Source organism: Pseudomonas sp. Pse35, assembly GCF_024519715.1.
Lineage (GTDB): Bacteria > Pseudomonadota > Gammaproteobacteria > Pseudomonadales > Pseudomonadaceae > Aquipseudomonas > Aquipseudomonas paracarnis.
The window spans coordinates 1-100,907 of the sequence record NZ_JALJRP010000021.1 but is presented as its reverse complement, the minus strand read 5'-3'; the positions used below and the strand labels follow the sequence as shown (position 1 = coordinate 100,907).

General features: G+C 58.8%; 97 protein-coding genes, 3 tRNA genes, 4 pseudogenes and 1 riboswitch. Of the genes and pseudogenes, 48 read left to right on the top strand and 56 right to left on the bottom strand.

The annotated features are described in order from the left end of the window. The 4 genes from OC445_RS18250 to uvrB all read right to left on the bottom strand — a co-directional run bounded on the left by OC445_RS18250 (nt 1) and on the right by uvrB (nt 4,063). Nucleotides 1-76 (bottom strand) — tRNA-Glu (locus OC445_RS18250). Between the two features lie 80 nt (nt 77-156). Next, nucleotides 157-232 (bottom strand) — tRNA-Ala (locus tag OC445_RS18245). A gap of 147 nt (nt 233-379) precedes the next feature. Beyond that, nucleotides 380-1,861: a glutamate--tRNA ligase gene (gene gltX / locus OC445_RS18240; RefSeq protein WP_032896132.1), complete on the bottom strand. Its 1,482-nt coding sequence runs from the start codon at nt 1,859-1,861 to the stop codon at nt 380-382. A gap of 186 nt (nt 1,862-2,047) precedes the next feature. Next, entirely contained in the window at nt 2,048-4,063 is a 2,016-nt protein-coding gene (uvrB, locus tag OC445_RS18235; protein WP_003192575.1) for an excinuclease ABC subunit UvrB, read from the bottom strand. 343 nt (nt 4,064-4,406) lie between these two features. Between uvrB and OC445_RS18230 the strand changes: the two genes are divergently transcribed. Together OC445_RS18230 and OC445_RS18225 are read left to right on the top strand one after the other, a co-directional pair. After that, a complete protein-coding gene (locus OC445_RS18230; protein ID WP_198790779.1) occupies nt 4,407-5,603 on the top strand; it encodes an amino acid aminotransferase in 1,197 nt (398 codons plus the stop codon). A gap of 101 nt (nt 5,604-5,704) precedes the next feature. Continuing rightward, a complete protein-coding gene (locus OC445_RS18225; protein WP_005789784.1) occupies nt 5,705-5,914 on the top strand; it encodes a hypothetical protein in 210 nt (69 codons plus the stop codon). Here the strand turns inward: OC445_RS18225 and ptrR are convergent. Further along, entirely contained in the window at nt 5,840-6,787 is a 948-nt protein-coding gene (gene ptrR / locus OC445_RS18220; RefSeq protein WP_233097299.1) for a putrescine utilization regulator PtrR, read from the bottom strand. The genes OC445_RS18225 and ptrR overlap by 75 nt on opposite strands. Before the next feature lie 248 nt (nt 6,788-7,035). Here ptrR and OC445_RS18215 point away from each other — a divergent pair, with 248 nt between their 5' ends. Then, nucleotides 7,036-8,430, top strand: coding sequence for an aldehyde dehydrogenase family protein (locus OC445_RS18215; protein WP_054921650.1), 1,395 nt, complete (start codon nt 7,036-7,038; stop codon nt 8,428-8,430). Nucleotides 8,431-8,448: 18 nt separating this feature from the next. Here OC445_RS18215 and OC445_RS18210 read toward each other — a convergent pair whose 3' ends face one another. After that, nucleotides 8,449-8,754 carry a protealysin inhibitor emfourin gene (locus tag OC445_RS18210; RefSeq protein WP_034126226.1) on the bottom strand — a complete coding sequence of 102 codons (306 nt, stop codon included), beginning with the start codon at nt 8,752-8,754 and terminating at the stop codon, nt 8,449-8,451. Nucleotides 8,755-8,783: 29 nt separating this feature from the next. Then, the gene (locus tag OC445_RS18205; RefSeq protein ID WP_054898578.1) at nt 8,784-9,845 is read right to left on the bottom strand and encodes a M4 family metallopeptidase; all 1,062 of its coding nucleotides are present in this window, start codon (nt 9,843-9,845) and stop codon (nt 8,784-8,786) included. A gap of 136 nt (nt 9,846-9,981) precedes the next feature. Between OC445_RS18205 and OC445_RS18200 the strand changes: the two genes are divergently transcribed. From OC445_RS18200 to OC445_RS18185, 4 genes are all read left to right on the top strand, one after another. After that, nucleotides 9,982-10,911: a DNA/RNA non-specific endonuclease gene (locus OC445_RS18200; protein WP_057977602.1), complete on the top strand. Its 930-nt coding sequence runs from the start codon at nt 9,982-9,984 to the stop codon at nt 10,909-10,911. Between the two features lie 119 nt (nt 10,912-11,030). Further along, nucleotides 11,031-11,224: riboswitch (cobalamin riboswitch) on the top strand. Between the two features lie 114 nt (nt 11,225-11,338). Next, on the top strand, nt 11,339-12,349 hold the full coding sequence (locus tag OC445_RS18195; protein ID WP_198790780.1) for an ABC transporter substrate-binding protein: 1,011 nt from the start codon (nt 11,339-11,341) through the stop codon (nt 12,347-12,349). Continuing rightward, nucleotides 12,346-13,350 carry a FecCD family ABC transporter permease gene (locus OC445_RS18190; RefSeq protein ID WP_198790781.1) on the top strand — a complete coding sequence of 335 codons (1,005 nt, stop codon included), beginning with the start codon at nt 12,346-12,348 and terminating at the stop codon, nt 13,348-13,350. The genes OC445_RS18195 and OC445_RS18190 overlap by 4 nt, the downstream gene beginning before the upstream one ends. Then, a complete protein-coding gene (locus OC445_RS18185) occupies nt 13,347-14,111 on the top strand; it encodes an ABC transporter ATP-binding protein (protein ID WP_054898581.1) in 765 nt (254 codons plus the stop codon). The genes OC445_RS18190 and OC445_RS18185 overlap by 4 nt, the downstream gene beginning before the upstream one ends. Nucleotides 14,112-14,208: 97 nt before the next feature. On the opposite strand, the gene OC445_RS18180 is transcribed toward OC445_RS18185, so the two are convergent. Genes OC445_RS18180 through tspO form a run of 3 tightly spaced genes read right to left on the bottom strand, consistent with a single transcriptional unit; the run spans nt 14,209 to nt 16,059 of the window. Next, nucleotides 14,209-14,700, bottom strand: coding sequence for a GNAT family N-acetyltransferase (locus tag OC445_RS18180; protein ID WP_198790782.1), 492 nt, complete (start codon nt 14,698-14,700; stop codon nt 14,209-14,211). After that, nucleotides 14,690-15,619 (bottom strand): alpha/beta hydrolase, encoded by a 930-nt coding sequence (locus OC445_RS18175; RefSeq protein WP_057977598.1) that lies wholly within the window; start codon nt 15,617-15,619, stop codon nt 14,690-14,692. Before OC445_RS18175 ends, OC445_RS18180 begins: the two co-directional genes overlap by 11 nt. Beyond that, nucleotides 15,619-16,059 (bottom strand): tryptophan-rich sensory protein TspO, encoded by a 441-nt coding sequence (tspO, locus tag OC445_RS18170; RefSeq protein ID WP_054898584.1) that lies wholly within the window; start codon nt 16,057-16,059, stop codon nt 15,619-15,621. The genes OC445_RS18175 and tspO overlap by 1 nt, the downstream gene beginning before the upstream one ends. Nucleotides 16,060-16,223: 164 nt before the next feature. Here tspO and chrA point away from each other — a divergent pair, with 164 nt between their 5' ends. After that, entirely contained in the window at nt 16,224-17,420 is a 1,197-nt protein-coding gene (gene chrA, locus OC445_RS18165) for a chromate efflux transporter (RefSeq protein WP_198790783.1), read from the top strand. A 105-nt stretch (nt 17,421-17,525) separates the two neighbouring features. Here the strand turns inward: chrA and OC445_RS18160 are convergent, their stop codons facing one another. Continuing rightward, complete coding sequence (locus OC445_RS18160) at nt 17,526-18,089, bottom strand: nucleotidyltransferase family protein (protein WP_198790784.1); 564 nt, start codon at nt 18,087-18,089, stop codon at nt 17,526-17,528. Between the two features lie 487 nt (nt 18,090-18,576). Here OC445_RS18160 and OC445_RS18155 point away from each other — a divergent pair, with 487 nt between their 5' ends. From OC445_RS18155 to OC445_RS18115, 9 genes are all read left to right on the top strand, one after another. Then, nucleotides 18,577-19,278: a LuxR family transcriptional regulator gene (locus OC445_RS18155; RefSeq protein WP_230960017.1), complete on the top strand. Its 702-nt coding sequence runs from the start codon at nt 18,577-18,579 to the stop codon at nt 19,276-19,278. 159 nt (nt 19,279-19,437) lie between these two features. Beyond that, entirely contained in the window at nt 19,438-20,013 is a 576-nt protein-coding gene (locus OC445_RS18150; RefSeq protein ID WP_034126215.1) for an acyl-homoserine-lactone synthase, read from the top strand. A gap of 139 nt (nt 20,014-20,152) precedes the next feature. After that, on the top strand, nt 20,153-20,746 hold the full coding sequence (locus OC445_RS18145) for an NAD(P)H-dependent oxidoreductase (protein WP_057977592.1): 594 nt from the start codon (nt 20,153-20,155) through the stop codon (nt 20,744-20,746). A 12-nt stretch (nt 20,747-20,758) separates the two neighbouring features. Continuing rightward, a complete protein-coding gene (locus tag OC445_RS18140) occupies nt 20,759-21,289 on the top strand; it encodes a DUF2867 domain-containing protein (RefSeq protein WP_197901060.1) in 531 nt (176 codons plus the stop codon). Then, entirely contained in the window at nt 21,286-22,485 is a 1,200-nt protein-coding gene (locus tag OC445_RS18135; protein ID WP_198790785.1) for an AfsA-related hotdog domain-containing protein, read from the top strand. Before OC445_RS18140 ends, OC445_RS18135 begins: the two co-directional genes overlap by 4 nt. A gap of 13 nt (nt 22,486-22,498) precedes the next feature. Beyond that, nucleotides 22,499-23,644 carry an NADPH dehydrogenase gene (locus OC445_RS18130; RefSeq protein ID WP_034126213.1) on the top strand — a complete coding sequence of 382 codons (1,146 nt, stop codon included), beginning with the start codon at nt 22,499-22,501 and terminating at the stop codon, nt 23,642-23,644. 1 nt (nt 23,645) lies between these two features. Next, complete coding sequence (locus OC445_RS18125) at nt 23,646-24,416, top strand: SDR family NAD(P)-dependent oxidoreductase (protein ID WP_034126212.1); 771 nt, start codon at nt 23,646-23,648, stop codon at nt 24,414-24,416. A gap of 8 nt (nt 24,417-24,424) precedes the next feature. Beyond that, on the top strand, nt 24,425-25,192 hold the full coding sequence (locus OC445_RS18120) for an SDR family NAD(P)-dependent oxidoreductase (protein WP_198790786.1): 768 nt from the start codon (nt 24,425-24,427) through the stop codon (nt 25,190-25,192). Beyond that, nucleotides 25,173-25,610, top strand: coding sequence for a hypothetical protein (locus OC445_RS18115; protein ID WP_054921632.1), 438 nt, complete (start codon nt 25,173-25,175; stop codon nt 25,608-25,610). Before OC445_RS18120 ends, OC445_RS18115 begins: the two co-directional genes overlap by 20 nt. A 216-nt stretch (nt 25,611-25,826) precedes the next feature. Here OC445_RS18115 and OC445_RS18110 read toward each other — a convergent pair whose 3' ends face one another. Beyond that, entirely contained in the window at nt 25,827-26,348 is a 522-nt protein-coding gene (locus OC445_RS18110) for a DUF2846 domain-containing protein (RefSeq protein ID WP_198790787.1), read from the bottom strand. Nucleotides 26,349-26,411: 63 nt separating this feature from the next. Further along, nucleotides 26,412-26,885 (bottom strand): hypothetical protein, encoded by a 474-nt coding sequence (locus OC445_RS18105; RefSeq protein WP_262020240.1) that lies wholly within the window; start codon nt 26,883-26,885, stop codon nt 26,412-26,414. A 656-nt stretch (nt 26,886-27,541) separates the two neighbouring features. On the opposite strand from OC445_RS18105, the gene OC445_RS18100 reads away from it, so the two are divergent. The 4 genes from OC445_RS18100 (at nt 27,542) to OC445_RS18085 (ending at nt 32,619) form a co-directional block, all read left to right on the top strand. Continuing rightward, a complete protein-coding gene (locus tag OC445_RS18100) occupies nt 27,542-28,375 on the top strand; it encodes a hypothetical protein (RefSeq protein WP_198790789.1) in 834 nt (277 codons plus the stop codon). Nucleotides 28,376-28,548: 173 nt separating this feature from the next. Then, nucleotides 28,549-29,889: a cytochrome C gene (locus tag OC445_RS18095; protein WP_198790790.1), complete on the top strand. Its 1,341-nt coding sequence runs from the start codon at nt 28,549-28,551 to the stop codon at nt 29,887-29,889. A 4-nt stretch (nt 29,890-29,893) separates the two neighbouring features. After that, a complete protein-coding gene (locus OC445_RS18090; RefSeq protein ID WP_057977574.1) occupies nt 29,894-30,385 on the top strand; it encodes a sorbitol dehydrogenase in 492 nt (163 codons plus the stop codon). Then, a complete protein-coding gene (locus OC445_RS18085) occupies nt 30,382-32,619 on the top strand; it encodes a GMC oxidoreductase (RefSeq protein WP_262020239.1) in 2,238 nt (745 codons plus the stop codon). The genes OC445_RS18090 and OC445_RS18085 overlap by 4 nt, the downstream gene beginning before the upstream one ends. A 129-nt stretch (nt 32,620-32,748) precedes the next feature. Here the strand turns inward: OC445_RS18085 and OC445_RS18080 are convergent, their stop codons facing one another. Further along, entirely contained in the window at nt 32,749-33,198 is a 450-nt protein-coding gene (locus OC445_RS18080; protein ID WP_198790792.1) for a GNAT family N-acetyltransferase, read from the bottom strand. Nucleotides 33,199-33,648: 450 nt separating this feature from the next. On the opposite strand from OC445_RS18080, the gene OC445_RS18075 reads away from it, so the two are divergent. Then, nucleotides 33,649-33,879, top strand: coding sequence for a DUF6124 family protein (locus OC445_RS18075; protein WP_034136001.1), 231 nt, complete (start codon nt 33,649-33,651; stop codon nt 33,877-33,879). A gap of 195 nt (nt 33,880-34,074) precedes the next feature. On the opposite strand, the pseudogene OC445_RS18070 reads toward OC445_RS18075, so the two are convergent. Then, nucleotides 34,075-34,244 (bottom strand): annotated as a pseudogene (locus tag OC445_RS18070) (IS110 family transposase); the annotation flags it as partial. A 165-nt stretch (nt 34,245-34,409) separates the two neighbouring features. Here OC445_RS18070 and OC445_RS18065 point away from each other — a divergent pair. After that, complete coding sequence (locus OC445_RS18065) at nt 34,410-35,342, top strand: hypothetical protein (protein WP_198790793.1); 933 nt, start codon at nt 34,410-34,412, stop codon at nt 35,340-35,342. 2 nt (nt 35,343-35,344) lie between these two features. Then, on the top strand, nt 35,345-35,875 hold the full coding sequence (locus OC445_RS18060; RefSeq protein WP_198790794.1) for a restriction endonuclease: 531 nt from the start codon (nt 35,345-35,347) through the stop codon (nt 35,873-35,875). A gap of 129 nt (nt 35,876-36,004) precedes the next feature. On the opposite strand, the gene OC445_RS18055 is transcribed toward OC445_RS18060, so the two are convergent. Both OC445_RS18055 and OC445_RS18050 read right to left on the bottom strand, forming a co-directional pair. After that, entirely contained in the window at nt 36,005-38,122 is a 2,118-nt protein-coding gene (locus tag OC445_RS18055) for a hypothetical protein (protein WP_262020238.1), read from the bottom strand. Nucleotides 38,123-38,272: 150 nt separating this feature from the next. Further along, nucleotides 38,273-39,435, bottom strand: a pseudogene (locus OC445_RS18050) (IS3 family transposase). Nucleotides 39,436-39,473: 38 nt separating this feature from the next. On the opposite strand from OC445_RS18050, the gene OC445_RS18045 reads away from it, so the two are divergent. Then, on the top strand, nt 39,474-39,929 hold the full coding sequence (locus OC445_RS18045; protein ID WP_198790796.1) for a Shedu anti-phage system protein SduA domain-containing protein: 456 nt from the start codon (nt 39,474-39,476) through the stop codon (nt 39,927-39,929). Between the two features lie 282 nt (nt 39,930-40,211). Here OC445_RS18045 and OC445_RS18040 read toward each other — a convergent pair whose 3' ends face one another. Further along, nucleotides 40,212-42,143, bottom strand: coding sequence for a UvrD-helicase domain-containing protein (locus OC445_RS18040; RefSeq protein WP_198790797.1), 1,932 nt, complete (start codon nt 42,141-42,143; stop codon nt 40,212-40,214). Further along, complete coding sequence (locus OC445_RS18035) at nt 42,140-44,542, bottom strand: AAA family ATPase (protein WP_060765375.1); 2,403 nt, start codon at nt 44,540-44,542, stop codon at nt 42,140-42,142. The genes OC445_RS18040 and OC445_RS18035 overlap by 4 nt, the downstream gene beginning before the upstream one ends. 260 nt (nt 44,543-44,802) lie before the next feature. Here OC445_RS18035 and OC445_RS18030 point away from each other — a divergent pair, with 260 nt between their 5' ends. Then, nucleotides 44,803-45,111, top strand: coding sequence for a hypothetical protein (locus OC445_RS18030; RefSeq protein ID WP_060765376.1), 309 nt, complete (start codon nt 44,803-44,805; stop codon nt 45,109-45,111). A gap of 149 nt (nt 45,112-45,260) precedes the next feature. Here OC445_RS18030 and OC445_RS18025 read toward each other — a convergent pair whose 3' ends face one another. Then, on the bottom strand, nt 45,261-45,776 hold the full coding sequence (locus tag OC445_RS18025; protein ID WP_198790798.1) for a GNAT family N-acetyltransferase: 516 nt from the start codon (nt 45,774-45,776) through the stop codon (nt 45,261-45,263). A 118-nt stretch (nt 45,777-45,894) separates the two neighbouring features. On the opposite strand from OC445_RS18025, the gene OC445_RS18020 reads away from it, so the two are divergent. Then, the gene (locus tag OC445_RS18020; protein WP_198790799.1) at nt 45,895-46,389 is read left to right on the top strand and encodes a GNAT family N-acetyltransferase; all 495 of its coding nucleotides are present in this window, start codon (nt 45,895-45,897) and stop codon (nt 46,387-46,389) included. 6 nt (nt 46,390-46,395) lie between these two features. Here the strand turns inward: OC445_RS18020 and OC445_RS18015 are convergent, their stop codons facing one another. After that, nucleotides 46,396-46,629 (bottom strand): hypothetical protein, encoded by a 234-nt coding sequence (locus OC445_RS18015; RefSeq protein WP_020302473.1) that lies wholly within the window; start codon nt 46,627-46,629, stop codon nt 46,396-46,398. A gap of 160 nt (nt 46,630-46,789) precedes the next feature. Between OC445_RS18015 and OC445_RS18010 the strand changes: the two genes are divergently transcribed. Further along, entirely contained in the window at nt 46,790-47,332 is a 543-nt protein-coding gene (locus OC445_RS18010) for a GNAT family N-acetyltransferase (protein ID WP_054921609.1), read from the top strand. Nucleotides 47,333-47,417: 85 nt separating this feature from the next. Here the strand turns inward: OC445_RS18010 and OC445_RS18005 are convergent, their stop codons facing one another. After that, complete coding sequence (locus OC445_RS18005; RefSeq protein ID WP_089042004.1) at nt 47,418-48,146, bottom strand: hypothetical protein; 729 nt, start codon at nt 48,144-48,146, stop codon at nt 47,418-47,420. A 329-nt stretch (nt 48,147-48,475) separates the two neighbouring features. Between OC445_RS18005 and OC445_RS17995 the strand changes: the two genes are divergently transcribed. Together OC445_RS17995 and OC445_RS17990 are read left to right on the top strand one after the other, a co-directional pair. Beyond that, nucleotides 48,476-49,129 (top strand): cytochrome b, encoded by a 654-nt coding sequence (locus tag OC445_RS17995; protein WP_233097304.1) that lies wholly within the window; start codon nt 48,476-48,478, stop codon nt 49,127-49,129. 314 nt (nt 49,130-49,443) lie between these two features. Next, on the top strand, nt 49,444-49,809 hold the full coding sequence (locus tag OC445_RS17990; protein ID WP_198790800.1) for a hypothetical protein: 366 nt from the start codon (nt 49,444-49,446) through the stop codon (nt 49,807-49,809). Nucleotides 49,810-49,845: 36 nt separating this feature from the next. Here the strand turns inward: OC445_RS17990 and OC445_RS17985 are convergent, their stop codons facing one another. Beyond that, entirely contained in the window at nt 49,846-50,562 is a 717-nt protein-coding gene (locus OC445_RS17985; protein ID WP_198790801.1) for a class I SAM-dependent methyltransferase, read from the bottom strand. A 186-nt stretch (nt 50,563-50,748) separates the two neighbouring features. Between OC445_RS17985 and OC445_RS17980 the strand changes: the two genes are divergently transcribed. After that, nucleotides 50,749-51,129 (top strand): cupin domain-containing protein, encoded by a 381-nt coding sequence (locus OC445_RS17980; RefSeq protein WP_198790802.1) that lies wholly within the window; start codon nt 50,749-50,751, stop codon nt 51,127-51,129. Between the two features lie 144 nt (nt 51,130-51,273). Here the strand turns inward: OC445_RS17980 and OC445_RS17975 are convergent, their stop codons facing one another. The 7 genes from OC445_RS17975 to OC445_RS17945 form a co-directional block, all read right to left on the bottom strand. Beyond that, a complete protein-coding gene (locus OC445_RS17975) occupies nt 51,274-52,359 on the bottom strand; it encodes a GlxA family transcriptional regulator (RefSeq protein WP_054896289.1) in 1,086 nt (361 codons plus the stop codon). 22 nt (nt 52,360-52,381) lie between these two features. Further along, nucleotides 52,382-53,788: an amino acid permease gene (locus OC445_RS17970; RefSeq protein WP_198790803.1), complete on the bottom strand. Its 1,407-nt coding sequence runs from the start codon at nt 53,786-53,788 to the stop codon at nt 52,382-52,384. 138 nt (nt 53,789-53,926) lie between these two features. After that, complete coding sequence (locus OC445_RS17965) at nt 53,927-54,667, bottom strand: BPL-N domain-containing protein (RefSeq protein WP_198790804.1); 741 nt, start codon at nt 54,665-54,667, stop codon at nt 53,927-53,929. 110 nt (nt 54,668-54,777) lie between these two features. Then, a complete protein-coding gene (locus OC445_RS17960; RefSeq protein WP_198790805.1) occupies nt 54,778-56,508 on the bottom strand; it encodes an OPT family oligopeptide transporter in 1,731 nt (576 codons plus the stop codon). A 203-nt stretch (nt 56,509-56,711) separates the two neighbouring features. Further along, complete coding sequence (locus tag OC445_RS17955) at nt 56,712-57,338, bottom strand: glutathione S-transferase family protein (protein WP_034126187.1); 627 nt, start codon at nt 57,336-57,338, stop codon at nt 56,712-56,714. Nucleotides 57,339-57,556: 218 nt separating this feature from the next. Continuing rightward, a complete protein-coding gene (locus OC445_RS17950; protein ID WP_198790806.1) occupies nt 57,557-58,252 on the bottom strand; it encodes a tRNA (adenine(22)-N(1))-methyltransferase in 696 nt (231 codons plus the stop codon). A gap of 10 nt (nt 58,253-58,262) precedes the next feature. After that, nucleotides 58,263-58,976, bottom strand: coding sequence for a FadR/GntR family transcriptional regulator (locus tag OC445_RS17945; protein ID WP_032896089.1), 714 nt, complete (start codon nt 58,974-58,976; stop codon nt 58,263-58,265). Nucleotides 58,977-59,312: 336 nt separating this feature from the next. On the opposite strand from OC445_RS17945, the gene OC445_RS17940 reads away from it, so the two are divergent. Together OC445_RS17940 and gudD are read left to right on the top strand one after the other, a co-directional pair. After that, nucleotides 59,313-60,662 carry an MFS transporter gene (locus tag OC445_RS17940; protein ID WP_054921658.1) on the top strand — a complete coding sequence of 450 codons (1,350 nt, stop codon included), beginning with the start codon at nt 59,313-59,315 and terminating at the stop codon, nt 60,660-60,662. Nucleotides 60,663-60,681: 19 nt separating this feature from the next. Further along, nucleotides 60,682-62,007 carry a glucarate dehydratase gene (gene gudD / locus OC445_RS17935; RefSeq protein WP_072447976.1) on the top strand — a complete coding sequence of 442 codons (1,326 nt, stop codon included), beginning with the start codon at nt 60,682-60,684 and terminating at the stop codon, nt 62,005-62,007. A gap of 197 nt (nt 62,008-62,204) precedes the next feature. Here gudD and OC445_RS17930 read toward each other — a convergent pair. The 4 genes and pseudogenes from OC445_RS17930 to OC445_RS17915 form a co-directional block, all read right to left on the bottom strand. After that, nucleotides 62,205-63,206: pseudogene (locus tag OC445_RS17930) on the bottom strand (chitinase); the annotation flags it as partial. Nucleotides 63,207-63,246: 40 nt separating this feature from the next. Then, nucleotides 63,247-63,882 (bottom strand): lytic polysaccharide monooxygenase auxiliary activity family 9 protein, encoded by a 636-nt coding sequence (locus OC445_RS17925; RefSeq protein ID WP_054921583.1) that lies wholly within the window; start codon nt 63,880-63,882, stop codon nt 63,247-63,249. A gap of 318 nt (nt 63,883-64,200) precedes the next feature. Next, the gene (locus OC445_RS17920; RefSeq protein WP_262020237.1) at nt 64,201-64,575 is read right to left on the bottom strand and encodes an addiction module antidote protein; all 375 of its coding nucleotides are present in this window, start codon (nt 64,573-64,575) and stop codon (nt 64,201-64,203) included. A 1-nt stretch (nt 64,576) separates the two neighbouring features. Beyond that, nucleotides 64,577-64,879, bottom strand: coding sequence for a type II toxin-antitoxin system RelE/ParE family toxin (locus tag OC445_RS17915; protein ID WP_054896297.1), 303 nt, complete (start codon nt 64,877-64,879; stop codon nt 64,577-64,579). Nucleotides 64,880-65,506: 627 nt separating this feature from the next. Between OC445_RS17915 and OC445_RS17910 the strand changes: the two genes are divergently transcribed. From OC445_RS17910 to OC445_RS17900, 3 genes are all read left to right on the top strand, one after another. Further along, on the top strand, nt 65,507-65,842 hold the full coding sequence (locus tag OC445_RS17910; RefSeq protein WP_032902107.1) for a DUF6124 family protein: 336 nt from the start codon (nt 65,507-65,509) through the stop codon (nt 65,840-65,842). A gap of 189 nt (nt 65,843-66,031) precedes the next feature. Further along, complete coding sequence (locus OC445_RS17905; protein WP_034126180.1) at nt 66,032-66,772, top strand: type 1 glutamine amidotransferase domain-containing protein; 741 nt, start codon at nt 66,032-66,034, stop codon at nt 66,770-66,772. Nucleotides 66,773-66,878: 106 nt separating this feature from the next. Further along, nucleotides 66,879-67,805, top strand: a complete 927-nt coding sequence (locus OC445_RS17900) for an acetoacetate decarboxylase family protein (RefSeq protein WP_034126376.1) — start codon at nt 66,879-66,881, stop codon at nt 67,803-67,805. A 14-nt stretch (nt 67,806-67,819) separates the two neighbouring features. Here OC445_RS17900 and OC445_RS17895 read toward each other — a convergent pair whose 3' ends face one another. After that, the gene (locus OC445_RS17895; RefSeq protein WP_034126375.1) at nt 67,820-68,278 is read right to left on the bottom strand and encodes a MerR family transcriptional regulator; all 459 of its coding nucleotides are present in this window, start codon (nt 68,276-68,278) and stop codon (nt 67,820-67,822) included. A gap of 177 nt (nt 68,279-68,455) precedes the next feature. On the opposite strand from OC445_RS17895, the gene OC445_RS17890 reads away from it, so the two are divergent. The 3 genes from OC445_RS17890 (at nt 68,456) to OC445_RS17880 (ending at nt 70,774) form a co-directional block, all read left to right on the top strand. Continuing rightward, nucleotides 68,456-69,286 carry an alpha/beta fold hydrolase gene (locus OC445_RS17890; RefSeq protein WP_032896079.1) on the top strand — a complete coding sequence of 277 codons (831 nt, stop codon included), beginning with the start codon at nt 68,456-68,458 and terminating at the stop codon, nt 69,284-69,286. A 94-nt stretch (nt 69,287-69,380) separates the two neighbouring features. Next, nucleotides 69,381-70,406, top strand: a complete 1,026-nt coding sequence (locus OC445_RS17885; protein WP_198790807.1) for an alpha/beta hydrolase family protein — start codon at nt 69,381-69,383, stop codon at nt 70,404-70,406. Between the two features lie 197 nt (nt 70,407-70,603). After that, on the top strand, nt 70,604-70,774 hold the full coding sequence (locus OC445_RS17880) for a DUF2986 domain-containing protein (RefSeq protein WP_069558568.1): 171 nt from the start codon (nt 70,604-70,606) through the stop codon (nt 70,772-70,774). Here OC445_RS17880 and OC445_RS17875 read toward each other — a convergent pair. The 5 genes from OC445_RS17875 to OC445_RS17855 all read right to left on the bottom strand — a co-directional run bounded on the left by OC445_RS17875 (nt 70,746) and on the right by OC445_RS17855 (nt 74,888). Next, nucleotides 70,746-71,741, bottom strand: coding sequence for a GlxA family transcriptional regulator (locus tag OC445_RS17875; RefSeq protein ID WP_198790808.1), 996 nt, complete (start codon nt 71,739-71,741; stop codon nt 70,746-70,748). The genes OC445_RS17880 and OC445_RS17875 overlap by 29 nt on opposite strands. Before the next feature lie 4 nt (nt 71,742-71,745). Then, nucleotides 71,746-72,288 (bottom strand): cysteine hydrolase family protein, encoded by a 543-nt coding sequence (locus OC445_RS17870; RefSeq protein WP_019817539.1) that lies wholly within the window; start codon nt 72,286-72,288, stop codon nt 71,746-71,748. A 91-nt stretch (nt 72,289-72,379) separates the two neighbouring features. After that, on the bottom strand, nt 72,380-72,913 hold the full coding sequence (locus OC445_RS17865) for a GNAT family N-acetyltransferase (protein ID WP_198790809.1): 534 nt from the start codon (nt 72,911-72,913) through the stop codon (nt 72,380-72,382). Then, entirely contained in the window at nt 72,903-74,114 is a 1,212-nt protein-coding gene (locus tag OC445_RS17860; protein ID WP_034126175.1) for a YeeE/YedE family protein, read from the bottom strand. Before OC445_RS17860 ends, OC445_RS17865 begins: the two co-directional genes overlap by 11 nt. A 156-nt stretch (nt 74,115-74,270) precedes the next feature. Further along, a complete protein-coding gene (locus OC445_RS17855) occupies nt 74,271-74,888 on the bottom strand; it encodes a TetR/AcrR family transcriptional regulator (protein WP_054921569.1) in 618 nt (205 codons plus the stop codon). A gap of 134 nt (nt 74,889-75,022) precedes the next feature. Between OC445_RS17855 and OC445_RS17850 the strand changes: the two genes are divergently transcribed. Next, entirely contained in the window at nt 75,023-75,463 is a 441-nt protein-coding gene (locus OC445_RS17850) for a hotdog fold domain-containing protein (protein ID WP_198790810.1), read from the top strand. Between the two features lie 10 nt (nt 75,464-75,473). On the opposite strand, the gene OC445_RS17845 is transcribed toward OC445_RS17850, so the two are convergent. Together OC445_RS17845 and OC445_RS17840 are read right to left on the bottom strand one after the other, a co-directional pair. After that, the gene (locus OC445_RS17845; protein ID WP_057977047.1) at nt 75,474-76,802 is read right to left on the bottom strand and encodes a sensor histidine kinase; all 1,329 of its coding nucleotides are present in this window, start codon (nt 76,800-76,802) and stop codon (nt 75,474-75,476) included. Next, nucleotides 76,795-77,469, bottom strand: coding sequence for a response regulator transcription factor (locus OC445_RS17840; protein WP_034126172.1), 675 nt, complete (start codon nt 77,467-77,469; stop codon nt 76,795-76,797). Before OC445_RS17840 ends, OC445_RS17845 begins: the two co-directional genes overlap by 8 nt. A gap of 135 nt (nt 77,470-77,604) precedes the next feature. On the opposite strand from OC445_RS17840, the gene OC445_RS17835 reads away from it, so the two are divergent. The 3 genes from OC445_RS17835 to OC445_RS17825 all read left to right on the top strand — a co-directional run bounded on the left by OC445_RS17835 (nt 77,605) and on the right by OC445_RS17825 (nt 78,978). After that, on the top strand, nt 77,605-77,778 hold the full coding sequence (locus OC445_RS17835) for a hypothetical protein (RefSeq protein ID WP_014719228.1): 174 nt from the start codon (nt 77,605-77,607) through the stop codon (nt 77,776-77,778). Then, a complete protein-coding gene (locus OC445_RS17830; RefSeq protein ID WP_198790812.1) occupies nt 77,759-78,106 on the top strand; it encodes a hypothetical protein in 348 nt (115 codons plus the stop codon). Before OC445_RS17835 ends, OC445_RS17830 begins: the two co-directional genes overlap by 20 nt. 302 nt (nt 78,107-78,408) lie before the next feature. Continuing rightward, nucleotides 78,409-78,978, top strand: a complete 570-nt coding sequence (locus OC445_RS17825) for a type 1 glutamine amidotransferase family protein (RefSeq protein WP_034126170.1) — start codon at nt 78,409-78,411, stop codon at nt 78,976-78,978. A 294-nt stretch (nt 78,979-79,272) separates the two neighbouring features. Here OC445_RS17825 and OC445_RS17820 read toward each other — a convergent pair whose 3' ends face one another. The 3 genes from OC445_RS17820 to OC445_RS17810 are packed head-to-tail and all read right to left on the bottom strand — an operon-like array spanning nt 79,273 to nt 84,373. Next, entirely contained in the window at nt 79,273-80,367 is a 1,095-nt protein-coding gene (locus OC445_RS17820) for an HlyD family secretion protein (RefSeq protein WP_198790813.1), read from the bottom strand. Next, nucleotides 80,360-81,997, bottom strand: a complete 1,638-nt coding sequence (locus tag OC445_RS17815; protein ID WP_198790814.1) for an MFS transporter — start codon at nt 81,995-81,997, stop codon at nt 80,360-80,362. Before OC445_RS17815 ends, OC445_RS17820 begins: the two co-directional genes overlap by 8 nt. Nucleotides 81,998-82,036: 39 nt before the next feature. Then, nucleotides 82,037-84,373, bottom strand: coding sequence for a membrane-bound PQQ-dependent dehydrogenase, glucose/quinate/shikimate family (locus OC445_RS17810; protein WP_198790815.1), 2,337 nt, complete (start codon nt 84,371-84,373; stop codon nt 82,037-82,039). Between the two features lie 92 nt (nt 84,374-84,465). On the opposite strand from OC445_RS17810, the gene OC445_RS17805 reads away from it, so the two are divergent. Further along, complete coding sequence (locus OC445_RS17805; RefSeq protein ID WP_054922574.1) at nt 84,466-85,371, top strand: LysR family transcriptional regulator; 906 nt, start codon at nt 84,466-84,468, stop codon at nt 85,369-85,371. A 93-nt stretch (nt 85,372-85,464) separates the two neighbouring features. Continuing rightward, nucleotides 85,465-86,139, top strand: a complete 675-nt coding sequence (locus OC445_RS17800) for a MarC family NAAT transporter (RefSeq protein WP_198790816.1) — start codon at nt 85,465-85,467, stop codon at nt 86,137-86,139. A gap of 135 nt (nt 86,140-86,274) precedes the next feature. Here the strand turns inward: OC445_RS17800 and OC445_RS17795 are convergent. The 3 genes and pseudogenes from OC445_RS17795 to OC445_RS17785 form a co-directional block, all read right to left on the bottom strand. Next, nucleotides 86,275-86,471 (bottom strand): annotated as a pseudogene (locus OC445_RS17795) (ParA family protein); the annotation flags it as partial. Nucleotides 86,472-86,592: 121 nt separating this feature from the next. Then, nucleotides 86,593-86,668: transfer RNA gene (locus OC445_RS17790), tRNA-Asn, on the bottom strand. A gap of 33 nt (nt 86,669-86,701) precedes the next feature. Beyond that, the gene (locus OC445_RS17785; protein WP_198790817.1) at nt 86,702-87,625 is read right to left on the bottom strand and encodes a LysR family transcriptional regulator; all 924 of its coding nucleotides are present in this window, start codon (nt 87,623-87,625) and stop codon (nt 86,702-86,704) included. Between the two features lie 99 nt (nt 87,626-87,724). Between OC445_RS17785 and lldD the strand changes: the two genes are divergently transcribed. Together lldD and OC445_RS17775 are read left to right on the top strand one after the other, a co-directional pair. Then, nucleotides 87,725-88,855 carry an FMN-dependent L-lactate dehydrogenase LldD gene (gene lldD, locus OC445_RS17780; protein ID WP_262020236.1) on the top strand — a complete coding sequence of 377 codons (1,131 nt, stop codon included), beginning with the start codon at nt 87,725-87,727 and terminating at the stop codon, nt 88,853-88,855. A gap of 411 nt (nt 88,856-89,266) precedes the next feature. Then, on the top strand, nt 89,267-90,193 hold the full coding sequence (locus tag OC445_RS17775) for a GGDEF domain-containing protein (protein ID WP_198790819.1): 927 nt from the start codon (nt 89,267-89,269) through the stop codon (nt 90,191-90,193). Nucleotides 90,194-90,327: 134 nt separating this feature from the next. Here OC445_RS17775 and OC445_RS17770 read toward each other — a convergent pair whose 3' ends face one another. The 7 genes from OC445_RS17770 to OC445_RS17740 all read right to left on the bottom strand — a co-directional run bounded on the left by OC445_RS17770 (nt 90,328) and on the right by OC445_RS17740 (nt 98,009). Beyond that, nucleotides 90,328-91,101, bottom strand: a complete 774-nt coding sequence (locus OC445_RS17770; RefSeq protein WP_233097308.1) for a TenA family transcriptional regulator — start codon at nt 91,099-91,101, stop codon at nt 90,328-90,330. A gap of 78 nt (nt 91,102-91,179) precedes the next feature. After that, a complete protein-coding gene (locus OC445_RS17765; RefSeq protein WP_034126162.1) occupies nt 91,180-93,642 on the bottom strand; it encodes an EAL domain-containing protein in 2,463 nt (820 codons plus the stop codon). Nucleotides 93,643-93,713: 71 nt separating this feature from the next. Continuing rightward, the gene (locus OC445_RS17760) at nt 93,714-95,516 is read right to left on the bottom strand and encodes an ABC transporter ATP-binding protein (protein ID WP_072447997.1); all 1,803 of its coding nucleotides are present in this window, start codon (nt 95,514-95,516) and stop codon (nt 93,714-93,716) included. Beyond that, nucleotides 95,509-96,144: a DsbA family protein gene (locus tag OC445_RS17755; RefSeq protein ID WP_032896046.1), complete on the bottom strand. Its 636-nt coding sequence runs from the start codon at nt 96,142-96,144 to the stop codon at nt 95,509-95,511. The genes OC445_RS17760 and OC445_RS17755 overlap by 8 nt, the downstream gene beginning before the upstream one ends. Before the next feature lie 3 nt (nt 96,145-96,147). After that, nucleotides 96,148-97,089 (bottom strand): rhodanese-related sulfurtransferase, encoded by a 942-nt coding sequence (locus OC445_RS17750; protein WP_014719256.1) that lies wholly within the window; start codon nt 97,087-97,089, stop codon nt 96,148-96,150. Between the two features lie 101 nt (nt 97,090-97,190). Further along, complete coding sequence (locus tag OC445_RS17745) at nt 97,191-97,484, bottom strand: BolA family protein (protein ID WP_054896313.1); 294 nt, start codon at nt 97,482-97,484, stop codon at nt 97,191-97,193. Nucleotides 97,485-97,490: 6 nt separating this feature from the next. Then, nucleotides 97,491-98,009, bottom strand: a complete 519-nt coding sequence (locus tag OC445_RS17740; RefSeq protein WP_014719258.1) for a DUF2059 domain-containing protein — start codon at nt 98,007-98,009, stop codon at nt 97,491-97,493. Between the two features lie 196 nt (nt 98,010-98,205). Here OC445_RS17740 and OC445_RS17735 point away from each other — a divergent pair, with 196 nt between their 5' ends. Further along, nucleotides 98,206-99,588, top strand: a complete 1,383-nt coding sequence (locus OC445_RS17735; protein WP_057977022.1) for a class II fumarate hydratase — start codon at nt 98,206-98,208, stop codon at nt 99,586-99,588. On the opposite strand, the gene OC445_RS17730 is transcribed toward OC445_RS17735, so the two are convergent. After that, nucleotides 99,585-100,541 (bottom strand): DMT family transporter, encoded by a 957-nt coding sequence (locus OC445_RS17730; RefSeq protein ID WP_054922648.1) that lies wholly within the window; start codon nt 100,539-100,541, stop codon nt 99,585-99,587. The two genes, OC445_RS17735 and OC445_RS17730, sit on opposite strands and share 4 nt — an antisense overlap. Nucleotides 100,542-100,907 lie beyond the last annotated feature (366 nt).

Sequence of the window (100,907 nt, the reverse complement as noted above, 5' to 3'; positions counted from 1 at the left end):
TGGCGTCCCCTAGGGGACTCGAACCCCTGTTACCGCCGTGAAAGGGCGGTGTCCTAGGCCACTAGACGAAGGGGACACAAACCTTCTGTACATCTGATCAGAGCTGAGACCTGATCAATTCAAGGACGGTGTGGCCGGAACCTTGAACCTGTAAATTGGTGGAGCTAAACGGGATCGAACCGTTGACCTCTTGCATGCCATGCAAGCGCTCTCCCAGCTGAGCTATAGCCCCTCATCGGTGAGGACGGGGCGAATCTTAATGGCGGTTTGGAAACGTGTCAAATTTATTTTCAACAATTTCCAAAATTTTTTGCCGGGATAACAATCACTTACCGACGAAACCCCGGAAAACCGGGGTTTCGTGCCCTAAGCGGCCTGCTTAGGCGATAGCGCCCAGCAGCTTTTCCCATTCCTTGTTTTCTTTCTTCGACACACCACCAAGCAAATCAAGGGCTTGGCGCAGACGGAAACGGGTCAGGTCCGGGCCGAGAATTTCCATCGCATCGAGCACAGACACCGAACTGGCCTGCCCGGTGATGGCGGCAAACATCAGCGGCATGGCATCGCGCAGTTTCAGCTCAAGGGATTCCACCACCGCCTGGATGGTCGCGGTGATCGCATCCTTCTCCCACTGACGCAGGCTTTCAAGCTTCCACAGGATCAACTGCATCAGCTGGCGAACCTGGTCACCGGAAAGCTTCTTGGACTCGAACAGCTTGGGATCGGGATTCACGCCGCCAGCAAAGAAGAAACTGGCCAAGGGCGCGACCTGGCTGAACGTCTCTACCCTGCCCTGCACCAGTGGCGCTATCTTCATCATGTACTCGGGGTTCAACGCCCACTGCTGCACACGGCTGGCGAACTCTTGCACCGGCAGGTCACGCAGCCACTGGCCGTTGAGCCACGAAAGCTTCTCGATATCGAAGATCGGGCCGCCGAGGGAGACGCGGGACAGGTCGAAGTTGTCGACCATTTCCTGCAACGAGAACTTCTCGCGCTCGTCCGGCATCGACCAGCCCATGCGGCCCAGGTAGTTGAGCATCGCCTCGGGCATGAAGCCCATGCGCTCGTAGAAGGTCACCGACGTGGGGTTCTTGCGCTTGGACAGCTTGCTCTTGTCCGGGTTACGCAGCAGCGGCATGTAGCACAGCTGCGGTTGCTCCCAGCCGAAGTATTCGTACAGCAGGATCAGTTTCGGCGCCGATGGCAGCCACTCTTCGCCGCGCAGCACATGGGTGATGCCCATCAGGTGGTCATCGACCACGTTCGCCAGGAAGTACGTCGGCAAGCCGTCGGTCTTCATCAGCACCTGCATGTCCATGCGGTCCCACGGGATCTCGACGTCACCGCGCAGCATGTCCGGCACCACGCAAACGCCTTCGCTTGGCACTTTCATACGAATGACGTGAGGCTCACCGGCGGCCAGGCGCGCAGCCACTTCTTCCTTGGACAACAGCAACGCACGACCATCGTAACGCGGGGTCTCGCCACGGGCCTGCTGCTCGGCGCGCATCTGGTCCAGTTCTTCGGCGGTGCAGAAGCACGGGAAGGCATGGCCCATGTCAACCAGTTGCTGGGTGTATTGCTTGTAGATGTCGCTGCGCTCGCTCTGGCGATACGGGCCATGCGGGCCGCCGACATCCGGGCCTTCAGCCCAGGTAATGCCCAACCAGCGCAAGGCATCGAAAATCTGCTGTTCCGACTCACGGGTGGAACGCAGTTGATCGGTATCTTCGATCCGCAGGATGAATTCACCACCATGCTGCTTGGCAAAGCAGTAGTTGAACAGGGCGATGTAAGCAGTACCGACGTGGGGATCCCCAGTAGGCGATGGCGCAATGCGCGTGCGGACGGTGGTCATGGCAGGTCTCGAATGGGCGATAAAACTGAAAATTGAAACAAGGGGCGAATGGTAACAGCCTGGGGGATATCTGGAAAACCGAGGCGCGGCCATCGCAGGCAAGCCAGCTCCCACATTTTGACCGCATTCACAGATCAATGTGGGAGCCGGGCTTACACGCGATGGGGCCAGCCCAATCAACGCAAATCAAACAGCCAGCAGGCGCTCACGCAACTTGCCAATCTCATCCCGCGTCTGCGCCGCCGCCTCAAACTCCAGATCCCGCGCCAACTGGTACATCTTCTCTTCCAACTGCCGAATCCGCTTGGTGATCTCACTCGGTGAGCGCAGTTCGTTTTCGTACTTGGCGCTCTCCTCGGCGGCCTTGGCCATGCCCTTGCGCTTCTTGCTGCGCGAGCCGGGCACGGTGGCGCCTTCCATGATGTCGGCAACGTCCTTGAACACACCTTTGGGGGTAATGCCGTGTTCCAGGTTGAACGCGATCTGCTTGTCGCGACGACGCTGGGTCTCGCCAATCGCACGCTCCATGGAACCGGTGATGCGGTCCGCATACAGGATCGCCCGTCCATTGAGGTTACGCGCCGCTCGGCCGATGGTCTGGATCAACGAGCGTTCGGAGCGCAGGAAGCCCTCCTTGTCTGCATCCAGGATCGCCACCAGCGATACTTCCGGCATGTCCAGGCCTTCACGCAGCAGGTTGATCCCCACCAGCACATCAAAGGTGCCCAGGCGCAGGTCGCGGATGATCTCCACCCGCTCCACGGTGTCGATATCCGAGTGCAGGTAGCGCACGCGCACGCCGTGGTCGGCCAGGTAATCAGTCAAGTCTTCGGACATGCGCTTGGTCAGGGTGGTGACCAGCACCCGCTCTTCCAGGGCCACGCGCTTGTTGATTTCCGAGAGCAAGTCGTCGACCTGGGTCAGCGCCGGGCGAATTTCGATTTCCGGGTCCACCAGGCCAGTGGGACGTACCAGTTGCTCGATGACGCGGCCCGCGTGCTCGGCTTCATAGTTGCCGGGCGTGGCAGAGACGAAGATGGTCTGCGGGCTGATGGCTTCCCACTCGTCAAAGCGCATTGGTCGGTTGTCCAGCGCCGACGGCAGGCGGAAACCGTATTCCACCAGGGTTTCCTTGCGCGAACGGTCACCCTTATACATGGCCCCCACCTGCGGCACGCTGACGTGGGATTCGTCGATCACCAGCAAGGCGTCGGGCGGCAGGTAGTCATAGAGCGTCGGTGGCGGCGCCCCGGAGTCACGGCCCGACAGGTAGCGCGAGTAGTTTTCGATGCCGTTGCAGTAGCCCAGTTCCAGGATCATCTCCAGGTCAAAACGGGTGCGCTGCTCCAGGCGCTGGGCTTCCACCAGCTTATTGTTGGAACGCAGGTATTCCAGGCGTTCGGCCAACTCGACCTTGATGCCCTCGATGGCGCCCATCAGGGTTTCACGCGGGGTCACGTAGTGGCTTTTCGGGTAGAAGGTAAAGCGCGGCAGCTTGCGGATCACCTCGCCGGTCAACGGGTCGAAGGCCGACAGGCTTTCAACTTCATCATCGAACAGCTCGATGCGGATCGCTTCCAGGTCGGATTCGGCCGGGTAGATGTCGATCACATCGCCGCGCACCCGGAAGGTGGCGCGGGCAAAATCCATGTCGTTACGGGTGTACTGCAGGCTCGCTAGGCGGCGCAACAGTTCGCGCTGGTCGAGTTTGTCGCCACGGTCGACGTGCAGCACCATCTTCAAATAGGTTTCCGGGCTGCCCAAGCCGTAGATGCACGACACCGTGGTGACGATGATCGCGTCTTTGCGCTCCAGCAGTGCCTTGGTGGCCGACAGCCGCATCTGCTCGATGTGGTCGTTGATCGACGCATCCTTCTCGATGAAGGTATCGGAGGATGGCACATAGGCTTCGGGCTGGTAGTAGTCGTAGTAGGAAACGAAGTACTCCACCGCGTTGTTGGGGAAGAACGCCTTGAACTCGCCGTAGAGCTGCGCCGCCAGGGTTTTGTTTGGCGCCAGCACCAGGGTCGGGCGGTTGGTCTGGGCGATCACATTGGCGATGCTGAAGGTCTTGCCAGAACCGGTCACCCCAAGCAGCGTCTGGTGCGCCAGGCCGGCCTCGATGCCTTCGACCATCTGACGAATGGCTTCCGGTTGATCGCCGGCGGGTTCAAAACGGGTAACGAGCTGGAAATCCGACATAACGTACCTCGTGAAGTCACCCCAGACTCGACACCGCCAGGGACGAAATAGCTCAGCAACCCGCGAATAGTCATCGCAGGTTGCAGGAAAAAACCATGATAGCTGTAGAAGTGGTGTCGAATGTGACGGGTTTCAAGGCCGTCTTCCTACACGACCTTTATCGTCAATGTTGCAATAAGACTAACGGTCAGCAAATAAACCGAAAAACTTGGCCGAAAAGCCGTTTCCGTTGTCGCTCTCAGCCGTGATGGCCTCTATACTAGCTCCCCGTTTGTGCACCGCTCTAGTGCATTCGGCTGGAGCGCGACACGTCCCTCCTACCCCCCATAGAGCTGCCGCAAAAATGAGCCTGTTCTCCGCTGTCGAAATGGCACCACGCGATCCAATCCTGGGCCTCAACGAAGCATTCAACGCCGACACACGAACCACCAAGGTGAACCTTGGCGTGGGCGTTTACTGCAACGAGGAGGGGAAGATTCCACTCTTGCGTGCCGTTGCCGAAGCGGAAGCCATTCGTGTGGCGCAACATGCCGCCCGAGGCTACTTGCCAATCGACGGCATCGTGGCGTACGACCAGGCCGTGCAAAAGCTGCTGTTTGGCGCTGAGTCGCCACTGTTGAGCGCAGGCCGTGTGATTACCGCCCAGGCCGTGGGCGGCACTGGCGCGCTGAAAATCGGCGCCGACTTCCTCAAGCAACTGCTGCCCAACGCCGTCGTCGCCATCAGCGACCCAAGCTGGGAAAACCACCAGGCGCTGTTTGAAAAAGCCGGTTTCCCGGTGCAGACCTACCGCTACTACGACGCCGCCACCCACGACGTGAACCGTGCCGGCCTGCTCGAAGACCTCAACGCCCTGCCGCCACAGTCCATCGTGGTGCTGCACGCTTGCTGCCATAACCCGACCGGCGTCGACCTCAGCCCGGCCGACTGGCAAAACGTGCTGGACGTGGTCAAGGCCAAGAACCTGGTGCCGTTCCTCGACATGGCCTACCAGGGCTTCGGCGATGGCATCCACGAAGACGCCGCCGCGGTGCGCCTGTTCGCTGAGTCGGGCCTGACCTTCTTTGTATCCAGCTCGTTCTCCAAGTCGTTCTCGCTGTATGGCGAACGCGTAGGCGCGCTGTCGATCGTCAGCGAGTCCAAGGAAGAAAGCGCGCGCATCCTGTCTCAGGTCAAGCGTGTGATCCGCACCAACTACTCCAACCCGCCGACCCACGGCGCAGCCATCGTCGCCGCCGTACTCAACAACCCGGAACTGCGCGCCCAGTGGGAAGCCGAACTGGCCGAGATGCGCCTGCGCATCCGTGGCATGCGCGAGCAGATGGTGGCCGAACTGGCCAAGGCTGCTCCAGGCCATGACTTCAGCTTCGTCGGCCGCCAGAGTGGGATGTTCTCCTACTCCGGTTTGAGCGTTGAGCAAGTCACCCGCCTGCGCACCGAATTCGGGATCTATGCGCTGGATACCGGTCGCATCTGCGTGGCGGCGCTGAACCAGTCGAACATTGGTGCAGTGACCAAGGCGATTGTGCAGGTGCTGTAAGAGAGCACACGTTATACGAAGGGGGAAGCCAATGGCTTCCCCCTTTTTATTGGCGAACACACTAGACTGAACATCGACTGCCCCCTTGCTGTGAGAGCTTTATGAGAAACGACGACCTGGATCTGCGCGCCGACCGCGACGAACTGCACGACTACGCCCCACGCGCACCGCAAGCCAAGCGGCAGAAGAGCTTGGTGCTGCAGGTAGCGCTGGGAGTATTCCTCGGTGGGTTGGCGTTATGGTTGGTACAACTGGGCGCGACGGCAATCATGGCCAAACTGGCCATGGGCACCCTGCAATTTGGTGGCTGACCCGCTCCTACAAAACCCGCGTTCTTCCAGCAGTTTTACAAAGCTGTTCAAACTCTGCGACACCGTGCCCCGCCGCCAGATCAGCCAGGTATTCAAGATACGGAACGTGTCGGGCAGCGGCCACACACTCACCGCCGCACAACCCGGCATACTCTCCAGCATACTGCGCGGCATCAGCGCCAGCCCGGCCCCGGCGCTGACACAGGCCAACATGCCGTGGTACGACTCGATCTCGAAGATCCTGCCCGGCACCGCGCCATCCTGTGAGAACCAGCGTTCGAAGTGATGCCGGTACGAGCAGTTGGAACGAAACGTATAGATGTTCTCGCCATTCACATCCTGGCCGCGGGTGATCGGCGCATGATGCAGTGGCGCAATCACCACCATCTCTTCCTCGAACACCGCCACACCCTCTAGCGTGGAATGCAGCACCGGCCCATCGACAAAGGCCGCCGTCAGCCGGCCCGACAGCACACCTTCGATCATGGTGCCCGAGGGACCCGTGCTCAGGTCTAGCTCGACCTTGGTGTATTGCTGGTTATACGCCGCCAGTAACGCAGGTATACGCACGGCCGCCGTGCTCTCCAGCGAGCCCAGGGCAAAGGCGCCTTGGGGCTCCTCCCCCGCCACCGTCGCACGGGCTTCTTGCACAAGGTCGAGAATGCGCCGCGTATAGCCAAGGAAATTCCACCCGGCCGGCGACAGGCGCAGGCGGCTTTTCTCGCGGATAAACAACTCCACGCCCAGGTCCTGCTCCAGTTGTTTGATGCGCGTGGTGAGGTTCGATGGCACGCGATGAATCAACTGCGCGGCGGCGCTGATGCTGCCTTGCTCGGCAACGGCCTTGAAGATTTCCAGCTGCACCAGATCCAAATCATTCTCCAATCATGTACATGATCGTTCCCACGCTCTGCGTGGGCACGCTGCCTCGGACGCTCCGCGTCCGATCGTTGGCGCATAGGTCTTTGACGCGGAGCGTAATGGGATGCATTCCCACGCAGAGCGTGGGGGACGATATAACATTCTCGAATTGAGAACATATTGCTTATTATTATTCAGTTTCCAGAAAACATACAGCCCCGTACGCTGGTCCCATTCCACTCATTCAGCCGGACGGTGCCATGAACAATGTTATCTCCCACCAGACCCACGCCCTGTCGATCAACCCCGCCAACGGCGAAACAGTCGGCAGCTACCCCTACGAAAGCGCAGAACAACTGAACGCCGCCCTCGCCCGCTCGACCGATGCCTTCCGCACCTGGCGCCGCACGCCTGTGAGCCAGCGCGCCGAATACCTGCTGGCCCTGGCTGCCGCCCTGCGTGAGCAAGCTGAAGACATGGCGCAAATGATCACCCTGGAAATGGGCAAACCCATCGCCCAGGCCCGGGCCGAAATCGAAAAATGCGCGCAACTGAGCGAATGGTACGCCGCCCACGGCCCGGCCATGCTCGCCCCGGAGCCCACGCTGGTGGACAATGGCAGCGCCCGGATCGAATACCGCCCACTGGGCCCGATCCTCGCGGTAATGCCGTGGAATTTCCCGGTGTGGCAAGTGCTGCGCGGCGCGGTGCCGACCCTGCTCGCCGGCAACACCTATGTGCTCAAACACGCGCCAAACGTGATGGGCAGCGCCTATCTGATCCAGCAAGCGCTGCGTAAAGCCGGTTTCGCTGAAGGCGTGTTCGAAGTGATCAACGTCACCCAGGAGGGCGTGTCCGCTGCCATCGCCGACCCACGCATCGCCGCTGTGACCCTCACCGGCAGCGTGCGCGCAGGCATCGCCATCGGCTCACAGGCCGGGGCCGCATTGAAGAAATGCGTGCTGGAACTGGGTGGCTCCGACCCGTTTATCGTGCTCAACGACGCCGACCTCGACGCCGCCGTGCAAGCCGCGGTCATCGGCCGCTTCCAGAACAGCGGCCAGGTCTGCGCCGCCGCCAAGCGCTTGATCATCGAAGCGGGCGTGGTTGAAGCCTTCACCGCCAAATTCCTTGAAGCCAGCCGCGCCCTGGTGATGGGCGAGCCCACCGCGGACGCCACCTATATCGGCCCCATGGCGCGCTTTGATCTGCGTGACGAACTGCACGGCCAGGTCCAGGCGACCCTGGAAGAAGGCGCCACGCTGCTGCTGGGCGGCCATAAAGTCGCGGGCGCGGGCAATTACTATGAACCGACCATCCTGGCCGACGTCACCGACCACATGACGTCGTTCAAACAGGAACTGTTCGGCCCCGTGGCATCGATCATCACAGCCCGCGACGCCGAGCACGCCGTGGCGCTGGCCAATGACAGCGAGTTTGGCCTGACCGCGAGCATCTTCACGGCCGATTCCGCAAAGGCGCGGGCGATTGCCGATCAGTTGGAAACCGGCGGGGTCTTTGTCAACGCGTTCAGCGTCTCAGACCCGCGGGTGGCATTTGGCGGCGTGAAGAAAAGCGGGTTCGGCCGCGAGCTGTCGCACTTCGGTGTGCGCGAGTTCTGCAATGCGCAGACGGTGTGGCTGGATCGTAAGTAGCCTGCCAGCATTGGCGCTTCAACAATTAATGTGCCGTCGCACGCACTGCACCAAACCGTCCAGTGCCGGGGGATTCACCGGCGCGAGTACACAGACTGTGTGCTCGCGCTCGCCCTCCGCTACTGTCAGGGTGTAATGCACTCGGCCTGGGTTGCCAGGCTCGGGATCGGTGCTTTGCGGCAACTGGAAAAAATCGCACGCTTCAATCAGTTGCCGCAACTCCTGCTGGTCGGGCTCGGGCAACGCGTCCAACTCTACCGTGCGCGGCTTGGCCAACCCCGGAAAAAACGCCGGTCCGCCGCTTTCCTTGATTGAAATTCGCATGGCTGTTCCTCGCCGCGCAGGCGGCTTCGTCAAACGTTTATACCTACCGCTTTCCAGCCTTCCTTGACTGCCTTGTGCTCAGCTTTGTTCACACCATAAAGCTGACCGGCAATATCGTGGGTAATGCGCGCAAAACGCAAAAACCCGGAATTGGGCCGCAGCCGCGAATCGCGCAGTGCGTCATACCAGATACGCCCGGCACGCTCCCAGGCGAACCCGCCAATCCGGGTGGCCACCTGATAGAACGCGTGGTTGGGAATGCCGGAATTGATATGCACCCCGCCATTGTCCTCGTAAGTTTGCACAAAATCATCCATGTGCCCAGGCTGTGGGTCTTTGCCCAGCAGCTTGTCATCAAACGCAGTGCCTGGCGCCTTCATCGAGCGCAGCGCCGTGCCCTTGATCTTTTTGGTAAACAGCCCCTTGCCGATCAACCAGTCGGCGTCCTCGGCCGTTTGCTTCAGCGCGTACTGCTTGATCAACGAGCCAAACACATCCGACAACGACTCGTTCAGCGCACCGGATTGATTGAAATACATCAGCTTGGCTTCATCCTCGGTCACGCCATGGGCCAACTCATGGCCAATAACGTCGAGTGCCACGGTAAAGCGGTTGAACAACTGCTGGTCGCCATCGCCGAACACCATCTGGGTTGAGTTCCAGAAGGCATTGTTGTAGTCCTGGCCGAAGTGCACCGTGGCGTCCAGCGCCATGCCCGCATCGTCGATGGAATTGCGATCGAATACCTGGTCAAAAAAATCGAAGGTTGCGCCCAGGCCGTCATAGGCTTCGTCTACTGCGGCATCGCCACTGGCGGGCTGCCCTTCACCGCGAATCAGCTTGCCGGGCAGGCTGTCGGTGTTTTCGGCGCTGTAGATCGAGCGTTGCTTCTCGGCGCCCACGGCCAGTGCCATGCGGGCCGGGCCCTTGGCGGGTACCGCGACCATGCGCAACGAGCGGAACGTGCTGTCCTTGGCACGCGTGCGTAATGCGACTTCCCGTTGGGCTTTGTCGCCGTGGCGGGCGATCTGGTCAAGCATGTACGGTGGGATCAGGCAAAAAATCGGGTTGCGCGGTTGGCGAACACACATGAGCTGGCTCCTTTTTGGCGTGTGATGAACGTCCGGGTAACGGTTTTCAGGATAGTCCTGAGTTCGCCACCTGGGCCAAATTGTCATGGTTTTGTGTTTCAGTGGTGTTTATCCCAGGCCCATAAGGAACATGCCCATGCCCGCCCGCGCAGCCAACATCGACCTTTCCCACCGCCCAAGGCTTGCCGACCTGCGCCCATTGGTCGCGGCCAGCCCCACCCTGCTGGAAGCCAGAGCCGCGACGCCGCGCGTCACCGCGGCCAAGGACCTCAAAAACCGCGCTGGCTATGCCGACGACTTCCTCAGCGACTTCGTGGTGCCATGGCCCACGGTTGACCAGCCACTGGCGGGCGATGTGCAACCCAAGCGCCTGGACTACACGCACTTCTCCATCACAATGTCACGCGCTCGACGACTGGCGCTGTACGTGGGGGTGAATATCGATGGCGCCAAGCATGTGGACATCACGCGCAGCAACGACACCTGGGCCTACGATGGTCGCCTGCCCCTGGAGGCGCAGGTAGGTGAAGACCTTTATGCCGGCAATGGCCTGGACCGCGGCCACCTGGTGCGGCGCCAGGACCCCAACTGGGGCGATGAGGCCAACACCGCCAACTTCGACACCTTTCACTTCACCAACTGCTCGCCACAGATGAGCGGCTTCAACCAGAAGACCTGGCTGGAGCTCGAAGACTACATTCTCGACAACACCCAGCGCTGGAAAGCCCGAGCCACGGTGTTTACCGGGCCAGTGTTCGCCGATGACGACCGACTGTACCGTGGCGTGAAAATCCCCAAGGCGTTCTGGAAAGTAGTGGCCTACCTCAGCGACGATGGCAAGCCGTCCGCCAGCGCCTACATGATTGACCAGAGCCGCGAACTGGGCCAACTCGACCTGGTATTCGGCCCGCTTCGAACCTACCAGCGCAGTGTGATTGCGATCGAACAATTGACCGGTATCCGCTTCGCCAACCTGGCCGACTACGACGGCTTCAGCAACGAAGAGCGCGCCACAGGCACCCGGATCGAAGCGCTGATCCGTGGCCCCCAGGATATTCGGCTCTGACGCTTCTTTTGTAGGAGCGAGCTTGCTCGCGAAGCACCTGAGAACGCCGCGGCGCATCAGGATCCCCGCGTTATCGTTAGCGACCTTCGCGAGCAAGCTCGCTCCTACAGGGGGTGATCGCTTACCATACCGCCGCCGGTTCCCGTATGGGACTAACAGGGAATTCGAAACGCCGCACGCGACGTGAAACGAAACTGCCCCCGCAACTGTAGATGCCGAGCCTGCCCTTGAATGCCACTGGACCACGTCCGGGAAGGCGGGGCATGGCGACGACGCATCAGTCAGGAGACCTGCCGGCCCAGCTAACTCACTAACCGGCGGGGTGTCCGGGAAGGACATCCTGGCCCTGCGCATCAGCAGCCTCCATGGGCGTATTTCCGAGCCGTACCTCCCCTGCTGCACCTACGGCTCACAAGGAGATCGCCTCATGCTGCCACGCGTTACCGCCCTGATCGCAGGCTTGGGTATGTGTGCCCTGGCGCAAGCCGCGCCCACTCAGTACCCGCTGACCCTGCAAAACTGCGGCAGCACCCTGACCTTCCAGCACGCCCCCGCCCGCAGCGTCACCATCGGCCAGGCCGCCACCGAGATGCTGTATGCCCTGGGCGTGGGCGACAAGGTGGTCGGCACTTCGCTGTGGTTCAACAACGTGGCGGCGCAGTACAAGGCCCAGGACGATCGCATCGAGCGCCTGGCCAACAACGAGCCCAGCTTCGAAGCCGTACTCGCCAAGCGCCCGCAACTGGTGGCCGCCGAGCTGGAATGGGTGGTGGCCCCCCAAGGCGTGGTCGGTACCCGTGAGCAGTTTCATGAACTGAAGATCCCCACCTACCTGTTGCCGTCCGATTGCGAAGGCAAGGACAACCTGGTCGGCGCCGACGGCACGCGATTGGAGCCCTTTCGCATCGAGACGATCTACCAGAGCCTCCAGCAACTGGCGCAGATTTTCGACGTGCAGGATCGCGGCCAACAACTGACCGACGAACTCAAGGCGCGCCTGGCCAAGTCCGTCGCCACGGCCCAGGGCAAGGGCTTGCAGCAAGCCAGCGCACTGGTGTGGTTTTCCAGCGCCGAAATGGCCAGCGACCCTTACGTAGCCGGCCACAAAGGCGTGCCGCAATTCATGCTGCAAACCCTTGGCTTGCGTAACGTGGTGCAGTCCGATGAGGAGTGGCCTGCCGTCGGCTGGGAAACCATCGCCAAGGCCAATCCCACCTTCCTGGTGATCGCACGCATGGATCGCCGTCGCTACCCGGCCGACGACCATGAAAAGAAACTCGCCTTTCTGCGCAGCGACCCCGTGACCCGCAACATGAACGCGGTGAAGAACAACCGCATCATCATCCTCGACGCTCTGGCCTTGCAGGCGAGCCTGCGCACCTTCGAGGGCCTTGAACAACTGGCGGCCGCCATTGACGGCTACCACCTGGGCCAATGATGCGCACCCTACTCGCCCTGGCGCTGCTGTTGCTCGCCCTGCTCGCTGGCGTCGCCATCGGTGAAACCGCCATCGAACCGCAGGTGGTGCTGCAGGTGCTCGCCAATAAACTCTGGGGCGCCGGCTACGTACTGGACCCCATCGACGAAGGCGTGGTGTGGAACTACCGCCTCACCCGTGCTTTGGTGGCCGCAGCTTGCGGCGCAGGGTTGGCGACGTGCGGCGTGATCCTGCAATCGCTGCTGCGTAACCCGCTGGCCGACCCGTACCTGCTGGGCATCAGCGCCGGCGCGTCAACCGGCGCGGTACTCGTGGCCTTGATCGGCGTGGGCGGTGGCCTGGTGTCGTTGTCGGCGGGCGCGTTTGTGGGGGCGATGGCGGCCTTTGCGCTGGTGACGCTGCTCGCACGAGCCAGCGGATCGTCCAGCGGCACCGGGCAGATTATCCTCGCGGGCATCGCCGGTTCACAGTTGTTCAATGCCCTGACCGCGTTCCTGATCACCAAGTCGGCCAGCTCCGAACAAGCCCGCGGCATTATGTTCTGGCTGCTGGGCAACCTCAGCGGCGTGCGCTGGCCGTCGGTGTGGTTGGCGGTGCCGGTGGCGGTCGTGGGGCTCGCGGTGTGCCTGTGGCACCGGCGTGCACTGGATGCGTTCACCTTCGGCAGCGACTCGGCAGCCTCCCTCGGCATCCCGGTGCGCCGCGTGCAATTTGTGCTGGTGGCCTGCGCCGCGTTGGTGACGGCGGTGATGGTGTCTATCGTCGGCTCCATCGGGTTTGTCGGCCTGGTGATTCCCCATGCGGTGCGCCTGTTGCTTGGCACCGTGCATTCGCGTTTGCTGCCAGCCAGTGCCTTGGGTGGCGCGCTGTTTTTGATCGCTGCAGACGTGCTGTCGCGCACCTTGATCAAGGGCCAGGTGATTCCGGTGGGTGTGGTCACCGCATTGGTGGGCGCGCCGGTGTTTGCGCTGATCCTGATCGGCCGGAGGAATGCCCGATGAGCGTACTCAGTTGCCGCGGCCTGGGCTTCAAAGTGCGTGACGCGCAGTTGCTGCGTGACATTGACCTCGACGTGCAGTTGGGTGAAACCCTCGGTATCGTCGGACCCAATGGTTCAGGCAAATCCACCCTGCTCAAATTGCTGGCCGGATTACGTGTGCCGGCCAGCGGCGAAGTTCGCCTGGGTGGCAAGCGGCTCGGTGAGTTGTCGCGCCGCACCATCGCGCAGCAATTGGCGGTTGTGGAGCAACAGGCCGACACCGACGACGCCATCCGCGTGTTCGACGCCGTGGCCCTGGGCCGCACACCGTGGCTGTCGGCATTGAGCCCGTGGTCGCGTGAGGACGACGCCATCGTGCACCAGGCCCTGCATGACGTAGACGCCACCCACCTGAGCCAACGCGCCTGGCGCAGCCTCTCGGGTGGCGAACGCCAGCGCGTGCACATCGCCCGCGCCCTGGCGCAACGCCCGCAGATTTTGTTGCTGGATGAGCCGACCAATCACCTGGATATCCAGCATCAACTGGCGATCCTCAAAGGTGTGCAAGGCTTGCCGGTGACCACCTTGATTGCCCTGCATGATCTGAATCAGGCGTTAACCTGTGATCGCCTGGCCGTGCTGGATCGCGGGCAACTGGTGGCACTGGGCGCGCCGCTGGAGGTGCTGACGCCGCAGCGTTTGCAAGAGACCTTCGGGGTGCAGGGGCATTACCTGACAGACCCGTTCGACGGCGCGCAAATCCTGCGCCTGCGCTCCAACTGACCTGTAGGAGCGAGCTTGCTCGCGAAAAACTTCCAGGCGCCGCTTTCATTCAGAAAACACGCGTTATCGTTGACGTTTTTCGCGAGCAAGCTCGCTCCTACAGAAGTTGGTGCATGTGGGTGGTTTGCCATATCGGGTCGGCCTCGACATCCACCACCTCAAACCCCTGCCTGCGCCAGAAATCAATCGCACCGGGCAGAAACGGATGGGTGTGCAGGTACATCACCTCTACGCCATCGGCCCGCGCCAGCGCTTGCAGCGAGCGGTATAACCGGCCCGCCAGGCCCAAGCGTCGCACAGCCGGGAGCACATACAGGCGCACCACTTCCACCGTCTTTCGCCCGTGGTAGTTCAACTGCGGGAAGCGGCCGTCGTAGGGCCGATAAGCCACCGAGGCAACGATCCGGCCTTCGGCACGAGCAATCAAAAACCGCCCGCCGCCCTCAAGGTAGATGGCTTCAAACTGCGCCAGATCGTGGGGGACACCGGTGGCACTGAGCGTGGGAAACAGTTCATCACGCGCCTGCAAAGCAAAGCTCAGCACCTCGGGAATGTCAGCGGCCTGCACCGCCTCGATACTAACGCTCATCGCCAAGGATCCGGCCCGTTATCCACTGGCGAGCGTAAGCCAACACGCGATCGGCCATCGCCACCGGAAAGTGAATAAACCCATGGGCCGCTTCCGGCAGCAAATGAGCCTCCACCGTTGGCCATCGCTCGGCAATCAGCAGGGTGTCATCCTTGAGCGGGTCCAGTTCTCCCACGAACATCAACGCTGGCGGCAGCCCCTCAAAGTCCCCATACAAGGGCGACAATGGTGGCTGTCGGCGCGTCTCGTCGCTGATCCCCGGCGTCAGCAGGCGCAGCGCCTGAACCATGCCCGGCCCGTCCAGCAACAAGGTGTCCGGCCCGGCCGTGCGCACGCTGGGGGTGCCGGTCAAATCGTAGACGCCGTAATACAACACCGCGCCGCTTACCCGCTGGAGCAACTCGGGCCATTGCTTGAGCGCCAACAAAGTGGCCGCCGCCAGGTGCCCGCCGGCCGATTCACCGACAAAAAACACCGGCAGGCCGGCAAACTCCGGGCAGTCCGCCAACAGCCAGCGCGCAGCCGTCAGGCAGTCATCCAGCAGCCCTTCGATCGGCGTATCCACCGCCAGCCGATAATCCACCGACACCACCGCCACGTCGCACGCGTTGACCATGCCAAGGTTAAGGTCGTCATCCATTTGCGCATTACCGATCACCCAGCCACCGCCGTGGATATCCAGCACCACGCCTCTTGGCGGGCCAGCGGGCCGCAGGATGCGCAAGGGGATCGCCCCGAGCATTTTGCGTTCCGCCAGGGGCGCCTTCTTGAAGGTCTGGCTGGCACGCAGCAGCGCCTGGATCAGACGCGGCATCACGCGGTTGCGGACCTTGAAGCGCGGCATCCACGCCAGTTTGCGATTGAAGCGGCGCATCTGGGCCAGCTCGGGCTCGCTGGCAGGCCAATGCTGGTAAGCCATCAGCGATTATTACGCAGGATCGAGAAGTTCAACGCCGCGGCCACGCACAGCCATGCCAGATACGGGAACAGAATCAGGCCGGTGATCAAATCCAGACGCACGGCCAGCACCACCATCGCTGCCACGGTGAGCCACAAGAGCACGATAATTACCATCCCGGCGAACAAGCGATGGGCACCAAAGAACACCGGCGTCCACAGGGTATTCAACGCAATCTGCGCCGCCCACAGGGCCAACACCATTTCGCTGCCGGGGATCAGGGTCAAGCGGTAACCGGCCCAGGCCAACAGCAGGTAGATGATCGTCCATGCCACCGGGAACAGCCAATTAGGCGGGGTGAAGCTGGGCTTGACCAGGGATTCGTACCAGGCGCCGGGTTTGAAGATCACGCCAGTGCTGGCGGCGGCGCCGCAGGCGAGCAGGAAGATGAAAAAGATCATGGTCGGTCCTTGAGGTCCAGTGGATGGAAAACAGTACACTGCTTTTAAGTGACTCGAACAACCGCGGATAAATTCAATGGGGGCGGCAAAATACCCGCGCTTCTACGCGTCATGAAAATTGGTTATGGTCGGCAACATCCAGCACCGTTGCCCGAGACATCCCCTTGCCCCAGCTTGCCGATCACCGCAGCCGCCCCTGGTCAGTGTTCCTGATCTTCCTGCGCCTGGGCCTCACCTCCTTCGGCGGGCCGATTGCGCACCTGGGTTATTTTCGCCAAGAGTTCGTCACCCGCCGCCGCTGGCTCAGCGAGCGCAGCTATGCCGAACTGGTCGCGCTGTGCCAGTTCCTCCCAGGCCCGGCCAGCAGCCAGGTCGGTATCGCGTTGGGCCTGTCCCGCGCAGGTTACCGGGGCGCGGCGGCAGCCTGGGCCGGGTTCACCTTGCCGTCGGCCATCGCCCTGATCCTGTTTGCCCTGGGGCTGGCCCACTACGGCAGCGCCCTGCCCCCTGGCGCGCTGCACGGCCTCAAGGTGGTCGCCGTAGCCGTGGTGGCCCAGGCCGTGTGGGGCATGGCGCGCAACCTGTGCCGAGGCGTTTTACGGGTGGCGTTGATGTTGATCGCCGCCTGCGTGGTGGTGCTGCAACCCTCCGCCTGGGCTCAGGTCGGGGTCATGGTGGTTGCAGGCGTGGCTGGCCTGCTGTTGTTCAAGCCCGAGAGCAGTGCCGAGCCCGACGCCCTGCCCATCGCCATCAGCCGCCGCGCCGGAGCCCTGTGGTTGATGCTGTTTTTGTTGTTGCTGGTGGGTTTGCCACTCCTCGCCACATGGGCGCTCAACCCCACACTGGCGCTGGTGGACGCCTTCTACCGCACCGGTGCGCTGGTATTCGGCGGCGGCCACGTGGTGCTGCCGTTGCTGCAAGCCGAAGTGGTGCCCAGCCAATGGGTAAGCAATGACGTCTTCCTCGCCGGTTACGGCGCCACCCAAGCCGTGCCCGGCCCGCTGTTCACCTTCGCCGCCTTCCTCGGCGCCTCGATGACCCACGCCCCGAGCGGTTGGCTTGGCGGAGTGATCGCACTGCTGGCGATCTTCGCCCCGTCGTTCCTGCTGATCTTCGGCGCCTTGCCCTTCTGGGCCAACCTGCGCAGAAGCCCACGTACCCAGGCCGCACTCGCCGGGGTGAACTCGGCAGTGGTTGGCCTGTTATTGGCGGCGCTGTACCAGCCGGTGTGGACCAGCGCGATCTTCAACGGCTATGACGTGGCGTTGGCGCTACTCGCACTGGTCGCGCTGATGGTGTGGAAGCTGCCGCCATGGCTGGTGGTGATAGGTTGCGGCCTACTCGGCACGGCACTTTTGTAGGAGCGAGCTTGCTCGCGAAAAACTCACAGGCACCGCGTTTAATCTGAAGGCACGCGTTATCGTTAACGATTTTCGCGAGCAAGCTCGCTCCTACAGCATTGGGGCTCAGCCCGGCTCGACTATCTTGAGCCACGGCCAACGCGCCTGATAACTCCTGGCCTTGTGCAAAAACAGCTCCGGCTCCGGATGCAAAGGGTTGATACGCAACACCCCCTGCTCCACATCTTCCAATCCATAAGGCGCATACACCTCACCGCAAGCGATATCCAGCGCAATGCACGTGCCCGCCACCAGGTAACGGTCAACCCCCTGCCGAGCCGAATGCAACTGCGGGTAAGGCCGGCCAAACCGCTGACCATACCAAAGGTGCACCCGCGCCTGATTCCTGACCTCCACACTCACCCCCAGGTCTTGGAACAGCCCCTGCGCCGCACGAATTACCGCGTCTTCCGCCTCGTAGGACAGGTCCTCGTCAAAGTAAAAAACGTCGTAATCCTTCACGCCCTGAGCCGCCGGCAGATTCGCCTGATGGTTCCACACCGCCTGGAACAAACAGCCCGCCGTGAGCATGCACTGCTGCACACCCAGATCCGGCAAGCGCGCGGTGAGTTGCGCATTGATAGGGTTGGCCATGGCCAATTCGAGCAGGGTGTCGACCGTCAATGTCATGTTCAGTCCTCCATAATCTGGCGCAACAATACCACCCCAACATGTCACTTCTGTAGGCGCGGGCTTTTAACACCGAAACGAATCAGAAGTTTGACGAAATCACCTCGCGCCCTGCGCACAACTCGGCGCGAAGCCGAACAAATGAAACCAACATGAAGAATGCCCCCACTTGCTTGTAAAGCAACTTTACGCAGCACTACCCTTACACGCCCTACCTCAGCTGCCCCCGCTGAAATTGATCAGGACACCGGCTAAATGGAGTTCGCCCCTTGCACGCCCCACCGCTCACTCTTAAAGGTGCGTATCGCGATACCTGCAACGCCTTCTCGCGCCAAAAGTATGAAGGCCGAGAGCGCTGCATAAATGTGTCTAACTTTAACGCCGAGCATCTAAACCCACACCGTTGATGACACCGGCGTAGTGCCGTCATCGTTTTCGGCGCAGATAGAGCGTAAAGGTCAATTCAAGGAGAATGACAGTGAAGTGGATGGATGATGTGCTGGACACGATCGACAATGCCCGAACCGAAGCTGAATTGTTGGCTCGGATCGTCAGCACGGCAAAACACCTGGGGTTCGACTATTGCGCCTATGGAATCCGAATCCCTATCCCCGTCACCCGCCCTAAAATCGTGATGAGCAATAATTTTTTGCCTTCATGGCGACAACGCTACGCCCACTGCAAATACATCGCCGTGGACCCGACGGTACAGCACTGCACGAAATCGACGATACCGATTGTCTGGGACGAGCAAATGACCCGGCAAAACCCGCAGATGTGGGAAGAAGCCCGTGGCGCCGGGCTGGCCCATGGTTGGGCGCAATCCTGCCTAGACGGCCGCGGCAGCGGCGGCATGCTGACACTGGCGCGCTCCAATGACCCTATTACGGCCCAAGAGCTTGCCGCCAATCAAAAATACATGCGGTTTTTGGTGCATGTCGCTCATCAGGGGTTCTTGCGCGTGCTGACGCCGCACTGGCAGTTACCGCAGGAAAAAACCCTGTCGCAGCGTGAATGTGAAGTGCTCAAGTGGGCAGCCGACGGCAAGACCGCCCACGAGATCGGTTTGATCCTCTCGCTATCGCGGGAAACCATCAAATTTCACCTGCGCAATGCAGGCTCGAAACTGGGCGTGCATAACTGCACCGCTACCGTCGTGCGCGCCACTTCACTGGGCTTGCTTGTCTGACACATACCTGATTGGCGCACCCCTGATGCGTTAATGCCGCTCAGTGTGAACAACAACAATAATACGCGCACCCTCACGACACACCTGCCCAAAAGAGCAGTACCTAAGTGTTCGATTATTCTGCCGAATGGCCCCTCGATTTTTTGCCGAGGGTTCCTCATGTATATAACCACGGGTACGCGCCTGACATTACCGACCGAACTGTGGCAGGCCCTGTTGCTGTATCGCTATCGCGTATTTGTCGAAAAACTTGGGTGGCATCTGGACTGTGCGGTCGGTGAGGAACTGGACCAATTTGACCGCGACGACACGGTGTACGTAATCGCCCGTCAAGGCCCGCACATCGTCGGTGTGGCGCGGCTGCTGCCCACGCACAAGCCCTATCTGCTCAAGGAAGTGTTCCCCCAGGTGCTGGGTGGCCAGGCACTCCCTCATTCTGCGCACATCTGGGAAATTTCCCGGTTTGCCGCCGTCGACCTGCAACAACAGACCTTCACGGGCCACTCCCTGTCATCGCCCAACGCCGTGGCGCTGCTGCATGAAGTGCTCAAGGTCGCCGCTTGCCACAAGGTTCGCCAATTGATCACGGTATCGCCGCCGGGAATTACCCGCTTGTTGCGCAACGCGGGTTTCGACGCTCATTGCGAGGGCAAGCTGACCGTGATCGACGGGCACAAGATCATGGCCAACTGGATCAGTGTGCCGCCCTGCCTGGCTGATCGAGAAGTGGCCTGAAGCAGCGCAAATGGCCTGCCGCTGCGGGCAAGTCGGCCGAGCCGACTCCCCAAAAGGTTAGGTTACAACCTCAGGCGCCTGCTCTTAAATAACGCTGCATCGGCATTCCAACCGACTATAAATGGGACACACGATCTACATGAAAAAAGTCATTGTCATTTCTGGCCATCCTGATCTTTCGGTTTCCCGCGTCAATACCGCGATCATGGGCAAGATCAGCCAGCGTGGCGTCAAGGTCCATAGTCTGGCCAGCGCGGTGACGCCCACCGGGTTCGATATGGGTGCAGAGCAGGCATTGCTCAATGCCCATGACCGCATCGTGTTGCTGTTTCCGTTGTACTGGTATTCCTGCCCGGCAATCATGAAACAGTGGATCGATGAAGTCTTCACCCCCGGCTATGCCTACGCACGCGGCGGCGACAAGCTCAAAGACAAGGAATTCATGATCATCACCACGGTGGGTGCGCCCTCCTCCGGCTACCGCGCTGGCGGGTTCAACCGTTACACCCTGGATGAATTGCTCAGGCCGTTGCAGCAGACGGTGGCGTACGTCAAAGGCATCTACCTGCCTGTGGTCGGGATTTACGAATCGGTGTTCATCGATGACGAATCAATCGACGTCACCGCTCGGAATGTCGCCGCACAAGTGATTGAGGACCAGGCCAGCGCCGACCAACTCTACGAGAACATGCTGTTGCAGGCCGAGCAGGCACAAATCGCGCTGCTGCAATAAGGTGCCTCACGCATGAAGACGTCAAATAACCAGATCCCACCGTGCGCCAGCCTGGTGGCCGCGCGCAACGAGCTGGGTTTTCTGCACTCTGCCAGCGCACTCATCGACACCCAAGCCACGCCACTGGAACTGTACTGCCAGATGACTGCCGCGACGCCCGCCTGGCTCAAAGGCGCGTTCAGGTTGCGCGACAGCATCTCACAGCACTTTCACGTCGAGCGGATCGGCGGGTTCTCGGGTGTCACACCCCAGTGCGCCCCGGTGGTCGGCGAAAAGCTCGATTTCTTCACCATCGAAGCCATCAGCGCACAGAAGCTGGTACTGACCTCACGCGATACCCACCTGGCGGTCATGGTCTCGATCGATACACCTCTCACGCAACCGCGCTGCCTGCATATCACCACCTCCGTCAAGACCTACAACACGTTCGGCCGCCTGTACATGCTGCCGGTGGCGCCGGTGCATGGGCTCATCATCAAGCGTTTGCTGTCCCGTCTCCCCCTACATTCCACAACTCGCTCACTTGGAGATCGCAACTCATGAACAGCGCAGACTCAATTGACCCTCATCTGTTGCACAAAGACACACCCAGGGATGTATTGATCGGTCGACCCAGGCTGATTCTGCCCAGCTTTCTCAGTGCTTCGATCGGTGCCGACATACTGGCTGGCAACCCCCCGGATCAGGACCTGTTCAAACAGCTATACCGTGCCCAAGACGGCCGGTATGTGCTGCGCCATCTGCCCCTGACCCTCAGTGCGGAACAGGCCGGCACACTCTCCACCTTCGAGATCCGCCTGGCTGACTTCTATACCGAGTGCGACGACCACTTCATCCTCACGGCTGAATTCATCCCACACCAGGCCCAACGCTACCTGGCCCAGCATTTTCAGGGCGGTGATGCCCACATACCGCCCGACCAGGTAATGCGCATGATCGAATGCCTTGAGTCGCTCGCGCAGTGGGACAAGGCCAGGCAGGGCTCTTACCTGTTGATCAACGACACCAAGAATTACTACTTCTACAACAAGCAGCACGAACATGTGCCGGGCCTGATGTTGATCGAAGTGGCCAGGCAAGCCATGTACCACTACGTCTACAACTACTTGGGCCATCAGCGCGGTGCGGTTTCCATTTCCATCGAAGACTTGCGCATTTCCTTCAACGCCTACACCGAATCGGCTTACGAGGTCGAAGTCGTGGTGCAACAGACCCACGGCCTGAAGCGATCGCAACCCAAGTCCATCGACAAGTGCGCAAACTTCTATCAGAACGGCCGGCTGGTATCGCGTCTCTGGCTGCAAGGCGCAGTGATCAAGTTACCGCTGTTCAAACGCATGCGTTCGTTGAACTACCCTCAGGATCACTGGTTCACCCCTTCAGATCGCTTGCCCAAGAACATCCTCGTGCATCACGCCGACAGTGCGCTGCAAGCCAGGCTGAGCCTGCTCTCGGTACTGGGCGTGCTGGTGACTCACCAGGCCGAGGGCATCAATTGGAGCACGGTCACGACCGTATCGCTGTATATCGAAGGGGGTGGCTTCCTTAGCCTGCCCGTTGCTTCGACTTGCTCCACCGGCGAACCCGACCAGCGCGTGCTGGTGTTCGACAAGCTATCCAAGAGCCAGGCCAGCGAACTGCGTGAAACGATCAAGTGCCACTGCTTCTTTGCCGGGCAGATGCAATGGAATGCTGGCTCCTCACCTGACCCTCTGGCCCCCGAGCAAATCGTGGCATGAGGATCCTGCGCCCATGAGCTATGAGTTATCACAACGCCCACTGATGATCGGTCAGGGCGTTTCGCTGAAAAACCGCGTGTACTTCGCGCCGATGGGCATCGACCTGGCCACCTCGGACGGTTCGCTGTCCGAGGAAATGCTCAGTTTCTATCACCATGTGATCGACGGTGGCTGCGCCATGGTGGTGCTGGGCAACTCCTCCATAGCGCCCTCCACGCGTCTGCATGCGCGTGGCCTGTGCCTGCACAGCCATGCCAACGTGGAAAAGCTCGCGCCGCTGGTGGAGTACGGTCGCCAGCGGGACTGTCCAGTGGTAGTGCAACTTCAGCATTACGGCGCCCAAGGTGGCACACAGATCAGCGGCCAACCGCTGCTTTGCCCGAGCCGCAGTGCGTTATCCGGCAGCCGTGGTGCCGAGGCATTGGAGATGAGTGTCGAGGACATCGACGCCGTTTGCGATCAGTTTGCTCAAGCGGCTCTGCGAGCCAGACAGGCCGGCGCCAGGATGGTCCAGCTTCAGGCCTCCAACGGCTACCTGCTGAGCAGTTTTCTATCGCCCTGGACCAACCATCGCCATGACGCTTACGGCGGCAGCCCGCTCAAGCGAGCGCGGTTTCTGTTGGAAGTCATCGACCGCATTCACAGGGTTACCGCAGGAGAGCTGGAGGTTTCCGTGCGCCTGGGCATTGATGATTGCGTAGGCGCCAACGGGCAGCAACCGGAACTGCTCCAGGATGTGGTGGCGGCCCTGGAAAACGCGGGGACCTCGGCAATCATGTGCTCGATCACCATCAAGGAAACCTTCCGCTACATGCTGTCTGCCCATCCGAGCATTCAGCAACAGTTCGTCGAAGGGGTACGCCTGATCAAGTCATTCACCTCGCTGCCGGTCGGCTATGCCGGTTTCATTGGCTCCCTGCAGGAAGCAGAAAATCAACTGCGGCTGGGTCACTGTGACCTGATCGGTATGAGCCGAGCCCTCTTCGCCGATAACGACCTGATCAGCAAGTCGCTCGCCGGCCATGAAGACAAGGTTCAGCAATGCCGGTTTGACGGTAACTGCTTTCGGGACAAGAGCAACCCGCAACTCGACCGGGTGTATTGCTGCGTGAATGAGCACTACAAGCGTCCCGCTCACATCCACTACGGAAATCAATAACATGGAATTTCAAGACAAGAACATCGTCATTACCGGCGGTGCCAGCGGCATCGGCCTGGCGGTGGCAAAACAACTGGCCAAAGCGGGCGCACGCCTGTTCCTGATGAGCAGGAACCAGCAAAAGGCCGACGCCGCTCTAGAGATACTGGGGGCTTCGGCGCAGTTCATCTTTTGCGATGTGGCGTCGCACACGTCGGTAGCCGCGGCATTCGCGACGGTGGATGGCGAGGTGGATCAGTTGCACTTTGCAATCAACAACGCCGGCATTACCGCCCCCTACGCACCGATCGCGACCAGCGCACCGCAGGATTGGGACAGGGTCATCCACACCAACCTGAACGGCCCCTTTTACTGCCTGCAAAAAGAACTGGAACTGATCAGCCAGTACCCCGATGGAGCGATCGTCAATGTGTCTTCGTGCGCGGGCGTGATGCCTATGGCCAATCAGGCCGCCTACGTCGCCAGCAAGACCGCGCTCAATGCCTTGACGCAGGTCGCCGCCATGGAGAATGCCTGCGACAGCGAATCCGGTTTTGCCGTACGCGTCAACGCTGTAGCGCCCGGGCCGACACTGGGCGGTATGAACTCTGCGGAACGGCTGGCGGCCCATCCGGAAAACACCCAGCGCAAACGTGACGTGACCGCCATGAAACGCTTTGCCCATCCAGAGGAAATCGCCGACGCGATCGTGTTTTTGTTGAGCCGCAGATCCAGCTACATCACCGGCTCGGTGCTCAGTGCCGATGGCGGCTATCACATCGGCAAATTCTAGGGGCAATCATGGCTAGCATATTGATCACCGGTGTGAGCACCGGTATCGGCAACGCTCTGGCGCGTTATCACTTGGCCAGGGGCGACGAGGTGCTCGCGGTATCACGCAATCCTGCGGCCAACATCCCGTCACAGGAGCGCTTTCACTTCCTCAGGTGCGATTTGACCGATATCGACCGCGCCCCGGCAATCTTGCAGGCGTTGCTGTCGCGCTCCCCTGCTCCGGTAGACACCGTCTACCTGAATGCGGGTCGGTTCGGCAGCCCTCCACAACTGGCCACGCAAACCTCGATGCAGGAGTTCAACAGCGTCCTGGCACTTAACCTGGGCGCGGTAAAAATGGTCCTGGATATCCTGTTGAGTACGACGCAGCCTCCCAGCACCGTGGTGTTTTCATCATCGATTTCGGCCGTGCGCCAACGTGCCGGGATGCTCTCATATTCGGTTTCCAAGGCGGCGTTGAACGCTCTGGCAAAGATCTATCACCTGGAAAACCCACACACATTCTTTGCCGTGCTGGGGCTCTGCAACGTCCAGACGGCGGTGGCGAAGACCATCATGGCGGCGGATGAACGCTTCAGTGATCTTGTCGCACTCCGCCAACGGGCGGCAGTGCCCGGCTACATCGTCGACGCAGAATCCCGCGCTGCGCATATCGTTCAGGTCTTGGCCGAGCGCCATCATCTTGGACTGAAATCGGGTGAGTTCCAGGAAATCCGCGACTTGTTGACCCAGCCACTCCAGGAGGAGACCCGCAATGACCCAATCCACCCATGAAAAAATCGTACGTGTCGGCGCTGCATACGACATTCTCGCGATGGCTCCCTTCGCCTTGCCGATCGTGTCCGTCTGGGCCTATGCACTGATCCAATGGGTTGATTTGCAACTGGGCTTCGACAGCCACTTCTCGGCGCTCGACCCCACCGCCATGTTCCTGCTCAACATCGGCGCCTGGGCATACCTTGTGTGGGGCGTTGTACGTTGGCGAGCCCCTACCCGCGAACATGCCCGTCTCAGCGCCCTGCTACGCGTGATCGTAGTGGTAGTGCAGGGAGTGGCCGTCAGCAGTGGCGCTTCACCTTTCCTGCTGGTGCTGGGTGCCGTTCAATTGTTGCTGGCAGTGCTTGAGTTTTCGCATAGATTATTTGAGCGTAGCGGTGCCCCATCCAGCCGAGAAGAGGCACGCGCTTACTGATGCCTCCGGGGGCCAACCTGGCGCTTGATGGAGGCCCCGCCTTCATCTCCTCGACATCGCCCCCGGACCATCACCCACTGAGCGTTCCTGCTTACCCCAGCTTTAGTCGGATATTTCTGGGGGTTCAAGCGCGCCGGCTAACAACCCCACAGTGCCGCGGTAGTGTGGGGTTGTTCTCTGTCGGCAAGTTGGCTTGGGATGATGTTGGACGCGTGGTTACCGTGCGGTTGCCGGCAGCTCCTGGCACCACTTGATAGAACGCAGCGCTTCCTCGGCAGGCACAAGCGCGTAGCGCGAGTAAAACATTGTTCCGCTGAAACGACGGCCGTCGACTTCACCCAAGGTCTGCCCATCCTTGTAGTCAGAAGTGCTGAGTTGATCAGCGATGTAATACACCTTGCCATTCTCGACGGTGATATCGAAACGCTGGTTAACCATACCGCTGATGATCGGTGGCGAGGTGGAGGCGACGCTGTGCTTGCCGGCGGGAATGCCGGCCTTGAAAAAACTACCGGAAGGCAAGCTGCCGATGGTGCGGCCATCGACCTGAATAGTCGGGGCGACCCCGCTACCGATGCTCGCCGTCGTGCGATAAAAGTAAACCGTGGCCTCATCCGCACGAGGTTCCGCCGGTGACGTGAAGAACGGTTGGCCTTTGAGGTCCGGACCGCTGATGCAACCGGTCAGTGAGACCAGGCCTGCGAACAGGCCGACCCAGAGTAGCGTAGAGCGCTTCATGCATGAATTCCTTGAACGTGGATCAATGGGCGTCGGGGTCGATGAGTGTCACCGTTACCGGACTCAGATCGTGCACAGCCCTTTACCGAAGTCAGTGGCATCAGAACTCGGCCAAGGCGCAAAACCACTCTTCGGTGTCAGATTCACGATGTTCCGGTCCTTGAGCATCGGGTACTTGCGCTTGAGCGCCTGCACCGTGTCCTCGGCATTGTTGACGTTGGACAGGCAAAAGCGCAGGGCATCGACGCGCAGATCGCCGATATAGAGAGTTTCCCCGGCCTTCACCGAGAAAACCGCAGGCACCGGGCGCGGCATCGACTTACCCGCGTAATACACGTAATGCCACTGCGTGTACTCATACTCACCCGGCGGCACTTCATACATGAAGTAATGGCCCAGCACAGAGGGGGATGGCTGATCATCTTCATTGCCCAGCGTCGTCAGCCGTATTGCGGTGCCGGGGGCTCCCTGTTGCTTGATCTCAACCACCAGCCCATGGGGCTGCATCATCGGAAAGCTCTCACCAACCGAACCCACGATGATCGCCTTACTCGGGTCCGGTGCGTGCTTGCCGTCGTAGCGTGACGTAGCGCACCCGGATAGAAGCGTCGCGCAAAGTGCGACTGCGGCCCAGACAAGATGTTTACTGCTGACTTTCCCTAGCATTGGTTTTTTTTCCGATCAGTAATCTTGCAGTTCGTAGAGCCCAGCCGAGCGAACCAAACGTTCGCACATCTGGTGCTTCGTTGCTGGCTCGTCGGCCTCTATTGTCCAGCTACCCGCACCTTGATAACAACCCACTCCTGTAGGAGCGAGCTTGCTCGCGAAAAACTCAAACGATCACGCAGCGCCTGAAGGCAAAATCCGATTCCCCTGCCGCGCCTTGCGCCATTGTGCCGGCATGTGCCCTGGGGTGGCCGCCCCTAAGGTGGCTCGGGCGCTGAATTGTTCAGTGATCGGGTTTAGTAGCCTGAGGGTTTGTCCACACCATGTGCACGAGCGTCATCGACCAGCAGCTATCGGTCGACTGACTGGAGTGGGACGGTTACGCTGAAGTTGCTTTCAGTCTCAATTCAGTTAGTTACGGTAGGCAGCAAACGATACAGAGCGCTTTACACAGTCTCGACCAGCACAAGACGCTCATTAGCACTCAAAGCAAAATATCGATTTGTGTCGTTTCAAGGAAGGCAAGAGTGTCCATCATTAAAATGAAATCACGGGCCGATTGTCGGCTCATCTCCATGCTGCTGTTATTGGCAGGTTCAGTGCCCCTCTCTGGTTGCCATCGGTTGACACCCGAGCAGCGAGTGAATGCCTGGGTTGATAGCGGTGGTAAGTCCGCTCCAACTTATCTCACCTCAGAAGAAATCAAGCGCATAGAAGAGAGGCGTTACGGCAGGGTTTTAGGCACTACCTTGGCTCAAAATGTGTTCTGGGCGAATGGCGAGGGACTGCGAGGCAGCGTGAAGCTACGTATGAAGCTTGATCGACAGGGCGACGTATTGCGCTGCGAGGCGCAGCCAATGGACGCTGGAAGTCCACCAGGCTTTACGAATGTCGTCACGGATGTGTGCTGGAGCAGTATCTGGGAGAGCGTTCCGGAAGGACTTCAGAATCCAGTTGATGGCACCTTTGAGGTCACCGTGCCTTTGATAGCTTCTGGTAATACCTCACCCATTTCTGATTACGAACGCAGACACCAGAGGGCTGCTGTTGAAAGCCGTTTTTTCTGGGACAACGTGGTGGCCAAGCAATCAATAAATGCGTTCGGCCAAGCACGCTTCGAATTCACTGCCAACGCAAAGGGCCAAGTCGCACGTTGCGATGTGACGTTGAAAAAAAACTATCTGCGCCCTGAACATTTCCACCCGGATCCGGCGTTACAAAAGGCACTTGCAACTGAATGCTTGCAACTCGATCTGCAACAAATGTCAGGGTTTCGTGTAAAGGAAGATGGAGTAGCCCACCGCGTCGTTTTTGTGGAGTACTTGCCTTGGAAAAAACAGGTGGGGAGATATTCAGAGTAAGGCCCGCACTTTATGCGCGATCCTGCTTATCCATACCTTTAGTCGGATATTTCTGGAGGTTCAAGCGCAACGGCTAGCCTTCAGCCTAGCGTAAGGGATAACGCTGAACTATCGGTCCATGAAGGGCCAGTACGACTCGTCGTCCCGACGCTTTATCTGCTGAGGAGACGATAATGAAAATAACCTTGAAACGGTTGGCGTGCCTGGGTGCGAGCTTCACCAGCGTGCTCGCCATGGCCGATGCGGCCAGCCCGCCGCCGCTGTCACCTGCGATTCCCTTCGACGTCACCGCCAATGCCCCCTTCACCCTGGACAATCTGCAACACGATTTCGACGTGCTGTCGTGGCAGACCTTCGTCGCGCTGAACTGGCCCGCCAACGCCGACGGCAGCGCCAATACCTCGGCGCAGATCGGTGCGCCGGGGCAGACGGTGTGGGAGTCGTGGAAGGAGAGCTACGAGATTTTCCTGCCCCAAGGCCAGAAGCCTGTCGCCTGGAACCAGAAGGCGCCGCTACCCCCGGCCTGCCAAGGCAAGGGTGACCTGCCCGTGCTGCAGCAGATGGGTAAGGTTGCTGGTGTGCTCGACGAGACCATCCAGCCGTTCAAGACCGGCCCACTGGTGGACCAGAACGGCACTTACACGCGCAACGCGATCATGGTCAACCAGCCGATGTTCGACGACATCGTTAATAAGGGTCTCTACAGCAAGGAAGGCCAACAGGCTTTCTTCACCAAGGCCGACAACCGCATCGCCTTCTCCTGCGGCTCGCAGCAAGACAAGCATGTCGGCGCGATCATGGTCAAATCGGCCTGGAAGGTGCTCGGCGGCAACGACAACCCACAGGAATTCCATGCCATCAATGCCCTGGTCTATACCCCCGGCAACGCCGACACGAACAAGGGCGCGGTGATCCCCGAATCGTGCAACGTGCAGAAGGTCGGGCTGGTCGGCCTGCACATCGTGCACAAGACCAAAGATGCGCCGCAGTGGGTGTGGTCAAGCTTCGAGCACGTGCGCAACGTACCGGAAAAGACCACCCCCATGAACGAGCGCAAGGGCCCCTACCTGTTCTACAACGCCCAGGCCAGCGACCGCCCGGTGAACGAGCCGCCCGCGCAGCCGTGGGACCCGTCGAAAAAGGCCACGCCCTCGCAGATCGTGCGGGAAATTCCGCTCACCGCCGCAACCCACCAACTCAACGCGCAATGGCAAGGCGCGCTCAAGGGTACGGTGTGGGCCAACTACCAACTGATCAGCACCCAATGGCCAACCGCCCCCGCCGATGACTGCCAGGTGCCGTCGCCAACCAACCCGCTGGGCACGCCTGCGCCGAACTTCCTGGCCAACGCCACGCTGGAAACCTACAACCAGGGCACTACGCCGCAGGCTTCATCCAGTTGCATGGAATGCCACAACAACGCGACCACCCGGGTGACCCAGTCACCGCGCACCAGCTTCGCCGATTTCACCTTTCTGCTTGAACGTGCCCAATCCACCGGTGCCAAGGAGTGATGCCATGAGCGACCCGAACCTGCAAGACTTCATCGACCTGTCTGCCGAGCTCACTGGCCTGTCAGCCAAGCTGCTGGCGCCTGCCGTCGACCCGATCAACCTACCTCCGGTGTTTTTCGACACCGCCCAGCAAGGCATGGGCACCGAAGCGTTCAGCAAACTGCTGAACCTGTACGTCCCTATCAAAGGCCAACCCCATGAGCAGATCGCCAACGCCATACTCGGCAGTTCGGACCCGCAGATCGCCAAAGGCGCCCGCTCGATCATGAAGCTGTGGCTGCTTGGCAGCTGGTACCAGCCTTATGACCAGGGCACCGCCAACGAGCATGACATCCGCGTAGTCTCCGACGAGGCTTACAAGGAAAGCTGGGCGTGGAAAATCGCCCAATCCCACCCCATGGGCTACAGCGAGTACCACTTCGGCTACTGGGCCGAGCAGCCACCGACCCTCAAGCAATTCACCGGTGTCGACGCCAAGGAAGGGCAGCAGCCATGAGCACTCTAAACACCCAGAACATCGAAACCGCCGACGTGATCGTCGTGGGCGCCGGCATGGCCGGCAGCGTCATGGCCTACCAGCTGGGCCTGGCCGGCTTGAAAGTGCTGGTGCTTGAGTCGGGCCCGGCGATACCGCCTAACCGCAGCGAGTACCTGGAGCGTTTCTACACCGCCGTGCTCAAGGCGCCCGAGTCGCCCTACCCACCGGAGCAGACCGAGCAGACCCCGGCCAAACAGTTCGCCCCGCGAGCGACTATCCAGGACTTGATCACCGCCGGCAGCGACGACAAGGACAAGGTGCAGAAGAGCTACCTGGTACAGAACGGGCCGCGACTGTTCGCCAGCACCTACGAGCGGGTAGGCGGCGGCACTATGTGGCACTGGATGGGCACGGCCCTGCGCCTGTTGCCCAACGACTTTCGTATGCAGACCAAGTACAAGGTCGGGGTCGACTGGCCGATCAGCTACGACGACCTGCAAACCGCCTACTGCCGCGCCGAGGAAGAGATGTGCGTGTCCGCCGATGTGGCGTCGCAGAGCTACCTGGGCGTGACCTTCCCCCAAGGCTACCAATACAGCATGCACGGCATTCCTCCATCGTTGGTCGACCAGGGCGTGGGCAAGGCCATCAATGGCACGCAGTACCAGGGCTTCACCCTCAACGTGCGGCAAACGCCAGCCGGGCGTAACTCGCAGAACGACAACGGCCGCCGGGTATGCGCCGGCAACACCAGCTGCACGCCGATCTGCCCGATCCAGGCCAAATACGACGCCACCGTGACCATGGCCAAGGCGTTGGATACCGGCAACGTGCGTATTCTTTACCAGTGTGTGGCGAGCAAGGTGCAGGTCGATGCCAATGGGGTCACGGGTATCGATTTCATCCAGTACCAGAACAACGGCACGCAACAGAACGGCACGGCCCAGGGCAAGCGCTACGTGATCGCCGCCCACGCGATCGAAACGCCCAAGCTGCTGCTCAACTCCATCAGCCCGCACAGCCCCAACGGCGTGGCCAACAGCAGCGGCCAGGTCGGCAAGTCGTTGGCCGACCACCCGGTGTACCTGGCCTGGGGCCTGATGCCTGAAGGCAAGCCGTTGTTCCCGTTCCGTGGGCCACTGTCCACCTCGGGGATCGAAGACATGCGCGATGGCCCGTTCCGCAGCGAGCGTGCCGCGTGGCGTATCGAGATCGGCAACGAGGGCTGGAATTGGTCGGCGAATGATCCGTACACCACGGTTTGCGATTTTATCGACGGCGACAACAATGGCGGCACCAACAATGGCGGCGCCGACCACAAGAGCGAGGCATTGTCCGGCGTGGCGCTGGTGCAGAAGCTCAACAGCGTGCTGACCCGCCAGTTCCGCTTGGCCTTCTTGATCGAGCAGGTGGAGAAAGACCCCGAGCATGCGCAGTGCCGGGTGGAGAGTAGCAAGCATTTCACCGACGGCTTGGGCCTGCCTCGGCCAGAGATCGCCTACGAACTGTCCGACTACACCAAGGAGGGCTTCAAGCAGGCGCGCCTGGCCGCCACGCATATCATCACCAAACTGATGGGCGCCACCGAGCTGACCGACCTGAAGCCCAAGCTCAAGCCCGGCTCGCAAACCGTGTTCGAGTACGACGGTCAGAACTACGCCTTCTACGGCGCTGGCCACCTGATGGGCACCTACCGCATGGGCTCGGACCGCAGATATTCGGTGGTGGACAAGGACCAGCGCAGTTGGGACCACCCCAACCTGTTCCTGGTCGGCGACGGCGTGTTCCCCTCCACCGGCACCGCCAACCCGACCTTGACCATCACCGCGCTGACCTTCCAGGCCGCCGACGTGGTCGCCAGCGACCTGCTCAAGCGTACCGTGCAGGTGCAGGCCAGAGACCCCTGGCAGGGCACCGGCGTGCAGATCAACGGACAGAGCTGGCAACTGGCGGTGTGCACCGGTGGGCAGTGGACGGCCAACCCGGGCACCGGCATGGTTGGTGCGGCGGGCCACCCAGGCCTGACCGCCAAGCCCGGCTATACCTTGCCCGGTCAAGCGGAAGGCGCATTGATCGGGCGTATCGGCACCAGCGGCGCGCCGTTCCTGGTCGGCAACCAGGCGCAATTGCCGCGTGGCCAGCAGGGGGAGTTGCAGTTGTGCATCAATGACGACCTGGCCGGGCGTTACGGGGCTGGCCTGAGCGATAACCAGGGCAGTCTGTCAGTGGAGGTACGTTTCGGGTCGGTGTAGGCGTTGTCATAGCAACCCCACAGTGCTGCGGCGATGTTGCAGTGTTGTGGGGTTGCTCTCTTAATCCCGTCACTTACAAGCTATCGGCCACGCCTAACGCCGTGAGCCATTGCCATTGCAGCCAATGCCTCAGAAACCGCCAAGCAGCATGATATGAGTCGCCTGAGCCTCATCTGTCCGCTTGAAGCCACAGCGCTCATAAAAGGCGCTTCCTTCAACCGTATCCGTGAAAAGACGCACGACCTGAAACCTGAGAGCGGCGCGTTCAACAAGCGCCTTTACCAGCATCTGTCCGACGCGTTGCCCCCTTGACGAAGGTGCGATGTACACCCGTCGCAGTCTGGCCACATTATTGTCAGCATAGGGATCAACTGAAAGACCGCCGATGCCTATCAATTGCTGGTTTAAATAGGCCGCCATCAGACACTCGCCGGGTGCATCAAAGCGGTTTGCCCCGGAGTGCCATTCGTTAATCAGACGCGTGAGAAACCTGAAACCCTCGCCAATCGCTTCCTTTTCCAGCGTCAGTATCTGGCGCGGAAGGTGGGTGATCCGTTGAACCTCATATCGTTCATCCATCCCTGCCTCCAATATGAAACGCGTTCAATGCTAACAATTTCGTTTGAGGTGACGAACACTGCAAGGTCACTCCTGTAGGAGCGAGCTTGCTCGCGAAAACCCCAAACGATCACGCAGCGCCTGAAGGCAAAATCCGATTCCCCTGCCGCACCTTGCTCCATTGCCTACGCCTGCGTCAGAATGCGCCGGCTTGTGCGCTGGAGTGGCCGTCTCTAAGGTGGCTCGGTCGCTGAATTGTTCAGTGATCGGGTTTAGTAGCCCACCTTAGACCTAACAAGTGCACACGCTTCATCCATCAGACGCTCCCGTCTGTGCTTGATGGTGGCTGTGCGTAGGGCGTCCTCGGACGCGCCGGTTTTGTTAGGTTCCACCGGTCTACTAACCTGCGTACAGCTACCGCCCTTATTGTTTAGTAGCGATGGGGAAGTGGCCCAAGCAAGGAACTTAACCATGGTTAACGATTCAACCACCCTCTTCACCGTCGCCCCCAACGCCAGCAACGAAACCCTCATCACCAACAGCTACGAAACCTTCACCAGCGTCAGCACCCTGCTGCTCGACCTGTCCGAAGACCTCAACGGCAAACACCGCGACATCGCCCTCGCCATCCACCAACTGAGCGAACTGGGCGTACTCCTCACCGCCAGACTCCTCGACCGCGAAGTGCCCTGTCCTGGGTGATGATCGGCTCTTCAGGTCGATGACTCGTCGCGTCGTTGTAAGCCACGTACAACGACTCGGCGAGTTGGCTTTGGATGACTTTGGTAAGCGCAGCCGCGGCACAAAAGCCTCTGCGATCACAAAAGCGGCGACTGCTCTCAGCCCCAGAAGCAGTCAGCTGTGATATGCCATATTCAGCACCAAGCGCCCTTAGGAGTACGCCGTGCCACACGATTCCATCACCCACTCGACTGGTTCCACCTGCTGCTGTATATATCGCCGAGATGCTCACGCCTAAGGCGGTAGTGCTGACTCACTTGACCGACACGGACACTGTCGGAAACCTGGTAAACGGACTTGGCCAAATCAACCGCTGTGCACTTAATCGTCGCTGCTCCCTTGCTAAAGCCACCGACCATGCAATTTCTTCTGCTTTCGGTGCAAGTAGGGTTGATTACAAAAAACAAGTCCCTCATTCATTCGAAAGTGTGGCGTGTCGCCCATAGATTAACTGTTATCGCCTTTGACAAGGCATCAGATGTGAGAAAAAAATGAAACGAATTGGGCTATTAAACGGTTTTACTTACGAAGCAGACCAGCTGAAAAGTGCGCTTAAGCACATATCCGAAGTTGAAGGTTATGAAATTGAAACCCTTGATGATTTTAACCTTCAAGAAACCGTTTCAGGAGCCATATGGGGGCTTATTAATTTATGCGATGTGCTTATTGCGTTTGTTAGCAGCAATACTGAAAGTCTCTATTACCAAATAGGGCTTGCGCATGGAGCAGGAAAACCAGTCATAATTGTCACTGACCACGAACACTCCTTACCTCCAGAAATTAGAGGGCAGCGCATTTTAAGCATATCTCAGCGAAGCCTTTTTGATGACAATTTTATTTTTCAATTAAAGGAGGCAATTGAAGATTCAGCGCGCAGAAAGTCTGGTTATCTCGGCCCTAGAAGCGAACATAAGCAATACCCAATATCGCAGGACTTTAGACCCTCAGAAAACTTTCGAGACCTTTTTGCTGCGGAGGGCCCTAGGAGAGGCAGGCTATTTGAGAGGTGGTTTGCCGAGGTAGCCTCTGGAATCGAAGGCTGGGAAGTAATTGAGTCCGAGGCCCAAAACCCAAGAGGTAGAGGCTTTGACTTAGTAATTTGGAACTCGCAAGATGACTCCGAACTTGCAGTTTTGGGAAACCCAATAGCTGTAGAAATAAAAGCTATTGGTTCAATGAACTCTTCAATGCTGCATCATTTCCTTCATATGAGCAAAAAATCCGGAATAAAAGGGCTTATTCTAGCCACTACCGGATTGAATGATAGAAGAACTAAAGACTTACTCAGCAGATTGAGGGCTGAGGAAGGTGTAAATGCGATCGCGCTAGACCGAGATGATCTTATAAATGTAAAAAACCCTAGTGATATGTTATTTCTGGTGAAATCTAAAGTTAGGGAGCTACTGTATGGGCAGGAGTTCTAAAAATGTTTGACATAAATAACTTTAGAGCTCTAATAGCCAGTGTTGATCGGGCAACCACCAACCAAGAAAAAGGGCTATCTTTCGAGCTTTTGTCAATATATATGTTCGAACATCTTGATGGCGTTGATGTTACTGAGCATGACATACGAATGCCTTCTGAAGAAATAGATATTGTCCTTTGGAATGCTCAAACTGAAGAAATATTGAGGCCATGGGACTCCATAATATTGGTGGAGTGTAAAAATTGGAGCGCAACTGTAGGAGCTCCCGTGCTGGATAATTTTATCAACAAAGTTAGACGGCGCGCTCTAACTACAGGAATTTTCGTTGCAGCCAATGGAGTCACTGGTGGATTCGTTAGGGGCGATGGAACAGATCCTGGAGCTGTTGGAATTTTAACAAGTGCCTTACAGGACGGAATCAGGGTTATTGTTATTACAATGAATGATATTCGAACCATCACATCTCTTGATGACATTAGAGCTTTGATAAAGAAACGGTATTGCGGCCTATATGTTCATAGGGTTATATAAAAATAGCAAGCCGCACATGCTCGCGGCGCTCTAATTTGAGTCGCCGCGATCGTCTGACCTTGAAAAAACACTTCGTGTCACGCCACTTTCAGAATAAGTTAGGCCTTTTATTTAACGATCAGAAAGATTTTAGTCCCTACACCCATCTCTGCATTCTGGAAGCTCAAAATACATCAGCTTAGTTAAAGATGCGCTACCAATATCGGTGCGAACTTTCAGGACCTGAAGCTTGTCCAGTTGCATTTTTGCTATTCCACCGTCGTCAAGATAGGCAACAAGGTCTTGTGTTGTAAAATCATCTTCCTTCCAAAATTTTTTAATTGGTAGCCCCTCTCCTTCAATCTTTCCACGCAAAATAACGTTTATAAACTCATGGGCCTGTCTACTAGGGTGTTCCCCTTGTTTGAATCCAGTGAAAAGTCGATTCGCAGTTATGACGGCGGTGTGAATTGAACTCACCGGAACATCCCACTTCAAAGACTTTAATAGCTTTTCTTTATTTCCAGATTTTTCCAACCAGCGTTTCCGGATACTCAATTGCTTTTCGGCAGTTTTCAAATGTTCAAATGTATTGCTCAGTTCGTGCGCTGAGCAAGGCAGGTATGAATTTTTACACTCAAAGACAAATAAATGACCATCTCGCCAGCAAAATATGTCGGTTTCGCGCTTGCCGTCTATGTTGTACTCATGCCCCGTTTTTACTTTAAAACCGGCTTTCGTCAAAGCGCTAGAAACCGCTCCTTGCATAGGGTCATTTTTAGGATCGATCAGTTTTTGCCTGAGCCCATTGGCAATCGCGATATTTCTTGCCAAGTTTGAATACCCGATCACTGCCGGAGCCAAGACGTACCACTCACCGGCCTTGATGAATGGCCTATATTGTATATCTACGAATTTATGCGCTGTATCAAGACTGAGAAGCTCAATAGCCTCTTGCGCCTTTTCTTTACCAATCAACAGAGAAAGCTGTTGCAAGAAAACGTCATTTTTTATAATTGGCAAAGTTGACCTAGCCCTCAAAATACGTTTCTCTTTTGAGTTTTCAATAGCGTTGAAGTGCTCATCGAATATCGCTTTCAAAAATCGAAAATATCTCTGAATATGTATTGCGTCACCTGCAGTAAGAGTCCTGCCAATCAGAATTTTTCTCGGATCATCTGGCTCTCTTTCAAAGTTTTCTATACTAAGCCCCACGAGCTCGGATACTTCATCTGAAAACAAAAAATCCCCAGCCAGTATCGGAAGAGCTGTAAACGGAACACATACGACGTAACGACTAATTGGCTCTTTTGCCAAAATCACACAACTACTGAAATCGCCTTTGAACTGCAGACTAACAAACTCCTCAATCGATTCAAAAGGAGGAGTTGGCTTAAGCCAATACTGTATCCCTCTAGCCCTTATATAGATTTGCTTATTAGTTTGAATATAGCCTAACTGAATAGTTTTATCGAAATCCTCGTTTTCAGAAAACAAATGATAAGTTCGGCCTTCAACAGCGACAGTGTACGGCATTGATTCAACTTTATATTCAGCCTCTCTTAAATCCTGCAATACTGCAGCATCCATCAATATCTCGCCATAGGAGTTATCAAAATTGCCAGTCATTGAGTCATCCACATGTTGCCAATCGTGAAGAGAAAACCCGACTTTTTCTCTCATTAAATTAAATATATAAGAATACGCCTCGGCCATATCCTCCTGGCTCCATCTACGCAGATCGTTCGATGGCATCTCAGGATCACCCCGCCAAGGTATTGAAAATAGGTGATTGACGAATGCCAGCAAAGATTTCAAAACATACTTCTTCTTTGCATGCAATCTTGCAACAAGACGCTTATAAATTTTTTCTGCGTCGCGACTAATTTGTATTAGATTTTTGAGAGAAATCAAATAATTTATTCGGTGCACCTGGACCTCTGCAAGCAACGAATCCAAAGAAAATATGGCATCAATCACCCTCTGAATTCCACCTGCTCGGAACTCATACTTGGACATACTTAGAATGCCGCTTCGCCTAATACGTGCAATTGCTCCATCCGCATCGACGATTATCATGGCAAGCGTTATTGACACCGCTGCATGATGTTTGTTTGACTTAAGGTAGCTTTCAAGCAGCTCAACTCCGCCCTTTAAGTCTTCTTTGGCTCGCGATATAGTAGAAATCTTTCTAGCCTCAGCATGAATCCGAGAAACCCCTCTAAATTTCTCTAACTCTTTTGCAGTTTCAAAGATATTCAAGCTCATGCGCTTTGACCTCATTATTGTAATACATAAGAATAACTGCGACATCGTGAACATCTAACGCAGCGAAAGCAATATGAAATAAAAAGAATCGCTGCAAACGTAGGAAACAGAGTGGCATTGCCGCGTCCTTATTCTACAGGACTGTAGTGGTCAACTAATCCCGGACACGACGTTAAGTTTTTCCTCGGCCTGCGCTGGCGCCACCCCCTCGTTGAATTGATGAGGCCGAATCCAGTTGTAGCGACGCATCAAAAAATGGCTGATATCGCGCTGTGCTTCCTGCGCAGTTCGATAGCCCACGGTCGGTATCCATTCTGTTTTCAAGCTGCGAAATACGCGCTCCATCGGTGCGTTATCCCAGCAGTTTCCTCGTCGACTCATGCTCTGGCGCATGCGGTATCGCCACAACCGCTGGCGAAAGAGTCGGCTTGCATATTGCGATCCCTGGTCCGAGTGGAATAGCAGATCCGAAGGCCTGCCACGCTGCTCGTAAGCCATATCCAGCGCTTTGATCACCAGCTCAGCGTCTGGCTTTTCCGACAGCGCCCAGCCCACGATCCGACGCGTACAAAGATCCAGGACGACAGCCAGGTAATGCCACTTTCCTTGCGCCCAAATGTAGGTGATATCGCCGCACCAAACTTGATTGGGCGCTGGCACGTCGAACTCGCGGTTCAATGTGTTCGGGATATCCAGTCTTTCTACTGTTGCTCGTTTGTAGGCATGGGAGCCGGGTTGTTTGCTGACTAAATCAAGCTCGCGCATCAAGCTGCGCACTTTGAATCGACCGATCTGCTCACCGTCTTCACGCACCAGCGACAGGATGCTGCGACTGCCCGCAGAGCTGCGACTTTGCGAGAACAGCTCACTGACGCGACTTCGCAATCGAAGCCTTTCAACATCGGGCGTGCGGCGCCGCAGGCGCTGGGCGTAGTAATACGAGCGCGTGACGTCAAACACCTTGCACAGCCAATCAACCGGCTCATGTGCACTCAACTGGTCAATCAGCGCGAACGCTCGTGATCTTCCGACATCAAGAGCGCGGTAGCCTTTTTTAATATGGATTTCGCTCGCTCAAGCCGAGCGATCCGTGCCTCCAGTTCTTGAATTTTTTGCTGTTCCGGTGTCAGCGCCTTGCTCTACGGGGTGATGCCTTTATGTTCTTTCTGAATCTGGTCAACCCAGCGGCGCAATGCTGGCTCACCAATGCCGAGTGAACGGCTGGCTTCGATGTAGCTGTAGTTTTGTTTGAGCACGAGGTCGGCAGCCTCGCGCTTGAATTCAGGAGTAAAGGAGCGGCGTTGTTTGGTCATCTGACACCTCGATCTGGCGAGCATTCTCGCCTAAATGGGTGTCCGGTTTCATTAGACCACTACACAACGACCTCCACCCTGATTTCGTATCAGCTTTTAGCCAAATTCTGCAGTGGCGCGCCTGGTTTGAAAACCAGAGTAACTATACGGGATTTATAAATGGCACGTTGGGGTCAGTACGAGAGCCCATGGGCCACAATAGTTGCCACGTAAAGTACGTCCTCGTGCGTGGCCGTCGCCATGAGTTCGCCGAAAACGCGGTTAAACGCAACAAAATCAAAGCCATGGAGCAACATGACTTCAAGATCCTGTCCTATGACAGTCTGCTTGAGGCTCTTGATAGGAAACACCCACTTTACGCGTGCGCCCGCAAGAACGAATGGATAGATTTCCTCTCCACAGCATATGTTTCAGATGAGGTCTTCTCTTATTTCGATCCGAGCATACTTCGGATCAATGATGACCTCAGAAAGGACATTGTCGAAAAAACCTAACTGGCGTATCAGCAGCCTAAGAGGTGAAATGGCATTAGATCATGTGCTGGATAAGCTAGGTCGCTGCTGACGAGCATCACTGTAGAAGCTCAAATGAACTGGTCAAGTCATCCCGGACAATCGCGACTGTCTGCTCTGGGTCGTTTTCTGACTCTCACGGCGGGCAGAAAACGGCCAATTGCTTTCGATCACACCCGCAGAGTTACCACCCGGTAGCTACCCCTTGCCACGGCGGGAGCCTACCGCTCGCTCTTGCTTCAAGTAGGTCAGACAATCATTTGTCTATGGCCATTCAGCTAAAACCTCCTGTGTAAACACTGCGCTTCGCGGCAAGATCCCGCTCGCCACGACATTTTCCAAGGTGGTCGTCGGATCGGCGACAAAGAACGTTAGTACCAGCCCCCGCTGGGCGCGAGTGCAGCAGACGTAAAGCAGTCGCAGCGTTCGGCTCCAAGTGTTTTCATCACCGCCTAGTGCTCGTGCACGATCTGCAGCACGGGCCTCAGCGCTCGCGAAGACACGTTCGTAGTTGTACGTTCGGTAGTCGCTTTCTTCCTCGTCCATCACCACCATGACGCGTTCGAACTGCGCTCCCTTCACACCGTGCTGTGTAGCATAGGGAGACCCTTCTGAGACATAGCGCTCATAGGGCCAAAGCTCTTGTGCAGAGCACTTGAAGAACTTGGCCATTGCCGCATCTGAGGATAGTCCTTCGGCCGGAACTGCATCAGCAGCCTCGGGCTCCTGGGCAGCGTCTGCAACATCCCTGACAAATCCGAGAACACGCGCATAGCGATCGTCGAACTCGAAAAGACCCGTGTCACAGAGATGGAGTGCTATGTCACCAATGGTGGTCCCTGCCTCGTCTAGCATGGCGACAAGTCTAGACATAGCAGCGTGCAGTTCTCGCAATACAGCCGCGGCACGTCGGCCGGTAAGAGCCCCTGGCGCCAGACGCGGGCTGAACTTCCGGAGCAGGTTCATCGCCGCGAACTCGTTGCCGGCCTTCACGGCGGCAACGATCGGTAGCGCAAAACTTAGGAACGGTCGAACGGGCCAGCCGGTGCCATCCTGCATCCCCTGCTTCATGCCCTCCGATGTCTTATCGTTCAGCGCCGAGTAGATGCCACCGAAGCCGAGCCGGTTTGCGGCCATGCGGTGCACGATGACAAGAATCTTGAGCGCGATGTCTGGGGTCGTCCAACCCTCGTCGTTGTTCGTCGCCGCACTCCACGCCCGGACTCTCGCCAGGGCCTCAACTCGGTTCAGCGTGTTCGGCAGGATGAACATCCGGGCCGAGCCCTCCACCGGCTTGAGTTCTCCATCAACCCTTTCGTGCAGCCCGCGGACTTGCTCCATGCCGTCGCCCTGCGCACGCACGGCGTTGGCAACGTCAAGGATCTGCTTGGCACAGCGAAAATTCTCTGGTTTCGTGATGGCCCGCCAATGGTCCTCAAGCGGGATGTCCCCCGCCCCTCTCATGAAAATCGCCTGCATCGGGTCGCCAAAAAAACCGAGACAGAACTTGCGCCGCATCTGGGCTTCCACTTCCTTGAAGGACTTCACTACGCTCAGGAACGTGTCCTGACTCTCGTCAATGAACACAAACGGGAAGTTCAGCGCTACGACCCGTCGGAACAGCGGGCGATTTTGCAGCAGGAAATCGGCGAGCTGAAGGATGTCCTCGTGGCCGAGGACGCCCTTCGCGTAGTCACTGCCCACGCCGTAGTTGAAAGTCTTGACGCCAGCAATAGCCTCCAGGCTTCGGGCATAACGCTCTTGGTCAGCCTTGTTCCTGTCGCGTGTAGTCTGCCGGACACGCGAGCTGTAGTTCTTGAATTCTTCTTCCAGTTCGGTGATCCGCCTGCGGATGTCGTTCTGTAGCCAAACCTTAATGTCCGCCTGAAACGTCTTGGTAATAGACCAGTAGAAGCTGTGGATGGTCGAGACATGAACCAGCGGGTCGTCGTTGACATCCGCCAAGATTTCTTTGGCGGCGAGGTCCGTATATGTGATGCAGGCGACCTTCTGCTTCTTCGCCCGCATGCTGGCGCCGTGCTCTGAGATCACCCAGTCCAGCGCCTTGATAAGGGAGGTGGTCTTGCCGGAACCTGCGCCGGCGCGGACCACGAACGGCTGCGGGGGGGTCTCGGTAATACACGCGTGGATCTCGCGGTCGGCGCCGGTGTCTGGGCTATCAATTCGTCTGCTCATGTCGTCTGCCCCGCGCCTGCAATAACGGCGACAACACCGGCTGCAGTCGGCTCAATTGTCGCGACCTCGTTGGCAATAGCCGCGTCCGCCTCAATCTCGTGGGCCACTTTGGTTTCGAGCCAGGCTAAGCCCTCGGCGATGTACGTGGGGACTTTCCAGCAGTTGAGCGGCCCGCTTGCGAGGACCTCCAGCGCAAAGCGAGTCTTGTCGAAGTTCTTGCCGATCACCCTTTCGTGCAACTTCTCAGCCAGTTCTTCAGGGCTGTTTGGTGCGCGCTTCAGCTTGAGTCCGACCGCCCGGTTAGCCTCAGCCTGACACCAGTCGGAGTTCTCAAGACCGAAGGCCTCCTCAAGCGTGCGGCCGCAGAGCTGCGAGGTCGTGGCGCCCACCGTCACCAAAACCTTGGTTTGATAGGCCACCCGAACCTCAGCGCTGGTCCCCTCGGCAAGCGACAGCGTTTTTTGCTCCGCCGTGACTTCCCAGAGTTCGGCAACCAACCGCTTCTTAGGGATCCAACTGATAAGGGTTTGGTTGGACGTGAACGCACCCTCCACGTGAGCATGGCAGGTGCTGCCACGCTTCTTGGACTTCTTCTTTCCGCCCGGTGCTGCTTCGTCGTCGTCTTCGAGCTCGAAGGGCTTCAGGTCGTCTTCCTCGTTATCTCCGTCGACGGCACCGGCTCCTGTGTCTTGCTCGGCGGCATTCTCGGCATCCGTCTTGACCGCTACGCTGTCCAGATCCGTGATGACCAGCGTAGTAAGTCCAACGAAGGCAATCAATTCCTGGAACCGATGCGCGAACGCGCCACCGACTTCAAGGATGGTTAGGGCGGAGGAACGCAGGCGCTTGGCCGCCGTCTCGATCATGGCTGGCAAGAGCAGGCGCTCGACATTGCCCTCCACCAGGATGACAGCATCGGAAAAGAAGAGATCGCAGTGTGTCAGTTTCAGATACCGCTGCAAGAATTCGCGCGCTGGAGCGTCGGCCGCGCCCGTCTTGAAGAGCGAAAGATTCCTTACCTCGGTGTTATGGTCCAACTGGTCGCTAACACGGCGAAAGTACCTGATGGGAGAGAACCCGCGCTCATAGAGAATGTGCGGGGAGTGCGTGGTGACAACGAGCTGCGTGTGGAAAAACGTTGCGTGATCGTTGGCATCCTCAAGGAGGCGCAAAACATTCCTGATGAAGACCTGCTGGATCTGAGCGTGCAGATGCGCCTCCGGCTCCTCGATGAAGACCAGATGCAGTGGCGCCCGCTTGTCTTCCTCGGCTTTCCACTGCTCGTGCAGGTCGAGGAGTTCAACCACCATATAGACTAGGTTCTTGAACCCCAGGCCATTGTAGCTGTCGGGCAGTTGCGCGGTGATCGCACCAGGAACCACGTAGTGAACCTTGGAATCCTGCCCCAGGACGGTGGTCGGATCCAAGGCCGCCCGAATCACGATCTCGGGGTTGTTGACGCCTGGATAGCCGAGTTTGGCGAGGCGCTTGAGAGTGTCGCTGAAGACTTCCTTCAGGTGGAAGTTCAGTTCTTTCTCCGAGGTATCGAGCGCTTTGAGCGCTGCATGGTCGTCGCCACGTTTCTCCAGATTGCGGTGATAGAAACGGCTCAGACGCCGCGACAAGCTCTCGGCGCGGTCGGAGCTGCCAGCATCCGGGTCATCGAGGTGCCGCTGCGCGCGCAGGAAGTCCACCCTCACCAGAGACTTGAGAATCGCCGCGCCACCCGGTTCCTTGCCTAGGGGCAGCGGCGCATAATCAACTTCCTTTGGCTGATAGCCGACAAATGCGCGCTCATCGAGCACGTAGTAGCGGAACGTATATTCTTTGCTCAGTTCCTTGGTGAGGTACTTCGTCAGACTTTCCGGCCAGGGCTTGTACTCGCCGGGATCCGCTACCACCGCCGCCGCATTTTCCGCACCTGCCTCCGCGCCTACACTGCGTCTGGCCACCAGTGCGTTCGCAGCGTTGTTGGCCTTTTCATGCAGTTCGTGGAACTTCCGGACGAGTGCATGGGCGTCCTGAGGCTCGAACGCCACCCGGATCCCGACGCACTTACCGTCCCACTCCGTGCTCGGAAGAAGCGACATTGCAGTGGCGAGGTCGTCTTCACCGACCCGGAACCAGAGATCCAAAAGAATGGACGGCAACTGCTTGGGCGCGTCCTCATCGCCTGGAGGCGTCCTGCCGATGGCGTCGATCTCGGCCCACAACGCCGCGCTGAAGTCGAAGAGTTCGAACTTCTTCGCTTCGCCACGGAGCATCGAGTACAGGCCTTGTACGGCAGACGTCTTGCCGCTGTTGTTGGCGCCAACGAAAATGGAAATCTCATCGTCAAGCTCAATGACGACGTCGCGCAGTCTGCGATAGTTCTGCAGCCGATATGCCTGTAGCTTCATGATCACCTCTTCCTAAGTGTGGCCGGGACAACTTGGTGCTGAGCACACAGGCCGGCTGCTTTCCTTTGAGCGTTCGTGAATCTAACAGCATCTATGTTCGGATGCCGAGAGGAAACTTATATAGCGCACGCCATGCTAAACCTCCAGTCAGCACATCAACGTCGAAATAACGACGACCTTACCCATACATACATCACTTCACGTATCGTAGCAGCGGCGATTTTGAGGCCATGCCAATCAAGAAGAAGTAGGAGACAATGATGAAAAGCAACGAGTTACCAACAGAAATATCTTGCGAGGTCGACCTTACGCTGACCTATGGTATTGCCCCTGGTCTCGGCCGTCAGGCGAAGTACTCGGCCCAGCCGATTTTGATCTGTCGAGAACTAGCCAAAAAAACGAGCGTCCAGGTGGCTAACTTAGGTGTGGATTTGCTGAAATCGCCTGCTATCAGTCATGCGCAAATTATTCTACCAGACGGAACATTGCTGTCTGGAGCTGTAACCAAAATCAGCCCCTGCGGCACCTACTTTGAGATGATTGAGGATAAGGGTGTGAATCGCCCCTAGTTTCGTAGACGCCATCACGCTTCAAGGAAGGGTTGCTAACTTTGCGTAACTGTCCGCTTTTGGCCGAAAGCGGCGGCTCACGAACGACCGCTTTCGAGGGATTTCTGCCGTTCGTGAAGGACAGCAATCGGCCAACCTGATACCCAGAGTTAAACCCCCGGGATCCGGTACACAACCGAATCATATTTCTCCGCCATCCGCCTCTCGATGACAACTCCCCCCAAAGCTTCAGCAATACGTCGACTCGCACTATTCTGCGTCGCAACAGGATAGATGAAGCTCTCTGCCGCCACCCACTGGCTGGCCCACTCAACAACCGCCTGCACCGCTTCACCACCCAACCCCAACCCATGTTTATCTTCACGGATCCAGATACCCAACTCCGGTGTTTCACTGCCGGTATGGTGCAACCCAACCAAGCCGGCAAAACGAGCACCTACCCGCTCCCTGACCGTAAACACGATATCGCTGCCATCCGCTATCGCAGGCAGCCACTGCCCCCAGACTTGCGCGTACTCTTGCAGCGAGGCAGGCGGTTCCCAGGACATGTAGCGAGTCAGAGACGGTGAGATACAAGAGAAAGACTCAACAGCGTCCTGCTCGCAGAAGGGCTCGATGCTCAGGCGTTGCGAGAGAATGCGGATTGGGTGGGTGTCCACTGGCATTGCACTTTCCTTCCTGGGGCCGTTACTCCATGTATGCCGTGAACATATCATGCGGGTCGCTTCATCAGTATCGGGCTCTCTATACTGAGCCCCCAGGATGGTAGTTGGAGCACCCAATTTGCCCGTCGCACCCAATCAAAATTCCCCCATCACTTTGGCCCCAGTTCAACAAAGCGACTTGGATAATCTGGTAGCCATTCGAATCGAGGCCATGCGCGAAAGTCTGGAGCGTGTTGGGCGATTTGACCCAGTGCGTGCGCGGGAGCGGTTTGTTGGCGGCTTTGAAGCTCGCGATACACGCTATATCGAGGCATCTGGAGAGCGGGTGGGTTTCGTAGTGGTGAAACATCACCCCAATGAACTCTTGCTCGACCATTTGTATGTAAGGCCGAGCGCGCAAGGTTCAGGGGTAGGGTCTGCTGTTCTCTCTCAGATTTTCAAAGAGGCGGATGCGGCTGCGCTGCCTATCAAAGTGGGCGCTCTCAAGGAAAGCGCGTCGAATCGCTTTTATACTCGCCATGGCTTTCAATTCATCGAAAGCAGTGAGTTCGACAATTATTATGTTCGTCAGCCTAGTCCGGCGATTGGCGCTCATTCCGGAACCATGGGCTGACGTGCACTAGCCCTTCAGCTCACTGGCCCGATTGCTCGCCGCGTCGTCATACGCCACATACAGCGACTCTGCAATTTGGCTTTTGATCGCCTTGGTGGCCTCCAAACCCAACACAAAACCCTCGGCTTTACCGCCGGCTCGGTTGAGTTCTTCATGGGTGGAGGCGCCAGTAATAGCGTCAAGCAGCTTGGCGGCGTGGGGGCCGACGCCTTTGGGGAGGGAGATCTGGTCGATGGACATTATCGCTACCTTGAAAAATGGAGTTCGGGAGCGAGTGGAACCACTGCCGGGGCTGGCATGGTAGACCTGTTTGTCATGAAAGGGGTCGCTTTACGCGCAGCGGCGCTATTCTTTGCGGTTACGCAGTCAGATTGGGGCATTGATCAATCTGGAGGGGCTTATGGAGTATTACGTTGAGGGCTACTGCCTTCGGCCATTGTGGGGCGACGATTTCGAGAGGATCAGCCGTTACGAACGCGTCAATCGCAGGCATCTGCAACCCTGGGAGCCGCTCAGGGACGAGGAGTATTTCACCACGGGCAACGCAAAGGCCAGGGTCGAGCAACAGGTCAACAATATGCACGCTGGCAACGCTCTGTGCTTCCTCTTGCTTGAACCGGAGAGCGGAGAGGTCCTAGCGCGGTGTAACTACACGAATATTGTGAGGGGCGTTTTTCAGGCCTGTCATCTCGGCTTCTCGCTGGCGGAATCAGCCCAAGGCCGTGGCCTGATGAAAAGAACGCTTCAGGTCACTAATCAACACTGCTTTGAGCAGTTGGGTCTTCATCGGATCATGGCCAATCATTTGCCTCGCAATGTGCGAAGTGAACGCCTTCTGGAGTCGCTGGGGTTTGAGAAGGAAGGACATGCGCGAGCCTATCTGAAAATCGGTGGCATCTGGGAGGACCATACGTTGAGATCGTTGATCAACCCTGAACAATAAGCGCCCCTGCCACTGAGGCAGACGCACGCATGCGCGAGCTGACTGCCGCCGATCGGTCCTCGACGACAGCCGCAGGCTGCGCCGATCAAGCCTGGGTGCTGAACCCCTGGGCGGCACGCCGCTCCAACATCGCCCGCTCAGTCTCTTGCGTCGCGCGCTCACCGTTGGAAGACAATTGGTTTATGAAAAACTGGTTTCTGCCCGCTTTAATATCCGACGGGTCATGCGTTCTGAACAAGGGCGCCAGATCAATAGTGCTGGCGAAGTTTTCATTGGTCAGGCTGTAGTAGCCCAGGGTGCTTCCCGACCAGGGTGAACCTGCGTCTACCATGTCGATGGCGGCGTTGCGGTAGGCCACGGCTGTGGCTTTCAGCTCAACGGATTGATTGAGCAGAACCGTCAGCCTCTCGGTCGCCTCACGGCTGAGCTGGCCAGCCGTATCGAGCACTTTCAGCCGTCCGTCAGCCTCAACGGTAAAACCGTACCCGGTGCTGGCCAGGTCGGGCGCAGTGGCTGCCAGGTTCGCTTCGAATGTCTGGAAGGAAGCTTTCAGCGCACTTTGCGCGCCATTGAACAGGTCGACGAAACGAGGAAAGTGCGGCGATTCGGAGCGACCGACCCAGGTATCAACGGCCTCCGGGGCTTGTGCCGTGGTTGTCGCCGCTTCACTGGGATGGTAAATGGCCGCGGGGCCGGCGTTTGCCAGGGCTTGCTTGGCGGGGTCCGTCGACGCCTGGGGTACCAGCTTCTGCTCAGAAGGCGTGAGGTTGAGATTGGCCGGTGGAATATAGGCAGGGCTAACGGAAAGTGCCATTTAATCGGTCCTTGATTAGCGGGTTCATACGGGTTATCGACCATAAACGCGTCAGCTTTAGACCGTCACGGGAGCAAGCTCCCTCGCCACAGCTTTTGATCGTTCCACGCCCTGCGCAAGAACGAACACGCGCCCGAAGCATTCCTGATGCTCGAAGGCTCGCCACGGGGCATTTTGAATACCGGGCATGAAGGTGGGGAGCGTACGGCTGAAAATACTCGGTGGATTTGAACAGGCTACGCCCATGCCGTTGGGCATCCAGATCACACCCTGAGGGATGCATGTTTTCTTGATGTTTCGACACGACCGCTGCCTGTGTCTCCTTGTATATGATCTGGTCACCGCCAGATTCATTCTGGCCGCTTATCATCTGTCGCCTCAATGCGCTTGAAAAAGAACGCAAGGCGACTCGCCAGAAGGATACGACAATGACGACTTGCGCCCCCCCTGCTGGGTCACGTGAACACTACGACTCGGTAAGCCGAGCAGTGCATTGGCTGATGTTCCTGTTGTTTGCGTGGATCTATTGCTCAGCCATAACCCATTACCTGGCGTCAGACTCAACGCTGGATAAATGGCTGTGGCCCTTTCACAAACCCGTAGGGTTGTTATTACTGGTGTTGCTGATCCTACGTGCCAGCTGGAGTCTGCTGAACCAACACCGGCGCCCACTCAGCATCAGCCGTTTCGCCGCCGCCGGGCACGGCATGCTGTATGCACTGATGTTCCTGATCCCGCTGATCGGGATGATCCGCCAGTACGGCTCCGGCCGGGCTTTTTCTGCGTTTGGCGTGCAGGTCATGGAGGGGTTCGAGGGGGAAAAAATCCAGTGGATGGTTGATCTGGGCAGCAACTTTCATAGCTTGCTGGGTTGGACAATGCTGGTGCTTATCCTCGGGCATGTCGGGGCGGTGGTCATGCACTATAGGCAGGGCGATAAGCAGGTGCTGCGGCGTATGACAAGAGGGGTGCGCCAGCACTGAAGTGACGCGGCCCACAGGTAGGGCCGCGCTGTCAGGATTGCTCCCACACCACCGGCTTGATCGCCCGCCCATGCTGGCGCGCCGTGACCAGGCCGATGGTCGATGACACTTCGCTGCAATGACCAAGCCACTTGCATTGCGGTACCCTTCTCCACCGCGTTAGCGATGGAACACAAACGGGGATACCCGGATATCGTTGCCGAGGATTGCTTGAATGAGTGGCAACGCTTGCGCCCCGCGCTTCAATAACGCCCGCTCTGATCAGCCTATCGCCTGATGCCCCAACCCACTCCCAGGATTCACGGATTTCCTTTATGCCGCCTGCCTCACGCGACCACGCCCGTATCGAACGCCGTCTCATCGCGGCGCTGACCGACGCCTGCGAGATCGCAAAGACCGAAATGCCAGGCTTTGAATGGTTGACCCACACCGTCGACTACCGCGCCTTTCCCCAAAGCCTGCGGGTGATCTGGGTGTTCGACAGCGTTGCGAGCAAGGCTCGCGCCCTTGCGACCGGCGCGGACGCCCGTATGCGCGAGCTGACTACCGCCGCGTTGGATGACGCTGATGTGCACGTCCCGAACATCGCCCGCTGCGTCAGTTTCGATTCCGAAGAGGAATGCCACCTTCGGCATGGCGGCGATTGGCGTCGGCGGCTGGCTACTCTCCGGGCGATCTGAATCGCGCCACGGGTTGTCGAGCAAGGGGAAACATCGCTACCCCACCTTGCACGTCAACCAAGCCCCCCAGAAAAGGCTGCTGAAGAAACGGGTCGCGTCGCCGAAGCCAGCGTCATGCAACAGCTTCTGAACCGCGGCCTCGGAATGGGGCGGGTCAGCGCCTTGAAGGATTTTGCCGAGCTTGGCCTTCACTTCGTCCGGGGTGGCGCCATGCTGACGCCAGCGTTGGCCCCATGCCGCCAGCAGCAACGGCTGGCTGGCATACGCGTAATGATTGCCCGCGACGATCAGCGGTGCCCCCGGTTTCAGGTGCGCCCGAATCGACCGCAGCATCCGGTCCTTGGCGTCATCCCCCTCCAGATGGTGAAGCACACCGATCAAGGTGGCGGCGTCGTATGACGCGTCTGCTGCCAGGTCTTCAAGCGTCCCGAGATGCAGGGTGGTTCTGTCAAGCAAGTGGTTGGCTTCCAACTGCTGCCTTGCCGCGTCCAGCATCGGCTGCGAGGGATCAACCGCCATGAAGCACCAGCCCGGTTCAAGGTTGGCCATGGCGATGATCTCCTGCGCCGTACCGCCGGCGCCGACCACCAGTATCTTGGCCGAAGGGGCATCGCCAAGGCTCGCCGCGAGCATGCAGGCTGCCAGATCCTGGCACGCGTCATAGCCCGCCAACGCGATACGGCTTTGTCGCGTGTACTCGTTGGCTCTTGAGGTATCGAATTTGTCAGCAGGGTTGGATGAGGATGAGTTCAATGCGGTTCTCCGTGGCCTTGAAGGAAATTACGTTAACCGTGGCAGTAAGAAAAATGCATTAATTTTATGCGCTGCATTCCCGTGGGGAATGCGGGGGCGTAGGAGTGGAGGGGGTTGCAGGATCGTACAAGCCTATGACCTGTCGGCCCGGATAATCTGGCCTTCTCACCGACAGGAAGGCTCAGCATGACTCACCTACAGCAACCCGCCCAACCGATAAACCTCGCGCACAAAGCTTCGTTCATCGATCAGCAATGGAGCCCAAGAGTGGTTGCCGAAATGAACGACTACCAGTTCAAGGTGGTGCGTATCGAGGGTGAATTCATTTGGCATTCGCACCCCGAAACCGATGAAGCGTTCCTGGTGCTTGAAGGCACGCTGCGTATCGACCTGCCGGAGGGCCCGGTGTATGTGAAGCCGGGTGAGTTGTATGTGGTGCCGCGTGGCATTGAGCACAGGAGCGCCGCCGAAGGTGAAGCCAGGCTGATGATGATCGAGCCTAGGGGCATTCTGAATACCGGGCATGAAGGCGGTGAGCGCACCGCGTTGAATGACCAGTGGATTTGAGCGCCGAGGCTTATTGCCTTCTGTAGGAGCGGGCTTGCTCGCGAAAAACGCCAACGATAACGCGTGTTTCCTGAATGAGCGCGGCGCCTGTGAATTTTTCGCGAGCGAGCTCGCTCCTACTGGCATTCGGGCAAGCCCCAAGCCCTATCGCCTTTGAATCTGCACCGTAGCAAACGTCGGCTCGTCGCGCGCCTGCTCCAGTGTATTCCTGGGCTGTTGCGGGGCCCGGGATTGCCCCTCTGGCCGTAACGCAGGCGGCGGATGCAGGCGCATGTCCGAGCGCTCATCGCTGGGCGCAACGCCGAAGAAATCCCGGTAGCACTTGGAAAAATGCGGCGTGGACACAAAGCCGCAAATCACCGCCAGCTCGACAATCGAAATGGGCGTCTGCATCAGCAACTGGCGCGCACGGGTCAGGCGCAGCTTGAGGTAATAGCGCGATGGCGTGCAGTACAGGTGCTTCTGGAACATGCGCTCCAACTGGCGGCGGGACACGTGCACGTAGGCGGCCAGTTCGTCGAGGTCGATGGGTTCTTCCAGGTTGGATTCCATCAGGGCGACCACTTCTTGCAGCTTGGGCTGTTGCGTGCCGAGCAGGTGTTTGAGCGGCACGCGTTGGTGGTCGCGCTCGTTGCGAATGCGCTCGTACACGAACATCTGGGAAATCGCCGCCGACAGCGTGTGCCCGTGATCGCGGCCGATCAGGTGCAGCATCATGTCCAGCGGCGCAGTGCCGCCAGAGCTGGTAAAGCGGTTGCCATCGAGCGTGAATACGCTGGAGCTGACTTTGACGCGGGTAAACGCCTCCTGCATCGACGCCATCAGCTCCCAATGCACGCTGCACTGGAAGCCATCGAGCAACCCCGCCTGGGCCAGTGCCCAACTGCCGGTGCACACCGCGCCGAGACGTTTGCAGTACAGGCGCGCCTGGCTGCGCAACCAGGCGATGAGCGCAGGGCTGATAGCCTGTTGGATGCCCACGCCGCCGCACACGATCACCGCATCGAAGCCGCGCTGGTCCTGGGCGCAAGCATCCGGGGTCACCGACACGCCATCGCTGGCCCACACCGGCTGGCCGTCCAGGCTCAGGGTTTGCCAACGGTAGAGTTCTTCGCCCGCCAATTGGTTGGCCATGCGCAGCGGCTCGACCGCACATGACAGCGATATCAGCGTGAATTGGTCCAGCAGCAAAAAGCCGATGGTCTGGCAAACAGGTGCCTCGGTTTCCATCACCGCTACCCCACAGGCGTGATCAGGAATGTTCCAGCGCCACCGGCTTGGGTGCCCGGTTGTGCTGGCGCGACGTGACCAGGCCGATGAAGGAAATCACCAACGCCAGGCCAATGGTCGAGGACACTTCGGTGCGGTGTTCCGGCGTCACCATCATCACCCCCAGGGCCAGGCAGATGAACACGATCACCAGATAAGTCAGCCACGGAAATAGCCACATACGAAAGGTCAGTTCGACGTTCTGCCGAAGCAGCAAGCGACGCATACGCAGTTGCGAGATAGCGATGACCAGGTACACCAACAACGCGATGGCCCCGGAGCTGGCGAGCAGGAACTGGAACAGACCGGCCGGCATGAAGTAGCTCAGCAACGTAACGCCCGCACCGATGATGGTGCTGGCGATCACCGCCGCCCTGGGCACGCCCGCCTTCGAGGTGATTTTAAGCGCCGGCGGCGTATCGCCGCGTTTGCCCAGGGAAAACAGCATGCGCGAAGAAATGTAGATCGAGGAGTTCATGCAACTGGCTACCGCGATCAACACCACCACATCGACCATGAATTTGGCGTTGGGGATGTTCATAATTTCCAGTGCACGCTGATAGGAACCCACGGAGGCCAACAGCGGATCGTTCCAGGGCACCACGGAAATCACGACGGAGATCGACAACAGGTAGAACACGCCAATACGCCAGATCACCGAGCGCGTGGCCTTGGCGATGTTCTGCGCCGGGTTGCTCGATTCTGCTGCAGCGATGGTCACCGCCTCAGTGCCGATGAAGCTGAACATGATGGTGATAAACGCGCCCACCACCGCCGACAGGCCGTTGGGAGCAAACCCGCCGTGTTCCTCCATCAAGCGGCTCAAGCCGCTGGCTTCGCGATCCGGGATCCAGCCCATGAGCACGCTGAAGCCCAGGCCGATAAAGCCGACGATGGCAATCACCTTGGCCATGGCGAACCAGAATTCGAATTCGCCGTATTTGGCCACGCTGAACAGATTGGTGATCACCAGCAAAACGATTGAGATCAACGCAAACAGCCACGCATCAACCTGAGGGAACCACTGGTTGAGCACGTGCCCGGCGGCCAAGGCTTCGATGGGAATGACCAGCACCCAGAACCACCAATACAACCAGCCGATGGTAAACCCCGCCCACGGGCCAATGGCCTGGTCGGCGTAGGTGGAAAACGAGCCGGTGTCCGGGCGCGCCACCGCCATTTCCCCCAGCATGCGCATGACCAGCACCACCAACAGGCCGGAAAACAGATAAGCCAGCAACACCGCTGGCCCGGCGGCGGCGATCGCGTGTCCGGAGCCGACAAACAACCCCGCGCCGATGATGCCGGCGATGGACAACATGGTCACATGGCGCGGCTTGAAGCCCTGCGCCAGCTGACCGTTGGAATCGTTGCAGTTGAGGCTAGTCATTGTTTTTGTTGTTCTCGGGCGGCCAATGACCTTCACCTTAAGTGCCCGAGGCCAGGCACAAGTAGCCTGGTTACGCCACCATCGTGCCTGATATCGACATGGGGAATAGTGGCATCCTGAAGTAACGGGCGGCGCGCCCTACTCTTGCGCGCTACGTATCAACGACCCGAACAGCTCGCCACGCGGCATCTTGCTCAGCTCGATATCGGCATTTTCAAACCATTCCCGCCCGGCTTCCGGGTGCGGCCCGCTCAGCACCACCACGCCATGTTCGTAGGTGTAGCGCGCCGCCGCCACGTCACCATTGTGGTAGGTGGCGATGACCTTGTAGGGCGCCGCGGCGCTGGCTTTGGGGAAGTAAGGGCCATCCTGATAGAACACAGAGTCGGGTTGCCCGTCCCACGTCACCCGCACGGCGGCGTCCTCAATACCGGACACTTCAAAACCGGGACGGCCAGCTTCGGTATCAAGCGCCTGGGGGATCAGGCCGAGGTTGTTGTCGTCGGCCAGGTAGGCGCCCATGCACAGGCCCAGGTAGCGGCCGCCTTTGGCGACGTAATCGCGGATGGCTTCGGCACGCGCATCGCCCAGGCTGTCGAGGGCGGCCGGGATGTCCTGGCCACCGCCGGGTTGCACGTATAGATCGTAGCGCGCCAGGGTTTTCGGGGTGATGTCGATGGGTTCGTCGGCACCGACGAAGTCGATCTGGTAATTGGGGTTCAGGCGCTGCAGGGCGGTTTTCACGTTTTCCGAGCAATCAGGGCAACCTGCCGGGCCACGGTAGATGGCGACATGGGTGATGGGGCCTGCGCCGTGTACGGGTAAAGGATGCAGCGTAGCAACGGCGAGAAACGTGGCAGCGAGGGCAGGCAGTTTCATGGGCTCGGCTCAACGGTCAGTTGAATGGGTTTGATCCAGACGTGGCAGCGCCAAGCCTATAACGGTGAGCCTTTTGAATTCGTGAAGAGTTGTAAATCCAGGTCGGCCAATTATCCACTTCCCAGCATCTGCCACAACGACGCGCCCACGCCAGTAATGCTCTCACCGGCGATCAGCCCCGCCGCTGCCGTGATCGCAAAGCGCTGCGTCACACTTGGCCAGCGACAGCTCACGGCCCAGGTCATGATCGCGCCAAGGGCCATCATCAGCGACACCGACGCAGGCAAGACAAACGCCAGTCCCAAGGCTGCCGCACTGGGCAGATAGCGGGCGCGATGGGTGGGTAATGTGCTGTCGAGTATGCCCAGCAGTACGCCGCACAGGCTTGCAACAGCAATGGCCCAGCGGATGCTGGGTGACAACGAATCCAGCCCGTGGGTCAGGGTTTGGGCCACGGCTTTCCAAGTGGCGACGGCCGGGGCTGGCCATTGTTCGGTGAGCAGCATGGTTTGCGGGTCGGGGATCAACGCCAGGTACGCGAATACGCCGACGACGCTGCCGACAAAAATCCCGAGAATCTGGGCGATAACCTGTTTGTGCGGCGTCGCGCCAATCGCTTTGCCCACCTTGAAGTCATTCATCAGGTCTGTGCACTGCCCCGCCGAACCGCCGGCGGTGTTGGCGCTCATCAGGTTGATCGGCACCTGGCCCGGCGCAACGATGCCAAAACTCAGCTGAGACAGTTGCCCGATGGCGCCAATCGGCGGAATACCGGTCGCCCCCACCACCCGCGCCGCCACGGCGGCCAGGCAGATCGCCAAGGGAATGGTCAGCAGCGCCATCCCAAGGTTGATACCGAACAACAGCGCTTGCAGGCTCACCACCAACGCAATCGCCAAGGCAAACCCCACGGCAGGCCCAGGCTTGGGAACCGCCCAAGGCGTGCCGCCAGCCGCTCGGGTTGAGCGATGCAACGCCCACAGGCGAATCGCCAGGGACGCCAGGGTGGAACACACCATCAGGCTCACCCCAGGCCACAGCAGCCATTCCACCAGCGCGGCAAACTGCGGGCCGCTGCTGTCGGCGGGCAGGCTCACCAGGCCGTTGGCCAACAGCCACGGCCCCAGCCCGCCCCATGCCAGCAAGGCGCCGAGCAGCAGGGTCAGGCCCACGCGGATGCCGATGATGCCGCCGAACCCCAGCAACAGGAGAGAGGGGTCGGCGGTGAAGGTCAGGCGCTCCAACGCGGGGCTCGGCGACCAGCGTGGGAAGGCCCACATAAAGGTATCCACCCACTTGACCAACCCGGACAACAACGCTGCGCCGAGCAGCACTTTCAAGCGCGTGGCGGCTTCGCGACCATGGTTGTAGATGTGCAGCAGGGTCTCCAGGGTGGCCATGCCTTCGGGAAACTTCAGCGCCTTGTCATTGAGCAATGAAGGCCGCAGGTACCACGCGATCCAGATCCCCAGGAAACTTACCGAGAACACCCAGGCGATCATCGGCAGCGCTGCCAGTTGGTTGCCGGTGAGCAAGGTATAAGCCGGGATGGGCGCGACCAGCCCGCCGGAAATGATCGACGCCGCGGCAGAGGCCACGGTCTGGTTGATATTGCTCTCGTGCAGGGTCCACGGCAGGTGTTCAGCGGAACGCCGGGCCAGGCCTTGCCAGAGGCCATAACCGATCAGCAAGGCGATGATCGACATATTGAACGACCAGCCGATCTTCAAGCCTGCGTAGACATTGGAAGGGGTCAGCAGGATGCCCAGCACGATCCCGGTGATGACTGCCCGCAGGCTCAGTTCGCGCTCTACGGGCGCGACTGACGAGGTGGAGTGCATGCAGATTCCTTTCGAGAAAAGCCAGTGCCACCTTTAAGTGAGCGCTGGGAGACTCGAAGGTTCACCTGCCGAAACGGGTTCTGTAGGAGCGAGCTTGCTCGCGAGAAACCCAAAGGCGCCGCGTTCATCCAGGAAACACGCGTTATCGTTTACGTTTTTCGCGAGCAAGCTCGCTCCTACAGGAGGCGGTGTCGGTGGGCCCGCTATTTGGCGAACGCGTATTCCCCGCCCCGCTCCACCGCCTTGCGGTATGCCGGGCGCGCCTGGAGCTTTTGCAGCCATGCGGCCAAGTTCGGGTAGGCCTGCAATTTGCCCTGGGCCTGGGCGACTTCGCCGATAAAGCTCATCTGAATATCCGCGCCGCTGAGTGCGTCGCCCACCAGGTACGGCGTGTGGCCCAGCACGTCATTCAGGTACCCCAGGTAGTTGGCCAGCTCCGACTCAATCCGCGGATGCAGCGGTGCGCCTGCTTCACCCAGTCGTCCCACATAAAGGTTGAGCATCAACGGCAACATCGCCGAGCCTTCAGCAAAATGCAGCCATTGCACATAGCTGTCATAGGCGTCGGTAGCCGGGTCGGGTTGCAGTTGGCCGTTACCGTGGCGGCGGATGAGGTAGTCGATGATCGCGGCGGACTCGATCAGCACACGAGAGCCGTCTTCGATCACCGGGGATTTGCCCAGGGGGTGGATAGCCTTGAGTTCAGGCGGCGCCAGGTTGGTCTTGGCGTCGCGCTGGTAGCGCTTGATGTCGTAGGGCAGGCCCAGTTCTTCAAGCGCCCACAGGATACGTTGCGAGCGGGAGTTGTTGAGGTGGTGAACAGTGATCATCGAGGCAACACCTTGGGGGGATTTAAGAGAAGACTACAGCGTAGCGGTGAAGTGCCGCGAATGTGGCTCAGGCAGCACCGGCCTGCGCGATCAAATGTGGGAGATGTCGAGCTTTAGCGAGGCTTCGAAGGCTGCGGCATTCACGACATGGATGTTGCCTGATACACCGCTCGAAGCCTGGCCAAGGCTCCACATCTGCCACACTGGACCGGTGGCGCTCAGGCGAGCAACTGATCGATCCACTTCACCTGTTGCACGATCTCCTGCACTTTCTGCTCGGGCACCGCCTGCCGCGCCTGTTCGAGGCTGACCAATGTCTTGCGTTTCTCGCGCAATATACGTTGCCACTTCGCCAGGAATTCCGGGCTACGCGCCTGCATTTGCAACGGACCGAAGTACAGCTGCTCGGCGGTATAGGTCATCGCCTCGGCGCGTTCGGCGACAATGATTTCGTAGTAGAAGCGGTTTTCCCGCAGCAAATCTTCATGGAGGATCTGGTAGCCGTTCTCCACCAACCATTGACGCAGCGGCTGCTCACCGCCATTGGGTTGCAGGATCAGGCGTTCCCGGCCATTGAGGTGCGCCTTGCCGCTGTCGAGAATGTCGCGGATCGTCTCGCCACCCATGCCGCACAGGCTGACAGCGGTAATGTCATCGCCCGCTTCAATCGCCGCCAAACCATCGGCCAGGCGCACGGTGATGTGCTGCGTCAGGCCATTGTCGGCCACGGTACGGTTGGCCGCCTGAAACGGCGTAGCGGCCACTTCCCCCGCCACGGCCGCCGCAATAGCGCCACGGCGCATCAACGCCACCGGCAGGTAGGCGTGGTCTGAGCCGATATCGGCCAGGCGGGCACCCGCGGGTATGTGCGCGGCCACGCGCTCCAGGCGCTGCGACAAGGTGTGTTCGTTCAACGGTGATTCCTTAAGAGTGCCCGGAAAATCGATCCCGGCTGTTGGTCAAGTGCAGCACCATGGCCGCCCGGGCGGCGTCCGGGTCCTGGCGCTTGATAGCGTTGTAGATGGCCTCGTGTTCCAGGTTCGCCAACTGCCCCAGTTGGGCAAAGTCCGCGCCGCCGCGCTCGACGGCATTCACCTGGGTGCGCGGAATCATCGCCGTGCCCAGGTGCTGCATGATGTCGGTGAAAAACGTATTGCCGGTGGCTTCGGCGATCAGTTGGTGAAAGCGCTTGTCCTCCTCCACACAGCTGTCGTTGTTGGCCAGGGAGGCTTGGTAGTCGTCCAGCGCCTGGCGCATGTGGGCCAGTTGTGCCTCGCTCCTGCGCAGCGCGGCCAACGCCACCGCTTGCACTTCCAGGCCCAGGCGCAATTCGAGCATGTTGCGCACGCTGGCGACCGTGTCCACATGCAGGCGCAGGCCCGGCTGCGTGTGCTGCTCCAGCACAAAGGTGCCGATGCCGTGACGCGTCTCCACCAGCCCCGACGCCTGCAGCTTGGACAAGGCTTCACGCACCACGGTACGGCTCACCCCATGCTCAAGCACGATGGTGGATTCGGACGGCAGTTTTTCACCCGGCTTGAGTTGCCCCAACTGGATGCGCTGGGTCAGTGCCTCGACCACACCTTGGGCCAGGTTGGCGGAACGTTTGCGCACAGGCGGTGTGCTTTTAATCGGCATCGAAACGGGTCCACGGGGTTGGGCTGGAGGGAGCTTATCACCCTGAGCGCACGGGGCGACGGGTGGTGGCGAAAAACATCCAACTTGTATGACAACATACTCATTCCACATCACCAGACTCTGACTTCGCTTTGAGAGAAGCGCACACCCCGAGCCGTCACCAGCGGGTCAAAACCCAATAAAATCTGGCAAACAACCAAAATAGCCAATCTCAATACCGGCTTATAAGAACAAAAACAGCCCTCACAGGATTGCGGCCTTTAAAAAACAACTTGTATGATGTCTGTCAACAAAACACCAAACCCGCATAAAAATAATCAGGGGGAGTTTTCATTCGTGAAGCATTCAAGCCCAGCATCTGCCGTACCCGAAAGTGATTCAGCGCTCGCCCGCGCCGTGAGCAAAGTGAAGGGCCATGTGCTTCCACTGTTCGTGGTCATGTTCATCCTCAACTACATCGACCGGGTCAATATCGGCTTCGTGCGCACACACATGGAGCATGACCTGGGAATCGGCGCAGCGGCCTACGGCTTCGGCGCCGGGCTATTCTTCATTGGCTATGCGCTGTTCGAAGTGCCGTCCAATATGCTCCTGCAGAAAGTCGGCGCGCGTATCTGGCTGACACGCATCATGTTCACCTGGGGCATCGTCGCCACGCTTATGGCGTTTATCCAGAACGAAACCCACTTCTACATCCTGCGTTTCCTGCTGGGTGTGGCGGAAGCAGGATTCTTCCCCGGCGTGATCTATTACTTCACCCGCTGGTTGCCCGGTGTGGAGCGTGGCAAGGCCATCGCGATCTTTCTCAGTGGCTCGGCGGTGGCGTCGTTGATCTCCGGGCCGTTGTCGGGTGCGTTGTTGCAGATCGAAGGCTTTGGTTTGCATGGCTGGCAATGGATGTTCGGCATCGAAGGCCTGGCCTCGGTGGCGCTGGGCTTCTTCGTGTGGTTCTGGCTCGACTCCAAACCCCATGACGCCAAGTGGCTGAGCCGCGAAGAGCAGGATGCGCTGGTGGGCGCTATCGATCAGGAACAGCGTGATCGCGAAGCCCTGACCACGGTGAAACCCACCCTCGGCAAGCTACTCAAAGACCGCCAGATCCTGCTGTTCTGCGCTCTGTACTTCTGCATTCAACTGACGATCTACGCCGCCACCTTCTGGCTGCCGAGCATCATCAAGAAGATGGGTGACTTGAGTGATGTGCAGGTCGGTTTCTTCAACTCGATCCCCTGGCTGATCTCGATCATTGCCATGTACGCCTTTGCGTCGCTGTCGGGCAAGTTCAAGTTCCAGCAGGCCTGGGTCGCGGCGGCCCTGCTGATAGCGGCGGCCGGCATGTTCATGTCCACCACCGGCGGGCCGATCTTCGCTTTCGTGGCGATCTGTTTTGCGGCCATCGGGTTCAAGTCTGCGTCGTCGCTGTTCTGGCCGATCCCCCAGGGCTACCTGGATGTGCGCATCGCCGCCGCGGTGATCGCGCTGATCAACTCCATTGGCAACCTGGGCGGTTTTGTGGCGCCGACTACCTTCGGCTTTCTCGAACAAACCACCGGCTCGATACAGGGCGGGCTGTATGGCCTGGCCTGCACCTCGGTGCTCGCGGCCATCCTGGTGTTCTTTGCCAAGACCTCACCCTCTGCCGTACCGGCCGTGCCCAGCGGCGCCGCCATCAGCAAACCTCTTTGAACTCAGCCAGGAACTTGCCATGAATACCCCTGTAGTCACTCACTTCCAAGTCATTCCCGTCGCCGGCCACGACAGCATGTTGCTGAACCTCAGCGGCGCCCACGGGCCCTACTTCACGCGCAATATCGTCATCCTCAAGGACAGCAGCGGCAACACTGGCGTGGGCGAAGTACCCGGCGGCGAGCGCATTCGCCAAACCCTGGAGGATGCCCGCAGCCTGGTGATCGGCCAGCCGATTGGCCAGTACCAGCGCGTTCTCAACCAGATGCGCAGTACCTTTGCGTCTCGAGACAGCGCGGGCCGAGGCCTGCAGACCTTCGACCTGCGCATCACCATCCACGCCGTCACCGCCATGGAAGCCGCCCTACTCGACTTGCTTGGCCAATTTCTTGAGGTGCCGGTGGCCGCCTTGCTTGGCGAAGGCCAGCAACGCGATGCGGTGAAGATGCTCGGCTACCTGTTCTATGTGGGGGATCGCAACGCCACAGACCTGGCCTATCGCAACGAGGCCGATGCCGACGATGAGTGGTTCCGCCTGCGTCATGAAACAGCCCTGACCGCCGACGCGGTAGTGCGCCTGGCCGAAGCGGCCAAGGCCAAATATGGTTTCAACGATTTCAAGCTCAAGGGCGGCGTATTGAGTGGCGACGCGGAAATCGAAGCCGTCACCGCGCTGGCCGAAAGGTTTCCCGATGCGCGCATCACCCTTGATCCCAACGGCGCATGGTCGCTGAAGGAAGCCATCCGCCTGTGCCGCGACCAGCATCATGTGCTGGCCTACGCCGAAGACCCCTGCGGCGCAGAAAACGGTTATTCAGGCCGTGAAGTCATGGCCGAATTCCGCCGCGCCACGGGCCTTAAAACCGCCACCAACATGATCGCCACCGACTGGCGCGAAATGGGCCACGCCATCCAGTTGCAATCGGTGGACATTCCCCTCGCCGACCCGCACTTTTGGACCATGCAGGGCTCGGTGCGCGTCGCGCAAATGTGCAACGAGTGGGGCCTGACCTGGGGCTCGCATTCCAACAACCACTTTGATATTTCCCTGGCAATGTTCACCCAGGTGGCGGCGGCCGCACCGGGCGAGATCACCGCCATCGACACCCACTGGATCTGGCAGGACGGCCAGCGCTTGACGCGGGAGCCGTTGAAGATTGAAGGGGGCTATGTGAAGGTGCCGGCCAAGCCTGGCCTGGGTGTGGATATCGATATGGACGCGGTGGCCAAGGCTCATGAACTGTACAAAGGCATGGGCCTTGGAGCCCGGGATGACAGTGTGGCGATGCAGTTTCTGATCCCGGGTTGGGGCTTTGATAACAAGCGGCCTTGTCTGGTGCGGTAAATCGGCTTTAGGAATGCTCAGCGCAATTTGAGCGTGACGCAAAAAATCCGATGCCCAAACAGGCATCGGATTTTAGTCAGATCAGAAGCTTAGCTGTTTGACCTCTGGCACGTCTGCCAGAGGCCCCTTTTGCGCTACTGCCGATTGGCGATCTCCAGATCCGCCTCTTCCTGCTCCAGGCCAGCGAGATCAGTGCCATTGATCATCGGCCCATAACGGCGGCTGAACTCCCAGTTGTAGGGCACATGGTCTTTGTTGATCCCGTTGTCCCAATTCACCGACCAGGTCATCAGGCCCTTGATCGACAATCCTTTGTCGTGCAAACGCTTGAATGTATTGGTCACGGCTGTCGGGTTGACTACATAACCGGTGGCAGCCGCATCGACGTTGGCGGGCAGGCCAATGACGAACTTGTCGGCAGGGATTTTGGTAAACCCGCGCGTTCCGCTCACCAGACTTTCGGTGAGGTAAAACAGGAAATCCTCCTTCATCGCGTCGTTGTTCTGGGCAATCCAGGCGCCGTTGCCATTGTTGACCTCCTGCACCCAGATGCCGTCGCCCCCCTGGTTGTAATACTGCGGGGCGATGAAGTCGTAATAGCCTTCCAGCGCCTGGATGTAACCGACGTATTTGCCGGCGGTGGTGAGGTACGGAAACTCCGGTGCCATGCTGATGATGAAGTGTTTGCCTTGACCTGCGTAGTGGTCCTTGACCAGTTTCAAGGCGGCGGGCAGGACAGTCTTGTTGTCGGCGAAATCAATCGCGCTCTGTTCAAGATCGATATCCAGGCCATCAAAGCCATAGGTTTCCACCAGGCGGATAATTTCGCTGGCCAGTGGCTGTTCGTTGCCTTTATGCAGTTCAATGTGTGCATCGGCGCCGCCAAGGGAAATCAGCACCGCCCTGCCCTGGCTGTTCAGCACACCCACCTGGCGACGGAACTCGGCGTCGGACAGCTTGTACGGGGTGAAGGTTGGGATACCGTTGCCCTTCATGAAGGCCACGGCCACCACGTTGTAATCCTTTGGCACATCCACCAGGCTCATATTGGCGAACTGGCCACGCTGGTAGCCATCGCTCGGGCCGGCAGGCCAGTTGTGCCAGAAGCCCATGAGGATCTTTTTGCCGGCAATGCTCGGCATCAGCGAAGCGGCATCGTTGAGCGGCGATTGCAGTGAGGTAAAGTCAATCTTTGACATGTTCTAATCCTTCAGAACGTGTGGGTTTAACGGTGCGGGCTTATTTGAAGTCCACATCGAAGGCTTGATAGAAGGCGTTGCCGGTGTTGGCGACGATCCACATCAACACAATCACATGCTGGCCCTTCTTGTTGGCCGGCAGTTTCACTTCATGATTGACCTTGGCCTTCAGTTCGCCTGCATGACTGTAGTACGGCACCTGGGCATAGAAGTCTTCAGCGAACGGCTGGGTTTCCAGCTGTGCGCGGGTGATGCGCTGTTTCGGGTCCCAACCATCCTTGGTGATCAGCCAGCGATAGCCACGGGTGGTGTGCGGCGCGGTGTATGCCCAGGTGACCTTGAAGGTCTGACCCGGCTCGACATTGAGCAGCGGCCAGGTGAAGGCGCGACCGAGTTTCTTGGCCATTTCCTCGTGGGTGAAGTTGATGCAGTCACGGGCATCGGTCTTGCCACCGCTGAGGATGAAGCCGTCGGCTGGCGGGGTGACGCTGTCACTGTCGGTTTGGTAAGGCGCCGGGAACGGACCGGCCGTCAGTGCCGGGAAGTTCTTGCCGCCTTCCATTTCATTGACCTGCCAGGTTTCCAGCAGGCCAAGATCCACGGCGACTGCGCCACGGCTGGAAGGGGATGTGACACGACCATGGCGAAGAGGTGTCTGGGTTTGTGGTTTGTTCATGTTGTGACTCCATTCACTTGATTAAGAACTCTCCTTTCTTGAAGGAGAGGACCTCAACCTAACGGAGTTGCTTTTTTTTGCCACAGGCCCATTTTTCACTCATTTTCGTTTCGTGAGCGCGCAGACCCGCAAATACTGGATATACAACCAGTATTATAGAGGAAGCCTTACGCTACTAGAGGTCGATTTCCTACAAGACCAGGCGCATATCAACACGCTTCTCTCGTAAATGGCTTTATCCCCTTCGTAAGGGATGGGCGCTCTGTCGAAAAAAAGGGACGTATCTATTTTCATCAAAACCGTCCTCTGTTTGGTCCATCAGGTTTTGCCGATGACAGCCGTTTTTTTAGCGGTAGTCGCGGTAATCGGTCGCACCGTCAGTTCCACCCCCAATGCCAGCATCAGCTTCTGGACCGTCTCATAACGCGTCTTTGAGCTGCCTTTCAGGGTTTTATACAGACTCTCCCGATTCACCCCCGCCGCTTCGGCAACCTTGTTCACTCCCTGGGCCTTGGCAACCTCGGCCAGCGCCTTCATAAGGACTTGCGGGTCATGGCACGCCATGCTTTGCGCAAGATAGGCACTGATGGTTTGCGGGCTATCAAGGAAACGTGAAGCCTCATAGGCGCTGGTGCCGGATGTATCCAGCTCGAGGATCGGCATGTCCTCTGGTTTGAATGTCGACTTACTCATGTCATTGACCTCTCAGGGCATCGAGAATCTCTTTTGCCCGCTTGATTCCTCGTTTCTGGTCGGTTTTATCGCCTCCCCACAGCATCAGGTAAGCGGTGATGCCCGTGCGCACAAAGTAAATCCTGTAGCCGGGCCCGACAAACACACGCATTTCACTCATGCCATCGCCTACAGGCTGGCAATCGCCAAAATTGTTTTCTTCGGCTCGATCCAGGCGGATCAGTACAGCCGTCTTACCCCACACATCCTTCATACCGTCGAGCCATGTATCGAACTCGGGCGTCCTGCCGATCGTATTGGTCACAGATTCAAATGTAGCCTACTGGCTACTCCTTGTAGATGCCAGTGAATTTTTAATGTCGGTGTGCACCGCCAGAAAAAATCCTAGTCCAGCCGCCGCGCAGGCAGCCGAGCAATACTATTAGCGCTTGTGTCCTCAAGACCGAAACGTTGCGTCGCGACTGAGGCATCCTCTCTGTAGGAGCGAGCTTGCTCGCGAAGAACGTAAAGATAATGTGTTCATCCAGAATGAACGCGGCGCCTATGGTTTTTCGCGAGCAAGCTCGCTCCTACAGGGAGTGGGTGAGTGGGCCAGCGTTGATGTGGACCCGTCCTACAGCAAGCTGCACCACCTTGCTCCGTTGCCTACAGTTGCGTCAGAATCCGCCGGCTTGTGCGCTTGGATGGGCGTCTCTAAGGTGGCCCGGTCGCTGACAATTCAGTGATCGGGTTTAGTAGCCCGAGGGTCAATTACACTTAGTGCATGAGCTTCATCTATCAGACGTTCCTGTCTGTGCCTGATGGTGGCTGTGCGTAGGGCGCCTTCGGGCGCGCCGGCTTTGTGTAATTCCCCGGTCTACTAACCTGCGTACAGCTGCCACCCTTTCGTTTAGTAGCGAAACGGTGTCGGCCCCATTCAGGAATTACGCATATGTACAAAGTCACCCCAAACCCTCCAAACGATCCAAACCTGAAGCTTGATCAGGCAGCCCGTCGTGCGATCGATCACGCCCTCAACCCCAACGCCGAACCCTCTCCTCCACCCTCGACACCGCTGTTCAGCGTTGCCGACGATGCCAGCAATGAAATGCTCGTCGCCAATAGCTATGAAACCTTTTCCTCAGTAACCGCCCTGCTGCTCGACCTGTCGGATGAACTGACCGGTAAACAGCGCGACGTCGCGTTGGCGATTCATCAGTTAAGTGAGCTGGGAATGTTGTTGGTCGATAAGTTGATGGAGCGCGAGGCGGCTGTAGCAGCTGGCTAAACGTTCAACACGCCCAAAAAAAGCCGAGCCGTCGCGCCCCAAGACGACTCGGTTTTTTTTTGCCAAAGCAGGGGTTGACCTTAAAGCGAGGTTTAAGGTGAGCATGCACCAACCGACAGGATTACTGGACCCTGGATCATGCTCAAAACCCTTATTTCTTTTGCGTTGGTAGCGATAGGTGGCGCGCTTATGACATTTGCACAGGCTGAACCCGGCCCTTCCACGGCCGCTGCAAACAATCGCCAGATCCTGGTGATCATGACCAACCACGCCAGCTACCCCTCAAGGCCCGATACCACGGGCCTGTGGCTGACAGAGCTGACGCATTTCACCGAGGTCGTGGAAGCGGCTGGCTACACGACGGTATTTGCCAGCCCCAAAGGAGGTGCTGTGCCTCTGGACGAGCGCAGCCTCGGTTGGCTGTACATGGATAAGGCGGCGCGTGAACAGTTGCAGTCCCCGGCCTTTCGCGCCCGGCTGCAAAACACGCTGCCCATCGCCAATGTCGATCCGTCGCAATTTCGCGCGATCTACTTCACCGGCGGCCACGGTGTCATGTGGGACTTCCCTGGCAACCTCGACCTGCAACGTGTCGCCCAAACCATTTACAACCAGGGCGGCATCGTCTCGGCCGTGTGCCACGGTGTGGCGGGCCTGCTGGATCTGAAGGATGAACAGGGCAACGCGATCATCAAGGGCAAAAACATCACCGGCTTCTCCAATCGCGAAGAACTGCTATCGGGCATGAAGCGTGAGGTGCCGTTCTTGCTTGAAGACCGGCTGCTGAGCCAAGGGGCGCGTTACCGCAAGGGCTGGGTGCCGTTCACCTCATTTGTCATCACCGATGGCCGCCTGATCACGGGCCAGAACCCGCAATCGCCCAAGGCCGTCGCACTCGCCGTAATAACCGAGCTGTCCCACGAACGATAGCGCCTAGCCCCTCTCTGGAGAAAACCGATTGAACATTCCAAGCGCCATTTTAACCGGATTGCTGCTCACCCCTTTTGCCAACCTTGCGTTGGCCGGAACGCCCGAGATGCCCAGCCCCAACGACACAACCCACATCGATATCGCCGGCCAGCAGGTGCCCGTCGTCAAGGGTGGCTTGTACGACCGCTTTCGCTCCAACCCGCCGTTGTCGGTGGTTGCAGCAGAATTACCCGGGGTTGATTTAAGCTGGTTCAAAGGGTTGCAAAAGCACAAGGTCGACATCGGTTTTGAATCCTACTCGCCCAATTTTTACTACCAGAACAGTCGGGTAACAGCAGTCTATACAGCCGACATCGATAAGCTTCGGGCGTTGATGCCACCGCAGGTACTGGCCGCCGTGCAGCCCTTGCAAGTCTGGCCGGGTCGCGGGCTGATCGCGTTTACTGCGTACACCTATGAGCATTGCGATAACGACGCCTATAACGAAGTCGCCGTGTCGATCATCACGAACAAACCTGGCAAAGCCAACCTGGGCCCCTTTACGCTGGTGGGCCAGTCGATGTCGCAGGACTTTTGGGGCTATGTGCTCAAGCTGCCGGTGAATACCGAGCTGGCGCGGGTGCGCGGGGTGGTCGGTTACAACCTGCCGAAATGGCTGACCGGCATTGATCGCAAAGAGGATGGGCACTCGGTGGTGTATGACATTACCGATAGCAAGACCGGCAAACTGGACGTGTCGTTCAAGGCTAAAAAGCTTGAGAAGCTGTCCCGTGATATGGACCTGGTCACCAGCAGTTTCACCAATCTCGATCACCACGGCCAACTGGCCTATGGGTATGCGGTTTCCCGCCAGCTCAGCCATGGCTCCAGCCGTGACGCAGACTCAGCCACCCTCACGCTAGGCGATGGCAGCCTGTCCGATTACCTGCGCGACCTCAAGCTGGGGAAAATGGTGAAGTACGAATACGTACCCGAGTTCCAGAGCGCACTCTATGCGCCAGAGCCGCTCGTCAACCTGATTGGCGAACGCTGAACCTCGTGCGCCGGTCAGGCCCTCGGGGCCCGGCGGGCGCTTTTTTTTGTGGATGAGGCTGGAGCGCCCCCTTCCTCGCGCAGACGGTTTATCAGCATCTGCGCATTCTCGGCACAGGCCATGCCCTCGGGCTTGCCTTCGATGCCCTTGATGACGTTCAGCAACTGCGCCTTGTTCTGGGCCAGCCGTTGTTGCAGAACCTCGATTTCCTCGACCTTGTGCTTGAGCCCGCTGAGCAGCTCGTCATGCTGCCAACCACCGGCACTGCGGGGCATTAACTGCCGGATTTCTTCCAGAGAGAAACCGGCTGCCTGGGCACCCTTGATGATCTCCAACACCGCCTCGGTGCCGGGCGTATAGTCCCGATAGCCGTTGGATTTACGCTCAACCGATTGGATCAGACCGCTCGCCTCGTAGAAGCGGATGCGTGAGGCCGCCAACCCGCTGATTTTTGCCAACTCGCCTATTCTCATGTACCACCCACAAAAAACCATTGACCTTAAAGTTGACTTTAAACCTAAAGTCATTGGGCGGCCAAGGCGGCAATTGGTAGGCGGCGCGCTTGCCAGACACGCATGGGCCGCAGTGGGTCAATCCAGCGCCATGATCGCGATTCGATCAGGCCATCATTTCATTTGGGAGAGGCGAACATGGGCTACGTCACCACGCGAGACGGTGTTGAAATTTTCTACAAGGACTGGGGCCCACGCGATGCCCAGGTCATTTTCTTCCATCATGGCTGGCCACTGAGCGCAGATGATTGGGACGCGCAAATGCTGTTTTTCCTGGGCGAAGGTTACCGGGTCGTTGCCCACGACCGGCGTGGCCACGGGCGTTCCAGCCAGGTCTGGGACGGGCACGATATGGACCACTATGCCGACGACGTTGCGGCGGTGGTCGAGCACCTGGGTATACAAACTGCGGTGCATGTCGGTCACTCCACCGGCGGCGGTGAAGTGGTTCATTACATCGCCCGCCACGGTGAAGAGCGCGTCTCGAAGGCCGCCATCATTAGTGCCGTCCCTCCTTTGATGGTCCAGACCCCGAGCAATCCTGGTGGCCTGCCCAAGTCAGTGTTCGACGACTTGCAGGCGCAACTGAAAGCCAACCGCGCACAGTTCTATCAGGACGTTCCCGCCGGACCTTTCTACGGCTATAACCGCCCAGGCGCCAAGCCGTCCGAGGGCATCATCCTGAACTGGTGGCGGCAAGGCATGATGGGCTGTGCCAAGGCGCACTATGACGGGATCGTGGCGTTTTCCCAGACCGATTTCACCGAAGACCTGAAGAGCATCCAGATTCCCGTATTGGTCATGCATGGCGACGATGATCAGATCGTCCCCCATGAAAATGCCGGGGTGCTGTCCGCCAAATTGTTGAAAAACAGCACGCTGAAAATCTACCCGGGCTTCCCGCATGGCATGCCTACTACCCATGCCGATACGATTAATGCGGATTTGCTGGCGTTTATAAGGAGCTGATTGATTATTGGGGGGGCGGGTGACCGCCTCCCCTCTACCTGAACCGCTCGTTTCAGGTCATGCTGCGTCCTTCATTTCAAGGACGATAAAAACAATGAAAGCCCCCCTCGCCGCCCTGCTCCTGATCAGCCTGACTGGGCCTGCACTCGCCAACGACCCCATCGGTTTCCAAACCACCACCATCCCTGACACTCACAACATTCGCCCACTGGAAATGGCCGTGTGGTACCCCTCCACCAGCACCGCCCAACCCAAGCTGATCGCTGACAACCTGGTGTTCATCGGTGTGCTTGCGGTGCCTGATGCCGCACCGACGCCCGGTAAACATCCGGTGGTGGTGCTCTCCCACGGCTACGGTGGCAATTGGGGCAAGCAGGCGTGGTTGGCCAGTGCGCTGGCCCGGCAGGGGTATATCGTGGCGGCAGTGAATCACCCTGGCACCACCAGCCAGGATCGCAGCGCGCAAGCCGCCGCGCAGTTGTGGCAACGGCCCAAGGATTTGAGCCGGGCCATTGATGCGCTGCTGGCGCAGGCCACGCCATTTGGCGCGGCGGATAGTGGCCGGATCGCGGTGATAGGCCATTCCCTGGGGGGCTGGACGGTCATGGAGAGCGCGGGGGCGCGTTTTGACCCGGCGTTGTTTGCCCGGGACTGCGACGCCCATCCGACGTTGGTGGCGTGCAAGGCTTACCGTGAGATGAACCCTGAAGGTACGCCGAGCGGGAAGGCTCAAGTGGCCGCGGACTTGAGCGACAAGCGCGTGACCGCTGTGGTGTCTCTGGACTTGGGCCTGTCGCGCGGCTTTACCGATGCGAGCCTAGCGGCATTGCCGGTGCCGGCGTTGGTAATCGCTGCCGGTGTGCCGTCAGCGGATTTGCCGGCGCAAATGGAATCGGCTGACATGGCCAAGCGGCTGCCAAAAGCCTCGACGCAGTACGTGCAGATCAGCGACGCCAATCACTTCAGCTTTATGTTGCAATGCAAACCCGGCGCGGCGGCGGTACTCGACGCGGATGTGCCCGGTGACAGCATCATTTGCCAGGACGGCGAAGGCGCACGGCCACGACCCTTGATCCAGCAGCAGATAACCACGCTGATCACCCAGTTCCTGGCGCGCTGAGCCCGTGGCGAGGGAGCTTGCTCCCGCTGGAGTGCGCAGCGCTCCCAGCTTTTTTGGGGCAGCTACGCAGCCCAGCGGGAGCAAGCTCCCTCGCCACAGTTACCGGCTCTGCCTTAACTGACTGGCATTAACCCAGGGCCCGGTCACATTTGTTGAAACTGGTATCATCCGCGCCTTTCCCCTTCAGGCAACGAAACATGAACCGCCAGAAAAAACTTCAGCAGCTCTTCAAAGCCAAAGCGAAAAAGGCCAGCGCCAAGCTGGCACCTAAAAGCAAAGACAAATACATCAGCAAGGCGGACCGTTTGAAGCTGGCGACCGAGGCCGGCCAAGAGCCGGTCACGGCTGTCGAGACGCCTGCTGAGTAAGGCGCATGGCTGAAGGGGTTGCCGCTTCATATTTGCCCCAGATACGCCGCAGATGCCGCGCAGAACCAAAGCCTGCGCGCTCGGCGATGGCTTCAATGTCCAGGGCCGACTCGGCCAGCAGTTCACGGGCTACGGCCAGGCGCAGGCGGTGCAGATAGTCCAGCGGGCTGGTGCCGACATGCTCCTGAAACAAGCGCGCCAGGTGGCGACTGCCGGTACAGGCCAGGGCCGCCATACGGGTGACCGTCCAGGTTTCACAGGGCGCGGCGGCGATGGCGTCTTGCACACGATGCACCGCCGGGTGCAGGTGATTGCGCCCGGTTATCCAGGGCGACAACTGCGGGTCGCTGCCGCTGCGGCGCAGGTACACCACCATGTCTCGCGCCACCGCGCACGCCAGCCGTGGCCCGGCCAGTTCGGCAACCAGGTGCAACATCAGGTCGATACCCGCTGTGACACCGGCGCTGCAACTGACCGCGCCATCGGTGACGTACAGGCGGTTTTCCAGAACCCGGGCCTTGGGGGCGAGGGCCTGCAGGGTGGCGCACAGAGAATGGTGCGTGGTGCATTGGCGCCCATCGAGCAGCCCGGCCCTGGCGGCACTCAATGCGCCGGCGCACACGCACACCAGACGCTCGGCCGAGGGCGCGACGACGTTTTGCAACCACAGGGTGAGCTGATGGCTGGCCGATTCGAAAGCCTTTTGGTGGGCCTTTGATACGTTCATCGTGGAGCCCACCAGCACCACCAGCGTGCCGGGTTCCAGAGTCTGCGGCAGGGGCGCCAGCCCGGTCAGTGGCAAGCCGATGGAGCTGTGCAGCGACTCCACCGGGCTGACGTACTGCAGGTCGAAATCCACCGCCGCCGGGTCCTCGGCTTGCGCGGCCAGGCGCAACACTTCAGCAGGCCCCGCCAGGTCGAGCATCAGCACATTGGGCAACAGCACGAACAGCACCGGTACGCTCACAGGTTCATCCTTCCAAGGCCTGTTCGACCGTGACGATGCGCGCAAAACGCTCTTCCAGCACCAGCTCCGTGCGTTCGCGGATTTGCGCAGAGGTGTACTCCCGGCCGCTACGCAGGTGGGTCATGGGGAACGTCAATGTCGCTTCACTGACAAAGTCCACCTTGAAGCCGCTGTCCGACGCCTGCCGCGTGGTGGTCTCGCAGCATTGCTCGGTCCGGATGCCACTGATGATCAGCGTGGTGACGTCCATCTCCGTGAGGCGAGCGGCCAGGGGCGTACCGGCGAAGGCGCTGTGGTAACGCTTGTGGATCACCAACTGTGGATTGATCGACAGCTCGCTCAATGCCCTGACGTTGCCCGATTGCATGGAGAAATGCCCCTGGTCTTCAACATGGAAGACTTGTACCACCGGGATGCCGCGCTGAACACAACCATCGATGAGGGCCTGCTGTTTTTCCAGATAGTCGGGCAGGTCGTTTTCGGACCAGTAGGTTGAATGGCGGAATGAATGTTGCGCGTCGATCACGATCAGGGCTTTATGGGTCATGGACAGTCCTTGTGGCTTGCATCAATGGGTAAACGATGCACGCCATGGTAAGGACCACCCACAGTGCGCGACAGACGCAAGGCAGACTACTTCAGGACGGATTCGGACATGTCACCGGGCACGCCATGGCACAACGGCTGCCGGGTTCGAAGCCATGGGCGTACTCGTCCGCCAGGATCGTTTCCAGACGCGAATCAACGTGAGGCGCAAAGCCCAGGCGCCGATAGAACGGAGCATTCCAGGGTACATGCACGAAGGTGGTCAGCGTCACCGCACGCAGGTGTTGGGCGCGGGCATGATCTATCGCCGTTTCCACCAATCTGCGCCCCCAGCCCTGGCCTTGGAGCGGCTGAGCCACTGACACTTCATGGATATGCAGGTCGTCGCCAAAGCGTTCTGCGCTGAGGAAGCCTTGAGGGTGATCGTGGTGATCAACCACCACCCAACAGGTCGATAGCGCGATCCACTGCCGATGGCACTCGACGCCGATCGGCGCGGCATCCGCCAGCCAAGCCAGCCCTTCGATTGCGCGAAATGCCTGGGCTGCGCTCTGCTCGATGGCGGGCAACAAACCGGCATCTTGCGCGCGCGCCAGGCGAATGTGGGTGGACTGCTCAGCAGCCACTCAAGGCCACCTGGGGCCGTTCGCCCGCAAAGAAGAAGGGCCGCAGGCGCACGCCCACGCCGTTGCCGATAAAGGCCGCCACCAGCCACACCCAGCCATGCAGGCTGCCCGAGGCGATGCCACTGAAGTACGCGCCGATGTTGCAGCCATAGGCCAGGCGCGAACCGTAGCCAAGCATCAGGCCGCCGATCACAGCCGCGATCAACGAGCGCGCTGGAATATTCAGGCTGGGCGCGAAACGCCCGGCCAGGCCAGAGGCCAGCAGCGCGCCGAGGACAATGCCGATGTCCATGACGCTGGTGATGTCTTCCCACACCGGTGCAGCCAGGGCCTTGGCATTGCCCGGCATCTCCCAGAATGCCCAGCTGGCAACGTCCACGCCCAGCCCGCTCGCCACCTTGGCGCCCCACAGCGCGAACGCCGAGGTAATGCCCCACGGCCGCCCAGCCAAGGCCAGGGTGGCGTAGTTGAGCAGCGCCAGGCCAATCGCGCCCCACACTAACGGCCATGGCCCACGCAGAAAGCGGCGTAGCCCTTGGTGCTCGCTTTGCACGCCTTGTTCAAGTTGACCATAGCGACGTTTTTCCAGGCGCACGGTCACCATAGCAATCAGCGCGAACACCGCCAGGCTCAGGACCAGCGCCGGCAGCACACCGAAACTTTTGACAATGGAAACCGCCGGGAACGATGGCAGTGCAAACCACCAGTCGACGTGATGGGTGGCGATCAACGAGCCGCAGATAAAGAACAGCAGTGTCACCAACATCCGCGCATTACCGCCGCCGACGGTGAACAAGGTGCCCGACGCACAGCCGCCGCCCAGCTGCATGCCGATCCCGAAGATAAACGCCCCGAACACCACCGACACACCCGCCGGCGCCACCAGCCCGGCCACCGGTTGGCCGAACAAAGTGCCCGCGCCCAGCGCCGGGAAAAACAGCACCACCGCTACCGCCAGCATCACCATCTGCGCACGCAAGCCAGCGCCACGCCGATCATTGATAAACACGCGCCAGGCCGAGGTGAAACCGAAGGCTGCGTGATACAGCGTCAGGCCCAGCGCGGCGCCGACCACCAGCAGCAACACCTGGCGTGCGCCAACCATGTTCTGCAGGAACAGCGCGCCCGCCACCAGGATGATAAAGGCGATCAGTGGCGCGACGGGCTTGCGCACGGGCGTCAGGGAAAGAGACGTGCTCATGGGGTTCTCGATTGGTTGGAAGGAGGCAAGTATAGCCTCAGAAGGAATTTGATCAGGTGGGGCATTACCGAAAGGATCATCGTTTGAACCACCGCTTTCGCAGCCTCGCTAAAGCTCGACAGCTCCCACAGGGGATCGGTTGTGTATGTGGACTGACTAACCCAGGCTGATCGACTTCCACGCTGCTTCAGCCAGCAGTTCGCGGTATTCAAATGGACTCTTTTTGACCTTCGCCGACAACCACGCACGCGAGTAACTTTCCGCCGCGCCAATGATCAGCGAAGGGATCAGCTCGGCAGGCAAGTGACTGAAATGCTCCTTGCGCCCTTCCCCGCTCATCCATTCCTTCAACTGCTGGTTGCGCTGTTTGTTGCGTGCAAGCAGCTCGTCCTTGAACGGCCCGCTGGAGACGGCAAAGCGGCTTTGGAACACGAACCGCGCCCAATCCGGCTGTGCGGTCACCCATTCAACGTAGCTGTACACCAGCCCGACGACGCCTGCGTGGGCGGTGTCCGCTGCTTGCAGATAATGGTCACGCAGGCTGGCCTGGTCCTCCAGCGCCGCAAAGAACAGCGCAGCGACCAACCCTTCTTTATTGCCGAAGTGGTGATAGATAGCGCCCACGCTGGTGTCGCAGCGCGCGCGAATGGTTTCGATAGAGGTCGCCTCGATGCCCACCTCGTTAAAACACGCCAGTGCTTCGCGCAGGATGATGCGCTTGAGGTCGCTGCGCCTGCCGGGGAAGGTGCGCTCGATGAGATCGATGGAGTGCATGGAGGAACGCCAAATCAAAACAGTTTATAGGCTGAACGACCGGCAGAGAAAGCTCAGGTTGACAGTCGTGGAATCAACAGAATATTGTTCCGTTACAGAATATTATTCTGTAAATGACCCTTGAGGATATTCCGATGAGCCAAGCCCTGAGCATGTTCAATAGCGTAGGCCCCGCCGCATTCAGCAACCTGGCGTGCCAGATGGCACCCTACTTCAGCACCATCACTCCCGAGATCGCGGAGCTCAAACCCAACCATGCGGTGGTCACCGTGCCGTTTCGCAAGGAAATCACCAATCACCTGGCCTCGGTGCATGCCATCGCACTGTGCAACGCCGCCGAACTGGCCGGCGGCATGATGACCGACGCGTCGATCCCCGCAGGCGCACGCTGGATTCCCAAAGGCATGACTGTGGAATATCTGGCCAAGGCGAAAACCGATATCCGCGCTGTTGCCGATGGCAGCGCTATCGATTGGCAAACCGCCGGAGACAAGATCGTGCCGGTGGAGATCTTCGATTCGGGCGGCGTCAAGGTCTTCACCGCCCACATCACCATGAATGTGAAGCTCGCTTAGACACAATCGTTCAACAGACTACAGGTGCGCCGTCTGCCGGCGGCGTGTCCCGTACATTCGTAAAATCAAGAATGACCGTAAACCGTTGCTGCTCGCGGATCACCTCAATCTGCCAGCCCAGCTTTGCGCACAACTGCCGCATCAACTGCAACCCAAGCCCATATCCAAAATCATCGGACTCCTGCCGCGGCTTGACCTCACTGATGTAATTGGCAATCACCAGCCGGGGGTATTTGAAACTGATATCCACCGTGCCCTCTTCCGCGTATTGCAGCGCATTGCGCAGGAAGTTGCCGATCACGATACGGCACGCCGTAGGGGGCAGCCGGCAAGGTTCGTTGTGGATGTCGATGCTTAGCTCAATATCCCGGTGACCGATCAGGTAGCGGTGCCTTTCAATCAGTTCGCCAACTACTTCGCTCAGATTAACGTCTTCCTCGGGCAACGACTCTGGACGTTCGCGGCTCATCCACAGCAATGTCTCGGCGATGAGCTGCATATTGAGCACCGAGCGTTCTACGCGCTGCAACGAGGGTGGTAGCACACCACCCGATTGCAGGGCCAACAATTCGATATTGGCCTTGAGCACCGCCAGCGGCGTGCGCAGTTCATGGCTGGTGTAGCGCAACAGACGGCCTTCTCGCTGGCTGGCGGCCTGCACTTGTTCAACACTTTTGGCCAGGGCATCGGCCAACATATTGAACTCCTTGAAGTTGAAACCCGGCCGCTCGCTGGCCAGGGCGTCAGGATTGTTCAGGGTGCTGGACCATTGGATCAGACGTCCCAGCGGACGCACCAACCACCACACCAACAGCGCGATGATAATCAGCGCCGGCACGAATACGGCCAGGCTGATGAGCTGGACGCTTTCCAGTACCTGGTCAAAGTAGGCGTCGGACAATGGCGTCTCCACCTCTCCCCCTACTTCCTTATCGTGGTCGATGTCATACATGTAGAGGGTTTTGCCGTCGCCCAGAGGTTGTTCGAGAACGATATGGAACGGCGCCTCGTCGTCATCGGAATAGAGATCGCCGAAGATATTCACCGCACCAAAGGACAGGCTCGGCGGTGCATTCAGCAACTCGCGCACGTCCTGCGGCAACGCCTCCTTGCCGATGACGCTGGTGTAGTAGTAATTGTGCGGCGTCGGCGTGGTCGGGTCCTGTTTGTAGTGCCGGAGAAAATACAGGGCTTCCTCCTCCATCATCGCGCTGGCGGTGTAGAACAGGCCGCGCACGGTGAATTCAGGTAGCAGCCTGCTATAGATCACCAGCACCACCGCAATCAGACACAGGAAACTGCCGCTGATTACCCACTTCAGGCTCAGGCCGCTACGCATGGGCCTTTACCTGGATGCCGACACCCGCCAGGGTATGGATCAATGGCCGGCCAAAAGGTTTGTCTACCGTCTTGCGCAGCCGATGCATATGCACTTTGAGCGTATTACTGTCAGGCGGCTCATCGCCCCAGATTTTGCTTTCCAACCGCTCCCTGGGAACAGGCTCGGGGCTGGCGCGCATCAAGTGCTCCAGCAAGGCCCAGCAAATGGGTGACAGATGCAGCTCCTGCCCTGCCCGGCTGACTTTGCGGGTGGTCAGCTCCATGACCAAGTCGTCCACTTGCAGGCGGCTGGTCTGGCCGCTGCGCCGCAGGCTCAAGGCGCGAATCCGCGCCACCAGCTCGGCAAGCTCGAACGGCTTGACCAGATAGTCGTCGGCTCCCGCAGCAAAACTGGCGAGCTTGTCGGGCAACGCATCCAGCGAGGTCAGCATCAGGATGGGGGTCTGGATGCCTTGCTGGCGTAACCCTGCGCACAACTGCTGGCCGTTCAGTCGCGGCAGCATGATGTCCAGCAGAATGACGTCGTAATGCTGGTTGAGCGCCAGGTTGAGCCCGGCCTGGCCATTGCTGGCGTGATCGCAGACGATTCCGCTGATCTCCAGGTACTCGATGACAGTGGTGGCCAGGTCCAGGTTGTCCTCGACCAGCAGCAGATGAATATGCACGGAAAAACCCTCGGGCAGATGGTGCTCAGCGGTGTGAAGGATAGCGGAAGTCGGGCTGTTTCCTGCGATGTTTACCTGGTGTTAACCCCGTGCTGCTTAGGCTAAGGCTCTTCTTATCCAGAGCTCGTCACCGTCATGAACCTGTATTCGATGATCAAAGGGGTGCTGTTAGCCGTGATTTTCCTCGCGCTGATGGTGGGCATCCTTCCACAGCAAACTCAGTTGGTACGCATGGGAGGCAGTGGCTGGTTTCTGATTGGCCAGAATGTTGAGCAGACAGGGTCGTGTCATGTCGCCCGTGCGTCGTGATGAGCTGGGCGCCAGCTATGCCAGCCAGTTGGTCGTCTGCGTGGTGCTGGTTATTGGTGTGGCGGTTTCGATGGGCGTCTATATCGCGCGCTTGAATGCGCACCTCGATGAGCAACGCAACCTGACCTCGGTGTATCTGCCTGACTGCCCTGACGGCCGGGGTGGTTTTATGGTCTATCCCGATGACAGGCGCAGTGGTGACGAGTGCTACACCGCGCAGGAAGATGAGTCGATCGATGTCGATGAGCTGCAGCGGCTATCAGGCTGGAACCTTGCGCAACGGTTCGACTCCATCCCGCCAGCGGTTCAATCACCGCGCACGTTTTGAATGCACGGCCTTTATGCTTACCCAGTGCAGGCGCTGGGCCGCTCTACAACCGCTGCGCTGGAGGCAGACTTGCTGCCCAACGGCGAGTTGTGCAGCGCACCAGAACACCCTCTCAACCTTTCACGCCTGAATATACCGCCGCGTTGATCACTGTCATTGTCAGTTGAAACACATACTGCCAATCCTCCACCACACCACCCATCACCCCCGCTGGCGAGTACACTCGACGGCAATGCCCACCAGGACAACCCTACTGGGCAGGTTGCTGCTGATTATCATGGAAACTTGAGAAGGACACTCAAATGGTACGTGCCGTTACTATCCTCACCGAGAATTTTTCTGACTGGGAGCCCGCGCTGATCAATTCCACGGGCCGTGCCTACTATGGCTTCGAGACTTGTTTTGCCGCTCCCGGTGGCAAGCAAGTGACATCATCCGGTGGCATGACCATTATTCCCGACCTGGCCATCGAGGCCATTCGGCTGGACGATGTCGACTTGCTGATTGTGCCGGGAGGCCCGATCTGGAGAACAGACAACGCCCCCGCCATCGAGGCGCTGGTCCGTGAGGCTCACGCCAGGAACATCGTCGTGGCGGGAATCTGTGACGGTACCCGCGTACTGGCCAAGGCTGGAGTGCTGGATCACTTGCAGCACACCTCCAACTCCGCTGACAACCTCAAGCAGGTGCATTATCGCGGAGCAGATTATTACCAAGACGTACCGTACGCCGTTGCCGACCAAGGTGTGGTCACGGCTCCTGGCAGCGCGCCGGTCAGTTTCATGGCCCAAATTCTCGACACCTTGGGTTTGAAAGACAAGAAGCTGGATGCCTACCTGGCCATGCATGCGGCTGAACATATTCACGGCTGAACCCTTTCGCTTTTTCTCTCCCCTCTCCTCGGCGCTGCGGCCTGTTACCGGTCCGTAGCGCGCTTCACCGTTGAACCGCTCCTCCAATACCCAAAGCGGCAGAACCGATGCTGAACATGATTGAGTGGTGGATATGTCTGAACATGCCGCCTGACGAGGTCAACAAAATCGCCCGGTTCCCGAACTCAATGATGCTCAAAAAGCGCTGATGCTTTCAGCTCGTAAGAAGTCAGGGAAATTCACGGAGGGGTCCTGGGGACTCTCAACAGCAACTGAATGCTGATAGCCGCCTCCTCACCGATGACGCGTATCGACATCGACCTCAACCGACATGCCCGGGCGCAGCGAAGACTCGAAAGGCTGGTCCGGATCAACAGATATGCGCACCCCGATACGCTGCGGTACCTTGACGAAATTGCCCGTTGCATTGTCCGGCTTGAGCACCGCGAATTCCGAGCCCGTCGCTGGTGAGAGCCGCTCGACATGCCCCTTTAGCGTCGCCCCTCCTAACGCATCAATCCTGAGCGTCGCGATCTGCCCGGGCGCAATAGCCTTAGTCTGCGCCTCCTTGTAGTTCGCGACTATCCAGTGATCAGCGGGCACTACCGACATCAATTGTGTACCGTGGGTCACGAATTGGCCCAACCGCACGCCCACTTCTCCGAGCACGCCATCCTCCGGCGCCTGGATGACCGTGTGATTAAGATCAATCTGAGCCGCACGCAGTTTTGCCTGTGCCACCCGCACCTGGGCTTCCAGACCTTCACGGCCGACATCCACGGTACGCAACTCCTCCCGAGCAATCGACTCTTGCGCACCCGCCTGCTGTACCTCGGCCCGGGCTTGACCGAACTCGGCTCGTGCCTGGTCGCGCTCGCGCGTAGAAATGGCGCCATCCATGACCAACGCGTTTGCGCGCTGCATATCAGCGCGGGCACGCAATAAGCGCGCCTGCGCACCGGCCGTAGCTGCAACTTGACTCTCGATGCCCGCCATGCGAGCAGCGTGCGCCTGCTGGTTGTTGGAGAGGTCGGCCTTGGCGACGGCAAGATTGGCCGTCGCCTCATCTACCTGCGCCTGATAGACCTCATCGTCAATACGCACAAGGACCTCGCCCCGCTTGACCTGCGCGAAATCCTGCCCGGCCACCTGGACGATATAGCCGCTGACCTGAGGGGCAATCACCGTGGTTCGCCCCCTCACATAGGCGTTATCTGTCTGTTGCAAACCTGCGTCAAAAGGCGGCAATTTCCAGATGTACAGGACGATCGTAATAACGCCAATCGCAGCCAGCACCATGATGATGCCTTGCAAACGGCCCCTCGGCGGGGGCGACCAATGAGAAGCAGTGTGTTCAACATCTGATGGAACAGTCATGGAATCAGTCATTTACGATCTCAGGCTCGCGACGGATGCGCGAGAGGAAAAAAGCCGACATTTGCAGATAAAACACATATAGCGCGGTGCCAAAAGCCAGCACGGACACGATGCAAAAGACGTCATTGAACGCCAGTACGCGGGCCTGCTGCTGCAACGCTTGTCCAAGCAGCTTGCTGCCGTGCTGCTGGAGCTGTGCCGGGTCGGTTATATGACCCGACAGTGACGCCTCGCCAATCGCGAGGCGCGTTACGACAAGAGGATTGGTGAGCGGCGTACTGTCCGCCAGACTAGCGGTATGGGACTGGGTTCTGATGAACTCGTAGCTGCCCATTACAGCCGACCCTGCCACGCTGCCGATACTCTGGCTCGCCCCGAACAAAACCACGAGCGTGACCATGTACTGCGGTCCCTTCGCGAACAGTTTGAGGAAGCCAAAGATCAAGGCAGGCCCGATGAACAGCGTCGCCCCGAACCCAATCAAACACTGGCTCAGGTACAGTTGCGGCGCACGCGTAAGGCTGGTGGATTGCGAGTCCAGATACGCTCCCGTTGCGATAAACAACGCCGCGACCATGACCTGCCAGGGGATACGTTTGGGCGACAACGTCAGGCAAGCGACGACGATCCCCATCAGCATCGACACCAGTACGCACGCAAACAGGACACGCAACTGATCGTTATTGAGCCCGCCCATTGATAGCAAACCTACCGAGCCGAAAGTCTGCTCGGCCAGCGATAGCCGAACCAGCAGCGCAATCGCAACAAAACGCATCAAGTCGAAACTGCCCAGCCATTCCAATTGCAACAGCGGCTGACGCCGACGTCGTTCAATGAACACCACCGTCACCAGCAACGAGATAGCCGCCACCAGCATCCAGCCGAGAAAGGGCGCGTCGGTCCACCAATAGCTCCGGCCGAGGCCAAGCACACCGGCAAACAGCAGGAAGGATGAAACCAGCAATACAATCACGACTGCGTCCGAGGCAGAAAACACACTGGCCCTATCACTGCGTGGCAAAGGCACCGCCAACGTCACACCCAACACCGCCATACCAATGCCTAGATTCAACAAGTGCAGCCCCAGCCAATGTTCCGAGGCGAGAAATTCCACGGGAATCATGCGCGCCACCGGCGATCCTATCTGGGTAAGCCCTACGCTGATAATCAGGGCCATCGGCTGGGCCGATGGGGCTAGGGCCTGCATCAGATAATAGGTACTCAAGGCGATCAACGTCGCGCACATCAAGCCGTTGATCGCCGTGGCAATGACCGCAGTTGTCAGAGTGGGCCACAGTAACTGCAGCACGCAGGCAGCGATGTAGGTACCGACAATGCTTGCCGTAACCAAAGGGATTCCGAACTGTATCCGGGCCTTGACCAAGGTCAGGTTGGCGCTGGCATTGATCGCCAGAAAAATTGCCACCAACCATGAGACCTGAGCCGTGTACTCACCAATAGAGCCAGAGATTACGCCTAGATTGCTCGCCACCAGGCCGTTGCACAGCGTCGTGCAGGTTCCGAGGAATAAGCCTACGACAAAATATATGCCACGCCTGGCCGGCGACAGCCTGGGCTTATACGGACTGCCCGCCATCGCCGGTTTCTCGTCAGCTTTGAACACGTATTCAGCGCTGGCCATGTGCAGGTAACGCCTTCTTTTGCTGTCGCTGCAGACGCTTCACGGTTGGGATGTCGGAAGGCTGAAGGCCATTACATAGTCACCGGTGTCGGGAGAATGCGCTGCCCCGCCTACGGAGATGACAACGTACTGTTTGCCCGTCGTCGACGAGACATAGGAGATCGGCGTGGCGCTGGAGCCGACCGGTAATTCATGCTCCCAGACGAGTTTGCCACTTTGCCCGTCGTATGCCCGGATGTAGTAGTCCTGATAACCCGCAAAGAATACGAGGCCGCCTGCCGTGGTCATCGTTCCTGCATAAGTTGGCATGCCCATGGGCATGGGCAGGTGTGATGCGATACCCAGTGGCCCCAATTGCTCTGTGGTGCCAGCCGGCACTTGCCAGGCCACCTTGTGCGTATTCAGATCGACCGCCGTGACGGTCCCATAGGGTGGCTGGTTGCACGGAACCCCTAGGGATGACATCCAGATATAAATGGCTTGACCGTAAGGTGTTTTCAACTGCGGTGACGGCCCATGTCCACTCACCTCGATCTGGTGGGATTTTGTCCAAGTATTGAATTCATCACGAGGCATCAACCAAAAGATGTTTGGCACCCGGATATCGTTCATGTAAGCCAGATGATTAACGGGGTCGTAGGAGACGCTACCCCAGTTGAATCCTCCGATATTGCCGGGCTGATCCAGCGCCTTGGTCAGACCGATCGGCGTGAAGTCCCCCTCGTAGCGCAGTTGTTTGAACATGATGCGGCACATGAGTTGGTCGAACATGGTTGCCCCCCACATCTTCTTCTCGGTGAGGTGTTCGGCACCGATAGTCGGCATCCCTACCGAATAAGGCTGTGTAGGCGAAAGCTGTTCTTCAGGTACCGCACCGGCCGTAGGCACGGGCTTTTCGACGACGTCCGCAATCGGCTCCCCGGTGGCGCGATTTAGCAGGAAAAGCTGGCCACGCTTGGTGGTTTGCAATACCCCGGGGATGGTTCCGCCTTGGCCGTCAGGCAAATCGACCAGCGCGGGTTGAGAAGGCAAGTCGTAGTCCCAGATGTCGTGATGGACGGTCTGAAATTTCCATTTCGGGCGACCGGTCATGATATCGAGGGCGACGAGGGAAGAGTTGTATTCATCCGAGTGCGGTGGTCGCTCCATGCCGAAGTAATCCGGCGTGGCATTTCCCAGCGGCGCATAGATAAGCCCCAACTGGTCGTCATAGGCAGCGGCGGTCCACATGTTGGGCGTGCCGGGCGTGTAGGTCTGCCCGGCCGGTGGCAAGCCGGTTATGTCCGGGTTGCCCAGGTCCCACGCCCATGCCAGTGCGCCGGTGCGGGCATCAAAGGCGCGGATCACACCTGACGGCTCACCGCGACTGTAGTTATCAACTACCCAGCCACTGATAATAATGTAGTCGCGCGCCACCAGCGGCGCGGAGGTCTGAAAGTAGAACCCAGGCTTAACGTCGCCCATTCCCTGCTTCAGGTCGACGACGCCGTTGCTGCCAAAACCTGGGCACTGCTTGCCGGTCTTGGCGTCTAGTTCGATCAAGCGCGCATCGATGGTGGAATTGACGATTCGTTCCGCACAGACGCCATCAGCCGGCGCCTCCTTAAGTTTGTAGTAACCCAGGCCGCGACAACGGTTCCAGATAGGAGATGCACTATGGGTATCGAATTTCCAACGTTCTATCCCCGTATCTGCATCGATGGCAGCAATGCGATCATCGGGTGTGCAAGTGAACAACGTATCTTCAATTTGCAATGGGGTGTTCGAATCCACGGCGCCATTGCCCAGCCCGATCTTCGCGCCGGTACGATAGGTCCAGGCCAGTTTCAGGTCCTGAACGTTGTCACGGTTGATCTGCGTAAAGGGCGCGTAGCGCGTCCCCGCCGTGGTTCGGCCATATGCGGACCAATTCGAAGGTGTGGTGTTTGTGGCTGCTGCAGTAAAAGGTGTGCCCGAGACAGGCGAGACGACACCATGTGGAGTAAAGGCAAACCCAAAGAACACAGCCGTCCCTAATAACGCTAGTACACCCAGGCCGCGTATCCGACGCCGGGAGTCCGCAGGCGACCAAGTGGATAACAGGAGCAAGCCGATGCTCGCCAACGCTGCCGGTACGAGCAGGCGTGGAAACAGCGCCCAATAGAACGTGCCTGACTCCCAGAGCGCCCATGGAACACTCAGCACGGCAACCGCTACCAGCAGCCATACTCCACAAACTTGCCTACGCCAAAGCATGACGCCAGCGCTCAGATAGGCCCATCCGGCCAGCACGTAATAAAACGATCCGCCAAGGGTTAAGAGGTAAGCTCCACCTAACAATAGCCCCAGCCCCATCAAGGCAACTAGGCTGGCAAAAATACGATTTATCGAGGTCACAGTTGAACTCCTATACGCTAAATGGCTCTCAGACTTTGTGATGATAGTGTTAGACTATTAACTTTAGCCATGCCATATGGAGCAACTATACATTGCATAAAAGCAACGCCATGTGGAGCGAATACCACACCTTCCTCGTTGCCGCGGAAACACTGAACTTCAGCCGTGCGGCTGAACGGCTTGGGCAGAACACTTCAAGCATCAGTCGCGCCGTGACCCGGCTGGAGGAGCACCTGGGTCTGCGCTTGTTCAATCGGATGCCCTCTATGCGATTGACGGACCCGGGCGAGCGGCTCTATAGCGAAATCGCGCCCTTGTTCGAAGGCCTTCAAGAGGTCGAAAGCGCGATCAAGTCGGATGATGGAAAAATTAGAGGACGCATCCGGGTCGTCGGATCGCCCGAGGTTGTGCACTGGTTTATCAACCCGGCTATCGCTCGAATGCTGGAAGAACAGCACGAAATTCATTTTGAAGTGGAGGCCAGCACACGCGTGCCAAACCCCCTTGAAGAGCCAGTGGATGTCTACTTCAGTCATCGCCGCGCCGAAGTGATTAACAAGTCGCTGGTTGCTCGGCCAATCTGTTCAATGCCACAAGGGTTATTCGCTTCTCCCCTGTTACTGGCCGGCAGGAAACCTCCCCGTGTACCGGACGATCTCTTGCAATGGCCCTGCCTTGGGCGTCAGGGAGAACCCGAGTGGGAGCTGATCGACCCCCAAGGACATAAACACCTGACGCCGGTGCAAGCCATCCTGCTTGCCACACCGAACGATGCGCGCATGGATCTTACTCTGCGCGGACTTGGCATCGCGCAGTTCAATTTGCCCAGCGCCAATGACGCCGTAGAGAGCGGCAAACTGGTACGTGTTTTACCTGGCTATACCCTCCAGAACATGTCGCTGTATGCTTTTCTACTTTCACGGCGCTTGATTCCGCAGGCGGTGCAGATCTTTCTGCGCTACACCACGGAAGAGGCAAAAAAATACTTTCCTGATTGAGTCCTGACTTGATATCGGTTCGTTAGGGCAGATGTCGTACGACCTTAATAATCTTATAGCCTCCTATTCGTTGCATAACCGAGTAAAAACACTATGGGTAATTACTTTCATCATGTTCTTATTGGACTATTAGCCCTGCTTCCTATGGCCAATCCTCTAACTAGCATCTCCCTTTTACTAGGTCTTGGAGGAAAGCTGCCTACAATAGAGCGTAACCGGCAAATCCTGAAGGCAAGCTTGTATGTAGCTCTGATTATGTTTGTCAGCTTCTACGGGGGCAGCCTGGTAATGCAGGTATTCGGAATATCTGTACCCGGTTTGAGAATAGCCGGAGGCCTGATCGTTACCTACATCGGTTTCGCCATGCTTTTTCCAGCAACGACACCTGACGAAACGGAGGTTCAAAAAGATTTCCTTTCAGAGAAAGAGAAAGCAACCCCACATTTCCGCGATCTGTCATTCGTACCTTTAGCTCTTCCTGGTGCAGCAGGCCCAGGCACGATAGCGCTGCTTATCAGCTCCGCCTCTACCCTGCAGTCGACCTACCAGACCCTGCCACTCGTCATTCACCTTGCAGCCGCAACCGTATTCATCATTACTGCGCTTATTTTCTGGATAGCTTTACGATGTTCGGGGCGAATCATGAAAGTGCTTGGTGAGTCAGGAATCGATGCAATTTCCCGCGTCGTTGGTTTTCTACTGGTTTGTATGGGCGTTCAGTTCGTTATCAATGGTGGTTTTGAGTTAGCGTCTATACCTATGCACTGAATCATAGCTTTTTATAATAGTGAATTATTAAAGGCCGTTGATACTTCCGCGGCCACATTCGCTAGCAATTTTATCAAATGCCTGGCTCGGCGCTTCACCTCATTACCGACAGAAGAAAGCGCTCCGCGGAGGCATTTCATTATTAACGATCAGTTGGTAGGTCCCGCCCGGCGCCTCACGCATTAGCGTATAGAACAAGGACAGTGACGGCTGGGATCGAGATCGATCAGTAAGGTCCAATGACACGCGTCGGCGCAGAACGCGCCTAGATTGGCGCCAACCGCGGTTTTCCCCGGCCCGCCTTTGGTTGAAACGACTGCAGCGACTTTCATTGGCCTTACCTCTGAATCGAAGGATTAGAGATGGCATCATGGGAACCGCGCTAAGCGTTTGGTTTGCTGGGTCAAATCCCAAGCAAAAAAAAGCCTGCATCTCTGCAGGCTTTTCTCTATCTGGCTCCACGACCTGGACTCGAACCAGGGACCCAATGATTAACAGTCATTTGCTCTACCAACTGAGCTATCGCGGAATGCGCCGTATGTTACTGATTAAAAAGAAGAAGTCAAGCACCCTCAGAAATTTTCCGCCAATTGGCCCGCTGTTCGCTTGAATACGACGGTTCCCTGGCCAGTTCCAACCAGGCCCGCGCTGCCGGTGGCAAGTGGGCGCTGGCGCGCCAGGCCAGGGCGATGTGCCAATCGGTGTGGGGTTCGTCCAGGGGGATCAAGGCGATGCCGGGGTGTTGGTGTTTGTGCGCCAGCATCCGGGGCAGGAAGGCGACGCCCAGCCCGGCGGTGACCAGGTCGACGATAAAGTCTATTTGCCCACTGCGAGCGGTGACTTTGGGTGTCACGCCTTTGCGTTCACAGGCGCTGAGGATCTTGGCATTGAGGGCAAAGCCGGCCTCGAACAGGATGAAGGGTGAGTCGGCCAGGTCGGTGAAGTCGATACGCTCGCGCCGGGCCAATGGGTGGCCCATGGGCAACACGGCGATCAACGGCTCGTTGCGCACCGGTTGGTAGTCAAAACCTTCATCAACCGGCAGCAGCAAGGCGGCGAGGTCCACCTCCCCTGCTTCCAGGCATTCGCGCAGCCTTTTACTGCCGTACTCCGTCAGTTCGATGTCGATGCCCGGGTAACGGCTGCGGTAAGTGGCGAACATCGCCGCAAACAAGACTCCGCACCCTACCGGCGGCAGGCCGATGCGCAGCACGCCGCGCTGGAGGCCGCGCAGGTCGTTGATTTCGGCCATCAAGTCGGTGCGTTCGGCGAGCATCACCAAGGCGCGGCGGTAGGCAATTTCGCCAGCGGCGGTGAGTTCATTCCTGTGGCCGAGACGATTGAGCAACGGCATGCCCAGTTCGTCTTCAAGGGTCTTGACCGCTTTGCTGACGGTGGACTGGGTCAGGGCAACCACTTCGGCCGCCTGGGAGAATCCGCCCTGGCGCACCACTTCGACAAACGCACGCAAGGTTCGCAGGTTCATCAGTATTCCTTTGGCGACTGGATGACAGTGATAAAAGTTGTTTTCATCATGGCATAACTTTGCTTAGGGTGTAGCGCTTTGCCCAGGGAGACACTGTTGATGATCATCTCGTCCGCTTCCGATTACCGCGCTGCGGCCAAGCGCAAGTTGCCGCGCTTTCTGTTCGATTACATCGACGGCGGTGCCTACGCCGAGCACACGCTTCGCGCCAACAGTTCGGACCTGGCCGAGATCAGCCTGCGCCAACGCATCCTGCGCAATGTCGACAACCTGAGCCTGAGCACCAACTTGTTTGGCACGGAACTGGCGATGCCGGTCATCATTAGCCCGGTCGGGCTGACCGGCATGTATGCGCGACGCGGTGAAGTGCAAGCAGCCAAGGCGGCGGCCAACAAACACATCCCCTTCTGCCTGTCGACAGTGTCGGTGTGTTCGATTGAGGAGGTGGCCTCGCAAAGCCCGCAGTCGATCTGGTTCCAGCTGTATGTGCTCAAGGATCGCGGCTTCATGCGCAACGCTCTGGAGCGGGCGCAGGCAGCTGGCGTGACCACCCTGGTGTTCACGGTGGATATGCCCACACCCGGCGCACGCTACCGCGATGCGCACTCGGGCATGTCTGGCCCCTATGCAGCGCAGCGACGCATGTTGCAGGCGGTGACCAAGCCGCAGTGGGCCTTCGATGTGGGCTTGATGGGCCGCCCTCACGACCTGGGCAATATTTCCAAATACCTGGGCAAACCCACCCACCTGGAGGACTACATTGGTTGGCTGGCCAACAACTTCGACCCGTCCATCAGTTGGAAAGACCTGGAGTGGATCCGCGAATTCTGGAAAGGCCCGATGATCATCAAGGGCATCCTCGACCCCCAGGATGCCAAGGACGCGGTGAGTTTCGGTGCCGACGGCATCGTGGTCTCCAACCATGGCGGCCGCCAGCTCGACGGGGTGCTGTCCACGGCCAAGGCGTTGCCGCCGATTGCCGAAGCGGTGGGCGATGACTTGACCGTGCTGGTGGACTCCGGCATTCGCTCCGGGCTCGACGTGGTGCGCATGCTCGCCCTGGGCGCCAAGGCGTGCCTGCTGGGGCGCGCCACCGCCTACGCGCTGGCCGCCGAGGGCCAGCATGGGGTAGAGAATCTGCTGGACATCTTCGCCAAGGAAATGCGCGTGGCCATGACCCTGACCGGGGTCACCTCCATCGCGCAAATCGACCGTACCACCTTGGTCTAGTGGTGATGGGTGCGGTGTACTTTGTTCACGAATAACGAAGCGTTGTTTATTTGCGACAAGCAACTCGCCCCACCGAAACAGTTACGTCAACCGGGCCGGCGGCAACGCTGGCCCAAATCAGCCAAATAACTGGCGCCATGCTTTAACGGACTTTTCTTATTTAAAAATTAGTTAATTGATTTATAAGTATTTTTCCCAACTAAAGACACTTGGCATGAATCTCGCTCTAGTACTGTTCAAGCAGGTTCGGCGATGACAAGACGTGCGGCAGTGCCATGGGGTTATAACCCAATGAAAAGCGGTTTAAACTGTTTCCAATGTTTTACGGAACTGAAGGATCAGTAAGACGCTTGGCACTCGCCACCCTCATCCCGCCTGTAAGACAGCCCAGTGCTTAGAGGCCACGCGCTTATGAAAACCCCCACCCAGACCAACGCAATTGACTTTGACAGTGCCAAATTGCAACGCCTGGGATTTGGCCAGCCATCCTTGCGCCCACGCCGCCCCGCCACCCTCGCCGAACTTCGCCAGCAACTGAACCAGCAGTTGCAGACCAGCCTGGAGCCGGAGCGCATCCTGGGCCTGTTCTTTCGTGAGGTTCAGCGCCTGGTTCCGCTGGACGTGTTGCAATACCGTCACGCCGCCAGCGACCTGCGCCTGGAGTTTGGCCACCGGGGTCATCACTCCGTCAGCTACACCCTGAGCCATGAAGGCGAACACCTGGGGGAACTGGTCTTTCGTCGCAACCAGCGGTTGCTTGAAGAAGAACTGAGCCAACTCGAACTCCTGCTGGTGACCCTGCTTTATCCGATGCGCAACGCCCTGCTCTACCGCGCCGCCACCCGCAGCGCCCTGCGTGACCCGTTGACCGAAACTGGCAACCGTGTGGCCATGGACCAGACGCTGCAGCGAGAAATCGACATGGCACGCCGGCATTTGCACCCGCTCTCTTTGTTAATGCTGGACATCGACCACTTCAAGAAAATCAACGACACCCATGGGCATGCTGCGGGCGACAGCGTACTGCGGGCCGTAGCCGGGGCGATCAAACGCCAGCTGCGCAACGTGGACATGGTGTTTCGGTTTGGCGGGGAAGAGTTTTTGATCCTGCTCTCCAACACCGGTCGCGATGCCGCGAAAATGGTGGGAGAACGCCTGCGCCAGGCGGCGCAAGCCCAGGACTACTGGGTAGAGGGCACGCGAATCGAACTGACCGTGAGCCTCGGTTGTTCTACGCTGCTGGCGGCCGAGTCGGCTGAAAGCCTGCTGCGCCGGGCCGACAATGCGTTGTACGTGGCCAAGCGCGAAGGTCGCAATCGCTTGGCGATGGCGGGATAAGGCCAGTTGTGGCGAGGGAGCTTGCTCCCGCTGGGGCGCGAAGCGGCCCCATTTTTTATTTAAAAAGAATGGGCCTGCTACGCAGTCCAACGGGAGCAAGCTCCCTGGCCACAAATACCATCCGAACCGTTACATCACGCCTCGCTGGCGATGCGCACAGGGCGCTCGCGAACGGCTGGCGCCTTGTCTTTTTCCGCATTCTCTAGACGCATGCAGCTTTCCAGGAACAAGTGCATGTAGTCGTAGCTCTTGCACACCGCCTGGCGCAACTCTTCCTGCAAGGCCTTGCTCGGGTTGGTCCCGGCCAGTGTGCAGATGATTTCCAGGGCTTCCCAAGGGTGGGCATCGTCGTATTGGGCGTGCATCTTCAGCCACTTCATCGCCCGCTTGCGATCTTCCTCAGGGAAGGCGGCAGCATACACACCGGTAGAGCAGACCACGGCGGACCACTCCCCCGTCGCCCCCTCGATCGCGTAGTTGGTGGCGGCAATCGCGACGATCAACGCATCCGCCGAGCTGGTGTGCCAGCACCAATGACTCAGGGCGTGCAACTCGGGCGGCACCTCCTGCGCTTGGAGTTCTTCAAGGCTGACGCCGTGAGCCCGCGCCCAATGGACCCAATAGTCGGCATGGTTGAGCTCCACGCGAATGTTGCGCATCAGCCAACGGCGCGCCATATCCTCCCCAGGATGGCGGGCAAACTTGGTCTTGGTCAGGTTCTGCGCCATGTACAAGGCAAACTGTTCCACCACCGGCCAACCACCAATCAGGTAGTGGCGCATGGTCTTGGCGCTGAGGGCGTTGTCGCGCATGCGCTGGTACAGTTCGTGCTCGACAACCCGACGCTTGCTCTCGCTACAGTCCTGGATCAGTTGCTGCGCCCAGGCGGGGTAACTCGAGGCTTCCATAAGCGGGCCGGTTCTGTTGAATGTGTCGATCACTGTGGGGCTCCTTTTCAAGTGTGATTGTACAGACCAGCAAATGTTTCAGCGGAAAGTGCCGGGCGCCTTGAATAACAGAGGCTGCGGCCGCTCAGGTCGGCACTGCAGGCTATCAAAGGTAAACAATTGCGGGCGTTCAATCAGGTAGCCCTGAGCGTAATCCACACCTATCTCAAGTAAAGCCTGTTCGATCTGGGGTGTTTCAACAAACTCGGCAATCGTGCGCTTACCCATGACGTGGCCGATGTGGTTGATCACCTCGACCATGGCGCGGTTAATCGGGTCGTCCAGCATATCCTTTACGAAACTTCCATCGATCTTCAGGAAGTCTACAGGTAAATGTTTCAAATATGCGAATGAGGACATTCCGGCGCAAAAGTCATCCAGGGAAAAATGGCACCCTAACGCTTTGAGTTCATTAATAAATCGAATCGCACTGCCCAAATTGGCTATAGCGCTCGTTTCAGTTATTTCAAAACAAATCATTTCCGGTGGAATGCTGTAACTATCGAATTTCTGACGTAAAAAACCCAAAAAGTCATCATCGCCAATGGTGATGCCTGACAGATTAATCGCACACATGGCCATGGGTCGGCCCGGACGCTCATGCATGCAGCGGGCGATAATCTTGAATACGTTTTCCACTACCCAACGGTCCAGGGACGTCATCAAACCGTAACGCTCGGCCGCCGGAATAAAACTGTTGGGTAAAATGATCCGCCCCGCTTCGTCATGCAGGCGCAGGAGAATTTCGATGTGCCCATTGCCAGCGTCGGTAGGGCCCAACGGCGCGATCTCCTGGGCGTAGAGGCAAAAGCGATCTTCCTCAAGGGCGATATGCAGCCGCTGTACCCAGGCCATCTCGCCAAACCGCAGAGACAATTCCGAGTCGTCGACGTGGTAGACCTGCACCCGGTTGCGCCCCTTTTCCTTGGCCATGTAGCACGCCATGTCGGCGGCGCGCAGGGAGGTTTCCAGGGTGGTCGGGGTTTGCGAGATATGCACCAGTCCGATGCTGACAGTGGTCATGAAGGGCCGCCCCTTCCACACGAAGTGCAAGCTTTGCACGGTATGGCGCAGGCTCTCGGCGATTTTTTCCGCCACCGGCGCCGGGCAGTTTTCCAGCAGGATGCCAAACTCGTCGCCGCCCAACCGAGCCAGGGTATCGCCTTCGCGTAAGTCTGATTGCAACAACGCGCAGATGTGACGCAACAATTCATCGCCTGCCGCGTGGCCACAGGTGTCATTGACTAGCTTGAACTGGTCGAGGTCGAGGAACATCAAGGCATGTCGCCCACTTTGCTGGCGCGCGACCTGTTGCAGCACCTGTTCAAGGCGGAACTCGAACTCGCGACGGTTGGCCAGGCCGGTCAAGGCGTCATGGGTGGCCTGCCAGGAAAGATTGGCGATGTACTGGCGTTCCTGGGTCATGTCGTGCAGCACCAGGACCGCACCGCTGATCTTGCCGGCGCTGCGGATCGGCGCGCCCACCAGGGTGACCGAGACCGTGCTGCCGTCCAGGCGCTGGATCAGCTTGGAATGCTCGCTGCCGCCGCTGAACTGGCCCTTGACGATGTGCTCAATCAGGGTGAATCCGTCGGGCTCGGCGTTTTCATTCAAAAGCTTGAACAACGCCGCCAGCGGCAGGCCCTGGGCCTGCTCCGAGCGCCAGTGGGTCAAGGCTTCAGCGGCAGGGTTCATATAGGCAATGGCCCCGTCGACATCGGTGGTAATCACCCCGTCGCCAATCGACTCCAATGTAATCTGCGCCCGCTCCTTCTCCGCTTGCAGCGCATCGGCAAAGGCATGACGCTGGGCCAGCAGCTTGTGGGTGCGCAGCAGCGCCAACACGATCAGGCCCAAGGCCGTCGCCAGGTTGGTGATCAACAACAGGCGCAGGATCATCCGCGAACCTTCGCCCAGGGCATCGCTGAACGCCTTGGCGGCGGGCGTCACCCCTTCATTGATGGCCGTGATGCGCGCCTTCCAGCTATGGACATCGTCACTGCTGACGTAGCCGGAGGTAATGGCGCCGTGCATCTCCTGGGCCAGCTCATCCAACTGCAGCAGATAGCCGTCGCCCACCGTCCACAGCTCAATGGCTTTTTCCAGGTAGCTGAAATGGCGGAAGTTGAGGTACAGCCAGATCAGGCTGGAAACGTCGTCCGGATGGTTGCCGCCCTTGAGGATACCCAGGCGCGCGGCCTCCATGTCTGGATTGGGACGGTCCAGGGCAATGCGCAATTCATGCCCACCCTGGGGCACGGCAATGGCCTGCTGGTATTTGAGGTAGGTGGCGTCGTTGCGGTTATCGGCGTAGAGGGTCAGGTAGTAGATGGCATCCTTCTGGCCCTTGGACCACAGGCTTTCGCCCGCCACATAGCCCCGCACTGCCGAAAGCACGTAGAGACTGACGCAGCCTAACAATGCCTGGAACAACACGACGGCGATGAAGGGCCAGACAATACCCAACAGGCGTGGCGTTCCGAGAGTCCGCTTTTGCTTCATGAAGTCCCTTACACATGCACAGCTTAATACGCACGCGAAAATCCGCTCCCGATAGCACAGCCTAAGCTAAATCAACGTACTTGTTGCAAGTGTCCGTACAGTTTGGCGTACAACCCACCATCGGCAATCAACTGCTGATGGTCGCCATCCTCGGCGATGTGCCCGCCATCGAACACCAACACTCGGTCAGCCTGCTTCACCGCAGACAGCCGGTGGGCGATGATCAGTGTAGTACGCCCGCTGAGAAACCGCGCCAGTGCCTGGTGCAGGTTGTATTCGGTCGCCGCATCCAATGCAGACGTGGCCTCGTCCAGAATCACCACTTTAGGCTCGGCGAGCACCATGCGGGCAATCGCCAGGCGTTGCCGCTGGCCACCGGAAAAGCGCACGCCCGAACGCCCGACCACGCTGTCCAGGCCCAAGGGCAGTGCCTTGACAGTAGCATCCAGTTGGGCGATTTCCAGCGCCTGCCAGCAGGCTTGATCGGTGCGGGTGCGGCCCATGGTCAGGTTGGCGCGCACGGTATCGTTGAACAGCGCCGGGTGTTGCAGCACCACCGCGACGTTTTCGCGGATGGTCTCCAGGCCGATCTCCTGCTGGGTGGCAGCACCAAAACGAATGCTGCCGGACTGCGGTGTGTAGAGCCCCAGCAACAGTTGCACCAGGGTGCTTTTACCGCCGCCGCTGGCGCCGACAATTGCCACCTTTTCACCCGGTGCGATGGCCAGGTTCAACTGGTTGAGTACCAGGTCTTCGCCGTAGCCGAAGTCGAGGCCACGCACTTCGATGCCGACCGTCTCGCGCCCGCTGAACGGGTCTGCGCCGCCTGGATATTGCGGCTCATCGGCACGCGCCAGCAGCTCGTTGATGCGCGACAGCGCGCCGCCCGCCGCGTAATAGGCGTATTGCAGGTTCAGCAGTTGTTCCACCGGGCCAATCATGAACCACAGGTAACTGAACACCGCGAGCATCTGGCCGATGGACAGGTCGGAAAACAGCACGGTGAGCATGGCCGCGGCGCGGAAGATGTCGATACCGAACTGGAACAGCAAGCCACTGGCGCGGCTCGACGCGTCGGTTTTCCACTGGGAATGAATGGCGTAGTCACGCACTTCCTGAGCACGCTGGCCCAGCCGCCCGAGGAAAAAGCCTTGGCGGTTGCCGGCACGTACTTCCTGGATGGCATCGAGGGTTTCAGTCAGCGCCTGGGTAAAGCGTGAAGTACTGTCGTTTTCCAGCTTCTTGAGGTGCTTGACGCGCTTGCCCAATTGCACCGTGGCGTAGATCACCAACGGATTGAACAACAGGATCAACAACGCCAGTTGCCAATGCATCCACACCAGGATCGCCGAGGTGCCGACCAGGGTCAGCATCGCCACCAGGAAGCGACTGAGGGTTTCACCCACGAATTTGTCCAGGGTGTCCAGATCGGTCACCAGATGAGTGGTGACCGTACCGCTGCCCAGGCTTTCGTACTCACCCAGAGAGATACGCTTGAGACGCTCGATCAGCCGCACGCGGATGCGGTACACGATGTCCTTGGCCAAGCGCGCAAACAGCCGCGCCTGCACCACGTTGAACACCAGCGCGCCGCAGCGCAGGGCCAGGGTGACCAAGAGCATCAGGCCGATATAGCCAGCGGCTTTTTGCCAACCCAGGGGCAGCGCGTGGTTCATCACCTTGAGGGCGGCATCGCCATGGCCCAGCAGCACTTCGTCCACCAGCAACGGCAATAACAGCGGGATAGGCACGCTGCACAGGGTGGCGAGCACGGCGACACCGTTGGCGACCCACAGGGATTTCTTGTGGCGCAGGGCCAGGCGGCGAATTTCTGCCCAGGTCAGGCGGTCGGTGCGTGGAGGCTGTTCATACACAGGCAGCTCGCTCCAGCCATCGACCCAGTAACGGCGACAGCTCGGACAGCGGCTGGTAACCATTGGTCAGCAAGGCCAACTGGCCGTTGCGCTCGGCCAGCAGGGTCGGGAACCCGGCAATGCCCAGGTCCTGCACCCAAGTGAAATCGGCCGCCGTGGCCGCGTGCTGATCGGCACGGTCGAACTCGCCGGCAAACTCGATACGTGGAATACCGGCCTGTTCGGCCAGCTCCACCAGCACAGGGGCGAGCGTCACGTCCCGGCCTTCGACATAGAACGCACGCTGGATCAGCCCCAGCAGCTTCCAGGCGCAATCCGGCGCCAGGCTGCGTGCGGTGACGATAGCGCGGCATGCCGGCTCCGTGTCGTAGACAAACCCGTCGGGCAATGCGCCTTCTCGCTTGAACGGCTGGCCGGTGGCGTCGGTGACGGCCTGCCAGTGTTCAAGGATGTAGCGCCGGGTAGTCGGCTCCAGCGCCGCGCCGCTGCCGGTGCGCAAGCCGCCCACCACCAGGTGCACGTCCACGCCGGCCGCCTGGGCCTGCTCCACCAGCGCTTGTGCCACCGGGGCAAAGCCCCAGCACCAGGAACACATCGGGTCCATTACATAGAGCAGGCGCGCAGACATGGCTCAGGCCTCGGAAGGGGTTTGCTTGTAGTTGTAACCAATCGGGTGCGGCATGTTGCGGGCCTTGGCCAGTTCGATCTGCTTCTGGCGGTCGATCGCACTGCGACGAGTCTTCTCCGGCAGCTTATCCCAGCAATGGGGGCAACTGATGCCCGCCACGTAATGCTCGGAGGCGCGGTCTTCTACGCTCACGGGTGTGCGGCAGGCATGACATTGATCGTAGTCGCCTTCACTCAAGTCGTGGCGCACGGTCACGCGATTGTCGAACACAAAGCAGTCGCCCTGCCATTTAGTTTCTTCCTGGGGCACCTCTTCGAGGTACTTCAGGATACCGCCCTTGAGGTGGTAGACCTCATCGAAGCCTTCGCTGAGCATGTAGCTCGACGCCTTCTCACAGCGAATGCCGCCAGTGCAGAACATGGCGACCTTCTTGTGCTTGGCCGGGTCGAAGTTGGCTTTGATGTAGTCGGGAAATTCGCGAAAACTGGTGGTTTTCGGGTCGATTGCGCCTTCAAAGGTGCCGATGGACACTTCGTAGTCGTTACGGGTGTCGATCAACAATACTTCCGGGTCGCTGATCAGCGCGTTCCAATCCTGCGGGTCGACGTAGGTACCCACCTTTTTGTTCGGGTCCACGCCTTCGACACCCAGGGTCACGATCTCTTTCTTGAGTTTGACCTTGGTGCGGTAGAACGGCTGGTCGTCGCAGTAAGACTCTTTGTGGTCGATGTCGACCATGCGTGGGTCTTTCTTGAGCCAGGCCATCAGGCCATCAATACCTTCGCGGCTGCCGGAAACGGTGCCGTTGATGCCTTCTTCGGCGATCAGCAAGGTGCCTTTGATGCCGTTATCGACCATCGCCTGCAACAGGGGCTCGCGCAGGGCGACGTAATCTTCGAGGGTGACGAACTTATACAGTGCCGCCACGACAATCGGTTGAGTCATGGGTGTTCTCTCCAGGTGGCTACCCTCGTAAGGGGTGAACCGGATGCAAAAAAAACGCGCCGGCTAAGCGGCGCGTTGCGGATTCTATCAGGGTTACCCCATCAATGTCCGCCGGCGCAGGTCGGCGAGGCCGGGGCTGCGTCGATTGTCGCCCACTCGTCGGGCGTATAGGTATGCAGCGCCAGCGCATGGAACTCGCTCATCAGATCACCCAGGGTGGCATAGACCTTCTGATGGCGCTTGACGCGGTTGAGCCCCTCGAACTGCTGGCTGACCAGCACGGCCTTGAAGTGGGTCTGCAACCCACGGCTGTGCATGTGGCTTTCATCCAGCACGCTCAAGTGTTGCGGGGCCAGGGCGGCAAGGGCCGTTTCGATACGCTGTTGCATGGTCATTCCTGCTTACTTCTTCTTGGCCGGTGCGGCGGCTTTTGGCGCCAGCTCGTTGGTCATGTCTTCCAACAGCTTGTTCACCACCGGTACGGCGCTTTCCAGCTTGGCCTGGGTCATCTGGGCCGATTGCTGGGTCAGCTGGGGCATTTTTTCCAGGACTTTCTTGCCAAGTGGCGACTGGTAGAACGCTACCAGGTCCTTGAGCTCGGATTCGCTGAAGTTGGTGGTGTAGAGCTTGACCATGTCAGGCTTGAGCTTCGGCCAGCCGATGGCCTGGTCCAGAGCGGCGTTGGCCTTGGCCTGGTAGCTGTCCAGTACCGACTGCTTGGCGGCAGGCGCCTTGGTCTGTTCGAAACGCTGGGCGAACATTTGCTGCACTTGCATGTACACCGGGGTCCCCAGCTTGTCAGCATGGGCCAGGGTAAGGAAGGCTTCGGCACTGGCGTTGTGGCTGGCGGTATCGGCAAGAACCTGGCCGCTGGCGCAAACCAGAGCAACCGCGGTACAGATGGCACGAAGACGAGTCATCGAGTTTCCTTTTCTAGCAGGCGAGGTAAGACCCCAAGGGCGACCATTCTGCGCCTAAAAAACCTCGCGGCTCAACCCCACTCCTTGGCAAGCCCCGGTTTCACGGGGCGCGATGGCACAAATGCGCTTTTAGGGAACCCACGCTGGCCGCCAGGGCCTAAACTGACCAATCACGACTGCATAAGGAGGGTGACCGATGAGCCGTATCGAAACCGACAGCCTGGGGGAAGTACAGGTCCCTGATGACGCCTATTGGGGCGCGCAAACCCAACGTTCGCTGGTCAATTTCGCGATTGGCGAGCAGCGCATGCCGCTGGCGGTATTGCATGCCCTGGCCCTGATCAAGAAGGCTGCGGCGCGGGTCAACGACCGCAACGGCGACTTGCCCGCCGATATTGCCCGCCTGATCGAGCAGGCTGCCGACGAAGTCCTGGACGGCCAGCATGACGACCAGTTCCCGCTGGTGGTCTGGCAGACCGGCAGTGGCACCCAGAGCAACATGAACGCCAACGAAGTGATCGCTGGCCGCGCCAACGAACTGGCCGGCAACAACCGCGGCGGCAAGAGCCCGGTGCACCCCAACGATCACGTCAACCGTTCCCAGAGTTCCAACGACTGCTTCCCCACCGCCATGAGCATTGCTGCGGTGCAAGCGGTGAACAAGCAACTGCTGCCGGCAATCGCCACCTTGTCCGGTGGGCTGGCAGAATTGGCCGCGCGGCATATGAAGCTGGTCAAGACCGGCCGTACCCACATGATGGATGCCACACCGATCACCTTCGGCCAGGAACTTTCGGCGTTTATCGCCCAGCTCGATTACGCCGAGCGTGCGATCCGCAGCGCCCTGCCCGCGGTGTGCGAGCTGGCCCAGGGCGGCACCGCCGTCGGCACCGGCCTCAATGCCCCCCATGGCTTTGGCGAGGCGATTGCTTCCGAGCTGGCCGCGTTGTCGGGTCTACCCTTTGTGACCGCGCCGAACAAATTCGCCGCCCTCTCCGGCCATGAGCCGCTGGTGACCTTGCACGGCGCGCTGAAAACCCTGGCCGTGGCGCTGATGAAAATCGCCAACGACCTGCGCCTGCTGGGTTCCGGCCCTCGCGCCGGGCTGGCCGAAGTCAAGTTGCCGGCCAACGAACCGGGCAGTTCGATCATGCCCGGCAAGGTCAACCCCACACAATGCGAAGCGCTGTCGATGCTGGCCTGCCAGGTGCTGGGCAACGACGTGACCATCGGCATGGCCGCCAGCCAAGGGCACTTGCAGTTGAACGTGTACAAACCGGTGATCATCCACAACCTGCTGGAGTCGATCCGCCTGCTGGCCGATGGCTGCAACAACTTCCAGGAGCATTGCATTGCCGGTCTTGAACCCGACGCCGAGCAAATGGCCCAGCACCTGGAACGCGGACTGATGCTGGTCACCGCCCTCAACCCGCATATCGGCTACGACAAGTCAGCCGAAATCGCCAAGAAGGCTTACGCCGAAGGGCTGACACTGCGTGAGGCTGCACTGGAGCTGGGCTATCTCACCGATGCCGAGTTTGACCAGTGGGTGCGCCCGCAAAACATGCTCGGCGCTTAAACCGACATCCGCAGCCGCCGGGCCCTGAGCCCGGCGAGCAGCGAAGGCGCCAGCGCCACCATCGCCGAGCCAGTCACCACCACCAAAGCCCCCACATACCCCAAGGCATTGATCTCTTCGGCTTGCACATAGTCCGGCCACAGCCAGGCCGACACTGCCACCGCCACAAAGGTCACCAACGGCGTCAACGCCAGGGTCGCACTGACCCGCGAGGCTTCCCAATGCGCCAGGGCTTCGGCAAATGCGCCGTAGGCCACCAGCGTATTCATGCAGCACGCCAGCAGCAGCCAGCCTTGCAACGGGCTCAACTGCAACGCCTCCAGCGGGTGCGCCCAAGGCGTGAGCAACACCGCGCACGACAGGTAGATCACCATCATCACCTGCAATGAATTCCATACCGTCAGCAACTGCTTCTGCCCCAGTGCATAGAACACCCAGATGGTGGTGGCGAGCAGGATCGTCAGCACACCGGCGGTGTAGGTGCCCATGGACGTCAGCAACTCCACCAGGCGTTGGTTGAAAAACAAGCCAAAGCCTGCGATCAGCACCATCAGCCCCACCCCCTGCCCCAGACTGAAGCGCTCCTTGAACACAAACACACTGGCAACCATCAGAAAGATCGGGCCCATCTGCACCACCAACTGCGCCGTGCCGGGGCTAAGCATTTTCAGGCCAACCAGGTACAGCACGTAGTTGCCCACCAGGCCACACACCGCCATGCCCACCAGCCACCCACCCTTGGGGCCAAGCACTTTGCGGCTGGGCAGGCGTTTGGTGGCGGCCAGGTAAACGAACAGGCACGTGCCCGCTACCATGAGGCGAAACCAGGTCACGGTGATCGGGTCCATCACCTGCAACACTTGCTTGAGCTTGATCGGGAGAATGCCCCACAGAAACGCGGTCAGCAGGGTCAGGAAGAAACCGTAGACCCAGCGGCCGGAAGAGATGTGCATGAGTGCCCCAGATGCCAGAGGAAGTGGAGCAGGCATTCTAGGGGCAAGTCACTGAGTTCGGATACGTCACAGTTTTGAGTGTGGGAGCTTGCCTGCGATGGCCATACGCCCACGGTAACCACGATGCGAAGCGAGTCGCTCTTGATTTTGCTCTTGATCTGCTTGTGATCGTGATCTCAGGCGCCCCGTTAAACCACGCTGGCCGAACGCAGGCTTGAATTCGTGGGTAACCCGGCAGGACGCCGGGTTAGCCGCCCCGCGCCATGGATGGCGCGTGGCGGCGGCCCACGGATTCAAGCCTGCGTTCGGGCACACCGAGCCTAGGCGAGGTGCCGAGTGGTGGGGCAAGAGCGTTTTGCTTACTTT

What these genes read in the sequence shown, in the direction of transcription:
- OC445_RS18075 (WP_034136001.1), top strand. Translation starts at nt 33,649, where the DNA reads ATGGTTAACGATTCAACCACCCTCTTCACCGTCGCCCCCAACGCCAGC.
- OC445_RS17905 (WP_034126180.1), top strand. Translation starts at nt 66,032, where the DNA reads ATGACATTTGCACAGGCTGAACCCGGCCCTTCCACGGCCGCTGCAAAC.
- OC445_RS18015 (WP_020302473.1), bottom strand. Translation starts at nt 46,629, where the DNA reads ATGTCCATCGACCAGATCTCCCTCCCCAAAGGCGTCGGCCCCCACGCC.
- OC445_RS17860 (WP_034126175.1), bottom strand. Translation starts at nt 74,114, where the DNA reads ATGAGCACGTCTCTTTCCCTGACGCCCGTGCGCAAGCCCGTCGCGCCA.
- OC445_RS17890 (WP_032896079.1), top strand. Translation starts at nt 68,456, where the DNA reads ATGGGCTACGTCACCACGCGAGACGGTGTTGAAATTTTCTACAAGGAC.
- OC445_RS17750 (WP_014719256.1), bottom strand. Translation starts at nt 97,089, where the DNA reads ATGACTCAACCGATTGTCGTGGCGGCACTGTATAAGTTCGTCACCCTC.
- OC445_RS17975 (WP_054896289.1), bottom strand. Translation starts at nt 52,359, where the DNA reads ATGGAAACCGAGGCACCTGTTTGCCAGACCATCGGCTTTTTGCTGCTG.
- OC445_RS18150 (WP_034126215.1), top strand. Translation starts at nt 19,438, where the DNA reads ATGTATATAACCACGGGTACGCGCCTGACATTACCGACCGAACTGTGG.
- OC445_RS17990 (WP_198790800.1), top strand. Translation starts at nt 49,444, where the DNA reads ATGCCGCCTGCCTCACGCGACCACGCCCGTATCGAACGCCGTCTCATC.
- OC445_RS18080 (WP_198790792.1), bottom strand. Translation starts at nt 33,198, where the DNA reads ATGGATGAACGATATGAGGTTCAACGGATCACCCACCTTCCGCGCCAG.
- OC445_RS18200 (WP_057977602.1), top strand. Translation starts at nt 9,982, where the DNA reads ATGCCCGCCCGCGCAGCCAACATCGACCTTTCCCACCGCCCAAGGCTT.
- OC445_RS18085 (WP_262020239.1), top strand. Translation starts at nt 30,382, where the DNA reads ATGAGCACTCTAAACACCCAGAACATCGAAACCGCCGACGTGATCGTC.
- OC445_RS18060 (WP_198790794.1), top strand. Translation starts at nt 35,345, where the DNA reads ATGTTTGACATAAATAACTTTAGAGCTCTAATAGCCAGTGTTGATCGG.
- OC445_RS18025 (WP_198790798.1), bottom strand. Translation starts at nt 45,776, where the DNA reads ATGCCAGTGGACACCCACCCAATCCGCATTCTCTCGCAACGCCTGAGC.
- OC445_RS18225 (WP_005789784.1), top strand. Translation starts at nt 5,705, where the DNA reads ATGAGAAACGACGACCTGGATCTGCGCGCCGACCGCGACGAACTGCAC.
- OC445_RS18205 (WP_054898578.1), bottom strand. Translation starts at nt 9,845, where the DNA reads ATGTGTGTTCGCCAACCGCGCAACCCGATTTTTTGCCTGATCCCACCG.
- uvrB (WP_003192575.1), bottom strand. Translation starts at nt 4,063, where the DNA reads ATGTCGGATTTCCAGCTCGTTACCCGTTTTGAACCCGCCGGCGATCAA.
- OC445_RS17765 (WP_034126162.1), bottom strand. Translation starts at nt 93,642, where the DNA reads ATGAAGCAAAAGCGGACTCTCGGAACGCCACGCCTGTTGGGTATTGTC.
- OC445_RS18135 (WP_198790785.1), top strand. Translation starts at nt 21,286, where the DNA reads ATGAACAGCGCAGACTCAATTGACCCTCATCTGTTGCACAAAGACACA.
- OC445_RS18090 (WP_057977574.1), top strand. Translation starts at nt 29,894, where the DNA reads ATGAGCGACCCGAACCTGCAAGACTTCATCGACCTGTCTGCCGAGCTC.
- OC445_RS18215 (WP_054921650.1), top strand. Translation starts at nt 7,036, where the DNA reads ATGAACAATGTTATCTCCCACCAGACCCACGCCCTGTCGATCAACCCC.
- OC445_RS17830 (WP_198790812.1), top strand. Translation starts at nt 77,759, where the DNA reads ATGTCGCCCGTGCGTCGTGATGAGCTGGGCGCCAGCTATGCCAGCCAG.
- OC445_RS17910 (WP_032902107.1), top strand. Translation starts at nt 65,507, where the DNA reads ATGTACAAAGTCACCCCAAACCCTCCAAACGATCCAAACCTGAAGCTT.
- OC445_RS17835 (WP_014719228.1), top strand. Translation starts at nt 77,605, where the DNA reads ATGAACCTGTATTCGATGATCAAAGGGGTGCTGTTAGCCGTGATTTTC.
- OC445_RS18210 (WP_034126226.1), bottom strand. Translation starts at nt 8,754, where the DNA reads ATGCGAATTTCAATCAAGGAAAGCGGCGGACCGGCGTTTTTTCCGGGG.
- OC445_RS17785 (WP_198790817.1), bottom strand. Translation starts at nt 87,625, where the DNA reads ATGAACCTGCGAACCTTGCGTGCGTTTGTCGAAGTGGTGCGCCAGGGC.
- OC445_RS18110 (WP_198790787.1), bottom strand. Translation starts at nt 26,348, where the DNA reads ATGAAGCGCTCTACGCTACTCTGGGTCGGCCTGTTCGCAGGCCTGGTC.
- OC445_RS17735 (WP_057977022.1), top strand. Translation starts at nt 98,206, where the DNA reads ATGAGCCGTATCGAAACCGACAGCCTGGGGGAAGTACAGGTCCCTGAT.
- OC445_RS17980 (WP_198790802.1), top strand. Translation starts at nt 50,749, where the DNA reads ATGACTCACCTACAGCAACCCGCCCAACCGATAAACCTCGCGCACAAA.
- OC445_RS17955 (WP_034126187.1), bottom strand. Translation starts at nt 57,338, where the DNA reads ATGATCACTGTTCACCACCTCAACAACTCCCGCTCGCAACGTATCCTG.
- OC445_RS18125 (WP_034126212.1), top strand. Translation starts at nt 23,646, where the DNA reads ATGGAATTTCAAGACAAGAACATCGTCATTACCGGCGGTGCCAGCGGC.
- OC445_RS17740 (WP_014719258.1), bottom strand. Translation starts at nt 98,009, where the DNA reads ATGACTCGTCTTCGTGCCATCTGTACCGCGGTTGCTCTGGTTTGCGCC.
- OC445_RS17770 (WP_233097308.1), bottom strand. Translation starts at nt 91,101, where the DNA reads ATGGAAGCCTCGAGTTACCCCGCCTGGGCGCAGCAACTGATCCAGGAC.
- OC445_RS18010 (WP_054921609.1), top strand. Translation starts at nt 46,790, where the DNA reads ATGGAGTATTACGTTGAGGGCTACTGCCTTCGGCCATTGTGGGGCGAC.
- gltX (WP_032896132.1), bottom strand. Translation starts at nt 1,861, where the DNA reads ATGACCACCGTCCGCACGCGCATTGCGCCATCGCCTACTGGGGATCCC.
- OC445_RS17825 (WP_034126170.1), top strand. Translation starts at nt 78,409, where the DNA reads ATGGTACGTGCCGTTACTATCCTCACCGAGAATTTTTCTGACTGGGAG.
- OC445_RS17895 (WP_034126375.1), bottom strand. Translation starts at nt 68,278, where the DNA reads ATGAGAATAGGCGAGTTGGCAAAAATCAGCGGGTTGGCGGCCTCACGC.
- OC445_RS17855 (WP_054921569.1), bottom strand. Translation starts at nt 74,888, where the DNA reads ATGCACTCCATCGATCTCATCGAGCGCACCTTCCCCGGCAGGCGCAGC.
- OC445_RS18145 (WP_057977592.1), top strand. Translation starts at nt 20,153, where the DNA reads ATGAAAAAAGTCATTGTCATTTCTGGCCATCCTGATCTTTCGGTTTCC.
- OC445_RS18040 (WP_198790797.1), bottom strand. Translation starts at nt 42,143, where the DNA reads ATGAGCAGACGAATTGATAGCCCAGACACCGGCGCCGACCGCGAGATC.
- OC445_RS18065 (WP_198790793.1), top strand. Translation starts at nt 34,410, where the DNA reads ATGAAACGAATTGGGCTATTAAACGGTTTTACTTACGAAGCAGACCAG.
- OC445_RS18130 (WP_034126213.1), top strand. Translation starts at nt 22,499, where the DNA reads ATGAGCTATGAGTTATCACAACGCCCACTGATGATCGGTCAGGGCGTT.
- OC445_RS18180 (WP_198790782.1), bottom strand. Translation starts at nt 14,700, where the DNA reads ATGAGCGTTAGTATCGAGGCGGTGCAGGCCGCTGACATTCCCGAGGTG.
- OC445_RS17775 (WP_198790819.1), top strand. Translation starts at nt 89,267, where the DNA reads ATGAAAACCCCCACCCAGACCAACGCAATTGACTTTGACAGTGCCAAA.
- OC445_RS17965 (WP_198790804.1), bottom strand. Translation starts at nt 54,667, where the DNA reads ATGAAACTGCCTGCCCTCGCTGCCACGTTTCTCGCCGTTGCTACGCTG.
- OC445_RS18115 (WP_054921632.1), top strand. Translation starts at nt 25,173, where the DNA reads ATGACCCAATCCACCCATGAAAAAATCGTACGTGTCGGCGCTGCATAC.
- OC445_RS17995 (WP_233097304.1), top strand. Translation starts at nt 48,476, where the DNA reads ATGATCTGGTCACCGCCAGATTCATTCTGGCCGCTTATCATCTGTCGC.
- OC445_RS17820 (WP_198790813.1), bottom strand. Translation starts at nt 80,367, where the DNA reads ATGACTGATTCCATGACTGTTCCATCAGATGTTGAACACACTGCTTCT.
- OC445_RS18190 (WP_198790781.1), top strand. Translation starts at nt 12,346, where the DNA reads ATGATGCGCACCCTACTCGCCCTGGCGCTGCTGTTGCTCGCCCTGCTC.
- OC445_RS18175 (WP_057977598.1), bottom strand. Translation starts at nt 15,619, where the DNA reads ATGGCTTACCAGCATTGGCCTGCCAGCGAGCCCGAGCTGGCCCAGATG.
- OC445_RS17815 (WP_198790814.1), bottom strand. Translation starts at nt 81,997, where the DNA reads ATGGCCAGCGCTGAATACGTGTTCAAAGCTGACGAGAAACCGGCGATG.
- OC445_RS18140 (WP_197901060.1), top strand. Translation starts at nt 20,759, where the DNA reads ATGAAGACGTCAAATAACCAGATCCCACCGTGCGCCAGCCTGGTGGCC.
- OC445_RS18095 (WP_198790790.1), top strand. Translation starts at nt 28,549, where the DNA reads ATGAAAATAACCTTGAAACGGTTGGCGTGCCTGGGTGCGAGCTTCACC.
- OC445_RS17945 (WP_032896089.1), bottom strand. Translation starts at nt 58,976, where the DNA reads ATGCCGATTAAAAGCACACCGCCTGTGCGCAAACGTTCCGCCAACCTG.
- OC445_RS17880 (WP_069558568.1), top strand. Translation starts at nt 70,604, where the DNA reads ATGAACCGCCAGAAAAAACTTCAGCAGCTCTTCAAAGCCAAAGCGAAA.
- OC445_RS17885 (WP_198790807.1), top strand. Translation starts at nt 69,381, where the DNA reads ATGAAAGCCCCCCTCGCCGCCCTGCTCCTGATCAGCCTGACTGGGCCT.
- OC445_RS18230 (WP_198790779.1), top strand. Translation starts at nt 4,407, where the DNA reads ATGAGCCTGTTCTCCGCTGTCGAAATGGCACCACGCGATCCAATCCTG.
- OC445_RS18120 (WP_198790786.1), top strand. Translation starts at nt 24,425, where the DNA reads ATGGCTAGCATATTGATCACCGGTGTGAGCACCGGTATCGGCAACGCT.
- OC445_RS18185 (WP_054898581.1), top strand. Translation starts at nt 13,347, where the DNA reads ATGAGCGTACTCAGTTGCCGCGGCCTGGGCTTCAAAGTGCGTGACGCG.
- OC445_RS17800 (WP_198790816.1), top strand. Translation starts at nt 85,465, where the DNA reads ATGGGTAATTACTTTCATCATGTTCTTATTGGACTATTAGCCCTGCTT.
- tspO (WP_054898584.1), bottom strand. Translation starts at nt 16,059, where the DNA reads ATGATCTTTTTCATCTTCCTGCTCGCCTGCGGCGCCGCCGCCAGCACT.
- OC445_RS17870 (WP_019817539.1), bottom strand. Translation starts at nt 72,288, where the DNA reads ATGACCCATAAAGCCCTGATCGTGATCGACGCGCAACATTCATTCCGC.
- OC445_RS17925 (WP_054921583.1), bottom strand. Translation starts at nt 63,882, where the DNA reads ATGAACAAACCACAAACCCAGACACCTCTTCGCCATGGTCGTGTCACA.
- OC445_RS17920 (WP_262020237.1), bottom strand. Translation starts at nt 64,575, where the DNA reads ATGAGTAAGTCGACATTCAAACCAGAGGACATGCCGATCCTCGAGCTG.
- OC445_RS18160 (WP_198790784.1), bottom strand. Translation starts at nt 18,089, where the DNA reads ATGACATTGACGGTCGACACCCTGCTCGAATTGGCCATGGCCAACCCT.
- OC445_RS17970 (WP_198790803.1), bottom strand. Translation starts at nt 53,788, where the DNA reads ATGACTAGCCTCAACTGCAACGATTCCAACGGTCAGCTGGCGCAGGGC.
- lldD (WP_262020236.1), top strand. Translation starts at nt 87,725, where the DNA reads ATGATCATCTCGTCCGCTTCCGATTACCGCGCTGCGGCCAAGCGCAAG.
- OC445_RS18030 (WP_060765376.1), top strand. Translation starts at nt 44,803, where the DNA reads ATGAAAAGCAACGAGTTACCAACAGAAATATCTTGCGAGGTCGACCTT.
- OC445_RS17730 (WP_054922648.1), bottom strand. Translation starts at nt 100,541, where the DNA reads ATGCACATCTCTTCCGGCCGCTGGGTCTACGGTTTCTTCCTGACCCTG.
- OC445_RS18155 (WP_230960017.1), top strand. Translation starts at nt 18,577, where the DNA reads ATGGATGATGTGCTGGACACGATCGACAATGCCCGAACCGAAGCTGAA.
- gudD (WP_072447976.1), top strand. Translation starts at nt 60,682, where the DNA reads ATGAATACCCCTGTAGTCACTCACTTCCAAGTCATTCCCGTCGCCGGC.
- OC445_RS18035 (WP_060765375.1), bottom strand. Translation starts at nt 44,542, where the DNA reads ATGAAGCTACAGGCATATCGGCTGCAGAACTATCGCAGACTGCGCGAC.
- OC445_RS18005 (WP_089042004.1), bottom strand. Translation starts at nt 48,146, where the DNA reads ATGGCACTTTCCGTTAGCCCTGCCTATATTCCACCGGCCAATCTCAAC.
- OC445_RS18055 (WP_262020238.1), bottom strand. Translation starts at nt 38,122, where the DNA reads ATGAGCTTGAATATCTTTGAAACTGCAAAAGAGTTAGAGAAATTTAGA.
- OC445_RS17745 (WP_054896313.1), bottom strand. Translation starts at nt 97,484, where the DNA reads ATGACCATGCAACAGCGTATCGAAACGGCCCTTGCCGCCCTGGCCCCG.
- OC445_RS18195 (WP_198790780.1), top strand. Translation starts at nt 11,339, where the DNA reads ATGCTGCCACGCGTTACCGCCCTGATCGCAGGCTTGGGTATGTGTGCC.
- OC445_RS17900 (WP_034126376.1), top strand. Translation starts at nt 66,879, where the DNA reads ATGCCCAGCCCCAACGACACAACCCACATCGATATCGCCGGCCAGCAG.
- OC445_RS17960 (WP_198790805.1), bottom strand. Translation starts at nt 56,508, where the DNA reads ATGCACTCCACCTCGTCAGTCGCGCCCGTAGAGCGCGAACTGAGCCTG.
- OC445_RS17755 (WP_032896046.1), bottom strand. Translation starts at nt 96,144, where the DNA reads ATGTCTGCGCGCCTGCTCTATGTAATGGACCCGATGTGTTCCTGGTGC.
- OC445_RS17845 (WP_057977047.1), bottom strand. Translation starts at nt 76,802, where the DNA reads ATGCGTAGCGGCCTGAGCCTGAAGTGGGTAATCAGCGGCAGTTTCCTG.
- OC445_RS17850 (WP_198790810.1), top strand. Translation starts at nt 75,023, where the DNA reads ATGAGCCAAGCCCTGAGCATGTTCAATAGCGTAGGCCCCGCCGCATTC.